Origin of the sequence: Rhizobium sp. OAE497 (genome assembly GCF_040546565.1) — a bacterium.
Classification (GTDB): Bacteria; Pseudomonadota; Alphaproteobacteria; order Rhizobiales; family Rhizobiaceae; genus Rhizobium.
Genome location: NZ_JBEPOA010000001.1, coordinates 3447501 through 3558950, shown reverse-complemented (window position 1 = coordinate 3558950; position 111450 = coordinate 3447501). Strand labels below are relative to the sequence as shown.

110 protein-coding genes and 2 tRNA genes (2 of these 112 running past the window's edge) are annotated in these 111450 nt (G+C 62.1%); 56 read left to right on the top strand and 56 right to left on the bottom strand.

Annotation, left to right across the window (positions count from 1 at the left end; translation table 11 throughout):
- Both rocD and rocF read right to left on the bottom strand, forming a co-directional pair.
- Positions 1-1011: the 5' portion of an ornithine--oxo-acid transaminase gene (gene rocD, locus ABIE40_RS17805; protein ID WP_199627845.1), read on the bottom strand. The gene continues 189 nt to the left of window position 1, outside the view; the window shows 1011 of its 1200 coding nt (coding positions 1-1011); it begins with the start codon at positions 1009-1011; the stop codon falls past the left edge of the window.
- 17 nt (positions 1012-1028) lie between these two features.
- Positions 1029-1964: an arginase gene (rocF, locus tag ABIE40_RS17800; protein WP_112720161.1), complete on the bottom strand. Its 936-nt coding sequence runs from the start codon at positions 1962-1964 to the stop codon at positions 1029-1031.
- A gap of 128 nt (positions 1965-2092) precedes the next feature.
- On the opposite strand from rocF, the gene ABIE40_RS17795 reads away from it, so the two are divergent.
- Complete coding sequence (locus ABIE40_RS17795) at positions 2093-2521, top strand: Lrp/AsnC family transcriptional regulator (protein ID WP_112720162.1); 429 nt, start codon at positions 2093-2095, stop codon at positions 2519-2521.
- Here ABIE40_RS17795 and ABIE40_RS17790 read toward each other — a convergent pair whose 3' ends face one another.
- From ABIE40_RS17790 to ABIE40_RS17780, 3 genes are all read right to left on the bottom strand, one after another.
- Positions 2522-8626, bottom strand: a complete 6105-nt coding sequence (locus tag ABIE40_RS17790; RefSeq protein WP_199627844.1) for a translocation/assembly module TamB domain-containing protein — start codon at positions 8624-8626, stop codon at positions 2522-2524. It abuts the gene before it with no gap.
- A gap of 62 nt (positions 8627-8688) precedes the next feature.
- The gene (locus ABIE40_RS17785) at positions 8689-10611 is read right to left on the bottom strand and encodes an autotransporter assembly complex protein TamA (protein ID WP_199627843.1); all 1923 of its coding nucleotides are present in this window, start codon (positions 10609-10611) and stop codon (positions 8689-8691) included.
- A 169-nt stretch (positions 10612-10780) separates the two neighbouring features.
- Positions 10781-11047 carry a YMGG-like glycine zipper-containing protein gene (locus ABIE40_RS17780; protein WP_112385738.1) on the bottom strand — a complete coding sequence of 89 codons (267 nt, stop codon included), beginning with the start codon at positions 11045-11047 and terminating at the stop codon, positions 10781-10783.
- 280 nt (positions 11048-11327) lie between these two features.
- On the opposite strand from ABIE40_RS17780, the gene ABIE40_RS17775 reads away from it, so the two are divergent.
- The 4 genes from ABIE40_RS17775 (at position 11328) to hemA (ending at position 16460) form a co-directional block, all read left to right on the top strand.
- Positions 11328-11819 (top strand): (2Fe-2S)-binding protein, encoded by a 492-nt coding sequence (locus ABIE40_RS17775; RefSeq protein ID WP_112720165.1) that lies wholly within the window; start codon positions 11328-11330, stop codon positions 11817-11819.
- A gap of 83 nt (positions 11820-11902) precedes the next feature.
- Positions 11903-14248 carry a xanthine dehydrogenase family protein molybdopterin-binding subunit gene (locus ABIE40_RS17770; RefSeq protein ID WP_199627842.1) on the top strand — a complete coding sequence of 782 codons (2346 nt, stop codon included), beginning with the start codon at positions 11903-11905 and terminating at the stop codon, positions 14246-14248.
- A gap of 12 nt (positions 14249-14260) precedes the next feature.
- Positions 14261-15058 carry an FAD binding domain-containing protein gene (locus tag ABIE40_RS17765; RefSeq protein ID WP_130284300.1) on the top strand — a complete coding sequence of 266 codons (798 nt, stop codon included), beginning with the start codon at positions 14261-14263 and terminating at the stop codon, positions 15056-15058.
- A gap of 187 nt (positions 15059-15245) precedes the next feature.
- Positions 15246-16460: a 5-aminolevulinate synthase gene (gene hemA, locus ABIE40_RS17760; RefSeq protein WP_130284298.1), complete on the top strand. Its 1215-nt coding sequence runs from the start codon at positions 15246-15248 to the stop codon at positions 16458-16460.
- A 35-nt stretch (positions 16461-16495) separates the two neighbouring features.
- Here hemA and dxr read toward each other — a convergent pair whose 3' ends face one another.
- Entirely contained in the window at positions 16496-17689 is a 1194-nt protein-coding gene (gene dxr, locus ABIE40_RS17755) for a 1-deoxy-D-xylulose-5-phosphate reductoisomerase (protein ID WP_199627841.1), read from the bottom strand.
- Positions 17690-18020: 331 nt separating this feature from the next.
- On the opposite strand from dxr, the gene ABIE40_RS17750 reads away from it, so the two are divergent.
- From ABIE40_RS17750 to ABIE40_RS17740, 3 genes are all read left to right on the top strand, one after another.
- The gene (locus ABIE40_RS17750; RefSeq protein ID WP_354541050.1) at positions 18021-18653 is read left to right on the top strand and encodes a hypothetical protein; all 633 of its coding nucleotides are present in this window, start codon (positions 18021-18023) and stop codon (positions 18651-18653) included.
- Between the two features lie 58 nt (positions 18654-18711).
- The gene (locus ABIE40_RS17745) at positions 18712-18978 is read left to right on the top strand and encodes a BON domain-containing protein (protein ID WP_199627839.1); all 267 of its coding nucleotides are present in this window, start codon (positions 18712-18714) and stop codon (positions 18976-18978) included.
- 110 nt (positions 18979-19088) lie between these two features.
- Positions 19089-19886, top strand: a complete 798-nt coding sequence (locus tag ABIE40_RS17740; RefSeq protein WP_199627838.1) for a class I SAM-dependent methyltransferase — start codon at positions 19089-19091, stop codon at positions 19884-19886.
- Here ABIE40_RS17740 and ABIE40_RS17735 read toward each other — a convergent pair whose 3' ends face one another.
- Entirely contained in the window at positions 19887-20051 is a 165-nt protein-coding gene (locus tag ABIE40_RS17735; RefSeq protein WP_165402769.1) for a hypothetical protein, read from the bottom strand.
- A 125-nt stretch (positions 20052-20176) separates the two neighbouring features.
- Positions 20177-20395 (bottom strand): hypothetical protein, encoded by a 219-nt coding sequence (locus ABIE40_RS17730; protein ID WP_112720172.1) that lies wholly within the window; start codon positions 20393-20395, stop codon positions 20177-20179.
- A 354-nt stretch (positions 20396-20749) separates the two neighbouring features.
- Between ABIE40_RS17730 and ABIE40_RS17725 the strand changes: the two genes are divergently transcribed.
- Positions 20750-21265 carry a DUF992 domain-containing protein gene (locus ABIE40_RS17725; protein ID WP_199627837.1) on the top strand — a complete coding sequence of 172 codons (516 nt, stop codon included), beginning with the start codon at positions 20750-20752 and terminating at the stop codon, positions 21263-21265.
- A gap of 158 nt (positions 21266-21423) precedes the next feature.
- Here ABIE40_RS17725 and ABIE40_RS17720 read toward each other — a convergent pair.
- Positions 21424-21500, bottom strand: a tRNA-Arg gene (locus tag ABIE40_RS17720).
- Positions 21501-21572: 72 nt separating this feature from the next.
- Positions 21573-22733, bottom strand: a complete 1161-nt coding sequence (locus tag ABIE40_RS17715) for a M20 aminoacylase family protein (protein WP_199627836.1) — start codon at positions 22731-22733, stop codon at positions 21573-21575.
- Between the two features lie 150 nt (positions 22734-22883).
- On the opposite strand from ABIE40_RS17715, the gene ABIE40_RS17710 reads away from it, so the two are divergent.
- Entirely contained in the window at positions 22884-24005 is a 1122-nt protein-coding gene (locus ABIE40_RS17710) for a D-alanyl-D-alanine carboxypeptidase family protein (protein WP_112720176.1), read from the top strand.
- A gap of 11 nt (positions 24006-24016) precedes the next feature.
- Positions 24017-25183, top strand: coding sequence for a CobW family GTP-binding protein (locus tag ABIE40_RS17705; protein WP_199627835.1), 1167 nt, complete (start codon positions 24017-24019; stop codon positions 25181-25183).
- 3 nt (positions 25184-25186) lie between these two features.
- On the opposite strand, the gene ABIE40_RS17700 is transcribed toward ABIE40_RS17705, so the two are convergent.
- The 5 genes from ABIE40_RS17700 to ABIE40_RS17680 all read right to left on the bottom strand — a co-directional run bounded on the left by ABIE40_RS17700 (position 25187) and on the right by ABIE40_RS17680 (position 29026).
- Positions 25187-25420, bottom strand: coding sequence for a sulfurtransferase TusA family protein (locus ABIE40_RS17700; RefSeq protein WP_354541049.1), 234 nt, complete (start codon positions 25418-25420; stop codon positions 25187-25189).
- The gene (locus ABIE40_RS17695; RefSeq protein ID WP_199627834.1) at positions 25417-26676 is read right to left on the bottom strand and encodes a L,D-transpeptidase family protein; all 1260 of its coding nucleotides are present in this window, start codon (positions 26674-26676) and stop codon (positions 25417-25419) included. Before ABIE40_RS17695 ends, ABIE40_RS17700 begins: the two co-directional genes overlap by 4 nt.
- A gap of 199 nt (positions 26677-26875) precedes the next feature.
- A complete protein-coding gene (locus tag ABIE40_RS17690; RefSeq protein WP_112720180.1) occupies positions 26876-27829 on the bottom strand; it encodes an acetyl-CoA carboxylase carboxyltransferase subunit alpha in 954 nt (317 codons plus the stop codon).
- A 62-nt stretch (positions 27830-27891) separates the two neighbouring features.
- Positions 27892-28845: a site-specific tyrosine recombinase XerD gene (xerD, locus tag ABIE40_RS17685; RefSeq protein ID WP_130284280.1), complete on the bottom strand. Its 954-nt coding sequence runs from the start codon at positions 28843-28845 to the stop codon at positions 27892-27894.
- Positions 28846-28849: 4 nt separating this feature from the next.
- Positions 28850-29026 (bottom strand): hypothetical protein, encoded by a 177-nt coding sequence (locus ABIE40_RS17680; RefSeq protein ID WP_199627833.1) that lies wholly within the window; start codon positions 29024-29026, stop codon positions 28850-28852.
- 147 nt (positions 29027-29173) lie between these two features.
- Between ABIE40_RS17680 and ABIE40_RS17675 the strand changes: the two genes are divergently transcribed.
- Genes ABIE40_RS17675 through ABIE40_RS17665 form a run of 3 tightly spaced genes read left to right on the top strand, consistent with a single transcriptional unit; the run spans position 29174 to position 32201 of the window.
- Positions 29174-29764: a shikimate kinase gene (locus tag ABIE40_RS17675; protein ID WP_130284278.1), complete on the top strand. Its 591-nt coding sequence runs from the start codon at positions 29174-29176 to the stop codon at positions 29762-29764.
- On the top strand, positions 29761-30894 hold the full coding sequence (gene aroB, locus ABIE40_RS17670) for a 3-dehydroquinate synthase (RefSeq protein ID WP_199627832.1): 1134 nt from the start codon (positions 29761-29763) through the stop codon (positions 30892-30894). The genes ABIE40_RS17675 and aroB overlap by 4 nt, the downstream gene beginning before the upstream one ends.
- Complete coding sequence (locus ABIE40_RS17665; protein WP_112720184.1) at positions 30891-32201, top strand: HlyC/CorC family transporter; 1311 nt, start codon at positions 30891-30893, stop codon at positions 32199-32201. The genes aroB and ABIE40_RS17665 overlap by 4 nt, the downstream gene beginning before the upstream one ends.
- 53 nt (positions 32202-32254) lie before the next feature.
- Here ABIE40_RS17665 and ABIE40_RS17660 read toward each other — a convergent pair whose 3' ends face one another.
- Positions 32255-32536: a BolA family protein gene (locus ABIE40_RS17660; protein ID WP_130284274.1), complete on the bottom strand. Its 282-nt coding sequence runs from the start codon at positions 32534-32536 to the stop codon at positions 32255-32257.
- A gap of 107 nt (positions 32537-32643) precedes the next feature.
- Here ABIE40_RS17660 and ABIE40_RS17655 point away from each other — a divergent pair, with 107 nt between their 5' ends.
- From ABIE40_RS17655 to ABIE40_RS17635, 5 genes are all read left to right on the top strand, one after another.
- Positions 32644-33261: a J domain-containing protein gene (locus tag ABIE40_RS17655; protein ID WP_112720186.1), complete on the top strand. Its 618-nt coding sequence runs from the start codon at positions 32644-32646 to the stop codon at positions 33259-33261.
- A gap of 305 nt (positions 33262-33566) precedes the next feature.
- A complete protein-coding gene (cobS, locus tag ABIE40_RS17650; RefSeq protein WP_112720187.1) occupies positions 33567-34559 on the top strand; it encodes a cobaltochelatase subunit CobS in 993 nt (330 codons plus the stop codon).
- Positions 34560-34571: 12 nt separating this feature from the next.
- Positions 34572-36473: a cobaltochelatase subunit CobT gene (gene cobT, locus ABIE40_RS17645; RefSeq protein ID WP_199627831.1), complete on the top strand. Its 1902-nt coding sequence runs from the start codon at positions 34572-34574 to the stop codon at positions 36471-36473.
- Between the two features lie 5 nt (positions 36474-36478).
- Entirely contained in the window at positions 36479-37468 is a 990-nt protein-coding gene (locus tag ABIE40_RS17640) for an esterase-like activity of phytase family protein (RefSeq protein WP_199627830.1), read from the top strand.
- A 69-nt stretch (positions 37469-37537) separates the two neighbouring features.
- Positions 37538-38098 (top strand): AAA family ATPase, encoded by a 561-nt coding sequence (locus ABIE40_RS17635; RefSeq protein WP_199627829.1) that lies wholly within the window; start codon positions 37538-37540, stop codon positions 38096-38098.
- Positions 38099-38119: 21 nt separating this feature from the next.
- Here ABIE40_RS17635 and ABIE40_RS17630 read toward each other — a convergent pair whose 3' ends face one another.
- Together ABIE40_RS17630 and rpmB are read right to left on the bottom strand one after the other, a co-directional pair.
- Entirely contained in the window at positions 38120-38755 is a 636-nt protein-coding gene (locus ABIE40_RS17630) for a VUT family protein (protein ID WP_199627828.1), read from the bottom strand.
- Between the two features lie 133 nt (positions 38756-38888).
- On the bottom strand, positions 38889-39188 hold the full coding sequence (gene rpmB / locus ABIE40_RS17625) for a 50S ribosomal protein L28 (RefSeq protein WP_112386143.1): 300 nt from the start codon (positions 39186-39188) through the stop codon (positions 38889-38891).
- A 237-nt stretch (positions 39189-39425) separates the two neighbouring features.
- On the opposite strand from rpmB, the gene ABIE40_RS17620 reads away from it, so the two are divergent.
- A complete protein-coding gene (locus ABIE40_RS17620; protein ID WP_112720193.1) occupies positions 39426-40202 on the top strand; it encodes a DUF3108 domain-containing protein in 777 nt (258 codons plus the stop codon).
- 30 nt (positions 40203-40232) lie between these two features.
- A complete protein-coding gene (yddG, locus tag ABIE40_RS17615; protein ID WP_199628063.1) occupies positions 40233-41126 on the top strand; it encodes an aromatic amino acid exporter YddG in 894 nt (297 codons plus the stop codon).
- On the opposite strand, the gene ABIE40_RS17610 is transcribed toward yddG, so the two are convergent.
- Complete coding sequence (locus tag ABIE40_RS17610; RefSeq protein WP_199627827.1) at positions 41127-41549, bottom strand: cupin domain-containing protein; 423 nt, start codon at positions 41547-41549, stop codon at positions 41127-41129.
- A complete protein-coding gene (gene gloB, locus ABIE40_RS17605; protein WP_199627826.1) occupies positions 41549-42319 on the bottom strand; it encodes a hydroxyacylglutathione hydrolase in 771 nt (256 codons plus the stop codon). The genes ABIE40_RS17610 and gloB overlap by 1 nt, the downstream gene beginning before the upstream one ends.
- Positions 42320-42372: 53 nt before the next feature.
- Here gloB and ABIE40_RS17600 point away from each other — a divergent pair, with 53 nt between their 5' ends.
- The 3 genes from ABIE40_RS17600 (at position 42373) to ABIE40_RS17590 (ending at position 45275) form a co-directional block, all read left to right on the top strand.
- A complete protein-coding gene (locus ABIE40_RS17600) occupies positions 42373-43149 on the top strand; it encodes a class I SAM-dependent methyltransferase (RefSeq protein WP_112720196.1) in 777 nt (258 codons plus the stop codon).
- Between the two features lie 87 nt (positions 43150-43236).
- Positions 43237-44346, top strand: coding sequence for a histidinol-phosphate transaminase (gene hisC, locus ABIE40_RS17595; RefSeq protein WP_130284254.1), 1110 nt, complete (start codon positions 43237-43239; stop codon positions 44344-44346).
- Positions 44343-45275, top strand: a complete 933-nt coding sequence (locus ABIE40_RS17590) for a prephenate/arogenate dehydrogenase family protein (protein WP_199627825.1) — start codon at positions 44343-44345, stop codon at positions 45273-45275. The genes hisC and ABIE40_RS17590 overlap by 4 nt, the downstream gene beginning before the upstream one ends.
- A gap of 26 nt (positions 45276-45301) precedes the next feature.
- Here the strand turns inward: ABIE40_RS17590 and ABIE40_RS17585 are convergent, their stop codons facing one another.
- On the bottom strand, positions 45302-46303 hold the full coding sequence (locus ABIE40_RS17585) for a DUF2125 domain-containing protein (protein ID WP_130284250.1): 1002 nt from the start codon (positions 46301-46303) through the stop codon (positions 45302-45304).
- 87 nt (positions 46304-46390) lie between these two features.
- Between ABIE40_RS17585 and ABIE40_RS17580 the strand changes: the two genes are divergently transcribed.
- On the top strand, positions 46391-46885 hold the full coding sequence (locus tag ABIE40_RS17580) for a gamma-glutamylcyclotransferase (protein WP_354541048.1): 495 nt from the start codon (positions 46391-46393) through the stop codon (positions 46883-46885).
- Between the two features lies 1 nt (position 46886).
- Here the strand turns inward: ABIE40_RS17580 and ABIE40_RS17575 are convergent, their stop codons facing one another.
- From ABIE40_RS17575 to ftsE, 4 genes are all read right to left on the bottom strand, one after another.
- A complete protein-coding gene (locus ABIE40_RS17575; protein ID WP_199627824.1) occupies positions 46887-47684 on the bottom strand; it encodes a lysophospholipid acyltransferase family protein in 798 nt (265 codons plus the stop codon).
- Between the two features lie 86 nt (positions 47685-47770).
- Positions 47771-48487, bottom strand: a complete 717-nt coding sequence (locus tag ABIE40_RS17570) for a YdcF family protein (protein ID WP_112720202.1) — start codon at positions 48485-48487, stop codon at positions 47771-47773.
- Between the two features lie 67 nt (positions 48488-48554).
- A complete protein-coding gene (locus ABIE40_RS17565) occupies positions 48555-49502 on the bottom strand; it encodes a cell division protein FtsX (protein ID WP_246777552.1) in 948 nt (315 codons plus the stop codon).
- Positions 49503-49560: 58 nt separating this feature from the next.
- On the bottom strand, positions 49561-50220 hold the full coding sequence (gene ftsE, locus ABIE40_RS17560; protein ID WP_199627823.1) for a cell division ATP-binding protein FtsE: 660 nt from the start codon (positions 50218-50220) through the stop codon (positions 49561-49563).
- 207 nt (positions 50221-50427) lie between these two features.
- On the opposite strand from ftsE, the gene ABIE40_RS17555 reads away from it, so the two are divergent.
- The 3 genes from ABIE40_RS17555 (at position 50428) to ABIE40_RS17545 (ending at position 52174) form a co-directional block, all read left to right on the top strand.
- A complete protein-coding gene (locus ABIE40_RS17555; RefSeq protein WP_199627822.1) occupies positions 50428-51090 on the top strand; it encodes a hypothetical protein in 663 nt (220 codons plus the stop codon).
- Positions 51091-51151: 61 nt separating this feature from the next.
- Positions 51152-51694 (top strand): hypoxanthine phosphoribosyltransferase, encoded by a 543-nt coding sequence (hpt, locus tag ABIE40_RS17550; RefSeq protein ID WP_112720206.1) that lies wholly within the window; start codon positions 51152-51154, stop codon positions 51692-51694.
- 120 nt (positions 51695-51814) lie between these two features.
- The gene (locus ABIE40_RS17545) at positions 51815-52174 is read left to right on the top strand and encodes a response regulator (RefSeq protein WP_130284240.1); all 360 of its coding nucleotides are present in this window, start codon (positions 51815-51817) and stop codon (positions 52172-52174) included.
- Positions 52175-52186: 12 nt separating this feature from the next.
- Here ABIE40_RS17545 and ABIE40_RS17540 read toward each other — a convergent pair whose 3' ends face one another.
- The 5 genes from ABIE40_RS17540 to argH all read right to left on the bottom strand — a co-directional run bounded on the left by ABIE40_RS17540 (position 52187) and on the right by argH (position 58539).
- On the bottom strand, positions 52187-52636 hold the full coding sequence (locus ABIE40_RS17540) for a hypothetical protein (RefSeq protein ID WP_130284238.1): 450 nt from the start codon (positions 52634-52636) through the stop codon (positions 52187-52189).
- Between the two features lie 78 nt (positions 52637-52714).
- Positions 52715-55399, bottom strand: coding sequence for a TIGR02302 family protein (locus ABIE40_RS17535; protein WP_354541047.1), 2685 nt, complete (start codon positions 55397-55399; stop codon positions 52715-52717).
- Positions 55400-55563: 164 nt separating this feature from the next.
- Positions 55564-56832: a diaminopimelate decarboxylase gene (gene lysA / locus ABIE40_RS17530; protein ID WP_112720208.1), complete on the bottom strand. Its 1269-nt coding sequence runs from the start codon at positions 56830-56832 to the stop codon at positions 55564-55566.
- 12 nt (positions 56833-56844) lie between these two features.
- Positions 56845-57039 (bottom strand): LPS translocon maturation chaperone LptM, encoded by a 195-nt coding sequence (gene lptM / locus ABIE40_RS17525; protein ID WP_130284234.1) that lies wholly within the window; start codon positions 57037-57039, stop codon positions 56845-56847.
- A gap of 96 nt (positions 57040-57135) precedes the next feature.
- Complete coding sequence (gene argH / locus ABIE40_RS17520; RefSeq protein WP_199627820.1) at positions 57136-58539, bottom strand: argininosuccinate lyase; 1404 nt, start codon at positions 58537-58539, stop codon at positions 57136-57138.
- 41 nt (positions 58540-58580) lie between these two features.
- Between argH and tlpA the strand changes: the two genes are divergently transcribed.
- Entirely contained in the window at positions 58581-59243 is a 663-nt protein-coding gene (gene tlpA, locus ABIE40_RS17515) for a thiol:disulfide interchange protein TlpA (RefSeq protein WP_199627819.1), read from the top strand.
- 6 nt (positions 59244-59249) lie between these two features.
- Here the strand turns inward: tlpA and ABIE40_RS17510 are convergent, their stop codons facing one another.
- The 7 genes from ABIE40_RS17510 to ABIE40_RS17480 all read right to left on the bottom strand — a co-directional run bounded on the left by ABIE40_RS17510 (position 59250) and on the right by ABIE40_RS17480 (position 64612).
- Positions 59250-60131: a 3-hydroxybutyryl-CoA dehydrogenase gene (locus ABIE40_RS17510; RefSeq protein ID WP_112720212.1), complete on the bottom strand. Its 882-nt coding sequence runs from the start codon at positions 60129-60131 to the stop codon at positions 59250-59252.
- 150 nt (positions 60132-60281) lie between these two features.
- Entirely contained in the window at positions 60282-61211 is a 930-nt protein-coding gene (locus tag ABIE40_RS17505; protein WP_112720213.1) for an electron transfer flavoprotein subunit alpha/FixB family protein, read from the bottom strand.
- A gap of 23 nt (positions 61212-61234) precedes the next feature.
- On the bottom strand, positions 61235-61984 hold the full coding sequence (locus ABIE40_RS17500; RefSeq protein ID WP_130284226.1) for an electron transfer flavoprotein subunit beta/FixA family protein: 750 nt from the start codon (positions 61982-61984) through the stop codon (positions 61235-61237).
- A 180-nt stretch (positions 61985-62164) separates the two neighbouring features.
- Positions 62165-62920: a rhomboid family intramembrane serine protease gene (locus ABIE40_RS17495; RefSeq protein ID WP_199627818.1), complete on the bottom strand. Its 756-nt coding sequence runs from the start codon at positions 62918-62920 to the stop codon at positions 62165-62167.
- Between the two features lie 34 nt (positions 62921-62954).
- A complete protein-coding gene (locus ABIE40_RS17490) occupies positions 62955-63533 on the bottom strand; it encodes a cob(I)yrinic acid a,c-diamide adenosyltransferase (RefSeq protein WP_199627817.1) in 579 nt (192 codons plus the stop codon).
- Between the two features lie 23 nt (positions 63534-63556).
- Entirely contained in the window at positions 63557-63760 is a 204-nt protein-coding gene (locus tag ABIE40_RS17485; protein WP_112386119.1) for a twin transmembrane helix small protein, read from the bottom strand.
- An 18-nt stretch (positions 63761-63778) separates the two neighbouring features.
- Positions 63779-64612, bottom strand: coding sequence for an SDR family oxidoreductase (locus tag ABIE40_RS17480; RefSeq protein ID WP_199627816.1), 834 nt, complete (start codon positions 64610-64612; stop codon positions 63779-63781).
- A gap of 76 nt (positions 64613-64688) precedes the next feature.
- Here ABIE40_RS17480 and ABIE40_RS17475 point away from each other — a divergent pair, with 76 nt between their 5' ends.
- Positions 64689-65654 carry a YihY/virulence factor BrkB family protein gene (locus ABIE40_RS17475; RefSeq protein WP_199627815.1) on the top strand — a complete coding sequence of 322 codons (966 nt, stop codon included), beginning with the start codon at positions 64689-64691 and terminating at the stop codon, positions 65652-65654.
- Here the strand turns inward: ABIE40_RS17475 and gluQRS are convergent.
- Positions 65619-66500: a tRNA glutamyl-Q(34) synthetase GluQRS gene (gene gluQRS / locus ABIE40_RS17470; protein ID WP_199627814.1), complete on the bottom strand. Its 882-nt coding sequence runs from the start codon at positions 66498-66500 to the stop codon at positions 65619-65621. The genes ABIE40_RS17475 and gluQRS overlap by 36 nt on opposite strands.
- On the opposite strand from gluQRS, the gene ABIE40_RS17465 reads away from it, so the two are divergent.
- Together ABIE40_RS17465 and ABIE40_RS17460 are read left to right on the top strand one after the other, a co-directional pair.
- On the top strand, positions 66499-67185 hold the full coding sequence (locus ABIE40_RS17465) for a DNA-3-methyladenine glycosylase family protein (protein WP_199627813.1): 687 nt from the start codon (positions 66499-66501) through the stop codon (positions 67183-67185). The genes gluQRS and ABIE40_RS17465 overlap by 2 nt on opposite strands.
- Positions 67186-67296: 111 nt before the next feature.
- Positions 67297-67854, top strand: coding sequence for an HNH endonuclease (locus tag ABIE40_RS17460; protein WP_112720222.1), 558 nt, complete (start codon positions 67297-67299; stop codon positions 67852-67854).
- Between the two features lie 15 nt (positions 67855-67869).
- Here ABIE40_RS17460 and ABIE40_RS17455 read toward each other — a convergent pair whose 3' ends face one another.
- From ABIE40_RS17455 to ABIE40_RS17445, 3 genes are all read right to left on the bottom strand, one after another.
- A complete protein-coding gene (locus tag ABIE40_RS17455; protein WP_199627812.1) occupies positions 67870-68385 on the bottom strand; it encodes a disulfide bond formation protein B in 516 nt (171 codons plus the stop codon).
- Between the two features lie 22 nt (positions 68386-68407).
- Positions 68408-69004, bottom strand: a complete 597-nt coding sequence (locus tag ABIE40_RS17450; protein ID WP_112720224.1) for a YqaA family protein — start codon at positions 69002-69004, stop codon at positions 68408-68410.
- Between the two features lie 115 nt (positions 69005-69119).
- Positions 69120-70883, bottom strand: coding sequence for a cation:proton antiporter domain-containing protein (locus ABIE40_RS17445; protein WP_112720225.1), 1764 nt, complete (start codon positions 70881-70883; stop codon positions 69120-69122).
- 185 nt (positions 70884-71068) lie between these two features.
- Here ABIE40_RS17445 and ABIE40_RS17440 point away from each other — a divergent pair, with 185 nt between their 5' ends.
- Both ABIE40_RS17440 and ABIE40_RS17435 read left to right on the top strand, forming a co-directional pair.
- Positions 71069-71278, top strand: a complete 210-nt coding sequence (locus ABIE40_RS17440) for a hypothetical protein (protein WP_112720226.1) — start codon at positions 71069-71071, stop codon at positions 71276-71278.
- A 143-nt stretch (positions 71279-71421) separates the two neighbouring features.
- On the top strand, positions 71422-71709 hold the full coding sequence (locus tag ABIE40_RS17435; protein ID WP_112720227.1) for a hypothetical protein: 288 nt from the start codon (positions 71422-71424) through the stop codon (positions 71707-71709).
- 36 nt (positions 71710-71745) lie between these two features.
- On the opposite strand, the gene ABIE40_RS17430 is transcribed toward ABIE40_RS17435, so the two are convergent.
- Both ABIE40_RS17430 and ABIE40_RS17425 read right to left on the bottom strand, forming a co-directional pair.
- Positions 71746-71830, bottom strand: a tRNA-Leu gene (locus ABIE40_RS17430).
- A 117-nt stretch (positions 71831-71947) separates the two neighbouring features.
- Positions 71948-73243, bottom strand: coding sequence for an MFS transporter (locus ABIE40_RS17425; RefSeq protein ID WP_199627811.1), 1296 nt, complete (start codon positions 73241-73243; stop codon positions 71948-71950).
- 126 nt (positions 73244-73369) lie between these two features.
- Between ABIE40_RS17425 and ABIE40_RS17420 the strand changes: the two genes are divergently transcribed.
- Positions 73370-73957: a TetR/AcrR family transcriptional regulator gene (locus tag ABIE40_RS17420; RefSeq protein ID WP_112720237.1), complete on the top strand. Its 588-nt coding sequence runs from the start codon at positions 73370-73372 to the stop codon at positions 73955-73957.
- 17 nt (positions 73958-73974) lie between these two features.
- Here ABIE40_RS17420 and ABIE40_RS17415 read toward each other — a convergent pair whose 3' ends face one another.
- Entirely contained in the window at positions 73975-74955 is a 981-nt protein-coding gene (locus ABIE40_RS17415; protein WP_199627810.1) for an aldo/keto reductase, read from the bottom strand.
- Positions 74956-75139: 184 nt separating this feature from the next.
- Here ABIE40_RS17415 and ABIE40_RS17410 point away from each other — a divergent pair, with 184 nt between their 5' ends.
- Complete coding sequence (locus tag ABIE40_RS17410) at positions 75140-76768, top strand: AMP-binding protein (protein ID WP_199627809.1); 1629 nt, start codon at positions 75140-75142, stop codon at positions 76766-76768.
- A 10-nt stretch (positions 76769-76778) separates the two neighbouring features.
- Here ABIE40_RS17410 and ABIE40_RS17405 read toward each other — a convergent pair whose 3' ends face one another.
- From ABIE40_RS17405 to secA, 3 genes are all read right to left on the bottom strand, one after another.
- Positions 76779-78056, bottom strand: a complete 1278-nt coding sequence (locus ABIE40_RS17405) for a GNAT family N-acetyltransferase (RefSeq protein ID WP_199627808.1) — start codon at positions 78054-78056, stop codon at positions 76779-76781.
- Positions 78056-79471 carry a lipopolysaccharide biosynthesis protein gene (locus tag ABIE40_RS17400; RefSeq protein WP_199627807.1) on the bottom strand — a complete coding sequence of 472 codons (1416 nt, stop codon included), beginning with the start codon at positions 79469-79471 and terminating at the stop codon, positions 78056-78058. The genes ABIE40_RS17405 and ABIE40_RS17400 overlap by 1 nt, the downstream gene beginning before the upstream one ends.
- A 165-nt stretch (positions 79472-79636) precedes the next feature.
- Positions 79637-82351 (bottom strand): preprotein translocase subunit SecA, encoded by a 2715-nt coding sequence (gene secA, locus ABIE40_RS17395; protein ID WP_112720241.1) that lies wholly within the window; start codon positions 82349-82351, stop codon positions 79637-79639.
- A 249-nt stretch (positions 82352-82600) separates the two neighbouring features.
- Here secA and ABIE40_RS17390 point away from each other — a divergent pair, with 249 nt between their 5' ends.
- The 6 genes from ABIE40_RS17390 (at position 82601) to ABIE40_RS17365 (ending at position 86651) form a co-directional block, all read left to right on the top strand.
- Complete coding sequence (locus tag ABIE40_RS17390) at positions 82601-83488, top strand: peptidylprolyl isomerase (protein WP_112720242.1); 888 nt, start codon at positions 82601-82603, stop codon at positions 83486-83488.
- Between the two features lie 55 nt (positions 83489-83543).
- Positions 83544-84785 carry a bifunctional glutamate N-acetyltransferase/amino-acid acetyltransferase ArgJ gene (gene argJ, locus ABIE40_RS17385; protein WP_199627806.1) on the top strand — a complete coding sequence of 414 codons (1242 nt, stop codon included), beginning with the start codon at positions 83544-83546 and terminating at the stop codon, positions 84783-84785.
- A complete protein-coding gene (locus tag ABIE40_RS17380; protein ID WP_199627805.1) occupies positions 84754-85569 on the top strand; it encodes a GNAT family N-acetyltransferase in 816 nt (271 codons plus the stop codon). Before argJ ends, ABIE40_RS17380 begins: the two co-directional genes overlap by 32 nt.
- 2 nt (positions 85570-85571) lie before the next feature.
- The gene (mutT, locus tag ABIE40_RS17375; protein WP_199628062.1) at positions 85572-85985 is read left to right on the top strand and encodes an 8-oxo-dGTP diphosphatase MutT; all 414 of its coding nucleotides are present in this window, start codon (positions 85572-85574) and stop codon (positions 85983-85985) included.
- Positions 85986-86109: 124 nt separating this feature from the next.
- Complete coding sequence (locus ABIE40_RS17370; protein ID WP_112720246.1) at positions 86110-86430, top strand: hypothetical protein; 321 nt, start codon at positions 86110-86112, stop codon at positions 86428-86430.
- 11 nt (positions 86431-86441) lie between these two features.
- Positions 86442-86651 (top strand): Flp family type IVb pilin, encoded by a 210-nt coding sequence (locus tag ABIE40_RS17365; RefSeq protein WP_354541046.1) that lies wholly within the window; start codon positions 86442-86444, stop codon positions 86649-86651.
- Between the two features lie 3 nt (positions 86652-86654).
- Here the strand turns inward: ABIE40_RS17365 and ABIE40_RS17360 are convergent, their stop codons facing one another.
- Positions 86655-87539, bottom strand: a complete 885-nt coding sequence (locus ABIE40_RS17360) for a methyltransferase domain-containing protein (RefSeq protein ID WP_199627804.1) — start codon at positions 87537-87539, stop codon at positions 86655-86657.
- A gap of 77 nt (positions 87540-87616) precedes the next feature.
- Here ABIE40_RS17360 and ABIE40_RS17355 point away from each other — a divergent pair, with 77 nt between their 5' ends.
- The 5 genes from ABIE40_RS17355 to ABIE40_RS17335 are packed head-to-tail and all read left to right on the top strand — an operon-like array spanning position 87617 to position 90558.
- Entirely contained in the window at positions 87617-88393 is a 777-nt protein-coding gene (locus tag ABIE40_RS17355; RefSeq protein WP_199627803.1) for a ComF family protein, read from the top strand.
- A gap of 34 nt (positions 88394-88427) precedes the next feature.
- The gene (grxC, locus tag ABIE40_RS17350; RefSeq protein WP_112720248.1) at positions 88428-88685 is read left to right on the top strand and encodes a glutaredoxin 3; all 258 of its coding nucleotides are present in this window, start codon (positions 88428-88430) and stop codon (positions 88683-88685) included.
- A 10-nt stretch (positions 88686-88695) separates the two neighbouring features.
- On the top strand, positions 88696-89553 hold the full coding sequence (locus tag ABIE40_RS17345) for a carbon-nitrogen hydrolase family protein (protein WP_199627802.1): 858 nt from the start codon (positions 88696-88698) through the stop codon (positions 89551-89553).
- Complete coding sequence (locus tag ABIE40_RS17340) at positions 89550-89978, top strand: DUF1178 family protein (RefSeq protein WP_130284187.1); 429 nt, start codon at positions 89550-89552, stop codon at positions 89976-89978. The genes ABIE40_RS17345 and ABIE40_RS17340 overlap by 4 nt, the downstream gene beginning before the upstream one ends.
- Position 89979: 1 nt before the next feature.
- Positions 89980-90558: a DUF3291 domain-containing protein gene (locus ABIE40_RS17335; protein WP_199627801.1), complete on the top strand. Its 579-nt coding sequence runs from the start codon at positions 89980-89982 to the stop codon at positions 90556-90558.
- Between the two features lie 4 nt (positions 90559-90562).
- Here the strand turns inward: ABIE40_RS17335 and ubiG are convergent, their stop codons facing one another.
- Positions 90563-91309, bottom strand: coding sequence for a bifunctional 2-polyprenyl-6-hydroxyphenol methylase/3-demethylubiquinol 3-O-methyltransferase UbiG (gene ubiG / locus ABIE40_RS17330; RefSeq protein WP_199627800.1), 747 nt, complete (start codon positions 91307-91309; stop codon positions 90563-90565).
- Between the two features lie 53 nt (positions 91310-91362).
- A complete protein-coding gene (locus tag ABIE40_RS17325; RefSeq protein ID WP_199627799.1) occupies positions 91363-92793 on the bottom strand; it encodes an amidase in 1431 nt (476 codons plus the stop codon).
- A gap of 94 nt (positions 92794-92887) precedes the next feature.
- On the opposite strand from ABIE40_RS17325, the gene ABIE40_RS17320 reads away from it, so the two are divergent.
- Positions 92888-93670 carry a helix-turn-helix transcriptional regulator gene (locus ABIE40_RS17320; RefSeq protein ID WP_199627798.1) on the top strand — a complete coding sequence of 261 codons (783 nt, stop codon included), beginning with the start codon at positions 92888-92890 and terminating at the stop codon, positions 93668-93670.
- Positions 93671-93704: 34 nt separating this feature from the next.
- Here ABIE40_RS17320 and ABIE40_RS17315 read toward each other — a convergent pair whose 3' ends face one another.
- Positions 93705-95036 carry an APC family permease gene (locus ABIE40_RS17315; RefSeq protein ID WP_199627797.1) on the bottom strand — a complete coding sequence of 444 codons (1332 nt, stop codon included), beginning with the start codon at positions 95034-95036 and terminating at the stop codon, positions 93705-93707.
- A 111-nt stretch (positions 95037-95147) separates the two neighbouring features.
- Here ABIE40_RS17315 and ABIE40_RS17310 point away from each other — a divergent pair, with 111 nt between their 5' ends.
- The 6 genes from ABIE40_RS17310 to ABIE40_RS17285 all read left to right on the top strand — a co-directional run bounded on the left by ABIE40_RS17310 (position 95148) and on the right by ABIE40_RS17285 (position 102169).
- Positions 95148-95318, top strand: coding sequence for a hypothetical protein (locus ABIE40_RS17310; RefSeq protein WP_199627796.1), 171 nt, complete (start codon positions 95148-95150; stop codon positions 95316-95318).
- A gap of 198 nt (positions 95319-95516) precedes the next feature.
- Entirely contained in the window at positions 95517-96791 is a 1275-nt protein-coding gene (locus ABIE40_RS17305) for an aspartate kinase (RefSeq protein WP_112386085.1), read from the top strand.
- Between the two features lie 91 nt (positions 96792-96882).
- Complete coding sequence (ptsP, locus tag ABIE40_RS17300; RefSeq protein WP_112720256.1) at positions 96883-99150, top strand: phosphoenolpyruvate--protein phosphotransferase; 2268 nt, start codon at positions 96883-96885, stop codon at positions 99148-99150.
- A 28-nt stretch (positions 99151-99178) separates the two neighbouring features.
- Positions 99179-100258 carry a peptide chain release factor 1 gene (gene prfA / locus ABIE40_RS17295; protein WP_199627795.1) on the top strand — a complete coding sequence of 360 codons (1080 nt, stop codon included), beginning with the start codon at positions 99179-99181 and terminating at the stop codon, positions 100256-100258.
- Positions 100255-101127, top strand: coding sequence for a peptide chain release factor N(5)-glutamine methyltransferase (gene prmC / locus ABIE40_RS17290; protein WP_199627794.1), 873 nt, complete (start codon positions 100255-100257; stop codon positions 101125-101127). The genes prfA and prmC overlap by 4 nt, the downstream gene beginning before the upstream one ends.
- Before the next feature lie 343 nt (positions 101128-101470).
- Entirely contained in the window at positions 101471-102169 is a 699-nt protein-coding gene (locus tag ABIE40_RS17285) for a DUF4167 domain-containing protein (protein ID WP_199627793.1), read from the top strand.
- A 71-nt stretch (positions 102170-102240) separates the two neighbouring features.
- Here ABIE40_RS17285 and ABIE40_RS17280 read toward each other — a convergent pair whose 3' ends face one another.
- Both ABIE40_RS17280 and ABIE40_RS17275 read right to left on the bottom strand, forming a co-directional pair.
- Entirely contained in the window at positions 102241-104397 is a 2157-nt protein-coding gene (locus ABIE40_RS17280) for a TonB-dependent receptor family protein (RefSeq protein WP_199627792.1), read from the bottom strand.
- A 334-nt stretch (positions 104398-104731) separates the two neighbouring features.
- Complete coding sequence (locus ABIE40_RS17275; protein ID WP_199627791.1) at positions 104732-105610, bottom strand: MurR/RpiR family transcriptional regulator; 879 nt, start codon at positions 105608-105610, stop codon at positions 104732-104734.
- A gap of 225 nt (positions 105611-105835) precedes the next feature.
- Between ABIE40_RS17275 and ABIE40_RS17270 the strand changes: the two genes are divergently transcribed.
- A complete protein-coding gene (locus tag ABIE40_RS17270) occupies positions 105836-106741 on the top strand; it encodes a S1C family serine protease (protein WP_130284166.1) in 906 nt (301 codons plus the stop codon).
- On the opposite strand, the gene ABIE40_RS17265 is transcribed toward ABIE40_RS17270, so the two are convergent.
- The gene (locus tag ABIE40_RS17265; protein WP_199627790.1) at positions 106719-106913 is read right to left on the bottom strand and encodes a hypothetical protein; all 195 of its coding nucleotides are present in this window, start codon (positions 106911-106913) and stop codon (positions 106719-106721) included. The genes ABIE40_RS17270 and ABIE40_RS17265 overlap by 23 nt on opposite strands.
- A gap of 45 nt (positions 106914-106958) precedes the next feature.
- Here ABIE40_RS17265 and clpB point away from each other — a divergent pair, with 45 nt between their 5' ends.
- On the top strand, positions 106959-109559 hold the full coding sequence (gene clpB / locus ABIE40_RS17260; protein WP_112720263.1) for an ATP-dependent chaperone ClpB: 2601 nt from the start codon (positions 106959-106961) through the stop codon (positions 109557-109559).
- Between the two features lie 94 nt (positions 109560-109653).
- Here clpB and ABIE40_RS17255 read toward each other — a convergent pair whose 3' ends face one another.
- Positions 109654-109785, bottom strand: a complete 132-nt coding sequence (locus tag ABIE40_RS17255) for a hypothetical protein (protein ID WP_354541045.1) — start codon at positions 109783-109785, stop codon at positions 109654-109656.
- Positions 109786-110007: 222 nt separating this feature from the next.
- Positions 110008-111450, bottom strand: partial view of a M23 family metallopeptidase gene (locus ABIE40_RS17250; RefSeq protein ID WP_199627789.1) — the 3' portion only. The gene runs 495 nt beyond the window's last position; the window shows 1443 of its 1938 coding nt (coding positions 496-1938); its start codon lies beyond the right edge, outside the window — the gene reads right to left on this strand; its stop codon occupies positions 110008-110010.

Genomic DNA, 111450 nt, shown 5'->3' with positions numbered 1-111450 from the left:
GCGGCCGCGAACATCCTTGACGATGTTGGAGCGAATCGAGCGCAGGCCTTCGAGGAAGTAGTCACCCATCTTCTCGGCATTCTCGATCATGCCTTCTTCGGTCAAGACCTTGAGCGCGGTACGGGCGACGGCGCAGGCGAGCGGGTTGCCGCCGAAGGTCGAGCCGTGCTGGCCGGGCTTCAGGACGCCGAGGACTTCGCTGTTCGAGAGAACTGCGGAAACCGGATAAAAGCCGCCGGAGAGCGCCTTGCCGATCAGCGTCACGTCGGCTTCGATGCCTTCATGCTCTTCGGCGAGCAGCTTGCCGGTGCGGCCGAGGCCGGTCTGGATTTCGTCGAGGATCAATGTGACGTTATGCTGGGTGCAGAGCTCGCGGACGCGCTTGAAATAGCCCGCCGGCGGGATCTTGACGCCGGCTTCGCCCTGGATCGGCTCGATAAGGGCGGCAACGGTGTTCTCGTTGATGGCGGCGGCAAAGGCGTCGGCATCGCCGAAGGCAATGGTGCGGAAACCCGGGGTGAAGGGTCCAAAGCCGGTGCGCGCATCGGGATCGGTCGAGAAGCTGATGATGCTCAGCGTGCGGCCGTGGAAGTTGTCCGAGCAGACGATGATCTCGGCCTTGCCCTCCGGCACGCCCTTCACTTCGTAGCCCCATTTGCGGACCGCCTTGATGGCGGTTTCGACGGCTTCGGCACCGGAGTTCATCGGCAGGATCTTGTGCGAGCCGGTGAGGGCTGCAAGCTCTTCGTAGAGATAGGCCAGCTGGTCGTTGCGGAAGGCACGCGACGTCAGCGTCAGGCGCCCGGCCTGCTCGACCATGGCGGCGAGGATCTTCGGATGGCAGTGGCCCTGGTTGACCGCCGAGTATGCCGAGAGGCAGTCGAGATAGCGCTTGCCGTCGGTATCCCAGACGTAAACGCCTTCGCCGCGTGTCAGGACGACGTCGAGCGGCTTGTAGTTATGGGCGCCGAGCCGCTGTTCGGTGGCGATCAGGCTTTCAGATGCGTTCATGGCCGTGTTCCCTCAGATTATGCGGCGCGTGTCGGACGGTCGAAGATACGGCGGCCGAAGAGGCTTGCCGTCAGCTCGACGAGAACGCGGGCACTCTTGCCGCGGTCGTCGAGGAATGGATTGAGCTCGACGAGATCGAGCGAGGAGACGAGGCCGCTGTCGGAGAGCATCTCCATGACCAGGTGGGCTTCGCGGAAGGTGGCGCCGCCCGGAACCGTCGTGCCGACACCGGGCGCGATATCGGGATCGAGGAAGTCGACGTCCAGGCTGACATGGAGAAGGCCGTTCGCCGCTTCGACGGCAGCCAGGATCTGCTTCATGATCGCGGCAATGCCCTGCTCGTCGATCGAGCGCATGTCGAAGACGTTGACGCCGTGCTGCTTGATCAGCACGCGCTCAGGCGCGTCGACGGAGCGGATGCCGACCTGGAAGACATGGCGGGGATCGACGAAGGGGCGGTTCTTCGGCAAGATTTCGGCAAATTCTGCGTTGCCGCTGAAGAAAGCCACAGGCATGCCGTGGATGTTGCCGGAGGGTGAGGTTTCCGGCGTGTTGAAATCGGAATGGGCATCGAGCCAGATGACGAAGAGCGGACGGCCCTTTTCGGCGGCATAGCGCGCCATGCCGGAAACACTGCCCATGGACAGAGCATGGTCGCCGCCCAGGATCAGCGGGAAGCGGCCGGCGGCTGCGGCCTCGTAGGTGCTTGCTTCCAGAGCGCGGGTGAAAGCGCCGACGATGCGCAGGTTATGGGCGTTCGGATGGTTCGGCAGATCGCGGGCGGGGACGATCTGCAGGTCGCCTTCATCCTTCACGTCGTGGCCAAGCTCGATCAGCGTCTGGTCGATACCGGCGATGCGCAGCGCTGCCGGGCCCATGGCCGCGCCTCTGCGGCCGGAGCCTTCTTCGAGGGGAACACCAATGAGGGTGACTGCGCGCGACTGAACGTCCATTCCGGGCTCCGTTTCCGAGTTTCGAGTTGCATATTCGGCTATCGGCGCGGCGGCAAAAAGATGGAAAATTGCCAAAAGAAAAGCGCCATTGTACAGATTGATCACATCGTTTGAGCAAAGTGAACATCATGGATGATCTGGATCAGGAACTGCTGAGCGCGCTGCGCCACAATGCGCGCACGCCGGTATCGTCGCTTGCGGCAATGACCGGCGCGTCACGCGCCACCGTGGCAGCACGTATCGACCGGCTGGTAGCGAATGGCACGATCGCCGCCTTCACCATCCGTACCGGTCATGAAGTGCGCTCGGCCGGTGTCCGGGCCATCATTCTCATCGAGGTTCTCGGCAAGCTCGCCGACAAGGTGGCCGATCAGCTGCGCGGTCTTCCGCAGGTGCGCGCGCTTCACAGTACCAACGGCAAATGGGACTTCATCGCCGAACTGGAAGACCGTGATCTGGTTTCCTTCGACGAGACCCTCCGGCGCATTCGCCTGATCGACGGCATCAACGTTACCGAGACCAACATCCTGCTGAAGACCAGCAAGACGGTGTTCTGATCAGTATTCGTGCTCGTAGACGACGCCTGCTTCGCCAGAGCCGTTGCCACCGGCCGCACCACGCAGTTTCACACCGCGACCGACATCGAGATTGATGACCGCCTTGGCGCCCGCTTCGCCGCCCTGCTGCAGCTCGAAATAGGTACGTTCGTTGAGATAGCGGCCGACGCTGACGCTGGTCTGGCCCTTCTCGTCAGTGCTGATGTCGAGATCGTCGACGCCGAGCTGATTGCGCAGGCCTTCGAAGAGCGAGGTCGAGCGTCCGCCCGCCAACTGGCTGACGGCATCGGCAAGCTGGGCGATCTGCACCGGCGAGAGCTTCGACATCGACTGACCGAAGATCAGCTGCGCCAGCACTTCGTCCTGCGGAAGGGCGGGGGAGGAGGAGAAGGTAATGGCGGGATCGGTCGCGAGACCCGCGACATCGACGGTCAGCGTCGTCGTGCCCGATGTCGAGCTGGCTTCCATGTCGAGCGCCGGTGTCAGGTCGCCGGCGAAGGTGATGCGGCTCTTGTCGGTGAAGTTCATGCGCCGATTGAGGATCGTCAGGCGGCCGCGCCGCATGGTGAAGCCGCCGGAGACGACGGGCGAGGCTGCCGTTCCCTTGATCGTGACGCTGCCGCCGAGCTCGGAATCGATGCCGCGGCCGCGCACGAAGATCTGCGAGGGTGCATCGAGCCGCAGGTCGAGCGCGATGGTCGAGGATTTCTGGCTGGCGCCCTGGTTGCCTTCGTCGCGCAGCTGGGCGCGAACGGCGGCAGGCGCATGGATATGCTTGATGTTGATCTCGCGCAGCGACGTCGGCAGCTTTTCCGGTACCGTGATCGATGCCTTTTCGAGATTGAGGCGGCCACTCAGCGTCGGATTGGAGAGCAGCGGGCCGCGCATGCCGAGCGTGCCGTCCACCGTGGCGACAACCAGCGTTCCGTCGACATAGACGGCCTTGTCGAGCTTGACCTCGATATTGACGGGGTAGCCGCTGTTCGGCTGGATGCCGACCGTGCCGCTGGCCGAGATAGCACCGCCGCTGGCGAGATTGGCGCTGAAGCGGGAAATCGTCGCCTGCTGACCATTCATGGTGATATTGGCGGTCAGGTTGTTGAGCGCCAGATTGCGGCGTACGTCGACGATCTTGGCGCCGCTGGTGTTGATCGTGCCGTTGATCACGGGACCGCCGGCGTTGCCGGTGATGCGCAGATCGATATCGGCGGCACCATCGGCGACGAGGCCCTGCTGGGCGAGTTGCGCGCCGAGAATGGCGAAGGGAAGATTGCCCTTGAACTGCAGGTTCAGGGCGCGCTGGCCTGCTATGCCGACGCTGCCGCCACCCTTCATCGACAGGCCGCCTTCGCCGCTGAGACCGGTATCGATCGTCAGGGTTTGCCCTGCAAGCTTGCCATCGGCGGTGATGCCGAGCGGCGCGAGCCCGGCGCTCTTCGTCTGGCTGGTCGCGGCATTCTTCCAGTTCAGCTTGAAATCGACATTCGGGATCGGCAGCTTTCCTGCGGCGCTTGCACTGCCCGAGATCGCGCCCTCGGCGCCGAGACCGGGAACGAAAGCGTTGGCGATGCCGGCCGGCAGGTTGGCGATGTCGGCATTGGCCTTCAGCGAATTGGCATCGGGGCCGGCGACCGTGAAGCTGCCCTTACCCTTCAAGGACAGGGCGCCGCTGCCGCTGGCATTGACGTTGAAATTCAGCGTGTTGCCCGACAGCGTCCCATCGGCCGAGACGCCAAGGCCGGTGACGTTGGCGGCTTTCGTATGGCTCGTGGCCGCATTCTTCCAGGTCACCTTGAAGTCTGCAGCCGGGTTCGGAAGCTTGCCGGATGCCTTGGCGGTGCCGGAGATCAGGCCCTCGGCGCCGAGGCCGGGAACGAAGGGATTGGCGAGACCAGCCGGGACGTTGCTGATATCGGCATCGACATTCAGCATGTTCGCATCCGGGCCGGAGACGATGAAGTTGCCGTTCGCCTTCAGCGAGAGGCTGTTGGTGCCGCTCGCCGTGGCATCGAAATCGAGCTTGGCATCGGCGAACTTGCCCTTGGCCGAGACATTGAAGCTCGCGAGCTTTGCCTTCTTCGTCTGGTCGGTCGCCGCATCGCTCCAGGTCAGGTTGAAGTCGGCAGTCGGCCGCGGCAGTTTGCCGGATGCCTTGGCGGTGCCGGAGATCAAGCCCTCGGCGCCGAGGCCGGGAACGAACGGATTGGCGAGGCCGGCAGGCAGATTGCTGACGGTCGCATCGACCGAGATTGCGTTGGCATCGGGGCCCGTGACCGTGAAATTGCCGAGAGCCTTCAGCGACAGGCTGTTCTTGCCGCTGGCGGCGGCATCGAAGTCCAGCCTGTTCTCGGCGAACTTGCCCTTGGCCGTCACGTCGAAGCTGGCGAGCTTTGCCTTTTTCGTCTGATCGGTTGCGGCATTGGCCCAGGTCAGGTCAAAATCGGCGGTCGGCGCCGGAAGCTTGCCCTTGGCCTTGGCCGTGCCCGAGATCAGGCCCTCGGCGCCGAGGCCGGGCACGAACGGGTTTGCGAGACCCGCGGGGACGTTGCTGAGCGTCGCGTCGACGGAGAGCGTGTTGGCATCCGGTCCGGCGACGGTGAAATTGCCGAGAGCCTTGAGAGACAGGCTGTTGGCGCCGTCGGCGCTGGCATCGAAATCGAGCTTGTTGTCGGCAAACTTGCCCTTGGCGGAGACGTCGAAGCTGGCGAGACCGGCCTTTTTCGTCTGGCCGGTTGCCGCGTCCGTCCAAGCAAGATCGAAGTCGGCGGCCGGGCGCGGCAGTCTGCCGCTCGCCTTCGCCGTTCCGGAGATCATGCCTTCGGCCCTCAGATCCGGAACGAAGCCGTTGGCGAGCGATGCGGGAACGTTGCTGACGGTCGCATCGACGGAGAGGGTGTTGGCCTGAAGGCCGGAGACGGCGAAATTGCCGGTCGCCTTGAGGCTCAAATCCATGGCGCCCGCCGCATCAACGGTGAAATCGAGCGTGTCTCCGGCGAAGGTGCCGTTTGCCGTTATGCCAAGCTTGGCGAGCCCGGCTTTGACGGTCTGGCTCGTTGCAGCATCCTTCCAGGTCACCTTGAAATCGGCGGTCGGTTGCGGAAGCTTGCCAGATGCCTTTGCCGTTCCCGAGATGATGCCCTCGGCGCCGAGATCGGGAACGAAGGCGTTGGCGAGAGCAGCCGGCACATTGGCGATCTCGGCATCGACGGATAGCGCCTGTGCATCAGCGCCCGCCACCGTGTAATTGCCCGATGCCTTCAGCGACAGCTTCTTGTCGCCTGCCGCGGTGGTCTCGAAATCCAGGCGGTTGTCGGCAAACTTGCCGCCCGCCTCGATCGCGAAGCCGGAAAGGCCGGCCGCCTTGGTGTGGCTGCTGGCGGCATCCTTCCAGTCGAGCTTGAAATTGGCGAGCGGTGCCGCGGGTGTGCCGGTGACCGTGACCGTGCCCGAGATGGTTCCGGCCGCTTCGAGCTTGGGCACGAAGGTGTTCGCGAGGCTTGCCGGCAGGTCCTTGATCGTGGCGTTGATATCGAGCGTTTCCCCGGCCGAGCCGGAAACGCTGACCGAGCCGTCGCCGGTGCGGATCGTCAGGCCGTCGAGCTTCGCTGCTCCACCGGAGATGGTGACAGCGGTTGGTGCAGCCAGGTCGACTGCAATGTTGCGCGGCTTGGCGGAGAGCTGGTTCAGCTCGATCTTCATGTCGCCGCCATTGGTCTCGACGGCACCGGCCGCGACCAGCGGATTGGCATCGTAGGTCGACGACAGATCGAAATTTGTCCGGTTCTGCTGCTGGGTGAAATTCAGCGCCAGACCGCTGATCACATTGGCGCCCGACGAAATCTCGTCGGCCTTGACGACGCCGCTCGCGGCGAAGGCCTTGAGGTCGCTGATCGTCACGTCAATATCGGGCCGGACGAGCGAGAGGCCGTCACGGCGGATGCCGCTGCCGCTTGCCTTGGCGGCGATCGAAATCTTGCCGCCGTCATTGGCGATGTCGAAGCCGCCCTTGAGGTCGCCCTCGGCCCGCTGACCGGCGAGTGCCGCAAGCAGGCCGACATCGGGGAAATCGAAGCTCAGCTTGCCGCTTGGCAGGAAGGAGGGCGTCAGTTCGATATTGCCATTCAGCTTGTTGGTGCCGGCCTCGACGGAGATCGACGGGATGCTGGTGATGCCGTCCTTCGAGAGGGCATTGGCATTGATCGTCAGCGGCTGGCCGTCGATCGCGCCCTTCGCCTCGATCGTTGCCTGCGGTGCGGCGGGGTCGGCGGTGCCGGTGATGTTGACGTCAAGGTTCGAAAGCGTGCGGTCGACCGTATGCAGCGTCGCCGACTTGAGATTGGCCTTGATCGCAAGGGCCGAGAGAGCGCCGCTGACATTGACCGTGTAACCGACTTCACCGCTGGCGTTCTCGGCGAGCTTGGCGATATCGGGCAGGCGTCCGCTGAGATCCGCAGCTAGCGTGTCGCCGTCGAGCGTCACGTTGCCGGCTGTTTCGATCGTGCCGGATTTCACGATCAGGTTAGACAGGTTGATCTTCGAGGGGATCGTGCCGGCGACCTGGGTCTCGATCGAGATCGGCGTGTCGAAGCGTGGAGCGACGGCGGGCGGGAGGGCGGCCGGCTCGATGGTCAGCTTGGCATTGCCCGTCAGCGCCTGATTTGCCAGCCGGTAGGTGCCGTTGACGCCGCCGCTCGCATTGGCGCTTTCGAGCGTCGTGCCGTTGAAGCCGATGCTGTCAGGGGCAATCTGAATCGGGGCAGCGAGCGTGACCGGGCCCTGAATTGCGCGGTTGAGGTTCGGATCGAGGAAAGCCGTATCGCCGGCCACCAGCCGGATCTGTACGCCACCGCTGCGCTTGGCGATGTTGAAAGCGTCGCTCTTGGCTGTGAGCTTGACGTTGCTTGCGGTCGCCTGCGGCAAGGTGACGGCGTCGAGCGAGGCACTGGCGTTCAGGCGGGCTGCCTGGGCATCGCCTGTCAGCGCCAGATTGAGGCCGCTGATCAGGAAGCGCGCCTCGCCCTTTTCGAGCGGCCAGCGAAAATCGACAGGACCCGACGTGCCGAGCACATTGGCGTTGAGGCTGTTGTTGCCGGCGGGATCGAGCGTCCCGGAGGCGGCGATGACGACCGAGCCGGTCGCGAGATTGCCGGTCTGGATGTCAATCTTGCCCTTGTTGTCGAAAGTGGCGGCGAGATCGATATTCGTCTGGCCGGCAAAGAGCGGACGGAAGGGCGGGGGAAGCAGCGAGCTAAGGTCGCCGCCGCCTTTCAGGTTCAGCTGGTGAAGCCCCTCGGGCGTGAGCACATGCTGGCCCTCGATCGAGGCGCGCGGCTGACCGTCGAGCGAAGCCTGCAGCTTGGCCTTCCAGTTGGAGATCGGTCCATCGCCGTCGATGGCGACATTGACGGCGGGCTCGCCCGGCAGCGACAGCAGCGTGGCCAGAAGGCCACCCTTCGGCTCGGCCACCTGTGCCTTCAGCCGCAGCTGGTTTTCTCCCGGCATGAAGGCGACATCGGCGCTGAGCTTCGCATCAGGAACGGACTGGCGGTTGACGTTGATGACGGCGTGGCCGCCGTCCTGGTCGGCCTGCACATTGCCGTTCGCGGTCAGCGTGAAGGCGCGTCCCGCCAGCTGTTCGCTGAGATTGATCTGCGGCAAGACGATGCTATCGATGGCGATCTTGATCGGCAGCTTGAAGCCGCCTTCCTCGCCGGTATCGGGCGGGGAGGGAAGGGTGCGGATCGGCTTACGCACGACGGTCACCGACTGGATGCCGATCTGCTTGGCGTGGAAGGTGCCGGTCAGAAGTGCCAGCGGGTTCCAGTTGATCGAGATGCCGCGGGCTTCGGCAAAGACACCGCGCGTATCGGAAATCGTCACCTGCGCCGCATCGAGACCGCCGGTCAGCAAGCTGCCGGGCTCGCGGATCGCGATGTTCATGTCGCGGTTGGAGATGATCTCGGCAACCTTCTCCATCACGATGCGCGAACCGAAGGTGGTGAAGCCGAAGATGGCAATGGCGATCGCCGCGGCCACAAGCACGACGCCCAGCCCGTAGCCGAGCAGCCTTACGATCCAGTTGATGAGCTTCGTCAGTGCTTGCATGAAGGCGGACACTATCCCGTTCGCGAGGTGCTGCAGCGGCCAAGCGGCTGCTTGTCACACCGTTAGAATGATTGGCCTATGCCGGCATAGATGCCATAGGCCGTGCCATTTTCGTACTTGTTCAGCGGTACGGCAAAATCAAGCCGCAATGGGCCGAAAGGCGTTGCATAGCGGATACCGACGCCCGCACCGGCGCGGAAATCCCCGAAATCCGGGAAGGTCTCCGCGGAGACCGTGCCGACATCGAGGAAGGGCACGATGCCGATCGTATCGGTGATCCTCACGCGCGCTTCTAGCGACGCGGTCACGTAGGACTTGCCACCCGTCGCCTCGTTGTCGGCGTCGTAGGGCGAGATTTCCTGATAGCCATAGCCGCGCACCGATCCACCGCCGCCTGCGAAGAAGCGGCGGGTCGCCGGGATGTCCTGCAGCTCTCCGCCGACCATGAAGCCGGTCGCGAGCTTCCCGGCGAAGACGACATTGTCTTCGGCGCCGATTGCCTGATAGCCCGAGATCGAGCCCTCGAAGGAGGAGAAGATCGTGCCGTTGAAAGCTTCGTAGCTCGGGGTTGCCGCGAGCGTCGCGCGGTAGCCTTCGGTCGGGTTGAACTTGTTGTCGCGGGCGTCGCGCTCATAAGTCAGCGGCAGAGCGAAGGTCAGGTATTCGTTCTGGCCGAAGGCGTCGTCGTCCTTTTCGTAGCTGACTTCGCCCGCTGCCGAGACGGTGTCCTGATCGCTGAGCTCATAGGCATAGCCGAGCGAACCGGTGAGCAGCGAGGCATTGTAGGCGTCCGGGTTTTCGGTCTTGGCGAGGATCGATGCCTTCAGCGTTCCGGCGGGCAGGAAGGCGCCGGGCTTGGTAAAGGAGATGCCGGCCGAGTAATCGAGATTGCTGATGTCGTTTTCGCCGAGACGGCCGACCGCGCCTTCGATGCGCAGCGATTCCGCCTCGCCGAATAGGTTGCGGTGGCCCCAGTACCCCTGCACGCCGAAGCCGTCGATCGTCGAATAATTGGCGCCGAAGCCGAAGTAGCGCTGCTTGCCTTCGGAGACCTCGATGGTCATCGGCAGTGTGCCATCGGCAGCAAGCTCGTTGGCTTCGTGAATGGTGACGCTGGAGAAGACGCCGAGCGCCCGCAGCCGGTCACCGGCCTTTTTCAAGGCTTCGGGCGAATAGGCATCGCCGCGGTTGAGGCGGGAATAGCGCTGGATGAAGTCCGGTTTCACACCCTTTTCGCCGGTGACGCCGACGGAGCCAACAGGTGCGACCGGGCCGCCTTCCGTGGTGATGATGATGTCGACGGTGTTGCTGCGGTGGTCCGCGACCACTTCGCGCTTGGTGAGCTTGGCAAGTGGGCGACCCTCGCTCTTCAGCTGCTCGACGATCTTGTCGCCGGCCTTGATGATGACGAGGGATCCGGCTTCCTGACCGGGCGCGAGGTCATAGTCGGCCGGATTGCGCATCGCCGCATCGCCGCCGAACTGGACATCGCGGACATGGAAAACGGGGCCTGGATCGACGGAGACGTTGACCGGAACCGGCTTAGAGCGGTCGAAAACCGGATTGGGCGGCAGGTCATCGATATTCTTGCCGCCGATGGTGATGGTGACGACACCGCCGTAGCGGGCCTTTTCGTAAAGCGTGGCGATCAGCCGGTCGCGGTCGTCGCGCGCCTTGACGACGACGCCGAGATCGCCGGAGACGGGCTTGTCCTTGTCGCCGACCAGGCGAGAGCTGTTCTGCAGCGCTTCCGTGAGATCGGGATCGGCGGTGCCCGCGGTCAGATCGACGTCATAGCGCACCGGATCAGGAACCTGCTCCGCGTCGCTATCGTCCTTGCCGAATATCGTTATGCCAAACAGCTTGAAGGCGTATGCCTCATCGACCAGAAACGGCGAAAGCGCGGCGGTTGCCGCGATCACCATCATGGTGCCTGTCCGCCGAGACGCGAAACCCGCTTTCGGTGTCTTCCCTCTGATCTGCATCCGCCGCTTTTTGTTACATGAAAATGAAGCTTCGCGTTGCCCAGCCGCGGGCACCTTAGCGGCAAAAATGCGAAACGTGTACCAATTTAAGTTGTTGCTGGGCTAATTTAGTACAAAAAATGAAAAATCCCGGCGCTGGCCGGGATTTCTGCATGGTTGAATTTAGGTCTCAGTAGCCGCCGCGCGGGCAGTCGTCGATGTAGCGGTTGCCGTTCCGGTCGCGGTAGTAGCACTGGCCGGGCTGCTCGGCGACACGGCCGATCAGGGCGCCGGCGACACCGCCGATTGCTGCGCCAACAGCGGCGCCACGAACATTACCGGTTGCAACGCCGCCGATCACGGCGCCGGATGCTGCGCCAATGCCGGCACCCTGCTGGGTTGGAGTACAGCTCGCGATCGAGAGGCCGACGAGTACGAATGCAATAATCTTCTTCATTTTCATCTCCTGGGTTGGCTGCCCCCCGGGCAGCAGCTGTCCCTCACGTGTTTTTCTTTTTGTCACGCTGCCTGCAAACTATGGCGTAAAGAAATCGTGTCCAGCAACTGCCACGAAAAATCCGGTCACGCTTCATTTCAGAACGTTGCAAGAGGGCTCGTGGCTTTTCCTCCCGCATAGTGAAGCAAAATTGATACAACTCCCTAAAGTAGCGGTTGATAGTGCAGGGAAAAAGTCAAATGATGCCGCTTGTGCCTGGAGGAGGCACAAGGAGGACATCATGGCGAAAGTCAAACTGACGGTGAATGGCCGCGCGGTGAGCGGCGACTGTGAAGAAAGAACGCTTCTCGTCCATTTCATTCGCGAAAAGCTCGGCCTGACCGGCACCCATGTCGGGTGCGACACGACCCAATGCGGTGCCTGCGTCGTTCACATGGACGGCAAGTCGGTGAAGAGCTGCACGATCCTTGCCGTCCAGGCATCCGGCTCGTCGGTGACGACGATCGAGGGGCTTGCCGCAAACGGCGAACTGCACCCGGTCCAGGCAGCCTTCAAGGAGCATCACGGCCTGCAATGCGGCTTCTGCACGCCCGGCATGGTGATGGCCTCGGTCGATATGATCAACCGGCATGGCGGCCAGCTGGACGAAGAGACCGTCCGCCACGAGCTCGAGGGCAATATCTGTCGTTGCACCGGCTATCACAACATCGTCAAGGCCGTGCTGTCTGCCAATGCCGAAATGCATGGCGGCGCCAAGCAGGCTGCCGAATAGCATCTCCCTGAATTCGTCTGGCAGCTGCCGAACACTGTAATCTTTGGCGGAATGCCAGGCCCGAAACCCCATTGGAGGACATCATGGGTGTTGAAGGAATTGGTGCACGCGTCGCACGCAAGGAAGACAAGCGGTTCCTGACCGGCAAGGGCCGTTATACCGACGACATGGTCGTCCCGGGGATGAAATACGGCTATTTCATCCGCAGCCCGCATGCACATGCAAAGATCAAGAATATCGACGTTTCTGCCGCCAAGGCGATGCCCGGCGTGATCGATGTGCTTGACGGCAAGCAGCTGCTCGCCGACGGCATCGGCAATCTGATCTGCGGCTGGATGATCCATTCGCGCGACGGTTCGCCGATGAAGATGGGCGCCTGGCGGCCGCTGGCGGTCGATACCGTCCGCTATGTCGGTGATGCCGTGGCGATCGTCGTTGCGGATTCGCTGGGCGAAGCACGGGACGCCGCCGAGGCCGTCAGCATCGACTATGAAGAGCTTCCTGTTGTCACGGAGGCCGTCGAGGCTTTGAAGCCCGGGGCACCGCAGATCCATCCGGAATCATCCGACAATCTGATCTTCGACTGGGTGATCGGCGACGAAGGCGCGACCGACAAGGCGATTTCGGAGGCCGCACATGTCACCGAAATCGAGCTGACCAACAACCGCCTGTCGCCCAATCCAATGGAGCCGCGCGCGGCGCTCGGGATCTACGATTCCGCCGAGGATCACTACACCTGCTACACGACCAGCCAGAATCCGCATGTGGCCCGTCTGGTCATGAGCGCCTTCTACAATGTCGCGCCGGAAAACAAGCTGAGGGTGATCGCGCCCGATGTCGGCGGCGGTTTCGGCTCGAAGATCTATATCTATCCGGAAGAGATCGTCTGTCTCTGGGCTTCGAAAAAGACCGGCGTTCCCGTGAAGTGGAATTCCGATCGCACCGAGGCGTTCCTGACGGATGCGCATGGGCGCGACCATGTTTCCAAGGTGAAGATGGCCTTCGACAAGGATCATCGAATCATCGGGCTGAAGGTCGATACGATCGCCAATCTCGGCGCCTATATGTCGCTCTTCTCTTCCGCAGTGCCGACCTATCTCTACGCGACACTGCTGTCCGGCCAGTACGACATCCCGGCGATCCACGCCAATGTCCGCACCGTCTATACCAATACCGCGCCTGTCGATGCCTACCGCGGTGCCGGGCGGCCGGAGGCGACTTATCTGCTTGAGCGGACGATGGAGACGGCGGCGCGTGAGCTTGGCATTTCGCCGGCGGAACTCCGGCGCAAGAATTTCATCCGCTCCTTCCCGCATCAGACACCCGTGATCATGATGTATGATGCCGGCGACTACGATGCGTCGCTGAATGCGGCGATGCAGGCTGCCGACTGGGGTGGTTTCGAAAGCCGCCGGGCGGAGGCTGCGAACCGCGGCATGAAGCGCGGTATCGGCATGAGTTGCTATATCGAAGCCTGCGGCATCGCGCCGTCTCAGGCGGTCGGCTCGCTCGGTGCTGGTGTCGGCCTGTGGGAATCGGCAGAGGTGCGGGTCAATGCGGTCGGGACGATCGAAGTTCTGACTGGCTCGCACAGCCATGGCCAGGGCCACGAGACGACCTTCGCGCAGCTGGTGGCGGACCGCCTCGGCGTTCCGATCGACAGCGTCTCGATTGTCCATGGCGACACCGACAAGGTGCAGATGGGCATGGGCACCTATGGCTCGCGCTCCGGCGCCGTCGGCATGTCAGCGGTCGTCAAGGCGCTCGACAAGGTGGAGGCCAAGGCCAAGAAGATCGCCGCGCATCTGATGGAAGCCGACGAGAGCGATATCGTCGTCGAGAACGGTGAGCTGAAGGTCGCCGGTACCGACAAGGCGCTGCCGTGGTTCCAGGTGGCACTCGCCTCCTACACCGCGCATAACCTGCCGGCGGGCATGGAGCCCGGTCTGAAGGAGACGGCGTTCTACGATCCGTCGAACTTCACCTTCCCGGCGGGTTGCTACATCTGCGAGGTCGAGGTTGATCCGGAAACGGGTCATACCAAGATCGTGCAGTTCGTCGCCGCCGACGATTTCGGCAATATCATCAACCCGATGATCGTCGAGGGGCAGGTGCATGGCGGTATCGCGCAGGGCATCGGCCAGGCGCTTCTCGAAGGCGTCCATTACGACGAGAACGGCCAGCTGCTGACGGCGAGCTACATGGATTACGCCATGCCGCGCGCCGACGACCTGCCGTCGTTCAAGATCTCGCACCAGAACACGCCTTGCCCCAGCAATCCGCTGGGCATCAAGGGCTGCGGCGAGGCGGGTGCGATCGGCTCTCCGCCGGCGCTGATGAACGCAATCACCGACGCGATCGGCAACAATATGCTGACCATGCCCGCCACGCCGCAGAAGGTGTGGATGGCGGCGCGCGCAACGAACTGAGGAGGACGGGCCATGTATGAACTCAATTATCACCGCGCTTCTTCGGTCGATGAAGCCGTCAAGCTGATCTCGGGCAAGCCGGAAGGCAAGTTTGTTTCCGGCGGCATGACACTGATCGCGACGATGAAGCAGCGGCTCGCCGCGCCGAGCGATCTCGTCGATCTGCGCCACATCGATGCGATGAATGGCATCAAGGTCGATGGCCGCAAGGTGACGATCGGCGGGGCAACAACCCATGCCGAAGTGGCGGCCTCGTCCGCCATCCGCGGCGTGTGCCCGGCTCTCTGTGAGCTCGCCGGGCTGATCGGCGATCCGCATGTCCGGCACATGGGAACGATCGGCGGATCGATCGCCAACAACGATCCGGCGGCGGATTATCCGGCGGCTATGCTGGCGCTCGGCGCGACCATCATCACCAGCCAGCGCCAGCTTGCGGCAGACCAGTTCTTCACCGGTCTGTTCGAGACGGCGCTCGGGGATGGCGAGATCGTCACCGGGGTCAGCTTCGATGCGCCGGACAAGGCCGGCTACGCCAAGTTCCGCAACCCGGCCTCGCGCTATGCGATGACCAGCGTTCTCGTGACCAAATCCGGGGGGACGGTTCGCGTCGGTATCGCGGGTGCGGGCAGCAACGGCGCCTTCCGGCATGGCGGCCTCGAGGCGGCTCTCGCTGCCAACTGGTCGCCGGATGCGGCGATGGGCGTTCAGGTCGATGCAAGCGGCCTGCTGTCCGATCTGCATGCCAGCGCGGAATATCGCGCCAATTTGATAAAAGTCATGACGAAGCGCGCGGTTGCGGCTGTAGGTTAGCTACAGGGCAATTGACGGCATTCCCGATATGTCAACCCAGCCGCTTTATCGGCTGGGTTGAAGCTTTTTCGTCTGGAATGATTCAAAAATATGCGCCTTTTGCCGCAGTTGATGCTAAAGCAGGGGCCATGGGTTGACGCGCGTCGGTGTGCCCAGCAAAACGATCGCGCGATACTGGAGCATATGCATGGATTTCGAAGCGTTTTTCAAAAGCGAGCTGGAAGGTCTTCACGCCGAAGGCCGCTATCGCGTTTTTGCCGACCTTGAGCGCCACCGCGGAAGTTTCCCGCGTGCGACGCGCCACACGGCCGACGGCCCGAAAGACGTAACAGTCTGGTGCTCCAACGACTATCTCGGCATGGGCCAGCATCCCAAAGTGATCGAGGCGATGAAAGCCGCCATCGAGCACTGTGGCGCGGGTGCGGGAGGCACCCGGAATATCTCTGGCACCAACCACTATCACGTTCTGCTTGAGCGCGAGCTCGCCGATCTGCACGGCAAGGAAGCCGCGCTGACCTTCACGTCGGGTTATGTCTCGAACTGGGCCGCACTCGGCACGCTCGGCGGCAAGATCCCCGGCATGATCATCTTCTCTGACGCACTGAACCACGCTTCGATGATCGAAGGCATTCGCTATGCGAAGTGCGAGAAGGTGATCTGGAAGCATAACGACATCCACGATCTCGAAGCGAAGCTGGCGGCCGCCGATCCGAAGGCGCCGAAGCTGATCGCTTTCGAAAGCGTCTACTCGATGGACGGTGATATCGCGCCGATCAAGGAAATCTGCGATCTCGCCGACAAGTATGGCGCGATGACCTATCTCGACGAAGTCCACGCCGTCGGCATGTACGGCCCGCGCGGCGGCGGTATTGCCGAGCGCGAAGGCCTGATGGACCGGATCACGGTCATCGAAGGCACGCTTGCCAAGGCTTTCGGCGTTATGGGCGGCTATATCGCGGCCTCGACGGCGCTTTGCGATTTCATTCGCTCGTTTGCATCGGGCTTCATCTTCACGACCTCGCTGCCGCCGGCTCTCGCCGCCGGTGCGGTCGCCTCGATCCAGCATCTGAAGTCCAGCCCGTTCGAGCGTGCCCGTCATCAGGATCGCGTGCGCAAGCTGCGCGTGCTGCTCGATCAGCAGGGTATTCCGCATATGCCGAACCCGAGCCATATCGTGCCGGTCATGGTCGGCGATGCGGCCAAGTGTAAGTGGATCTCGGATCTGCTGCTCGACAATTTCGGCGTCTACGTGCAGCCGATCAACTACCCGACGGTGCCGAAGAAGACCGAGCGCCTGCGCTTCACGCCGACGCCGCAGCATACGGATGCCGATATCGAGCATCTGGTCGGTGCGCTGCATTCGCTCTGGTCGCGCTGCGCACTGGCGCGGCACGTTGCCTGAGTGAACGGAAATTAGCTTGATAAACAAATGGCCGCTTAAGCGGCCATTTCCTTTTGGGCGATGATTTCGCCGGCCCGACGTCGCGCCTCGCCATCGGCGGCAAAGACGTCTTCCATCGTTGCTGCCGCCTTGTAGCCGGTCATGTCGTCCATGACGCGCTCGGCGATATCTGCCATCTCCAGGAAGCCGATCCGTCCATCGCAGAAGGCGTGGAAGGCGATCTCTTCGGCGGCATTCATGACGGCGCCCTGCAGGCCGCCGCGCTCCAGCGCGGCGCGGGCGAGACGCAGGGCCGGGAAGCGCACTTCGTCCGGTGCTTCGAAATCGAGCCGGGCGAGCTTTGCGAAATCCAGCCGTTCGACGTCGAGCTTCGAGCGGTTCGGATAGGTCAGCGCATAGCCGATCGCCGTGCGCATGTCGGGGCAGCCGAGCTGCGCCAGCACCGAGCCGTCGACATAACCGACCATGGAATGGATCACCGACTGCGGATGGACGATCACTTCCACCTGGTCGGGACGGAGATCGAAGAGGTGTTTCGCCTCGATCATCTCCAGCGCCTTGTTGAACATCGAGGCGCTGCCGATCGAGATCTTCAATCCCATCGACCAGTTCGGATGGGCGCGGGCGATATCGGCGGTGACACCGGCCATCTGCTCACGCGTCCAGGTACGGAACGGGCCTCCCGAGGCGGTCAGCACGATGCGTTCGATCGCGTGATGCTGGCCGTCTTCGAGCGACTGGAAGATGGCGCTGTGTTCGCTGTCGACAGGGATAAGCTGCCCGCCGCCTTCGGCCACGGCCTTGACGAAGAGCTCGCCGGCGGACACCAGGCATTCCTTGTTGGCGAGCGCGATGTCGGCGCCGCGTCTTGCTGCTGCCAACGTCGGTTCCAAACCGGCCGTCCCGACGATCGCCGCCATGACGACATCCGCGTCACGGGCGCCGGCCTCGATCAGGGCTTCGCGGCCTGCGGCGACCTCGATGCCGGTGCCGGATAGTGCATCCTTCAGGGCGCCGTAGCTTGCCTCATCGGCGGTGACGGCGAGCTCGGCGCCGCAGGCTCTTGCCTGCTCTGCCAGCAGTGCCACATTGGCGTTGCCTGATATGGCGACGACCTCGAAGGCTTCGCGGCCACCAAGCTGGTTGACCACATCGAGCGTGTTGACGCCGATCGAGCCGGTTGAGCCGAAAATGCTGAGGCGCCGCGGCGCGTTAGGGCCGGTCTTCATGCGCGTGTCTTATCCAGAGCCGTCATTTGCCTTCGGCTCTAGCGCGCTTTCCGGGGTGCGGCAAGTGTGCAACGCAGCAGTTTTCTCTTCCAGCGGGGTTTACAGAGCGGCATCGGGATGGGATTCTTATAACATCCGTGGAGGATGACGGGATGCGCGGCTGCTTGCGGCCATCGGTGTATCCCAGCGCTCCGGCGCATTGGGTAGAGGGCATCGCGATGCCTCTGCCATTTCAAAAATCGGGAGGATCGACAGAGGTGCCGCGAGGCGCATCTGCATGATTGTTGCGCGCTTCAGGCGCCAAGGGACCAGCTTGCTGACGATGCTGAAAATGACCTTTCTCTTCGCCGTAGGGGCTCTGGCCGTGTTTCCCGCGCGGGCGGATAATCTGCTGATATGGGATCCGGTGCAGGTGTCCGATCAGTCCTACAAGGCGACGATGGGTTTCCGCCTGCCATTCGAATGGGAAACCAGCGCAGGCGCCGATCTCGGGCTCGCCGCAACCGATGGCGATGCGATCCTGCCGGGATCGGGGCAGGCGACCCTCTGGGGCAAGATCACCCGCGTCCGGGTGACGCCGGCCGGCAATGCACAGCAATCGGCGGGCGTGCGGGTCGATACCCTGCGGGGCAGTGGTTCGCTGATGCTCAGCCGCGCGAAGAGCTTCATCCTGTCCGACTCTCTCGACCTGCAGACCAGCCGCTTCGTCAATGTCGGTTATGACCCGCTTGCGGCGCGCCAGACCTCGGTGACGGCGACGCAGGCCGTCAAGCTCATCTATCCCTGGACGGGAACATCGCTGACGGCGAATGGCAGCGTCACCGATTTCGGGCAGGATTTTTCGAGCACCGTCGGCGTCAGCCAGAACATTCTGCCGAACCTCAATCTCAATGCTGCCGTCAACGATCCGCTCTCCGCCGGGCGGGCGGCCAGCGTCAACGTCAACTACCGCGTCACCTGGTGATCTGAAACCAAGCCCGGCCTCCGGCGTTTCCCTGAGATCACCAGAAGGAGGACGAGTGATGGTTTTCAAGGAAGCCACATTTCATGGCAAGCAGCCGGAGATCGAGGTGGAGTTCGTCAATCACGCGGCGTTGGAAATCGCCGCTGCCGAGGCGCTGGCGACCGCCGGAGATATCGATGCCTCGGATGTGCAGGTGACGTCCGATGCCGACGATATCGTGCTGACGGGCACGGTCGCGACCGTCGCCGAAATCGAGCGGGCGACCGCGATCGTCCGGGCTGTGCAGGGGGTCCACGACGTCCGCAACCAGATCCTGCTCGGGTGAAATTGCGCGCGTTAACCATTAACAAAAGATTAACGTTCTGTAATTGGACCCCACCTGTCTTGCGGCCTAGGTCTAGAGCCATGCAACTGGCTTAACCGGAGGTGCGGCAAATGCATCGCATGGAAGAGATCAACCGCAGGACCTGGCGCAATCCGATCGCCCGGCGCGATTACCGGGCGAGCACCGGCTTCATCAACGAAGGCGAGCGGCTGGTGTTCGAGATTGCGCGAAAGCGTGCGAGCGGCGGGCGGATCCTGGATATCGGCATTGGCGGCGGACGGACGACCGGGCTGTTTTGCGATATCGCCGCAGACTATGTCGGCATCGACTATACGCCTGAAATGGTGGAGCTCGCCCAGCGGAATTATCCGCAGGCGCAGCTCGCGCACATGGATGCGCGCGATCTCTCTGCTTTCGGCAATGCCAGCTTCGATCTCGTGCTCTTCAGCTACAACGGCATCGATTCTGTCGATGCGGAGGGGCGCCGGGCCGTTCTGTCCGAGGTATCGCGCGTGCTCAGGGCAGGCGGGACCTTCGTCTTCTCCACCTTCAATCGCAACTGGCATGGGTTCGGAGAGAAGCGGGCGCGCTCATCTATCGTTTGGTCGAACGATCCGCTGCGACTCGGCTTCCGGCTGGTAAAGCATGCGATGGGTCTGGTTCGCGAACGCCGTTTTGCCCCGCTTGAGCAACGCGAGGGCGAACATGCGATTCTGCTGCACCGCGCCCATGACTTCGGCATCATGGTCTATGCGACGACCCCGCAGCAGCTGCGGGCGCAATTGGGCGCCAGCGGTTTCGACGGCGATCCGATGCTGTTTTCCGTCGATGGCCACCTTCTCAGGGGCGGGACCCTCCTCGAGGAAGAGTATTTCCATGTCGTCGCCTATAAGCCGGCGCTCAGCTGATCAGCCGGCGAAGCGCTCGACCAGGAAATGCGAGCCGGTGCTGGCGCCGGCGACACGGTCGGTCTTCTGCGTGGTGATCGGACCCTGCGGATGATAGGCGAGCACCAGCAGGATGGCGCTGATCGCGACATAGGCGATGGTGAGCAAAGCAAGTTTCTGACGCATGACAAAACTCCTGTTTTGCCAGCTTAACGTCCGCCTTTTCTCAAAGTTCCAGCTGCGGCGATTGGCGTCCGTCCAACAAAAAACCGGCCGCGTGGCGGCCGGTTTCAATCATGCTGAGCTATCTGTTAGCGGCAGACGCGGGTCTTCCTGACGACCCAGTGGCCGTGTTCGTGAATGCGGGCCGTCTTGGTGTAGCAATGCGTCATGACGTGCATCGGCTTGTGCCAATGATGGTCCGGACCGCGCTCGGTGGTGGTGACCGTCATGCTGGCCGCCTGGGACGGGGCGGTGGTGGAGACAATGGCGGCTGCGGCAAGCATGGAAGCAAGAATAAGAGATTTCATGGTTTTGGCCTTTCAATTAACCGGACGATGAACTCGCCAGACGGTGGGCCGGTTCCAACCTTACGAAATATTTAGGTTTTTCGCCCGAAGGCGGCTATGATCAGCCACCGCTCAATTTCTGCGTGGGGTTGCCCAAGCGGGCATTCGGGCATCGAGTGCGGCCAACAAGCAACGGTCCTGCCTTCGAATTGTCCCCTTTGCGATCAGAACGTTAAGGACGTTCTTCATTGCGCATAGAAACAATGAAGGCTGTTTGGATCGTTCTGCGATCCCATACGTTATTTGTGGCTGGGTTTGCTTGCCGGTGCGTCTTCGATCTGAAGCTGCCGGTGCCATTTTGAGAAGGAGACCATGATGAAAAAGACCATTGCGATGGTAGTTGCAGCAGCTTCGCTTGCCCAGGCTTGCGTTACGGCGGCCAGTGCAGCCGATATGGTCCGGACCTACGAGGAACCGGATACGCGCGGCGGCGTCAAGATCGGCATGCTCACCTGCGATATCGGCGGCGGTCTCGGCTATGTGCTGGGCTCTGCCAAGGAAGCCGATTGCGTCTTTAGCTCGACGATCGGCAATGAGGTCACCGACCACTATACCGGCGATATCCGCAAGCTCGGCATCGACCTCGGCTTTACCACCCGCAGCCGCCTCGTCTGGGCCGTCTTCGCACCGACCGCCGGCTATCACCGCGGCTCGCTCGGCGGCCTCTATGTCGGCGCATCGGCCGAAGCCACCGTCGGCGCCGGCGTCGGCGCCAACGTCCTGATCGGCGGCACCTCCGGCTCGATCCACCTGCAGGCCCTCAGCGTCACCGGCCAGCTCGGCCTCAACGTCGCCGCAGGCAGCGCTTCTATGACGCTGACCCCGGGCTGATTTTAGGCCAGTTCGCGCCCCTTCCGCGTAAGCGGGAGGGGTGTGCTATTTGTCAGGGGTACCGGCATCGGCCGATGCTATGGCGGCGTGAGATGGCTTCGTGCCTGATGTGCCCGGGAACATCCCGCGATAAATTATGCCTATTTATCTGAAAATAATGGTGATTCCGACGCGATTCGAACGCGTGACCCTCAGATTAGGAATCTGATGCTCTATCCTGCTGAGCTACGGAACCACTTGGGGCTCATGCATACAAAAGGCTTGGCGGGAAGCCAAGCCTTTTTCAGGTTTCGCTGCAAGTATCGGATCAGGCGCCGAGGCGCTGTTCGGTGAGGCGGACCCAGTAGGAAATGCCGTGGGCGATCGCCTCGTCGTTGAAATCGTAGGCCGGGTTGTGCAGGCCTGCGGTGTCGCCGTTGCCGATGAAGATGAAGGCGCCGGGGCGGGCGTTCAGCATGTAGGAGAAATCCTCGCCGCCCATCATCGGATCGATCTCGGGATTGACGTTTGCCGCACCGGCGATGTCGGTTGCCGTCGCGATCGCGTGGCCGGTCTCGTCGGCGTGATTGACGGTAACCGGGTAATTGCGATGGAAGGCGATTTCGGCTTCGGCGCCGTGGGTGGCGGCAACGCCGTTCACCACCTGCTTGAATCGGCTTTCGGCGAGGTCGCGAACCTCACCATCGAGTGTTCGGATCGTGCCGGCGATCTGGGCGTCGTTGGGAATGACGTTATGGGCGAAGCCGGCGTTGAACTTGGTAACGGAGATGACGACCGAACGCAGCGGATCGACGGTGCGGGCGGCGATCATCTGCAGGTTGGAGACGATCTGGGCGCCGATGGCGATCGGGTCGATCGTCCGGTGCGGCTGGGCGGCGTGGCCGCCGCGGCCCTTGATGGTGACGGTGAATTCGTCGGTCGCTGCCATGATCGGGCCCTTGCGGATGGCAAACTGGCCGACGGGCAGGCCCGGCAGGTTGTGCATGCCATAGACCTCTTCGATGCCGAAGCGCTCCATCATGCCGTCCTTGACCATCAGGTTGCCGCCGCCGCCGCCTTCTTCTGCGGGCTGGAAGATGACGGCGACATTGCCGGTGAAATTGCGGGTCTCGGCCAGGTATTTCGCGGCGCCGAGCAGCATGGCGGTGTGACCGTCATGGCCGCAGGCATGCATCTTGCCAGCCGTGGTCGAGGCCCAGGGCTTGCCGGTGATTTCGGTGAGCGGCAGTGCGTCCATATCGGCGCGCAGGCCGATGGTGCGGCCTTCGCCCTTGCCCTTGATCAGGCCGACGACGCCGGTGCGGCCGATGCCGGTCACGATTTCGTCAACACCGAACTCCTTGAGCTTCTCGGCGACGAAAGCGGCGGTGTTTTCGACGGCGAACAGCAGCTCGGGCCGGGCGTGAATATGGCGGCGCCACTCGGTCACTTCATCCTGCAATTCAGCGGCTCTGTTCAAAATCGGCATGCGAAAATTCCTATAGCGACAACGGGTTTTCCACGGCACCCAAGACATGGTGCCGCGAAAAGAACTTATTCAATGGCCTTTGCCATGTCATGGCCATATACGTTAAATAGGTGAAGGTTTCGAGATTTCCGGACAATTTAAGGACTAGACGTGTCGACGCGCCAGAATCGTTTGTTCGCTGCTTTGCGGCCGGTATCATTCGCAGTCAGTGCTGCCGCAGCCCTGCTTTCTTCGGTTCCGCTGGCGCAGGCCAATCCGCATATTCTCGTCGATGTCCAGAGCGGCCGCGTGATCGAGCATGAGGAAGCCTTCCGCAAATGGTATCCGGCATCGCTGACCAAGCTGATGACCGTCTATACGACCTTCGATGCCATCCGCTCCGGCCAGATCAGCCTCGATACCCCGATCGTCATGAGCAAGCAGGCCGCCGCGCAGCCGGCCGCCAAGATGTACTACAAGCCGGGCCAGAAGCTGACGCTCGACAGCGCGCTGAAGATCCTGATGGTCAAGTCGGCTAATGATATCGCGGTTGCTGTCGCTGAGGCGGTCGCAGGCACACAGGATGCCTTCGTGCTGCGGATGAATGCCGAGGCCGTCAAACTCGGCATGACGGATTCGCATTTCGTCAATCCGAACGGCCTGCCCGGCAAGGGCCAGTACACGACGGCGCGCGATCTGGCGATCCTGACGGTCGCTCTGCGCCGCGACTTCCCGCAATATGCCGGTTATTTCGCGCTCGAAGGCTTCACCAACGGCAAGACAAATACGCCGAGCATCAACCTGCTGATCGGCCGCTTCGCCGGTGCCGACGGCATGAAAACCGGCTTCATCTGCGCTTCGGGCTTCAACCAGATCGGCTCGGCAACCCGCAACGGCCGCACGGTGGTTTCCGTCGTGCTCGGCACGGACAGCCTTGCGGCGCGCGCCGATGCGACTGCCAACCTGCTGGAGAAGGCATTCTCCTCGCCGACGTCCTCGGGCGATACGCTCCGCTCGCTCAAGCCCTATGGGCCGGGGCAGGATGCGGTCACCGATATCAGCGCCGACATCTGCAGCGCCAAGGGCGCCAAGGTGCGCAGCGAAACGCGCGATGAAGTGGGCCGCATGAAGGTGCAGTCGCCCTATATCCATGAAATGGACCACGAGCCGAACTTCGTCTTCGCCGGTCTGATCCCCGGCCAGGACCCGCAGCCCGACAAGACCACCAAGGCGGATGCGATCGGCGATGCTGCCAATGTTCCGGTACCGCTGCCGCGTCCCACGTCCTTCTAAAGGCAAGTCCCATGAGCCTGCATGCAGACCGGATCCCGGTCACCATCCTCACCGGCTTTCTCGGTGCAGGAAAGTCGACGCTTCTGAACCGGATCCTCAAGGATCCCGCGATGAACGAAGCGGCCGTCATCATCAACGAGTTCGGCGATGTCGGTATCGACCACCTGCTGGTCGAAAGCTCCGGCGATGCGATCATCGAGCTTTCGGATGGATGCCTCTGCTGCACGGTGCGCGGCGAACTCGTCGATACGCTGGCCAATCTGATGGATGCGATCCAGACCGGGCGCGTGAAGGCTGTGAAGCGCATCGTCATCGAGACGACGGGGCTTGCCGATCCGGCGCCGGTGATGCAGGCGATCATGGGCAATCCGATCATTGCCACGAATTTCCAGCTGGATGGCGTCGTCACCGTCGTCGATGCGGTCAACGGGCTGCAGACGCTCGACAATCACGAGGAAGCCCGCAAGCAGGTAGCGGTTGCCGACCGGCTGATCGTCTCCAAGCGGCCGATGGCCGATGTGGCGCTGCTAAAGGCCCTGGAAGCGCGGCTGCGCGATCTCAATCCGCGGGCGGCGCTGATGGATGCCGATGGCGGGGAGGCCGGGACGGCTGCGGTTCTCGTCAACGGGCTCTACGATCCTGAAACGAAGATTGCCGATGTCGGCCGCTGGCTGCGCGATGAAGATGCTCATGATGCGCATCATCATCACCACCATGACCATGGTCACGATGATCATCACGGGCATCACCACCACCATCACGGCCACGACGATCAGGATCCACACGACGTGAACCGTCACGATGCCTCGATCCGGTCCTTCTCGATCGTCGAGGAGAAGCCGATCGATCCGATGGCGTTGGAGATGTTCATCGATCTGCTGCGCTCGGCGCATGGCGAGAAGCTGCTGCGAATGAAGGCGATCGTCGCGGTATCGGACAGGCCGGACAAGCCGCTGGTGCTGCATGGCGTGCAGAACATCTTCCATCCCCCGGTGCGACTGCCTGCATGGCCTGACGCCAGCGACCGGCGCACGCGCATGGTGCTGATCACCAAGGATCTGCCGGAGGATTTCGTGAAGACGCTGTTCGATGCGTTTCTCGGCAAGCCGCGTATCGATACGCCGGATCGCGCCGCGCTGCACGACAATCCGCTCGCCATTCCCGGCATGAAGATCTGAGGCTTATTTCCTGCGGATCAGGAAGCTGTGACCGGTCTCGGTTTTTTCCGTTTCCAGCAACTGATGACCGTCTTCGTTGCAGAAATGCGGGATGTCGATGCCTGCCAGCGGGTCCGTGGTTTCGACGCGGATCAGGGCGCCGCTTGCCATGGATGACATCTTGCGGCGCGTCTTCAGGACGGGCAGGGGGCACTTCAGACCGCGCAGGTCATAAGTGACGGCGTCGGTACCGCTCAATTCTTGGACCAGAATTTCCAGAACGGCTTCTTGGAGGCGTCGGCAGTTTCCTGCGGCGGCTCGGGTGCGAAGGCGAGCGGGTTCTGCTGCGGAACCGGAACGTTTGGAGGCGTTGCTGCTGCCACCGCCGTGGCGTTGGCTGCGGCCGGAGCGGCGGCGGGCGCTGCCGTAGCCGGCGCTGCTGCCGGGGCAGCGGATGCGATCGCGGCTTCCGGGACCGTCGCCGGGACAGCCGGCTTCGACATCATGCCTTCGAGTTCGGCGACCTTGACCATGCGGCCAGCTTCCAGCGAGGTGCCGGTCGGGGCGTAGGCGAGTTCGCGGCCCTTGCGGGTCTTGGCGACGACGGCTTTGCGCTCGGCTTCTGTCGGATCGTACCAGGCGAGGCCGTCGAACTTCTTCTCGGCCTTGGCATAATCCATCGCGTAGGTCTTGTCGTAGGACGACAGCGCGGATGCGAGTGCCGGAGGCGTCGACATGGCCGGGCACTTGCCGGCAGGATTGAAGGCGCCGCCATCGGTGGTCTGCTGGTTGAAGACGTATTTCTTCTCGCAGACATTGACGTCAGGCGGACGCTTGGTGACTTCGAAATTGTCGTAGCCGACCTTCAGCATCTTCCAGAAGTCGTAGCTCGGATCGAGCCGGTGCTTGTACATGTTCTCCGCGGTCATGCGGAACGGGAAGGCCTGCAGCTGCACCGAGGTCTGGCCGCCCTTGAAGGCGTCGCGCGCGAAGGCGTAGATCTCGAGAACCTGCTCGTCGGTCATCGAGTAGCAGCCGGACGATGAGCAGGCGCCGTGGATCATCAGATCGGAACCCGTACGGCCGTTGACGGCGTCATACTTGTTCGGGAAGCCGGTATTGATCGCGAGATAATATTTCGAATTCGGGTTCAGATTGGCACGGGTGAGGTTGTAGAAACCTTCCGGGGCCTGACGGTCGCCGGTCTTCACCTTCGGGCCTAGGCGGCCGGACCAGGCGCAGATCTTGTAGTCGGCGATCTTGTCGAAACGGTTGTCGGTCTTCGCCTTCCAGATCTCGAGCGCGCCTTCCTCTTTGAAGATGCGGATCAGGATCGGCGAATTGCGATCCATGCTCTTGGCGCTCATCTGCGCCAGGATGCGCGGCGGCAGCGGTTGCTCCACCTTGTTCTTGACGGTGGAGAGGTCGATCTTGCTGGCGGATTCGAGAGTGTCGTTGCAGCCCGCAAGTGCGAGCGCCATCAGCGACACGTAGGCGAAATGACGAATGCGCATTCAACTAGCCCAACTAAGGATTCAGCCCACTCCGCACGCAGAGTTCCGGGCATTACCAGGAATCATAGGCGGCTTATACTTTACAAATCCTTACCAGCCTATGACCTGCCTGCGGCGCCCCCGCAAGCACGAAGTTCGGTAGATAACATTATTGTGGCCAAGATTTGGCCCCAATCGGGCCATTTTCACTGGCTTTGCCTTAGAGGTTACGACCCATCGACAGGAATTTCTGTCGGCGGTCGTTGCGCAGCTGCTCGCCGGTGCGCGGCGAAAGCTCGGCGAGAGCGTTGGCGATGACATCGCCGGTCGCGGCAATGACGTTGTCCGGATCGCGGTGCGCGCCACCGAGCGGCTCCGGAATGATGCCGTCGATGATGCCCAGCGATTTCAGGTCTTCGGCGGTGATCTTCATGTTGGTCGCCGCTTCCTTGGCGCGGGTGGAATCGCGCCAGAGGATCGAAGCCGCGCCTTCCGGCGAGATCACGCTGTAGATCGAATGCTCGAGCATGAAGACCTTGTTGCCGGTGGCGATGGCGATCGCGCCGCCCGAACCGCCTTCGCCGATGACGACGGAGATGATCGGAACCTTGACGCCAAGGCACATTTCCGTGGAGCGGGCGATGGCTTCCGCCTGGCCGCGCTCTTCAGCACCGACGCCCGGATAGGCGCCTGCGGTATCGACGAGGGTCACGACCGGGAGGCCGAAGCGGTCTGCCATTTCGAGAACGCGGATCGCCTTGCGATAGCCTTCAGGACGGGCGCTGCCGAAATTGTGCTTCAGGCGGCTCTTGGTGTCGTTGCCCTTTTCCTGGCCGATGACGGCGACAGGCTGGCCACGGAAACGGGCGAGGCCGGCCTGGATGGCGGCGTCCTCGGAAAACTTGCGGTCGCCGGCGAGCGGCGTGAATTCCTGGAACAGCACCTTGGCATAATCGACGAAATGCGGACGCTGCGGATGGCGCGCGACCTGCGTCTTCTGCCAGGCGTTGAGCTTGGAATAGATATCGACCATCGCTTCGCGAACGCGAACTTCGAGGCGGCCGACTTCATCCGACGTGTCGATGCTCTCGCCCTCGGACGCGAGCTTCTTCAGTTCGATGATCTTAGCTTCGAGGTCGGAGATCGGCTTTTCGAAGTCGAGATAGTTGTGCATGAGGTGCGTTTCCGTTCCTTGTGCCCAGGGCAAATTGCTAGCGTCGCCCCTTGTCGCCGGTCCTATTCGTGCTTTTTCGCCTGTTTTGCAAGAGGGTGATGCGTTTGCACCAGTTGTTGCAGGCGTTCTTCGAGGACGTGGGTATAGATCTGCGTGGTCGAAATGTCCGAATGTCCCAAGAGTTCCTGCACGACGCGAAGGTCTGCGCCATTGGCCAGGAGATGGCTGGCAAAGGCGTGGCGCATCACGTGCGGCGAGATCATCGACGGCGTCAGCCCGGCCCGGATCGACAGGTTCTTGAGATCGCGGGCAAAGACCTGACGGGGAAGATAACCTTCCTTCGAGGCAGCCGGAAAGAGCCAGGGGCTTTCCACTGGCTGTTTGCTATTGGCGTTTTCCACTGCCATCGAGCGGCCATAGACCTTCAACGCGGCGATCGCCGATTGGGAGAGCGGAACGAGGCGTTCTTTGTTGCCCTTGCCGCGGATGATCAGGAAGCGGCCTTCCTGATCGAGGACGCGGGCGGGAAGCGAGACGAGCTCGCTGACGCGCATGCCGGTCGCGTAGAGCAGCTCCAGCAGGGCGAGCATACGCTGGCGCTGCAGCTGGCCGGGCGCTGCGTCCGACGCTTCCTGCTCGGCCTGCGTCAGCAGTTTGGTCACTTCCGCGACACCCATTGTCTTCGGCAGGGCGCGGCCTTTCTTCGGCGCGTCGAGGATGCCTGTCGGATCGTCGGTGCGGATGCCTTCGGCATAGAGAAACTTGTAGAATTGCCGCATGGCGGCGAGGCGGCGTGCCTGGGAGGAGGGTTTGAAGCCCTGGCTTGCGAGCGAGGAGAGATAGGCGGTCAGATCGGCGGAAGCGGCTTCGGTCAGGCGCACGCTCTTGCCGCTCAAGAATCCGTGCAGGTCGTCGAGGTCGCGCTCATAGGAGAGCAGCGTGTTTTGAGCTGCGCCACGTTCGGCGCTCATCATCTCGAGAAAGGCTTCCACATGGGCGCGTCCGAGATCCCGCATCGGCTCACTTCTTTGCAGGGGCAATCGTTCCCGTCGCCGGCGGATTGATGCGCTCGGAGGGGATGCGGATCGTCACGTCACGGGGCTGCGGCTCGACGAAGGTCACGAGTGCGACCATGCCGCCATAGATGATCCCGGCTATGGCAGCCAAGACAGCCAGAAAGCGGAAGAGGGTCGGCATTCCAGAACTCCATGGGCTCGGCTTCTTTTTAGGAAGAAGCGTGATTGCGTGCAAGAAGCGGCATTTGGATCATGTTTCCCTTGCCCGCGACTTGACGCTGTACCTGCATTTGTCGATACCGTTTGCAAACAAAGTGTGAATAGATCGATGAGTGATCCCGTTCTGACAATTGCAGACAGTCTGAAAGACAGAGCTCGCGCCGCGCTCGGGTCCCGCAATCTTATCCTTGTCGGCCTCATGGGTGCCGGGAAATCCTCCGTCGGCCGCCTCGTCGCGAGCCAGCTCGGCATTCCCTTCGTCGATAGCGATGTCGAGATCGAGCGCGTGTCGCGCATGACGATTACCGAGCTGTTTGCCGCCTACGGGGAAGAAGAATTCCGGGCGCTGGAAACCCGGGTGATGAAGCGGCTTTTAAAGAACGGCCCGCGCGTGGTTTCCACCGGCGGCGGTGCGTTCATCAACGATCGCACCCGCAAGCATATCAAGAAGGGCGGCCTATCGCTCTGGCTGAAAGCCGATCTCGACGTGCTCTGGGAGCGAGTCAACAAGCGCGATACCCGGCCGTTGCTGAAGACCGAGAACCCGAAGCAGACGCTCGAAAACCTGATGAATGCGCGATACCCGGTCTATGCGCAGGCTGACGTCACCGTTCTGTCGCGGGACGTGCGCAAGGAACTGATGGCCGACGAAGTCTTGAAGGCCGTGATCGAATACCAAACCGAAAGTGCAGTGCCATGAATGCGATCGCTTCCGTTGCCACCGAAAAGAAGGTGCATGTGCCGCTCGGCGAGCGCGCCTACGACATCCTGATCGGTCCAGGGCTGATTGCGCGCGCCGGTGCGGAGATCACCTCGCGCCTAAAGGGCCGCAAGGCTGCCGTGATCACCGATGCGAATGTCGCGCCGATTTATCTTGATGCGCTGGTCGCGAGCCTCGAAGCCGCTGGCATTACCGCTTCTTCGCTCGTCCTGCCGGCGGGCGAGAAGACCAAGAGCTTCGAGCATCTGATGACTGTCTGCGACAAGGTGCTGGAAGCCCGTGTCGAGCGGAACGACTATGTCGTCGCACTCGGCGGCGGTGTGATCGGCGATCTTGCGGGCTTTGCAGCCGGAATCGTGCGCCGCGGCGTGCGCTTCGTGCAGGTGCCGACGTCGCTTCTTTCGCAGGTGGATTCCTCCGTCGGCGGCAAGACCGGTATCAATAGCCGTCACGGCAAGAACCTCATCGGCGTGTTTCATCAGCCGGATCTGGTTCTCGCCGATACCGACGTGCTGAATACGCTGACGGAACGCGAATTCCGTGCCGGTTATGCCGAAGTCGCGAAATATGGCTTGATCGACAAGCCGGATTTCTTTGCCTGGCTGGAGAAGAACTGGCAGGCGGTCTTTGCTGGTGGCGATGCCCGGATCGAGGCGATCGCCACGAGCTGCCAGGCGAAGTCCGATGTCGTCGTCGCCGACGAGCGGGAAAATGGACCCCGTGCGCTTCTCAACCTCGGGCATACGTTCGGACACGCGCTGGAAGCCGCCACGGCCTATGACAGCGCCCGGCTCGTGCATGGCGAAGGCGTTTCGATCGGCATGGTGCTGGCACATGAGTTTTCGGCGCGCATGAACCTTGCGAGCCCTGACGATGGCAAGCGCGTCGAGAAGCATCTGAAAGAAGTTGGCCTGCCGACGCGCATGTCCGATATTCCGGGCGAGCTGCCGCCGGCAGAGCGGTTGATGGAGGCGATGGCGCAGGACAAAAAGGTCAAGAACGGCAAGTTCACCTTCATCCTGACGCGCGGCATCGGCCAGTCCTTTATCGCCGACGACGTACCGCAATCCGAAGTGTTGAGTTTCCTGAAGGAAAAGCACCCTCAATGAGCATCGAAGGCACGCTGGCATTTCTTTCCGTCTACTGGCCAGAAATCGTCTCCATCGTGGCCCTCGTCCTCATGTCTGCCTTCTTCTCCGGCTCGGAAACGGCTTTGACCGCCGTTTCGCGCAGCCGCATCCATACGCTTGAGGCGAATGGCGAGGAGCGCGCCGGCGTCGTGCGCGAGCTGATCGAACGGCGCGACCGGCTGATCGGCGCCATGCTGATCGGCAATAACCTCGCCAATATTCTCTCCTCGTCGCTGGCAACCAGCCTGTTCCTCGGGCTTTTCGGCAATTCGGGCGTGGCGCTCGCGACGCTGGCGATGACCGTCATTCTCGTCATCTTTGCCGAAGTGCTCCCGAAGAGCTGGGCGATCTCGACGCCTGACCGCTTTGCGCTGGGCGTCTCGCGTCCCGTCAAGATGTTTGTCGCCGTCGTCGGCCCGGTCTCGTCCTTCATCAATGGAATCGTTCGCAGGATCCTCGGCATTTTCGGGATCACGCTTTCACGCGAAACGTCGATGCTGACGGCGCATGAGGAGCTTCGTGGCGCGGTCGATCTGCTCCACCGCGAAGGATCGGTGGTCAAGGCTGACCGCGACCGTCTCGGTGGGGTGCTCGATCTCAGCCAGCTCGAGCTTTCCGACATCATGGTCCACCGCATGGCGATGCGGGCGATCAATGCAGACGATGCCCCGGAGGCGATCGTCCGCATCATTCTCGAAAGTCCCTATACACGCATGCCGCTGTGGCGTGGAACGATCGACAACATCATCGGCGTCGTCCACGCCAAGGACCTGCTGCGGGCGCTGGCCGAGCCGAATGTCGAGCCTGAGAATCTCGATATCGTGAAGATCGCACAGAAGCCGTGGTTCGTGCCGGACAGCACCAATCTGGAAGACCAGCTGAACGCGTTCCTGCGTCGCAAGCAGCATTTCGCCGTCGTCGTCGACGAGTATGGCGAAGTGCAGGGCATTGTGACGCTGGAGGATATCCTCGAAGAGATCGTCGGCGATATTTCCGATGAGCACGATATCGACATGCAGGGCGTGCGGCAGGAGGCGGATGGGTCGATCGTCGTCGATGGCGGCGTGCCGATCCGCGATCTCAACCGCGCCCTCGATTGGCAGCTGCCAGACGAGGAGGCGACGACGATCGCCGGTCTGGTCATCCACGAGTCGATGACTATTCCCGAAGAGCGCCAGGCTTTCACCTTCTATGGCAAGCGGTTCATCGTCATGAAGCGCGAGAAGAACCGCATCACCAAGCTGCGCATCCGCCCGGCGGAAGAAGAAGCGACCAAGGCGCTCTGAGCGGTTTTCGGTTGGATTGCCGGGCGGGAATGCCTATATGGAGGCTGTCTCCGCTACCAGCGGGTGGCTTCACCGGGTGCTGCCGGTTCGACGGCAAGGGCGTGCAGTCCGGCGTCGAGCTCCGGCTTCAACAGCTCGGTGATGGCACGGTGGCGGGCGAGCCTCGTCATTCCTGAAAATTTTTCAGAGACGATGCGAACGCGCATATGCGTTTCGCCTGTTCCTGTTATGTCAGGCTGGTGCCCGGCGTGGAGATGGCTTTCGTTGATGACGCTCAAACGTTCGGGCGCGAAAGCCTCGGTGAGTTTTTCTTCAATGCGGGCCTGCAGGGTCACGTTTTCGTCTCGTTGCTTGTGAAAAAAAGGGTTCCCAAGAAGCCAGCAACATTCCCGTTTGTCAATTCTTGTTGTCGCTTCGCGGCAGCCCCATAATTAGCGCCGTCATGAGACTTGATTCCAAATATTTCGATCGCATCCGGACCCGCCGCAAACGCGAGCAGGAGCCCGAAAAGGCTCCTCCGGTCTGTCAGTGGGATGGCTGCGATCAAAAAGGCGTGCATCGCGCTCCCGTCGGGCGCAATGCCGAGGGGCAGTTCTTTCTGTTCTGTTTCGAGCACGTCAAGGAATACAACAAGGGCTACAACTATTTCTCCGGCCTGTCGGACGGCGAGATCGCGCGCTATCAGAAAGAGGCGATCACCGGCCACCGGCCGACCTGGACGGTCGGCGTCAACAAGGATGCCAAGAACAGCCCGCTGCATTCGGACGTCCGTTCCGGCTCCTACAATCGCGTCCGTGACCCATTCGGCTTCGTCAGCGGCACCAAGGGCGCCGGTCCGCGTTTTCCCGAGCAGCAGCGCAAGCTGAAGAGCCTGGAAGCGAAGGCTTTCGACACGATGGGGCTGGAGGCGAATGCGACCTCGGCCGAGATCAAGACGCGCTACAAGGAGCTCGTCAAGAAGCATCACCCGGATGCCAATGGCGGCGACCGTGGCTCCGAAGAGCGTTTCCGCGCCGTCATCCAGGCCTATCAATTGTTGAAGCAGAACGGTTTTTGTTAATTCCCGTCCTTGCTCTCCGCCTTCAATCGGGTATGGTCCAAATCGGCTAGGGCCGCAGGCCAACGCGGCATGCATTATTGCGTTTTGCTTCTGGCGCCTTTGCCTTCCTTCCGGACGCGGCGTTTCTTGTCCGGGACTTTGTTCTAAAATGCTCGGGCGTCATCATCCCGCCGAGGTTTCATTTCAGTCCCGGAGAAGCATCGCCGACGTTCTCACCACGGACGGCGCGGAATAGAACTGCGGCGTCGTGGTCGCGAAATGGCCTGAGAGATATGGCCGGGTGTTTTGCCCGCCTTGGAGACGTGATGAGCAAGATTGACTTAGATATTCCCGCTCTGCCGGATACCACCGTTTCGGTCCGGGAGGTTTTCGGTATCGATTCCGATATTCGCGTTCCCGCCTACAGCAAGGGCGACGCCTATGTTCCGGATCTCGATCCCGACTATCTCTTCGATCGCGAGACGACGCTCGCCATTCTTGCAGGCTTTGCGCATAACCGCCGCGTCATGATCTCCGGCTATCACGGCACGGGTAAGTCCTCGCATATCGAGCAGGTTGCTGCGCGCCTCAACTGGCCGTGCGTGCGTATCAACCTCGACAGCCATGTCAGCCGTATCGATCTCATCGGCAAGGACGCGATCGTCGTCAAGGACGGCCTGCAGGTTACTGAATTCAAGGACGGCATCCTGCCCTGGGCCTACCAGCACAATGTTGCGCTGGTCTTCGACGAATACGACGCCGGCCGCCCTGACGTCATGTTCGTTATCCAGCGCGTTCTGGAATCCGCCGGCCGCCTGACGCTGCTCGACCAGAGCCGCGTTATCCGTCCGCACCCGGCTTTCCGCCTGTTCGCGACCGCCAACACCGTTGGTCTCGGCGATACGACCGGCCTCTATCACGGCACGCAGCAGATCAACCAAGCACAGATGGACCGCTGGTCGATCGTGACGACGCTGAACTATCTGCCGCATGACCACGAAGTGAACATCATCGCCGCCAAGGTGAAGACCTTCGGCAAGGACAAGGAAGGCCGCGACACCGTTTCGAAGATGGTGCGCGTTGCCGACCTGACGCGCGCTTCCTTCATGAACGGCGACCTGTCGACCGTCATGAGCCCGCGTACCGTCATCACCTGGGCCGAGAATGCCGAGATCTTCGGCGATCTCGCCTTCGCGTTCCGCGTCACCTTCCTCAACAAGTGCGATGAGCTTGAGCGTGCGCTCGTGGCCGAGCATTATCAGCGTGCCTTTGGCGTCGAGCTGAAGGAAAGCGCTGCCAATATCGTGCTGGAGGCCTAAGGCCGGTCGATCATGGCATCTCGTGGTGACAATTCGAAAGCCAAGCCCAACGGCCCTGTCGATGTGGAGCCGTTGCGGCGTGCGATAACCGGCTGCGTTCGCGCAATCGCCGGTGACGACGAAGTCGAAGTGACCTTCGCCAACGAACGTCCGGGAATGACGGCCGAGCGTATCCGGCTGCCCGAGCTTTCAAAGCGCCCGACGGCGCATGAGCTGGCGGTGACCCGCGGTCTCGGCGATTCCATGGCGCTCCGGCTTGCCTGCCACGACGAGAAGGTTCACACGACGATGGCACCGCAGGGCTCGGATGCCCGCGCGGTCTTCGATGCCGTCGAGCAGGCGCGTGTCGAGTCGATCGGTGCGCTGCGCATGGAGGGCATGGCTGCAAACCTGCGCTCCATGACCGAGGAAAAATACGCCAAGGCCAATTTCTCCGGCATCGAACGCCAGGAAGATGCGCCGATCGGCGAAGCCGTCGCCATGATGGTCCGCGAGAAGCTGACCGGTCAGAAGCCGCCAGCGTCCGCAGGCAAGGTGCTCGATCTCTGGCGGCGCTTCATCGAAGACAAGGCCGGTGCCGAGCTCGATAACCTCTCGAACGTTATCAACGACCAGCATGCCTTTTCGAAGGTGATCCGCAACATGCTGTCGGCCATGGAAATGGCCGAGGAGTATGGCGACGACGACAGCGAGCCGGAGACCGACGAGGATTCGGATCAGGACGATCAGCCGAGCGGCGACGAGCAGGATCAGGACGAAGTCGACGAAGATGCCGGCTCGGATGCAGCGCCTGTCGAAGACAGCGAAGTTGCCGACGAGCAGATGGAGGACGGCGAGACCGAAGGCGCCGAGATCTCCGACGACGACATGATGGAAGAGGGTGAGGACGATTCCGAGACGCCGGGCGAAACCCGCCGTCCGAACACGCCTTTTGCCGATTTCAACGAAAAGGTCGACTACCACGTCTTTACCGAGGAATTCGACGAGATCATCACGGCCGAGGAGCTGTGCGACGCTGCCGAGCTGGAGCGCCTGCGCGCCTTCCTCGACAAGCAGCTGGCGCATCTGCAGGGTGCCGTCGGGCGTCTCGCGAACCGCCTACAGCGCCGCCTGATGGCGCAGCAGAACCGCTCCTGGGATTTCGACCTTGAAGAGGGTTACCTCGATCCGGCGCGCCTGACGCGCATGATCATTGACCCGATGCAGGCCCTGTCCTTCAAGATGGAGCGCGACACACAGTTCCGCGATACCGTCGTGACGCTGCTGATCGACAATTCCGGTTCGATGCGCGGACGTCCAATCACGGTTGCCGCGACCTGCGCCGATATTCTGGCCCGCACGCTGGAGCGCTGCGGCGTCAAGGTCGAGATCCTCGGCTTCACGACCAAGGCCTGGAAGGGCGGGCAGGCGCGCGAGAGCTGGCTTGCCAATGGCAAGCCGCAGACGCCGGGCCGCCTCAACGACCTGCGTCATATCATCTACAAGTCCGCCGATGCTCCGTGGCGCCGCGCCCGCAGCAATCTCGGCCTGATGATGCGCGAAGGCCTGCTGAAGGAAAACATCGACGGCGAGGCGCTGATCTGGGCGCATAACCGCCTTCTCGCCCGCCGCGAGCAGCGCCGTATCCTGATGATGATTTCGGACGGTGCGCCGGTCGATGACTCGACGCTGTCAGTCAATCCGGGCAACTACCTGGAGCGGCACCTGCGCGCCGTCATCGAGCAGATCGAGACGCGTTCGCCGGTCGAGCTGTTGGCCATCGGTATCGGCCATGACGTGACGCGCTATTATCGCCGTGCCGTCACGATCGTCGATGCGGACGAACTTGCAGGCGCGATGACCGAGCAGCTGGCTTCGCTCTTCGAGGATCATGCCGCCGCCCCGCGTGGCGGGCGCCTCCGCCGCGCCAGCTGACCCATATGATCGCTCTTTCCCGCGTGGCCATGCTTGCCGCCTGCCTCGCGGGATTGCCGTCTGCCGTCTTCGCAGAAAGCGCTCCGATCGAGAGCCGCGTCATCACCACCTTCAAGATCGGCTCTGACGAAACCAGGTTCGGCCCGCTGGAATTTATCGGCGGGCTGGAGATGGTTTCGAGCAACCGGATCTTCGGCTCGTGGTCGTCGATCAAGGTCGATCCGGACCGCAAGCATGTGGCGGGCGTTCTCGACACCGGCCACTGGCTGACGGGTTCGCTGGTGCGCGATGCGCAGGGTCGCCTCTCCGGTCTTGCCGATGTCGATATCACGCCGATGCAGGATCGCACGGGCCGCAGTTTCGAAGGTAAGGGCCGTATGGATGCCGAGGGGCTGGCGCTCGACAGGGACCGGGCGCTGGTCTCCTTCGAGGGCAATCACCGCGTCGATATCTATCCGCGCCAAGGCTTCGCGACATCAGCTGCCGTTGGCACGCTGCCGATCCTCATTCCGCGCGACGAGCTCAGGGGCAACCGCAGCCTCGAGACGGTGGCAATCGCGCCCGCAGAAAGCGCCCTGAAGGGCGCTGCAGTCATCGTTTCGGAAGAGAGCCTTGATGATGACGGAAACGTCTATGCGGCGATCCTGGAGGGGCCGCTGAAGGGCCGGTTTACCGTCAGCCGCACAGATGATTTCGACCCGACCGACGGGGCGTTCCTGCCGGATGGCGACTTGCTGCTTCTGGAGCGGCGCTTCAACATGGCAAACGGTATCGGCATGCGCATCCGGCGGATCGCGGCTGCCGAAATCCGGCCCGGTTCCGTTGCAACGGGCAAGGTGCTGATGACCGCCGATTTCGGTTATCAGATAGACAATATGGAAGGGCTCGATGCCTTCCAGGCCGAGGATGGCTCGACCCATATCATCCTTGTCTCGGACGACAACCATTCGATCCTGCAGCGGAACATGATGCTGGAATTCCGGCTCCTCGACTGAGCGCGCCGCCGAACAACTGTCACAACTCTCCGCTATCTGCTCCCTCCCTTCACCCATTTCGAGAGAGCCATGCTGAACATCCATGTCATGGGAGCCTCAGGCTCCGGCACCACCACGCTCGGTCAGGCGCTCGCCGAAAAGCTCGGGATCCGTCATCTCGATACCGATCACTTCTTCTGGATGCCGACCGATCCGCCCTTCACGACGCAGCGGCCGGTCGAGGCACGCGTAGAAATGCTCCGCGAGGCGATCGGGGCCGCCGATGGCTGGGTGCTCTCGGGCTCGGCGCTGAAATGGGCGGCCGAGTTCGAGCCGCTCTACGATCTTATCGTGTTTCTCAAGATCGATCCTGCAATGCGCATGGCGCGCATCCGGCGGCGTGAGGAGACGCGCTACGGCGACCGGATCAAGCCGGGCGGCGATATGGCGGAGAAGAGCCGGGAGTTTCTGGAATGGGCCGAGAGCTATGATACGGCGGGGCCGGAGCGGCGGAGCGCTGCCTCGCATGAGGAATGGCTGAAGGAGAGGGCCACGCCGTTGCTGAGGCTCGACTCGTCACAGCCGGTCGGCGATCTCGTTGCGCAGGTTCTGGGCCATGCAGCCGTCATGGCGAAAAGGCCGCAAGCTTAGCGCCGGCGGCCTTTGCTGCAATCAGCGGGCAGGCGTTGCCTGCATCGGGCGCAGGGTGTTCATCAGCGCGCCATAGGGCAGCAGCATGATGAGGCCGACCAGCATCTTCACCGTGAAGTCGCCGAGCGCCCAGGAAATCCAGCGCGGGGCCTCGATCGAGAGCACGCCGAGGATCGGTGCCGTTTCGAGCGCGAAGGGTTCGTTCGGGCCGAAGAAGACAAAGAAGGCGGCGAAGGCGAACGAGAAGAATATGATCGTATCGAGCGCCGAGCCGATCAGCGAGCCGACCAGCGGCGCGCGCCACCAGGCCTGACGGCGAAGGCGGTTGAAGACCGAGATGTCGAGCAGCTGGCCCGCGAGATAGGCGGAGCCGGAAGCGATCGCGATGCGAGGAACGGCCGTGTAGAAGGACAGGCCGACGCCGACGACGAAGCCTGCGAAAACGACCTTGCGGGCGGTCTGCGGGCCGAACTGGCGGTTTGTCAGGTCGGTGATCAGGAAGGCGATCGGATAGGTGAAGGCGCCCCAGGTCAGGATGTCGGCAAGATTGATGCCGGCAACCGTGGCGTTCAGCGGAAACTGAACGAGGAAGTTGGAGGCGACGACGACGAGCGTCATCAGGGCCACATAGATAAGCAGATAGCGTGTCTTCAGCATTTTTTTATCCTGGGTGATGCCACCAGTTGGAGTGAACAAATTTTGGCCGGCACCATGCCGGCAAAGCAAAAGGCTTGTCCGGTATCAACCGTGCAAGCCTTTTGAAACTTTCGAGAAGAAAGCTGGCCGATGCTTAAGCAGCGGCAGCGGCTTCTGCAGTCTTCTTGACGATCTGGCGGCGCAGCAGACGAGCGCGCATCGACAGTTCGTTTTCGCTTGCCTTGATCAGGAACGCATCGAGACCACCGCGGTGTTCAACCGAACGCAGAGCGTGGGCCGAAACACGGAGACGGTAACGCTGGCCGAGAGCGTCGGAAATCAGCGTAACCTGGCACAGGTTCGGCAGGAAACGACGCTTGGTCTTGTTGTTGGCATGGCTGACATTGTTGCCAACGAGGACGGCCTTGCCGGTCAATTCGCACACGCGAGACATTTGACACCTATTCTTGTTTTTCTCAGCCATCAAATTGCGACGCACGGCAAAACCGGGCTTGCAATCCAAGGCCATGATTGGAAAGTTGCGGTTCTATAGTCAGAGCGGCCGCCCGCGTCAAGCCAAACCTTGGCCTTTCCCGCAATTCTGTCAAAAAGCTCGTGTTTGCTTCGCGGGGCGGGCAGAGTATAGACCGCTTAACAGGGCAGGTTTCGCCCGTCAAACAAGGCTTACTTCATGGCTCTTTCGGGCAGACGAATTTTGATCGCGGCAATCGCGGCGCTGATGGCCGTTCCGGCAGGTGCGGAAGAAATCCGCCATCGCACGGAATATCGCGTCGCCCTCGGCATCCTGCCGATCGCGCGTGCGGCCTTCGTCACCAAGATCGAGGATGACAAGAGCTACAAGGTTTCCGGCGATATCAGTTCGGCGGGCCTTGCCGATCTGGTGACGACGATCTCGGCCAAGACCAGTGTCGACGGCGTCATCCGCGACGACCGGCTGCAGGCGCAGCGCTATTACCTCTATTACAAGAGCGGCAAGCGGGCGCGCACCTATGAGGTCCGCTATGCCAACGGCAATATCGTCTCGACGACGGTGAAGCCGGAGCGGAAGCTACCGAACAATTGGGTCAATCTCAAGCCGGGCGATATGCGCGCCGTCCTCGACCCGATCTCCGGGCTGATCTTCCCCGGCGATACGAAACTCTGCTCGCAACGGCTGCCGATCTATGACGGCGAGATGCGCATGGATCTGGTGCTGTCGCCCAAGGGATCGAAAGATTTCGAAACGGATGGCTTCGCCGGTCAGGCGACGGTCTGCAGCGTGCGCTTCGTGCCGAAGGCCGGATACAAGAAGGGCCGCAAGGATATCGATTACCTCAGCAAGAGCGGCCAGATGGAAATCTGGTTTGCCAAGGCCGACGCCGCGAATGTATATGCTCCTGTCTACGTCAGTATTCCGACGCAGTACGGAACAGTGACGATCAAGGCAGTGAAATACAGCGCAAGCTGACGGAGCCTGTCTCCGGTTTCGGGGGACATGATGAAGCTTCGGGCGACTTTGATCGGGTTCACGGCCATTCTGATGTGGTCGTTTCTGGCGCTCTTTACTGCCGCCTCCGGCAAGATGCCGCCTTTTCAGCTTTCGGCGATCTGCTTTGCCATCGGCAGTATTCCCGGCATTGCCGTCCTCGTTCTCAATCCCTCGCGCCTGGTGCTGCTGAAGCAGCCGGCAAAGGTGTGGATCATCGGGATCGCCGGTCTCTTCGGCTACCACTTTCTCTATTTCACGGCGCTCAGGAACGCTCCGGCCGTCGAGGCGGGTCTGATCGCCTATCTCTGGCCGCTGCTGATTGTCGTCGGCTCTGCGCTGCTGCCGGGCGAGAGGTTGCGCTGGTATCACCTTGCTGGGGCGCTGGCCGGGCTCTGCGGCACGTTCCTGATCGTCGGCCGCAACGGCATCAATTTCGATGGCGCTTATGCCGTCGGCTATGGCGCAGCTTTCCTCTGCGCCTTCACCTGGTCCGGTTACTCGCTGCTGACGCGCCGTTTCGATGCCGTGTCGACGGATGTCGTGACCGGCTTCTGCCTGGCGACCTCCATCCTTTCGCTGATCTGCCATATCGGCCTGGAGACGACGGTCTGGCCGGAAACGTCCTTTGAATGGCTGGCTGTGGTCGGCCTCGGGCTCTTCCCGGTCGGAGCAGCTTTTTATGCCTGGGATTACGGTGTGAAGAACGGCGATATCCAGATCCTCGGTGCTGCCAGCTATGCGGCGCCGCTGCTTTCGACGCTGATCCTGACGCTGTTCGGCTTTGCCGAGCCGAGCCTGCGGATTGCCTTCGCCTGCCTGCTGGTGACCGGCGGTGCGGTGCTGGCGGCGCAGGAGATGTTCAGGCGGAAATCGGCCGCAGCGGAAGCTGCCGCGGCCGAGTAATCAGGTTTCCGGCTTCCAGTCCGGCGGTGCCATTTCGAATTTCGAGAATTCGAAACCGGGCGCCACAGTGCATCCGACCAGCGTGAATTCGCCGAGCGTTTCGGCCGATTGCCACCAGTTCGGCGGGATGATCGCCTGCGGGCGTTCACCCTTGGCGAAATCGGTGCCGAGTTTCAGCGTCTCACTGCTGCTGCCGTCTTCCGAGCGGTGCAGGGCGAGCGGCGCTCCGGCATAATAGTGCCAGACCTCGGCGGCGTCGTGGACGCGATGCCAATGCGACCGCTGCCCGGCCTTCAGGAGATAGTAGATCGCTGTCGAATGGCCGCGCTCGCCGCCATTGGTGTCGCGGAAGGTCTGTACGTACCAGCCGCCTTCCGGGTGCGGCTGCATCGAAAGCGTCTCGATGATCTCGTCTGGAGACATCAGAAATTGTCCTTGCGCTTGCGGATTTCCGCAAAGACCTCTTCGTTCGTCTTGGTTTCCATCAGCAGATTGCGCCGGATCGCCGGGTCGGCGGCGCGCAGGAAGGGGTTGGTTTCCTTTTCCAGCGCCAGCGTCGTCGGGATGGTGAAGCGTCCCTCGGCGCGCAGCGCCTCGATCTCGGCCGCGCGGGCCTTCAGCCGCTCGTTATCGGGGTCGATCGTCAGGGCGAAGCGGGCGTTCGACAGCGTGTATTCGTGGCCGAAATAGACGGCGGTCTCATCCGGCAGCACCGCAAGCTTCTGCAGCGAATGCCACATGTCGGCAGCAGGCCGCTCGAATAGGCGACCGCAGCCGAGCGCGAAGAGCGTATCGGCAGCAAAGAGCAGCTTGTCGTCCACGAAGTGATAGCAGATGTGGCCGGCGGTGTGGCCGGGCGTCTCGATCACGTTCACATTATGGTCGCCAAAGGTGAAGCTGTCGCCATCGGCCATCGTCTTGTCGAGGCCGGGAATGGCAACGGCTTCGTTGACCGGGCCGATGATCTCGCAGCCGAACTGTTCCTTCAGCGCCAGATTGCCTTCGACATGGTCGGTATGGTGATGGGTGGTGAAGATATGCGAGATGCGCCAGCCGCGGCGCGTGGCAGCCGCCTCGACGGCAGCCGCATCCGGCGCGTCGATCGTTGCCGTCAGGCCGGTTTCCGGATCATGCACGAGAACGCCAAAATTATCGGATCGGCAGAGAAAAACTTCTAATTCCAAAGGTTTCATAGTCTAAGCGGCCTCTTTCCCACGGACATGTCCGGAATGTAGAGGCTCCGGCCTTGAAGTCCAACCGCCCACTGATAACATTTAGTGCAATGCACGCGGATATTGTCGATCTACGCCAGTTTTATCATTCCGAGCTTGGCCGTCTGGCGGAGCAGTCGATTGCCATGGCGCTGTCGTCGCTCTGGGTCCGGTTGCCGCAGGAGCGATTGATCGGTCTCGGCTATGCCGTGCCTTTCCTCGACCGTTTCAGTGCCGATACCGAGCGCACCTTCGCTTTCATGCCGGCAGGGCAGGGCGCGGTGAACTGGCCGATGGGCTCGCTGTCGTCGACTGCCCTGATCTTCGACGAAGAACTGCCGCTGCCCGACTCCTCCATCGACCGCGTGCTCATGGTGCATTCGCTGGAATTTGCCGAAAGCCCACGTGAGACCTTGAAGGAGCTCTGGCGCGTGCTGGCGCCGGGCGGGCGTCTCGTCATCGTCGTGCCGAACCGCCGCGGCGTCTGGGCGCGCATGGAGCACACGCCCTTCGGCTCCGGCCGGCCCTATTCGCGTGGCCAGCTGACGCATCTGCTGCGCGAGACCAATTTTACGCCGGGCGCCACGGCCGAGGCGCTGTTCTTCCCGCCGTCCAAGCTGCGCACGGTGCTCAGCCTGCGGCGCGGCTTCGAGCGGATCGGGCGCACGCTCTGGCCGGCCTTTTCCGGCGTCATCATCGTCGAGGCGCAGAAGCGTCTCTATCAGGGCCTGCCGGTGGCCGCCCGCGCCTCGCGGCGCGTTTTTGTGCCGGTTCTGGCGCCGCACGGCGTTCCGACGACCCGCAACCGCTAAGTCCTGCTCGACAAAAGCCGCTTTCCCCTTTATTGCCACATGGCAATTTTGAGCCGGATTTCCCGGCATTTTTCCAAGGTCGAAGCTATGAGCGTTGAGAAGAGCAAGCCCGTTCCGCGTCCCGGTATCCTGGATATCGCAGCCTATGTGCCGGGCAAGGAACATGCGCCGGGCGTCGCCCGCGTCTACAAGCTCTCCTCCAACGAGACGCCGCTCGGCGCCAGCCCGAAGGCAATCGAGGCGTTCAAGAGTGCTGCCGGCAATCTCGAGCGCTATCCCGATGGCCAGGCCCATGAGCTGCGCGAAGCGATCGCTGCGGTTCATGGTCTGAATCCGGCTAACATCATGTGCGGCAACGGCTCGGACGAACTGCTCGGCCTGCTTTGTCACGTCTATCTCGGCGCCGGCGACGAAGCGATCATCACCGAGCACGGCTTCCTGGTCTACAAGATCCAGATCATGGGCGCGGGTGCGACGCCCGTGACCGTCAAGGAAAAGGATCACGCGGTCGATGTCGACGCGATCCTCGCCGCCGTGACGCCGAAGACCAAGATGGTGTTCATCGCCAATCCGGGCAATCCGACCGGAACCTATGTGCCGGTCAGCGAAATCCGCCGCCTGCAGGCAGCGCTGCCGAAGGATGTGGTGCTGGTGCTCGACGCCGCCTATGCCGAATATGTCCGCCGCAACGATTATGAATCCGGCATCGAGATCGTCTCGTCCAACGCAAACGTCGTCATGACCCGCACCTTCTCGAAGGTCTATGGTCTGGCAGCGCTCCGCGTCGGTTGGATGTATGCGCCGGCCGAGATCATCGATGCCGTCAACCGCATCCGCGGCCCGTTCAACATGAATGCGCCGGCAATCTCCGCAGGTGCTGCCGCTGTTCGCGACCAGGCGCATGTTCAGGACGCCGTCGCCTTCAACCTGATGTGGATCGAGAAGCTCAAGGGCGCCTTCGAGGCCATTGGCCTGACGGTTACGCCGTCGGTGACCAATTTCATCCTGATCCATTTCCCCGATATCGACGGCAAACGCGCTGCCGATGCCGACGAGTTCCTGACCAGCCGCGGCTACGTGCTGCGCGCGGTCAAGGGCTACGGCTTCCCGAACTCGCTGCGCATGAGCGTCGGTCCGGAAGAGGCAAACCGCGGTGTCATCGAGTCGCTCGGCGAGTTTATGGGGCGTAAGGTATGACGATCCAGTTCGACCGCATCGCGCTTATCGGTATCGGCCTCATCGGCTCCTCGATCGCCTATGACGTCAAGCGGCTCGGGATTGCCAAGGAAGTGGTGGTCTCGACCCGCAGTGCCGAAACGCTGAAGCGGGCGCAAGAGCTCGGGCTCGGCGATCGCTACGTGCCGTCGGCGGCGGAAGCCGTGAAGGGTGCGGATCTGGTGATCGTATCGGTGCCGGTTGGTGCCTCGGGAAGCGTCGCGAAGGAAATTGCCGGCACGCTGATGCCGGGCGCGATCGTCACCGATGTCGGCTCCACCAAGGCGTCGGTTATCGCGCAGATGCAGCCGCATATGCCGGAGAACATCCATTTCATCCCGGGCCACCCGCTCGCCGGTACCGAAAAGTCCGGTCCGGATGCCGGTTTTCCAGGGCTCTTCGAGCAGCGCTGGTGCATCTTTACGCCGGTTCCCGACACGGACCCGGCTGCGATTGCCAAGCTCAGGGCATTCTGGGAAGCGCTCGGCGCCCGCGTCGACGAGATGGATCCGGAACATCACGACAAGGTGCTGGCGATCGTCTCGCATCTGCCGCACATCATCGCCTACAACATCGTCGGCACCGCCGATGATCTGGAGACGGTGACGGAATCGGAAGTCATCAAGTATTCGGCATCCGGCTTCCGCGACTTTACGCGTCTGGCGGCATCCGACCCGACGATGTGGCGCGACGTCTGCCTGCACAACAAGGATGCGATCCTTGAGATGCTGGCGCGCTTCTCGGAAGATCTCGCCTATCTGCAGCGCGCGATCCGCTGGGGCGAGGGCGACAAGCTGTTCGAGCTCTTCACCCGCACCCGCACCATCCGCCGCTCGATCATCCAGGCCGGCCAGGATGTCGATGCGCCGGATTTCGGCCGCCCGCATGGGCAGGACCAGAAGAAGAGCTGATCTGGAGGCGTTTCTCGAGAAACGCCTTAGATCGGAGGGATGGACCCCAGCGGAATGAAGCCGCTGACGGTCGCCTCGCCACGATTGACCACCAGATCCACCGGGACACGATCTTTGCCGCCGGCCAGCGCCTTCAGGAGCTTGGCGGCGGTATCGACCGTCTTGGCGATCTGCGGGAAGGCCTGCTTGATGCTGTCGCGCCAGGGGCCGAGCTGCTCGATCTCCAGCTTGAACTTGCCTGACAGGAAGCCCTGCTCGTCGAAGGAGAAGGGGCCGGTCAATGTCATCACCTTGCCGTCACCAATGTCGACCACGACCTTGCGCAGCTCGCCGCTCGCGCCGTAGAGCCCCTGCCTGTCACTGCCGTCGATCATGCCGGCCTTGCCTGCGAGCGTGATGTCGGCGCTGGCTGAGAATTTCGGGAAGACCTGCGGCCAGTCCTTGATGACGGTATTGGCGTCCTGCAGCGAGATGGCGCCGTCGAGATCGCCTTCGTTCTGGCGCAGATGGATTTCCGTGCGGCCGGCATCGACGTTGATCGTCTGCCCGTCATAGGAGGAAATCGCGGTTGCTTTCAGGCCCTCGATGACGGTCGAGGTGCGGTCGATGCCGCGCAACTTGGTGATCAGGCTCGATTGCAGGTTCGCCCACTGGGCGTTGATCGTCAGGCCGTTCGCCGTGCGGATTTCGGCAGGCGAATCCAGTTCCCAGACGATATGGCCAGGCGCATAGACCTGTGCGGCGGAGCGCAGGGCGCCGAAGCTCGCGGATACGCCGTTCTTGTTGTCGTCGACATCCACTTTCGAGCAATAAAGCCCGATGCGGAAGGGATAGCCGCGGAAATCGATATCCGTGCACTCGCCGCTGACGCCAGCGGTATTGCGCGGCGCGATAGCCTTCAGCACCGTGTCCTTGAGCTGCGAGGCGGCATAGAACCAGCCGCCGGTATAGATCGCGATAACCAGAACGATGCCCAATCCAAGCCACCAGAATTTTCTGCTGCTACCGGATTGGCTTGACGCTGCCATGATGTTCTCCAATGGTGAATCGCGAATGGGAATCTCGGTCTGGCTTGCGATATGGACGAATTTTGGGTGTTTGGCTACGGATCCCTGATGTGGAATCCGGGCTTTGAGTTTGCCGAACGGTCGCAGGCTCTGATTTATGGCTACAGGCGGTCGCTCTGCGTCCGCTCATGGGTTCATCGCGGTACCGAGCAAAATCCGGGGCTCGTGCTCGGGCTCGATCGCGGCGGTTCATGCCGCGGCATGGCGTTTTCGGTAGCGCCTGAGAACTGGGAAGAGGTGATCGAGTATCTCCGCGCACGCGAACTCGTCACCAATGTCTATTTGGAGCGGAAGGTGCCGCTTCTCCTGGCTGATGGACGCGCCGTGAAGGCGGTGACCTATGTCGTCGATCGCGCGCATAGGCAGTATGCCGGCGCGCTCGATGCGCTTGAGGCGGCTCGCGTGGTCGATCGCGCAGAGGGCCAGTCGGGGCCGAACGACGCCTATGTCTTCAATACGCTTGCCCATCTGAAGGAGATGGGCATTCGCGATCATTGGCTGGAGCAGGTGGTCGGCGAAGTCGAGCGGTTGCGCGCGGCCTAGATTACGCTGACGCAGCCTTTGTCTGGCGCAGGACCGCCAGACGATCGATCGCCGTCTGCGGCAGCGGCAGGTCCGGATTGCGGGCGACGGTATCGAGCAGCAGCTCGTCGCTCGCCTTTTCCGTCACATCGATCAGATGCGCAAAGAATGCATCGGGATCCATGCCCGGCTGGATCGGGGCGAGGATCCGGACCTTGAAATGGCCGGGATAGCGCATGGTGCTGCGGCGCGGCCAGAACAGGCCGGGATGCATGGCAATGGGAACGACGGGGATGTTGAGATCGCGGTACATGCGGGCGATGCCGTATTTGTAGACCGGCTCGGCGCCCGGCGGACGGCGCGTACCCTCGGGATAGATGATCAGCTGGCGGCCGGTCGAAAGCTCTTCCTTAGTGCGCTTCAGCACCTCGACCATGACCTTGCCGCGTGCGCCGCGATCGACCGGGATCATCCGCTGCTTCTTAGCATACCAGCCGAAGAGCGGGATCCACATCAGTTCGCGCTTCAGAATATAGACCGGATCCTTCAGCCAGGGCAGGATCGCATAGGTGTCCCAGAAGGACTGATGCTTGGGCGCCAGGATATAGCTGCCATCGGGCAGGTTCTCCAGGCCTTCGATCTCGAAGGTGGTGCCGACGATCTTTTCCATCAGCCAGTGATTGGAAAGCGCCCAGTTCTTCGGGATGCGGTAGGCCGTCTCGCGCGACACGATGAAGTAATAGGGCGAGAGCATGATCATCCGGATGATCAGGTTGGCGTAGAAGATCGTGTTGAAGAGAACGGAACGCAGGGCGAGCATAAGGATTCCCGAAAAGCCTATATCCGCGGGCAGGGCGGTTGCGATCTGCCTACACGATTATCGCTTCCATAAAAAGACGGTTTGGCTCAGCCTTCGCCGCCCATCTCAGCCGAGCGCAGGCCCGGATGGCGGCCGAAGCCGGTGATATTGCGGGCGCCAGCGAGCAGCACCTTGCCATATTCCGCCAACATGACGCGCAGCGCATTCGGATCCATGAACCAGGCGCGGGTCTTCAGGTCGGAATTGACGACCGGGTAGGGAATGAACTGCGTGTCGCTATCGACATAGGCAAGTTCGGCGAGGCTCCGCGGCATGTGGTAATTGTTGGTGACCACGAGAACGCTTTTATAGCCCTTCGCGTGGATCCAGTTCGAGGCTTCCTCGGCATTGCCGATCGTGTCGATCGCGTCATAGCCAATATCGACGCAGCAATCGAAGAGATCGGCGGAACCCGTCGTCGTCTTGCGGATCTGTGCTGGTGTCGTGGAGGGATGGACGCCGGAGATCAGCAGGCGCTTGCCGGCACCCTTCTGCAGAAGCTCGACAGCCTGGTCGATGCGCTGGTAGCCGCCCGTCAGGACGACGATCGCGTCGGCCTTCGGGTCTGCCGGCGGCTTCATCGTGGTGATCGAATCGGCAAAACGCAGGAAGCCACCGAAGATCAGGGCGATGGCGAGAATGCAGGCAAATCCGCTCCAGCGCAGCATCCGGCGCAGCGGGCCGCGGCGCGGCGTCTCGACCCGGTAGCTTGCAAGCGCCGGATCGGGCCGAATAGGATTGCGTCGCGTATAGCCCATGGTCATGAGTCGTGCATATATCGAGATTGCGGCGGGGAACAGGCAAAGGCGGCGGTAAATGTGATCGCTGTCATCAGCTCGCTATCCCGTCTGTTCGTGTCGGATCGGAGCGGAGTGTATCGATCTCGTATATCGTGCGGACGACCGTAACGCGCGCCGTCAGGGTCGTCAGCAGGGCGATGATGATCATCGTCGCGAAGATGCCGGCATAGCCGAGCGCGCCGACGGAGAAGGTGCCGAACAGCGCGGTTGCCTGATCGGTCTGCGGTGTGGCGATGGTCTTGCTCTGCAGGAAGCCGGCGCTGGCGAAGAAGAGGGCGGCGAGAGCACTGCCGATCGCCGAGCCCTTGAGGCTGATCTTCAGGAAGTGCTTCTGGAATTCGGTGGCGACGAAAGAGCTTTCGGCGCCGACGAAATGCAGCACCTCGACGATATGGCGGTTGCCGGACAGGGCGCCGCGTGTCGCGAAGACGACAGTCAGCACCATGGCGGTGAAGACCAGGAGCAGGATGCCGGTGCCGATCATCACGGTCGTATGCGCCATCGAGACCAGCCGGTCGACCCAGGTTCTGTGGTCGTCCAGCGTCGCCTGCGGGATACTGTCCTTGAGCAGCGAGCGCATTGCCTCGAAATCCGGCGGATTGTTTTCATCGATCGTGACGATAACGAGCCTGGGGACCGGGAGTTCCTTGAGATCGAGCCCGCTGCCGAGCCAGGGCTCGAGCAGGCGTGCCGTTGCCGCCTCATCGACGATCTGGCCGCTCTTGGTGCCAACGAAGGTCATGGCGATATCACGGGCCTGGTTCAGCGCCTTTTCCATGTCGAGGCCGTCGTCCGGCTTGATCTGAATGGTGATCTCGCGGGAGATCTGGCTTTCCCAGCTGGCAGCCGTCGACCGCACCATGCTGACGCCGCCAAGCGTCAGGCAGGCGAGGAAAGCCATGATGGCGATGACCACCATCAGCGCGTTGCCCTGAATATTCGAGGGCGGCAGGATCGGCGCCGTCGGGCGCACGCGCATTTCCGGGCGCTTCTGCTGCTGCGCCGCGGGTTCAGCCGCCGGTTTCTTGGAGGATCGCTCAGTCATAGACGTCGAGATGCCCCCCGGAAAGAATCATGCGGCGCGCCTCGACCTGGTCCATGAGGGCCAGATCGTGGGTGGCGATGACGACGGCGGTGCCGAGCCGGTTGAGCTCGAGGAAGAGATTGAGCAGGCGGCGCGCCATCGGCGGATCGACGTTGCCGGTCGGCTCGTCGGCCAGCAGGATTTCGGGGCGGTCGATCAGCGCGCGGGCGATCGCGGCGCGCTGTTTCTCGCCGCCAGACAGCACCGGCGGCAGCACGTTGATGCGCTCGCCGAGGCCGACCCATTTCAGGAGTTCCAGCACATCGGTCTTGTAGGTGCTCTCTTCCTTGCCGCGCACGCGCAGCGGAAGCGCGACGTTCTCATAGGTTGTCAGGTGATCGAGAAGGCGGAAGTCCTGGAAGACGATGCCGACACGGCGGCGAAGCAGCGGCAGTTCGGGCCGCGGAATATCGGAGATATCGCGGCCGAACATGCGGATCAGACCGCGGGTCGGCTGCAGCGACATGAACAGAAGGCGCAGCAGCGTGGTCTTGCCGGCGCCGGAGGGACCCGTCAGAAACTGGAAGGACTTTTTCGGAATGTCAAAGGTCAGGTCCCGGAGGATTTCCGGTCCCATACCATAGCGCAAACCGACATTCTCGAAGTGGATCAACGGGCAACTCAGATTGTTCGAGGTTTCACACCATCGACTTGTTAACCAACTCGATTAACAACCGGTAAATTTCGGCGGAAAGATGCCCGGCCGATGCCAGATTTAGCGAAGCATTAACCATTAAAATTTACGACTGGGCGGGATTCGTTTCAATGCCTGGGATCGTCCATGCACTGAAACCATGTGAAGAGCTGAAAGGCCGTCATCATGGAAGCATCTTCGTTCAGCCGCCGTTCGCCCGGCCACGCTTATGATTTCCTGCCGCCAGACCGGGCGGCGCGCCAGCCGCGGGCGAGCGCTCGCCCTGCCGATATCTCGGATGCCGAATTCGTCGTCATCGGCGGCCGGCAGTCGCAGGCGTTCAACGCCAAAAGCTTCAACGACAATCGCAAGCAACAGGCCGCAGCCGTCAGGAAGGCGGAGCCCTCCAAGGCGTTTTCGGCTGCAGCGGGCATTGCCCGCGGTGTCGAGGAGCATCTGCAGCAGGCGTCGTTCAAGAGCTTTACGGCGCTGGTCTTCCTGCTGTTCCTGCTGGTCTTCGGCCTCTCCGGCGGCTTCTCGGGGCTGCAGGCAGAGGATCAGTCGGCCGCGGGATCGCCGCTGCATTTCACCCATGTGACACTGACGCCGCGTGATGCCAACGGCATGCGCATCCTGATGATCAACGGCATTCTCGAAAACGAGAGCGGCACGACCCAGACCGTGCGGCCGATCCGCGCTGATCTCGTCAGCGACGGCAGGCTGACCGCAAGCATCGTCATCAACCCGCCCGCTGACGTCATCTATGGCGGCGAGAGCCGCGGATTCTCTGCGCGCGTCCAGCACTCTGGTGGAAAAATGCCGGAAGTCCGGCTGTCATTCATGCCCTAAGGGTGTTTCTCCGCCTCTAATGTGCTAACGGCTTACCCTTCATTTTCACGGAGCAAGCCGTATGCCTGTCGTGCGCGGAAAAAATATCGAGCCTCTTTTCACTGCCGAGCAGATTGCCGAGCGCAATGATGCGATGGCAAAGCAGATCGCCGAAGGCCCCACAAAGGACCTTCTGGTCATTGCCGTTCTGAAGGGGTCGTTCATTTTTGCCGCCGACCTGATCCGGGCGCTGCACAACAACGGTCTCGCCCCCGAGGTCGAGTTCATCACGCTGTCGAGCTATGGCACGGGCACGGTTTCGCAGGGCGTTCGCATCGTCAAGGATATCGACAGCGACGTGAAGGACCGCGACGTCCTCCTGATCGACGACATCCTCGAATCCGGCCGCACGCTGCTGTTTGCCAAGGAACTGCTGTTCGAACGCGGCGCCCGCAACGTGACGATCGCCGTGCTGCTCGACAAGAGCGTCAAGCGCAAGGAAAAGCTCGAGGCCGACTACGTCGGCTTCGAATGCCCCGACTATTTCGTCGTCGGCTACGGCATGGACGTCGCCTATGCTTTCCGCGAACTGCCCTTCGTCGGCGTCGTCACCGGCGACGCCTGAGCCGTCCTGGATGCAGACGGGTTGTTAACCATCCCGTCCATCGCCCGCCGCCGTTTACCGATCGCAAAGGAGCGGCGTGCGATCTCCGTCTTGGGGCATGAAGACGGAGCGATGCACATCATGGCAAAAATTCTGATCACGGAAGACGAAGATTCCCTCCGTTCTTTCGTAGCCCGGGCACTGCGGCTCGACGGTCATGAGACCGAAGAGGCGGCCGATGGCGCCGAGGGACTGGAGAAGCTGAAGGACGGCGTCTATGACCTGTTGCTCTCCGATATTCGCATGCCCGTCATGGACGGCATCGAACTGGCACACCAGGCAAAGTCGGCGTTTCCGGCGCTGAAGATCCTGCTGATGACCGGCTATGCCGAACAGCGCGAACGGGCTGACGATCTCGCTGAAAAGATCGTCGATGTGGTCTCGAAGCCATTTGCGCTTCCCGATATCCGCAAGGCTGTTGCCCGCGCTCTGGCTGCCTGATTTCGGGCAGCCTCAGTTATCGTCCGGGACGAACTTGCCTTCGTAGCGCACCCGGAAATTCCGCCTGTGAAAATCCTGCTCGAAGCAGACGAACACCAGTTCGATGTCATTGTCGCTGTCCCGCTTTCCGAGCAGGCTGAGCGTGATGACGATGACGCCGCTATAGCCGCGGGTGATGCGGAAGGCGGCATTGCGGATATCGGTTGCCTCCGGATCCCGCCGGTCTTCGCGGCGCTCGTAGATGATCCAGAAGCGGGCCGCATCCCATGTCTTCCTGAGGATCTCGCTGACTTCGGCCTTGAACTCTTCGGCATGCATCGCCGGTCCCCAGGACAAGGCCGTCTCGCCGGCATCGCTGACGACATTGAGATAACCGTCATACTGGTGGGCGCCTGACAGCGCCCGTTCGATCATCTCGAATGCCGAGTTTTCGCTGATTGCGGTCTTGAAGAGAATTGCCATCGAATCGCTGTCGTTCGTCAATCGTCAAGATTGACATTACGAAGCTGACCGAAAAACGCGAGCCCTTCGGCCGCCCGATCACTGAATATCGAGCAGCCGCTCCAGATAACGCCGCTCCATTTCCTGCGGCGGGTTGTTGCCGAGCTTCTCGCGGATGGCATCGAGGATCTCGCGGGCGCGCTGGACGTCGATCTCGTCGGGTACCTTGACGGTGTCGCCGAAATCGGGGCCGTCGGCTCGGCGCGGACGACCGAGCGGATCGCGGCCGTTCTGGTCACCCTGGCCAACCTGGCCGTTCGGTCCCTGTTGACCCTGCTGGCCCTGTTGCGCCTGCATCATCTGGCTCATCATGTCGCGGGCGCCCTGGCGCAGGGCTTCCAGCGCGCGGCCCTGGCCCTGGACGGCCGTGTCGCCGCGGCCCTGGCCGAGTTCGCGTCCGGCGCCTTCCATCTCGCGCTGCGCCTGGCCGAAGCCCGGGCCGGGCTTCATGCCCATGTCGCCGAGACCCTTCTGCAGCTCGCCGAGCTGCTTGCCGAGCGCATCCTGTTGCTCACGCAGCTTCTTCAGCGCGTCACGCAGCTGCTGCTCGGTCATCTCATTCGACTGCTGGTCGCCCTGCTGACCGTTCTGCCCCTGCTGTTGCTGCTGGTCCTGATCCTGCTGCTCGCCGTCCTGGCCGGGCATCATGTTGTCGAGCAGCGGATCGTTCATGCCCATGTCTGGGTCGCCGCGCTGCATGCGGTCGCGCAGCTGCTGATCGAGCTTGAAGGTCTGTTCCATGAGCTGCTGCTGATCGCGCAGAATCTTGCCGAGCTTGTCCATCTGCTGGCGCATCTGGCTGTTGTCGCCCTGCTGCTGCTGGCCCTGCTGCGGCCTGCCTGCTTGCAGGTTGTTCATCATCCGTTGCAATTCGGACAGCATCTGCTGGGCCGCATCGCGGTTGCCGGAGCGGGCAAGGTTTTCGATCTGGTCCATCATGCGCTCCAGATCCTGCTGCCGTAGCATCTGCGCATTCTGGTTGGGCTGCATAGGCGCATTCTGCATACGCTGAGCGAGCTCCTTCATGTAGTCGTTCATCGCCTTGCGAAGCTCGTCCATCAGCTTCTTGATCTCGGCGTCGGGCGCATTGCGCTGCAGGGCGTCGGCGAGGTTCTGCTGGGCGTTGCGCAGGTTACGCTCCGCCTGCGAAAGGTCGCCATCCTCGATGCCGAGGGCGATGTCCCAGAGATAGTCGGCGGTGTCCTTCAGCTGCTCGTCGGTCTTGGCGAGCTTCATACGCGCCAATGCGGATTCGATCAGCAGGTAATTGGTAAGCTTCGGGATCGTCTCTTCCGGGCGGATCGTCAGCGCTTCGTTCAGCGCGATCGCCTCGGGCATCTTGCGGGTATCGAGCGCGAAGACCTGGCGCTCCTCGGCAACGGCTGCGGCCAGCGGCTCGTTGAACGGGCGGGCAGGCAGCGTCATTTCGTGCGGCGGGCTGCGGCCGATCTGGCCGGCGCCATCCTTGGCAACCAGCGTGACGCGGACGCGCTTGCCGGCGAGCGGGTGCTCGGTCAGGTTCTTGCTGCTGACACCCTTGGCGTCGCGCGCGCTGCGGCGCGGAATCTCAAGGCGGAAATCGGGAAGCGGGTAGAGCGGCTTGGCTGACGGATCGGTCTCGACCGGCAGGATTTCGGCATGGGCTTCCTGGATGCCGTAATCGTCCTTGGCGGTGAACTTGATCTCCAGCGCGCCGTTGACGGTTGCCTTCGGGATGCCGTCGAAGGCGATTTCGGGTGCCTTGTCGGGGATGACGTTGAAGGTCCAGCTTCGGCCATTCACCTGCAGCGCGCCGTTTTCCTCGAGCTTCATCAGGTGCGTCTGGGCTGCGGGAACGGGTGTTTCGCCGGCTGCCGCCTGTTGTGGCTGCGGTTGTTGAGGTTGTTGCGGCGCGCCAAGCGGCTGCTGGCTTGCCTGCTTTTCAGCGGCAATCTCTTTCGCCTCGCCGTTCTCCTTCTTGAAGACGACTTTCTCGTCGGCTTGGCCGCCGCTGACGCGCACCGTCAGGTTGGAGAATTGCGGGACGTTGATGGGCGCCTGTTCGGTGCCCGTTGCCGTCAGGTAGACAGGCGCTCGGCCCGTATAGGAGGGCGGGGTAACCCAGGCGTCGATGCGCACCGCCGGATTGCTTTCACCCTGCGCGACCGGCGGCTGGAAGGCGTCGGCGATCAAGCCGCCATTGGTCGACAGCGAATAGCCGAAGCCCATCACGACGAGTAGCGCCGGAATGGCGCGAAGGGCGAACCGGTCGTGTTTGGCGATATCAGGGCGCGGGAAGCCGGCATCGAGTGCGGCGATTTTCTCGGCCATGCGCGTCTGGTGTTCGCGCCAGAGGGCACGGGCGAAGGGCGTGTCGAAGGCGGGTTCGTCTTCCTGCACGGTGACCGGCTGGTGCGGCAGGCCGTTGCGCTCTTCGAGAAGGCGGTCGGCTTCCGCCGTACCCGGCCAGCGCAGGCGGTGGAACGGAATCAGCGCAGCAATCAGCGCTCCGGCGAAGGCGATCAGCAGCAGAATGCGCGGGATATCGGGGACGCTGCGGAAAAGGCCGAACCAGGAGGCAGCCAGATAAAGCGCGATGACCGAAAGAACCGGCACCAGCGGCGGCAAGATTTGCTCGGAAAGGAGGACGACACGCGCGAAGAGCCGCTTTACCGCAACCAGCCTCGCAAGAGATGGCCTGATGGCAAATGCACCATGTCCCTGCCTGCCTGGGCTCTTCTTCAATCCGGTCTCCGCCATGGCGTGTTAGAGTAACAGTGGGCGCTTCCGGCGATTGCTCAGCAATTCGCTCGCATGCTGAAAGGATAACACTCTTTGTGGCGAAGGCGAGGGCGACCGGCTGCTAATGCCGGTTTTTCACGCCCAGTCGCCAAAAAGTGATGCTTCCGTCAGTCGAGCCAGGCCGGGACGGAATCGAGGCCGATCAGCTCCTCGTAGGTCCGGCGCGGCCGGATGACATGGAACTCGGAGCCCTTGACGAGGACTTCGGGCACCAGCAGGCGGCTGTTATACGTGCCGGCCTGGACCGCGCCATAGGCGCCGCCGGACATCACGGCGAAGAGGTCGCCGGGCTTCGGCATCGCCATTTCGCGGTCGAGCGCCAGGTAGTCGCCGGTCTCGCAGACCGGGCCGACGATATCGGCTTTGATGCGCGGCGCGTTGGCAGCCGAAATCACCACCGGCTTGATCTCGTGATAGGCTTCGTAAAGCGTCGGGCGGATCAGGTCGTTCATCGCGCCATCGACGATGACGAAGGTCTTCTCGCCGCCGTCCTTCACATAGAGGACTTCGGTCACCAGGATACCGGCATTGCCGACGATGAGGCGGCCGGGCTCGGTGACGATCTTGCAGTTGAGGCTGCGCAGCTGGTTCTTGACGATCGCCGCGTAGGCATCGGGAAGCGGCGGCGGGTTGTTGTCGTCCTTGTAGGGGATGCCTAGGCCACCGCCGATATCGACGTGATGGATGTCGTGGCCATCGCCGCGCAGCGTATCGACGAGATCGCGCAACAGCTTGAAGGCGTCGTCGAAGGGCTGCAGCTCGGTGATCTGGCTGCCGATATGCATATCGATGCCGGTAACCTCGATGCCCGGCAGGGTGGCGGCGCGCGCATAGACGGCGCGGGCGCGTTCCCATGAAATGCCGAACTTGTTTTCCTTCTTGCCGGTCGAGATCTTCGAATGCGTCTTGGCATCGACATCAGGATTGATGCGGAAGGAAACGGGAGCCTTCTTGCCTGCCTTGACGGCGCGCTGGTTGAGGATCTCGAGCTCCGGCTCGGACTCGACGTTGAAGCAGTAGATGCCGGCTTCGAGCGCGAAATCCATCTCGTGCGGCGTCTTGCCGACGCCGGAGAACATGATGCGGCTTGCCGGAATGCCGGCGGCCAGCGCGCGGCGCAGCTCGCCTTCGGAAACGACGTCGATACCGGCGCCGAGCTTGCCCAGGGTCTTCAGCACCGCCTGGTTCGAGTTCGCCTTCATGGCGTAGCAGACCATGGAGTCGACATCGTTGAAGGCTTCGGCGAAGACGCGGTAGTGGCGCTCCAGCGTCGCGGTGGAATAGCAGTAGAAGGGTGTGCCAACGGCCTTGGCGATGTCGGGAACGGGAACGTTCTCGGCGTAGAGGATGCCGTCGCGGTACTCGAAATGGTTCACGGCTTTAGCCTATCAGAGCAGGGGATCGAGAAGGAAAGGCTTATCTGCGACACCCGGCTGTTTCGTCGGCTTGGAGGAATCGCCACCCTTCGTTGCCATCGCGCTCGGCGGATCGAGATCGCCTTTGCGACCGCATCCGGCAACGGCAAGGCCGATGACGGCGAAAACGACCGTCAGGCGGATGAGGTGCGGCAAGCTGGTCTGCATGGGATTCCTCTTGGAGCGGCGCTGTTGGACACCTTCATAGCGAAGTTTATCCAGCTTGTGCACCCTGATTGTTGCGCTGATAGCGGCGGCCGGAACTCAGTTGCGGCCGCGCCAGTAGGCGATCTGCTTGCGCACTTCCGAGGGGGCGGTGCCGCCGAAGCTCTTGCGGCTGGCTACCGATGCTTCCACCGTCAGGACGCCATAGACGGCGTCGGTGATGGCAGAGTTGATCGCCTGCAGGTCGGCGAGCGGAAGCTCCGCCAGATCGCAGCCCTTGCTTTCGGCAAGCGCGACAGCGCGGCCGGTAACGTGGTGGGCGTCGCGGAAGGGAAGGCCGGCTTCGCGCACCAGCCAGTCGGCCAGATCGGTGGCGGTCGAGTAACCGGAACCGGCCGCCGCCTTCATGCGCGCGGTGTTGATGGTCATATCGCGGACCATGCCGGTCATCGCGGCAATTGCCAGTTCCAGGCTTTCGGCGGCGTCGAAGACCTGTTCCTTGTCTTCCTGCATGTCCTTGGAATAGGCGAGCGGCAGGCCCTTCATGATCGTCAGCAGCGCGACCAGCGAGCCGTTGATGCGGCCGGTCTTGGCGCGCACAAGCTCGGCAGCGTCAGGGTTCTTTTTCTGCGGCATGATCGAGGAACCGGTCGAGAAGGCGTCCGACAGGCGCACGAAACCGAACTGCGGCGTCGACCAGATGACGATTTCTTCGGCAAGGCGCGACAGGTGCATGCCGCAGATCGCGGCGATCGACAGGAATTCGATGGCGAAGTCACGGTCGGAGACGGTGTCGATCGAGTTGCGGGTCGGCTCGCGGAAGCCGAGGGCTTTCGCGGTCATGTGGCGGTCGATCGGGTAGCCGGTGCCGGCCAGCGCTGCGGCGCCGATCGGGCTCTCGTCGAGATGCTCGATGGCGTGGCGCACACGCGAGCGGTCGCGGCCGAACATTTCGACATAAGCCATGCAATGATGGCCGAAGGTGACGGGCTGAGCGGTCTGCAGATGGGTAAAGCCGGGCATGACGCTCTCGGCGTGCTCTTCGGCGCGGTCGAGGAAGGCAGCGATCAGGCTCGTCAGCATCGCCTCGGTCTTCTGCAGCTCTTCCTTCACCCAGAGGCGGAAGTCGAGCGCCACCTGGTCGTTGCGCGAGCGGGCGGTGTGCAGGCGGCCGGCGGCGGGGCCGATCAGCGTTGCGAGGCGCGCCTCGACATTCATGTGAATGTCTTCGAGCTGGCGCGAGAATTCGAAGTTGCCGCTTTCGATTTCTGACAGGATCGTGTTTAGCCCGTGAACGATCTTGTCCTTATCGTCTCCGGAAATGATGCCCTGATGGGCAAGCATCGTCGCGTGGGCGATCGACCCGCGGATATCCTGAGCGAATAGCTTCTTGTCGAAACCGATCGAGGCATTTATCTCCTCCATGATCGCATCGGGGCCAGAAGCGAAACGCCCGCCCCACATCTGGTTGGAGGATTTGGTGTCCGTGTTGCCGTCGGCCATCGAAGCTGCCTGCCTTGAGGATGCATGTCCTGGAGAATGAAATGACGACAAGAAAGCCGCTTGGGCTGCCATCCCTGAAACTGATCTCGATAGCCGCCGTTGCAGGCATAATTGCCGGTGCGGCAGCGGTTTACATTAAGGAGACGGGGTCTGGCAATGGCGGCGGCGAAACGGCGTCCGGCCAATGCGCTGCTGCGAAGGATCTGGCGCAGAAGATCACCCCCCTCGCCAAGGGGCAGGTTGCCGCCATGGTTGCCGCCAACGAGCCGCGCAAGCTGACCACGGTTGCCTTCAACGATGCCGACAACAAGCCGGTGACGCTCGACAGTTTTGCCGGCAAGACCGTGCTTCTCAATCTCTGGGCCACATGGTGCGTGCCCTGCCGCGAAGAGATGCCGGCGCTGAATGCGCTGGAGAAGGATATGGGCAGCGACAAGTTTCAGGTCGTGGCCGTCAATATCGATACGGGCGATGACGAGAAGCCGAAGGCGTTTCTCAGCGAAACCGGCGTCGATTCCCTGAAGCTCTATCGCGACAACACGATCGGCGTGTTCAACAATCTGAAGAAGGAAGGCCTGGCCTTCGGTCTGCCGGTCACGCTGCTGCTCGACGACAAGGGATGCCTGATCTCGGCGATGAACGGTCCGGCTGCCTGGGACAGCGAGGATGCAAAAGCGCTGATCAAGGGTGCGATCGGCCTGTAAGGCCGGTCAGCGGGTCGGAACCGGAACCTCGCCGCGGTAATCGTAGAAGCCGCGGCCGGACTTGCGGCCGAGCCAGCCGGCTTCGACATATTTCACCAGCAGCGGGCAGGGGCGGTACTTCGAATCCGCCAGGCCGTCATGCAGGACCTGCATGATCGACAGGCAGGTGTCTAGGCCGATGAAATCGGCAAGCTGCAGCGGGCCCATCGGATGATTGGCGCCGAGCTTCATGGCGGTATCGATCGCGTCGACGGTGCCAACGCCTTCGTAAAGCGTATAGATCGCTTCGTTGATCATCGGCAGCAGGATGCGGTTGACTATGAAGGCCGGGAAGTCTTCCGCGACGGTGACCGTCTTTTCGAGCGAGGCCACGAAGGCCTTAGCGGTCGCAAAAGTCGTCTCGTCTGTGGCGATGCCGCGCACCAGTTCGACCAGCTTCATGACCGGGACCGGATTCATGAAATGGATGCCCATGAAATGCTCGGGGCGGTCGGTTGCCGATGCAAGGCGGGTGATCGACAGCGAAGAGGTGTTGGTGGCAAGAAGCGCTTCCGGCTTTAGGACCGGACAGACTTGCGCGTAGATCTTGCGCTTGACGGCCTCTTCCTCAGTCGCAGCCTCGATCACGAGGTCGGACGGCGCGAGATCGTTGAGATTGGCGGAGCCGGAGATCAGCGCGAGGGTCGACTTGCGCTCCTCTTCGGTCATCTTGCCGCTCGTCACCTGGCGGGCCAGATTGCCGTTGATGGTTGCCAGGCCCGATTCGATGCGCTCCTGGCTGAGGTCGTAGATATGGACCTTGTAGCCTGCGGCAGCCGAAACATGCGCGATGCCGCAACCCATCTGGCCCGCACCGACAATACCAATCGTCTTCAACACCGCGTTCATCTCCAAACCCCCGCAGCAGTCACCCCCGAAAGCGCTGCCGTATTTTCTAATGAAATTGCCGGGCAAAGTGATCGCCCGGCAGCAGTAGTAGCGCCATAAAAGATAATTTTCCAGTCATTCGCAAGTGCGAAAAACCGGCAATCTGCCCGCTCAGAGAGCTTTCTGCAGCTCGGGCAGTATCTCGAAGAGATCGCCGACGAGGCCGTAATCGGCGACCTGGAAGATCGGCGCTTCCTCGTCCTTGTTGATGGCGACGATGACCTTCGAATCCTTCATGCCGGCGAGATGCTGGATCGCGCCCGAGATGCCGCAGGCAATGTAGAGCTGCGGAGCAACGACCTTGCCGGTCTGTCCGACCTGCCAGTCGTTCGGAGCGTAGCCCGCATCGACGGCAGCGCGCGATGCGCCGACGGCGGCACCGAGCTTGTCGGCAACCGGCAGGATGACTTCCTGGAACTTTTCGGCAGAGCCGAGCGCGCGGCCGCCGGAGATGATGATCTTGGCGGAGGTCAGTTCCGGACGGTCGGAAGCCGAAAGTGCGTCCTTGACGAAGGTCGAGAGACCCGGGTCGGAAACGGCCGGGATGGCATCGACCGAAGCCGAGCCGCCTTCTGCTGCGGCAGCGAAGGAAGCGGTGCGGACGGTGATGACCTTCTTGGAATCGCTCGCCTGTACGGTCTGGATCGCATTGCCGGCATAGATCGGACGCTTGAAGGTGTCGGCGGAGACGACTTCGATGATCTCGGAGATCTGTGCGACATCCAGCAGAGCGGCAACGCGCGGCAGCACGTTCTTGCCGGTCGAGGTCGCAGCCGCGATGATCGTGTCGTAGCTGCCAGCCAGCGAAACGATCAGGTCGGAGAGCGGCTCGGCGAGATTGTTGGCGAGTTCGTCGCTTTCAGCGAGCAGAACCTTGGAGACGCCTGCGAGCTTGGCAGCTGCATCGGCAGCCGCCTTGGCGCCCTTGCCGGCGACCAGCACATGAACGTCGCCGCCGATCTTGGAAGCGGCCGTCAGCGCCTTGCCGGTCTGGTCGGAAAGGGTTGCGTTGTCGTGGTCAGCCAGAAGAAGAATGGCCATGGTCGTAAATCCTTTCTCGAACCTTAGAGGACGCCGGCTTCGGTCTTGAGCTTTTCGACGAGCTCGGCGACCGACTTGACCTTGACGCCTGCCTTGCGGCCGGATGGCTCCTCGGTCTTCAGCACCTTGAGGCGCGGCTCGGTGGAGACGCCGAAATCAGCCGGGCTCTTCTTGTCGAGCGGCTTCTTCTTCGCCTTCATGATGTTCGGCAGCGAGGCATAGCGCGGCTCGTTGAGGCGAAGGTCGGTGGTGACGACAGCCGGGAGCTTGACGTCGATCGTCTGCAGGCCGCCGTCGACTTCGCGGGTCACGGTTGCCTTGCCGTCGCCGATCTCGATTTTCGAGGCGAAGGTTGCCTGGGCGGTGCCAAGGAGGGCGGCAAGCATCTGGCCGGTCTGGTTCGAGTCGTCATCGATTGCCTGCTTGCCGACGATGATGAGGCCGGGCTTTTCAGCGTCGGCGACACCCTTCAGGATCTTGGCGACGGCGAGCGGCTCGACGGCATCGTCGGTTTCGACGAGAACGGCGCGGTCGGCACCCATGGCGAGCGCGGTGCGCAGCGTTTCCTCGGCCTTGGCCGGACCGATCGAGACGACGACCACTTCCTCAGCCTTGCCGGCTTCCTTCAGGCGCAGAGCCTCTTCGACCGAGATCTCATCGAACGGGTTCATCGACATCTTGACGTTGGCGAGCTCAACACCCGTACCGTCAGGCTTGACGCGGATCTTCACGTTGTAATCAACCACCCGCTTCACTGGGACGAGAATTTTCATGGGGTCCTTCCTTCAACTCTTTCGCCAAGAAAATGCGCGCTTCGGCGCTGCTCCGATTGTCGAATGGCGACATGGATACGCGTTTTTCCTCCAAACACAACGCTTGCCGGTCGCAGACAGACAAATTGGAGAACGGAAATATATTACGTTTACGTGAACGTCAATATTGTGGTCGCGGGCTTATGGCGTGCCGTCTTCGGTCGCCACAGTGCGCCGGATTGCCGGGGTGCTGCGAACGGCGCGGGGCGTGACGATCTCCCGGTCGAAAAGCGGAACGCCGCGCCGCCGGAAGAGGACGATGAGGATGGCGCCGGCGATGATGCCGCCGACATGGGCACCCCAGGAGACATCGCCGTCGCGGTTGATGACGAGCATGAAAAATTGTTGGCCGATCCACAATAGCAGCGGAATGAAGGCCGGGAGAGGCAGGGGCACGCGGAAGAAGACGAGAACCCAGACTTTTACCCGCGGGTGCAGCACAAGATAGGCTGCGACAACGCCGGATATGGCACCGGACGCGCCGATCAGCGGGGCCTGGGACTCCGTTGCCAGCAGGCCGTGGCAAAGCGCGCCGAATGCGGCGCAGGCAAGATAGAAGACCAGGAAGCGGATGTGCCCCATCGCATCCTCGACATTATCGCCGAAGACCCAGAGGAAGATCATGTTTCCTGCGATATGCCAGAAGCTGCCATGCAGAAAGGCGTAGCTGATATAGGTCAGCGGCTTGGCGACGAGCTCCAGTTCCGGCGGCAGGATCGCATGGTCGAAGGCGACGGCGGGGATATAGCCGAGCCCGACGGTCGCCGCCTTGGCGAGATCGGGTGCGGCAAAGCCGGTGAACAGCCAGATCGCGACATTGGCGGCAATCAGCCCCAGGGTGACCCACTGAACCTTGATGTGTTTCAGCGTGTTGGCATCATGCAGCGGAATGAACATGGAAGGCCGCCCCCGGCTATGTCGATGCGGGACCCTATCTGTTTTTTCCGGGAACCCAAAGCACATCCGCGCGGCCCCGGTCATTGGCATGACGGGCGGCGACGAAGAGGAAATCCGAAAGGCGGTTCACATATTTCAGCGCCTCGGCGCCGACGATCTCGCCTTCGGTGCGCGACAGCGCCACCATCAACCGCTCTGCCCGCCGGGAGATAGTGCGTGCGAGGTGGAGATGCGCGGATGCCGGGGAGCCGGCCGGGAGGACGAAGGATTTCAGCGGCTCGAGATCGGCATTCAGCGTGTCGATATCGCCTTCCAGGCGCGTCACCTGTGCGGCGACGATGCGCAGTGGCTCGTAGTCGAGCGGCTTGCCGGTATCGGGCGTTGCGAGATCGGCGCCGAGATCGAAGAGGTCGTTCTGGATCAGCATCAGCATCCGGTCGAGCTCGGGCAGGTCGGCAGTATGCAGCCTGACGATGCCGATCGCCGAATTGGTCTCGTCGATCGTTCCATAGGCCTCGACACGCAGATCGTGCTTCTGCCGCCGGGGACCGGAAACCAGCGCGGTCGTGCCGTCGTCGCCTGTCTTGGTGTAGATCTTGTTGAGCTTGACCAATCGATCCCCCGGTTGTCAGTGCGTCAGGTCGGGCGGCCGCCGCCGGTCAGCCACAGCGTCAGCATGATCAGGATGACGGCGATCGCCTGCAGCAGAACGCGCAGCTGCATCAGCTTGTTCGACAGGTTGGAATCGCCACCCTTCATCATGTTGAAGAGGCCGCGGATCAGCACCAGGGCGACGAGGCCCATGACGATGATGGCGAGAATGTAAGTGGCCGTGGACATGGCATTCGGCTTTCTTGGTCAGTCGGTCCAGCGCATCAGGCGGTAGAAGAGATCTGCAGGCAGCAGCCTCTTCAGCATCATGCCCTGCTTTGCCGGAACCGTTACAGGATAATGTGGCTTCGGATTTTTCGAGTTCAATGCGTGTTTCAGCACCGCATAGACCGCATCCGGTTGTAGTTTATGTCGGCTGACCGGACCGCTGCCGTCAAGCCGGGCGAGCTGGCGGCGATAATCTGCCGCATGCACGGAGCCGCGCACGTCGATATGCTCGTTTATCTTGGCGAGCGCGTTGGCCGTGAAGCGGGAGGCTATCGGCCCCGGTTCGATGAGGCTGACATGGATGCCGCTGCCCTGCAGTTCCATCCTGAGGGTGACGCTCAGGCCTTCGAGCGCGAATTTCGACGCGGTATAGGCTCCCCGGTAACGATAGGGCACGACGCCGAGGATGGAAGAGCACTGGACGATCCGGCCGCTTCCGTGCCTGCGCATCAGCGGCAGCACGCGGCGCGTCAGTTCGTGCCAGCCGAAGAAATTTGTCTCGAACTGTTCGCGCAGCACGTCGGTCGTCAGGTCTTCGACGGCGCCGGGCTGGCCGTAGGCGCCGTTGTTGAAGAGCGCGTCGATCCGCCCGCCCGAGAGAGCTTCCACCTCGCGCATGAAATCGGCGATGGAATCGCTATTGGCATAATCCATGCGGAAGGCTTCGATGCCATCGGCCTCAAGCGATCCGAGATCTTCCTGCTTCCGTACAGTGGCGAAGACCCTCCAGCCATCGGCCTTGAGGGCGCGTGCGCAATAGGCACCGATACCGGACGAGCATCCGGTAACGATGATTGTGCGCGGTTCAGCCATTCAATGATTCCTGTACAAACTGGGACTCGTTTCCCATATTCGCACCGAGGTTACAATCGTCAGAGCCGGAGATGGAATGCCGAAGATAATGCGCACGCTCTATGAGGTGGTCTATGACGCGATCTGCCATCTCATCGAGGACGACGGCTTCGCCATGGCGAGCCATGTGGCGCTGTCGACGCTGCTTGCGGTCTTCCCCTTCCTGATCTTCGGAACGGCGCTTGCGAACTTCCTCGGCGCCGATCAGTTTTCGATGACGGCGATCCACATCATCTTCGATACCTGGCCGGAAGCGATCGCCAAACCGCTGGCTGATCAGGTCGTGCAGGTTCTGACCATCCCGCGCGGTGGTCTGTTGACGATCTCAGTTCTGGCAGCCGCCTATTTCGCTTCGAATGGCGTGGAGGCGCTGCGCATTTCGCTCAACCGCGCCTACCGGGTTCAGGAGACTCGGCCCTGGTATTTCACCCGCCTCGCCAGCCTTGGATATGTGCTGGTTGCGGTGATCATTTTCGCCGCAATCAGCATTCTGCTGGTCGCCGTTCCGGTCGGGCTGAACTATGCCCGCGAATGGCTGCTGCACAACGATACGTTCGAGTGGGTGCCGGATACGATCCGCCAGTGGCTGCCTGCCATCGTCGATACGCTGGAGATCGTCTTCAGCTGGCGTATCTACGGAACGCTGGTGATGCTGACGCTCGGGCTGCTTGTGGTCCATCTCTGGCTGCCGGCAGGGCGCCGGAAGGTCTTCGATGTCATCCCCGGGGTGCTTTTGACGCTCTTGCTCTGGTTGGCGGGAGCGCTGATTTTTGCCTATTACCTCGCCACCTTCGCCAACTACACCGCGACCTATGCGGGTCTGGCCTCCGTCATGGTCGTGCTGATCTTCCTCTATATGGTGGGCGTGATCTTCATCATCGGGGCGGAGCTCAATGCGGCGCTTTTGAAGTTCCGGGTGCGGGCGATCTTCAAACGCAACTTCCTGAGCGGCAACGGCCACAAGCGCTCAGAGACCGACAAGCTGCCTGACGCCGGCCACTGAGAGCCCCTTGGCCCGCAGTTCCGCCAGCCCGGTATCGCCCTCGCTCTTGGACAGCTTGCGGCCTGAAGCATCGGTGATCAGCCGGTGGTGATGGTAGATCGGTGCGGGAAGCCCGAGCAGGGACTGCAATAGCCGGTGGACCGAGGTCGCGTGGAAAAGGTCCGTGCCGCGCACGACATGCGTGATGCCCTGCAGGGCGTCGTCGAGGACGACCGACAGGTGATAGCTCGAAGGCGCATCGGAGCGCGACAGGATTACGTCTCCCCATGCCGCCGGATCGGCCTTGATCGTGCCGGTCTCGCCATCGCCGGTTTCCGCCCAATCGAGCTTGGCGCCAAGCTCATCCAGCGCGCGTTTGGTATCGAGGCGCCAGGCATGTTTCGCACCCGACCCTAGCCGTTCCCCGCGCTCGGCCTGCGTCAGCCCCCGGTCATGTGGGGGATAATGTGGCGAGCCGTCGGGATCGCGTGGCCAGCTGCCGCCATTGGCCTCGAATGCCGTAACCTCGGCCTTCACCTCGCCGCGGGTCATGAAGGACGGATAGACGAGGCCGCGCTCGATCAATGTCTGAAGGGTTGCCTGGTACTCGCCGAAATGCTCCGACTGGCGGCGGGCCGGTTTCTCCCAGTCGATCTCAAGCCAGTCCATATCCTGGTAGATGCCGGTCTCGAAATCGGGTGTGCAGCGCGTCAGGTCGATGTCTTCCATGCGCAGCAGCAAACGACCGCCTGAAGCCTTCGCCATGTCCTGATTGATGAAGGCGGACAGCGCGTGGCCGAGATGCAGCGGCCCGTTCGGGCTTGGGGCAAAACGGAAGACAGGCTTTTGACGCTGAGTCGTGGTCATGCTTTCTTCTGCCACGGATTCGAAACCACCGCGAGGCGACGTGCAGATCATTCGAAACGAAGGCGATGTCGAGCAGGGACTGTCGGAATTGCTGCGCCTCGACCCGCGCCTTTCCGTCGTCGCCGCCGATGCCGGACCGCTGCCTCTGCGGCTGCGCGAGCCGGGATTTGCCGGACTGGCGCATATCATCGTCTCGCAGATGGTGTCGCGGGCGAGCGCCGAGGCGATCTGGCGGCGGATGCTGCCTGCCGATGGCGAGCTGACCGCCGAGAGCTATGTGATGTTGCATGACGAGGCGTGGCGGGAGTTCGGGCTCTCCCGGGCCAAGGCCACGACCCTTTCGGGGATCGCCAACGCCGTCGCTGCCGGTCATCTCGATCTTACCGCGCTTTCGGTGCTGCCGCCCAGCGAAGCGCTGCAAGCTTTGACGGCGCTGAAGGGTGTCGGCCCCTGGACGGCGGAGGTCTATCTGATGTTCTGCTGCGGCCATGCGGATATTTTTCCGTCCGGCGATGTGGCACTGCAGAATGCCGTGGCCGCGGCATTCGGTCTCGCTCAACGGCCACAGGCGAAAGCGCTGGCGGCGATGGCGGAAGCGTGGTCGCCCTGGAGGTCCGTCGCTGCAAGGCTTTTCTGGGCTTACTATGCCCAGAAACTCGGGCGCGGCCTCGTGCCGGTCGCCTGATCCGCAACACTCATCGAATTGCCGTTATTGACTGAATTTATTGGACTTCACAAGGCTGTCACAACCGGCCTAATATAAGGATGCAGATGCCGAATCGATCAGGAGAGTCCCTTGACGATTGCAGTCTCCCCCCAGGCCCTGCCGGCGCTCGTCCTGAACGCTGACTACAGGCCTTTGAGTTATTATCCCTTGTCGCTCTGGTCCTGGCAGGACGCGATCAAGGCGGTCTTCCTTGACCGTGTGAATATCATCGCAGAGTACGAACACTCGGTGTCTTCTCCGAGCTTTTCGATGCGGCTTCCCAGTGTCGTTTGCCTCAAGACCTACGTTCAGCCGTCCCGCAATCCCGCCTTCACGCGCTTCAACGTGTTCCTTCGCGACAAGTTCGAGTGCCAGTATTGCGGCGATCACAACGACCTGACCTTCGACCACGTCATCCCGCGCGCTCATGGCGGCGAGACGACCTGGGAGAATGTCGTGGCGGCCTGCTCCCCCTGCAATCTCAGGAAGGGCAGCAAGCTACCGAAGCAGGCAGGCATGTTCCCGCATCAAAAGCCGTATCAGCCGACAGTGCAGGACCTGCACAATAACGGCCGGCTCTTCCCGCCGAACTATCTGCACGACAGCTGGCTCGACTATCTCTACTGGGATAGCGAACTGCAGCCCTGACGGCTGCAGCCATATTCAGGCCGACTTGCGGACGCCGATAAAGGCGAAGGCCGCGAGCACGAGGCTTGCAATCACGTTCCAGCCCGCAAAGGACAGGCCGAGCACGCGCAGCGCTGCGTCGGTGCAGGACGGACCCTTGATGGTGTTGAGCTCCGTCAGGAGGTCGCCGGCATTCTCGGTCATGCTGCCGGCCGTGGTCGAGCAGGCGGTCGGGCCAGCCCAGAAGTGCCATTCGACGCCGGAGTGATAGACGCCCATGCCGGCGCCGACGACCATCAGCATGCCGGCGGCGAGAAGCAGCGCGCGGCACATCCAGTTGGGCAGACGGAAAAGCGAACCGACAACACCGAGCAGGGCGATCGGAATGGCATAATAGTAGGGCTGGCGCTGCATCAGGCAGAGCTCGCAGGGAATGTAGCCGCCGATATACTGAAAACCGAGCGCGGTGCCGACGACGGCAGCCATGGCGACAGCCAGGACCAGCGAATAGACGAGGACCGGACGGGTGAGGGGCGAGGCAATGGCAGTCATGGCGGAACTCCGCGAGTTGGGCTCAGTGGGCAATTAACTTGTAGGCGACGCCGAGCGCGATCAGCACGACTGCGGCAATCGCCGCCAGCTGGCCGAGGCGTTTCTCGATGAAATCGCGGATCGGCTCGCCATAGCGGCGCAGCAGCCAGGCGAGGAAGAAGAAGCGCGCGCCGCGGGCAATGATCGCCGAGATGACGAAGAAGCCGAGGTTCATGTGGATGACGCCGGCGAGAATGGTGACCACCTTGATTGGCGGCAGATGCGCGAGACCCGACGTTACCAAAAGCAGCAGCAGGATTTCCCACTCGTCGTGGATATAGACCCTCAGCTGCTCGAAGGCGTCGAGCTTGCCGTAGAATTCCAGAACGGGGCGGGCGATCGCATCGTAGGCATAGTAGCCGAGTGCCCAGCCGGCTATGCCGCCGAGAACGGAGGCGACGGTCGCGACCAGCGCATAGCGATAGGCGCGCTCGGGCTTGGCAAGGGCCATCGGCAGATAGAGCACATCGGCCGGAACGAGAAAGACGGAGCTTTCGACGAAGGCGATAACGGCGAGCCAGACTTCGGCCGACTTGCGGGCGGCGAGAGACATGGTCCAGTCGTAAAGTCTGCGGAGCATTCCATTCCTTTCGTGCTGCGGTGCAAAAGCATTAGGGGGCCGGTCCGGCGCTGTAAATGCCGACTATGGCAATGATAGCGGCGCCGGCGTGGAAATTTTTCGTGATCTCGCGCCGTCAGCTTTCAGTCGAGGGCTCGTGTTGTTCGGCCTGTTTGGCGCGCTTGGCGCGCATCACGTTCATCTCCGTGCGCTCGCGCGCCATCTCGCTGACGGCGGCGCGGAGTGCCGGGTGGCGGGCCGAGAACATGTTGAAGTCGCGCCGCTCGAGAACCAGGAACTGGCAGAAATCGATGGCGATGACGTCGGCCGTGCGGCGCCCGCCCGAGAGCAGCGCCATTTCGCCGAAGAAGGCGCCCGCCTCAAGCGCCACCGGTCCGCCATTGACGCGGACCTCGACGGCGCCCGAGGAGATGAAATACATACCGTCGCCGCGGTCGCCCTTGCGCACGACGCGTTCGCCCGGCAGAGCCGATTTCGGGCGGAAGAGCAGCAGCAGTTCCTCCTGTGAATGCTCATCAACCTCGGCAAAGAGTGGGAAGGTTTCGACCAGCTTCTGCATTTCCAGCTGATGCTCGCGCTCGCGCTCTTCGCTGAGAAGCCGGTTCTTTTCGAGTTCGCGGCCCAGCACGTCGAGACGCTTGCGGCCGTAGCCATCGTAGAGGTGCGGCCATTTCTTGTGCACCTTCTTATGCGCGACCTCCGCGGCAAAGCAGACCAACGGATTGAGGGTGATCGACAGGATGGCGGCGGCAAGGATCAGATCCTGGCCCTCCTGCGGCATCAGCCCGAGCGAAACACCGAGACCGGCGAGGATGAAAGAGAATTCGCCGATCTGCGCCAAGCCGCCAGCGACCGTCAGGCCCATGCCGACGGGATAGCGCAAGAGAAGCACGACGCCGAAGGAAATGATCGCCTTGCCGACGATGATCAGCAGCAGCGCACAGAACACTGCCATCGGCTCCTTCACCAGAACCGCTGGATTGAAGAGCATGCCGACGGAGACGAAGAACAGCACCGAAAAGGCATTCTGCAGCGGCAGGGAATCGGCGGCGGCGCGATGGCTGAGATTGGATTCACTCATGACGACGCCCGCGAAGAAGGCGCCGAGCGCGAAGGATACGCCGAAGATGGCGGCCGAGCCGAAGGCGATGCCGAGCGCGATCGCCAGAACCGCAAGCGTGAAGAGTTCGCGCGAACCGGTACGCGCCACCAGCGTCAAAAGCCAGGGAACCACCTTGGGGCCGAGCACGACGGCCATGACCGCGAAGGCGCCGACCTTGAGCAGCGTCAGGCCGATGGTCAAGGGCAGCGGGAGGCCGCCGCCGTGGGCGAGCGCATCGCTCGCATGGCCGCCGAGCAGTTCGGCCAGCGCCGGCAGCAGCACGAGCGCCAGAACCATGGCCAGATCTTCGACGATCAGCCAGCCGATCGCCACGCGGCCGCTGGCGGAATTGACGAGATTTCGCTCCTCCAGCGCCTTCAACAGGACGACGGTACTGGCAACCGAGAGGCTGAGCCCGAAGACGATACCGGCGCCGAGCCCCCAGCCCCAAAAGGAGCAGAGCGCAACGCCAAGCAGTGTGGCGATGACGATCTGCAGCACGGCACCCGGAATGGCGATGCCCTTGACGGCCAGGAGGTCGCCGGCCGAGAAATGCAGGCCGACGCCGAACATCAGCAGGATGACGCCCATTTCCGCGAGCTGGCTTGCAAGCCCGGTATCGGCGATGAAGCCCGGCGTGAAGGGGCCCATCAGGATGCCGGCCATCAGATAGCCGACCAACGGCGGCAGCCGCAGCCTGTCCGCCACATAGCCGAGCACCGCTGCAAAGACGAAGCTTACGGCCACCGTCGCGATAAGGGTTGCTTCCTGATGCACGTCTTTCCCTCGGTGTTGAATGCGGCGCCACTTTAGAACGAAGGATGAGCAGAATTAAACACTTGATTTGAGGCGCCGCAGCGCTTCCCGCAGATAATCCGCAAGTTGCAACAGCCTGAAGCCAGTTTCGGGACGCAATATGAGTGCGCACTAAAACAGTCGATGCCATCTCATTGGAGATTTCCATGCGAGAATTAGGAACTGTTGCTGCGTCAGCCACCTACTATTCCGAGGATACCGTCGAGTTCGGCTATGTCCGCGAGGTCTTGCTCGAAGACGAGGCGTGCTGGGGCGTGTTCGACGAGGACGGAGACGTGATCTTCGTCGGCGACGACCTGGCGGAATGCCGGTCGTTTGCGGCGAAGGAAGAGATCAGGCTGCAGCTGATCCACTAGCGAAGGCGGCCTCCAGCGGGCGCCGCTGTGATGGATCTGCCGCGCATTCACGCAGAAAATGCAAATCCGGCCGCTTTTTTGAGGTGCTGCCGCAAATGTGTGCTAAGGGCCCCTCAGAAACTTAGAACAGGCCTTTTACAATTATGACCGAACTTACACCCGCCCTCATCTCTGCGCTGAAGCTTGCAAAGGACGGCGACCTCCATCCTCAGCCCACCAACAAGTGGACGCATGAGAATGCCACCGTGACCTACGCGAAGAACGACCGGTGGAAAGAGCGCCCGCAGAAGATCAAGTCCGTGACGCCCAAGTCCATCGAGGAACTGAGCAACTCCGGCCTCATCGAACGCCGCAACCTCGACACCGACGCCGCCAAGGATGTCTACGGCATCACCATGGCCGGCAAGATGTGGCTGCTGAAGAACAAGTAGGGTCAGGAGAGCGCTGAGAGCTGCTTTGCTGAGGAGTGGTGCCCCATGCCGGGGTCGAACCAGCACTTCTTTCGAAACTCGATTTTGAGTCGAGCGCGTCTACCAATTCCGCCAATGGGGCACGGATAGTAACGGGCGGGTGTCTAACATGTGGGCGCCCGCGCATGCAAGACGGTGGCGGTGTTATCCGGCTGATTTGATATGGCTTCCGGCGCAGGCGCGCCGGAAGCCATTTTCGTTAGTGGGCGATGGCCTCTCCGGCGCTGCCGATGCCGGGTTTCTTCAGGGTAATCGCCAGGATCGAGGCGAGCAGGCAGAAGGCGCCGGCAATGAAGAAGGCGGGGAGGTAGCTCTGCAGCTCGGTGCGCGACAGGCCGGCGCCGTAGGCAGCGGTCGCGGCGCCCAACTGGTGACCGGCGAAGACCCAGCCGAAGACGAGGCCGACCTTTTCCTTGCCGAAGCGATCGGCGGCGATCTTCACGGTCGGCGGGACCGTGGCGATCCAGTCGAGGCCGTAGAAGACGGCGAAGATCGACAGGCCGTAGAAGGTGAAATCGCTGAAGGGCAGGAAGAGCAGCGAGAGACCGCGCAGGCCGTAATACCAGAAAAGCAGCCAGCGGTTATCGAAGCGGTCGGAAAGCCAGCCGGAGCCGATCGTGCCGAAGAAATCGAAGATGCCCATAACTGCCAGAACGCTGGCGGCGGCCACCGGCAGGATGCCGAAATCGCCGCAGAGGGTGACGAAATGCGTCTGGATCAGGCCGTTGGTGCTGAGGCCGCAGATGAAGAAGGTGGCAAACAGGATCCAGAAGGTCGAGGTCGTCGAGACTTCCCGGAGAATGACCAGAGGCATCTTCAAGGCGTCGATCAGCGTGCCGCGGGCCGGAGCGGCCGTCACATGCGCCTCGCCGACGGACGGCAGGTTCAGGTCCGACGGGCGGTCGCGCATGAAGAGCAGGACGACGAGGGCGGCGACCATGATCATGGCGCAGACGAAGAACACCGTCGAGCGCCAGCCGTAGCGCTCCGTCAGCTCGGCCATCAGCGGCAGGAAGACCAGCTGGCCGGTTGCCGAGCTCGCCGAGAGCATGCCGACGACGAGGCCGCGATGCTTGGTGAACCAGCGGGCGGAGACTGTTGCTGCCAGCACCATGGCCGTCAGGCCGGTGCCGAAGCCGACGACGATGCCCCAAAGCACCAGAAGCTGCCAGAGCGAGGTCATGAACAGCGACCCGATGAAGCCGGCGCCGATCAGGCCGAGGGCGAAGACGATGACCTTGCGGACGCCGAAATAATTCATGAAAGCGGCGGCGAACGGACCCATCAGGCCGAAGAGGATCAGGCGGATCGCCAAGGCCGAGGAGATCTGCGAGGTTTCCCAGCCGAATTCATCCTGCAGCGGCTTGATGAGGACGCCGGGTGCGCCCATGGCGCCGGCCGTTACCAGCATGGTCAGGAAGGTGGCGGCGACGATGATCCATCCGTAATGAATGTTTCGCCGGGCGAGGGTGGAGGCAAGCGCTGTCGATACCATGAGGCGTCATCCATTCAGAGGGCTGATCAATACATCACCGATTTAGATGATGGTCATCATATTTGTTGCGTATTGATGATTGGCATCATATAAATTGTCAAGCGACCAATTTCAGGAATTGCTGCAATGCGCGTGAGCCGCGAAAAATTTGCCGAAAACCGCCAGAAGATCATCGAGGCCGCCGGGGTGATGTTTCGCGAAAACGGCTTCGATGGCGTCGGTGTCGCCGACATCATGAAGTCCTGCGGGCTGACGCATGGAGGGTTCTACGGCCACTTCCAGTCGAAGGACGAGTTGCAGATCGAGGTCAGCCGCGCGCTGGTGGCCCGCGTCGAGGTGCGCTGGAAGGAATTGATCGCAGGCTCGCCGCACCGTCCCCTCGAAGCGCTGCTGGAGCACTATGTCTCCTGGTGCGCAGTCGACGATCCCGGCAACAGTTGTGTTTTCGTATCGCTGATGGACGAAGTTGCCCGCAGCAAGGGTGCCGTGCGGGAAATCTTTAATGACGGGCTCTCGATGCTCGTGTCGATCCTTGCCGAAGTCGTGCCAGGCGACACGCCGGAAGAGCGGCGCAAGAACGGCTTTACGACCCTGTCATCGATGATGGGGGCGGTCAGCCTGGCAAGGGCTGTCGAGAGCCGCGAGCTTGCCGCGCAGTTTCTCTCGACCACGCGCCAGAAGCTGTCGCCGGCGACGGCGCCTCTCGAAATCTGAGGCGCCGCGAGAGCGCCTTACTTGAAACCTTCGACGCGGTGCGGAACGTAGGGTTCCTCGAGCATCGCCACCTCCTCCGGCGTCAGCTTGACGGCAAGCGCGGCGACGGCGTCGCTGAGGTGGCCGGGGCGTGAGGCGCCGATGATCGGGGCGGTGATGGCGCTCTTCTGCAGGATCCAGGCGGTGGCGATCTGCGCGCGAGGAACGCCGTGCTCCTTGGCGAGACGGCCGACAGCATCGATGATTTTGCGGTCGGAATCTTCGGCCTGCCGGTAGAGCGTCTTGCCGAATTCGTCGCTTTCGGTGCGGGCTGTCTGCTCGTCCCAGTCCCGCGTCAGGCGCCCGCGGGCGAGCGGGCTCCAGGGGATAACGGCAATCTTCTGGTCCTGGCAGAAGGGCAGCATCTCGCGCTCTTCCTCGCGGTAGAGCAGGTTGACGTGGTCCTGCATGCTGACGAACTCCGTCCAGCCATTGAGCCGCGCGGTGTAAATCATCTTGGCGAATTGCCAGGCATGCATCGAGGAGGCGCCGATATAGCGGGCCTTGCCTGCCTTCACGACGTCATGCAGCGCCTCCAGCGTTTCCTCGATCGGTGTCGAATAGTCGAAGCGATGGATCTGGTAGAGGTCGACATAATCGGTGCCGAGGCGGCGCAGGCTGTTGTCGATCTCGTCGAAGATCGCCTTGCGCGACAGGCCAGCGCCGTTCGGGCCCGGGCGCATGCGGTTGAAGACCTTGGTGGCGAGCACGATGTCTTCGCGCTTGGAAAAGCTCTTGATGGCCCGGCCGACGATTTCTTCGGAAGAACCGTCGGAATAGGTATTGGCCGTATCGAGGAAGTTGATGCCAAGATCGATTGCCTGCTTGAGGATCGCGCGGCTTTCCTCCTCGCCGAGCGTCCAGGCATGGTTGCCGCGGCCGGGATCGCCGAAGGTCATGCAGCCCAGGCAGATTTTTGAAACTTCGAGGCCTGTCTTGCCGAGTTTTACATAATCCATTGAAATGACTCCGTGATTGAATTCCGCCCGCCGCCTGAAGATCAATTTAGGGCGGAGCGGCGGCAAAAGTCAGCAAGCATCGCGCATAAATTTCGATGACAGGGCGGAGGGCGCCTTGAATGCTCGCGCTTGCACTCGCGCGCCTGCGGGTGTTAGCTGGTGCAGCATTGACCGGAACTAGCCTATGAAATTGCCCCGCTTCGATCGCTATGACGATCTCTACCGCGATTTTGCGTGGGACATCCCCGATGATTTCAATATGGGCCGTGCCGTCAGCGACGACTGGGCGAAGATCGAGCCCGACCGGATCTGTCTTGAACATTTCGATCCCGGCGGCCAGCACCCCTCGATGACCTATGGCGAACTGTCGGCATGGTCGGCATCGCTTGCCAATGGGCTTGTATCGCTCGGCATCCGGCGGGGGGACCGCGTGGCGTTGCTGCTGCCGCAATCCTTTGAGACCGTCATCTCGCATGTGGCGATCTACAAGATGGGCGCGATTGCGCTGCCGCTGGCGCTGCTTTTCGGCGTCGAGGCCCTGGAATACAGGCTGAAAACCGCGGGTGCGTCCGCCGTCATCACCAATGCATTCGGCATGGCGCGAATATCAGAGATCCGCGATCGCCTGCCTGATCTGAAGACGGTGATTTCGATCGATGGCGGAGAGGCGCTGGCATTTGACGAGCTCGTCGCTTCGCATCCGCCGGTCTTCGAGGTGGTCGATACGGGGCCAGACGATCCGGCGCTGATGATCTTTACCTCGGGCACGACGGGAGCGCCGAAGGGTGCGCTGCATGGGCATCGCGTGCTCGCCGGGCATATCCCCGGCATGCAGTTTGCCCATGAAGGATTTCCGCAGGCGGGCGACAAGGTCTGGACGCCGTCGGACTGGGCCTGGGCGGGCGGCTTGCTCAATGCGCTGCTGCCGAGCCTGTTGCTGGGTGTCCCCGTCGTCTCGTCTCCGGCGCAGAAGTTCGATGCCGATACGGCCTATCGCATCATGGCCGAGATGCAGGTGCGCAATGCGTTCATTCCGCCGACGGCGCTGCGGCTGCTGAAGGCGGCCGGTGATCCGTATCTAACGCACAAGCTCAATCTGCGGACGATCGGTTCTGCCGGCGAATCCCTCGGGCGCGAAACCTATGTCTGGGCGCGCGATACGCTCGGCATCACGGTCAACGAATTCTACGGCCAGACGGAGTGCAACTTCGTCATCTCCTCAAGCCGGGCTGCGGGTGTTTCCAAAGCCGGGGCGATCGGCCGTCCGTCGCCGGGACATCGGGTTGCCGTCGTCGATGATCGCGGCAACGAATTGGCGGTGGGGCAGACAGGCCAGATCGGCGTCAAGGCGCCGGATCCGGTGATGTTCCTGGGATACTGGAACGATCCGGAGGCGACGGAGCGCAAGTTTGCGAATGGCTGGCTGCTGACGGGCGACCTCGCACATCAGGATGCGGAAGGGTTCATCACCTTCGAGGGGCGGGATGATGATGTCATTACCTCCTCGGGATACCGGATCGGGCCTGCCGAGATCGAGGACTGCCTGTCCGGGCATCCGGCCGTTCAGCTGGCGGCTGCCGTCGGCAAGCCGGATCCGGTTCGCACCGAGATCGTCAAGGCCTATGTGGTCCTAGTACCCGGCGTTAGCGCCGGCGCCGAGCTTGCCGCCGAAATCCGCGACTGGGTGAAGATGCGGCTTTCGATGCATGAATATCCACGCGAGGTGGAGTTCGTCGATTCACTGCCGCTGACGACGACGGGCAAAGTGATCCGCCGCCTGCTGCGCGAGCGGGCAGCGGCCGAAGCTGCGTAGGCTCAGCAGTTTAGCCGCGGCCTGCCAGCGACATGATCTTGGCGCGCAGCATCTTCGCCATATTGCGGGTGTTGCGGTACATGTGAAGCTGGGTGGCCGCCTGGCGGACATCGCGGTCGCCGTTCTGGTTAAGGCCGATGACCAGCGTTCCCATGTCCTCGCGTTCCTTCCAGAAGCGGCTCATGATCGGATGATCGGGGATGGCGCAGGAATCCGAGCGGACGATGTTGGCGTCGTCGAGATGCCATTCCGTCAGTTCACCCATCAGCAGCTTGCCGGGCGAAAAGCGGGCGAACTCCTCGTCATAGGCCGTCTTCCAAGTATAGGCTTCGCCGCCCATCATCAGCACGACGATCGCGGCGATCGCCTTGCCGTTGAAGTCGATCGTATGGATACGCACGGCGTCGATGGCGGCGAGATTGGAAACGGCTTCGCGGGCGAAGGCGGTGTGATAGCGGTCGGTGACGAGCGCGCTGCGCTTCTTGCCCTTCCAGCCGCCGGCTTCCATCGCTAGGAACTCTTCGAAGCGCATATGCACGTCGCGCGGCTGGCGGGCGACGCTGTAGGTCACGGTGCCCTTGTCCTCGAGCAGGCGCCACTGGCGGCGCATTTCGCGCATGTGCGAGGAGGAAACGGAGCTTGCGAGATAGGCGACGGCGTCTTCCTCGCTCTCCAGCATCGGGCGTTCGAAGGGATTGGTGATCGTCAGCGGCAGGTTGCGGCCGAGAGCGACGGCCTTCACCAGCCGGGCGAAGATGCCGTTCAGCCTCAGATCAGGCAGCACGAGGATCTGCGGCAGTCGCAGGTCGCGGGCCGTCAGGCCTTCGAAGAGGTTATCGAGCGTCTCGGCGGCATCCTCGGCATCGACGAGCGGAGTGCCGAGCGGCGCAAAGCTGTTCGACCAACCGCGGATGATCGACGGGCCGACGGCAAAGCCCGGCTTCTCGACGGAGAAGGGCATCAGGAAGCGCATGCGGCTGCGGTTGCTGCCGGTGTCGCGCATCAGGGCGAAGCTCACCTGCCGGTCGTCGAGGCGCGGCATGGCGGGCGCCAGGAAGCGGCCGGTGAAGAAGACGTTCGGCTCGATCGCGCGGTTCGAAAGGAAGTCGAGCTCGTCCTGCAGCTCATAGCCGAGCTTGCCGGGATAGACGCAGAGCTCGCGGCCGGCGCGGCCGACCTCGACGCGGGCTTCCGCCTGCGGTCCGTCGAAATTCAAGGAGGCGAGCTCATGGACCATGCGGTTCGTCGTGGCGTCCGTGGACTCGGTACTCGGAGGAGTGCGCACCATCAATGGGCCTTCCTGTCTGCCTGCGCCGTTGCCGGGCGGCTGAATGCAAAGAGAACGATGCCGAGCGTGCGCCGCACGGCGATGTGGAGAAGTGTCGCCTCGACGGCCATGGCCGATGCCGTGGCGATCGCGGTGCCGACGGTTCCGAGGTGAGGGATGAGCGTCAGGTTGAGCGTGATGTTTGCCGTCAGCGCGCCGGCATAGAGGGCGGCGCAGAGGTTCTGCTTGCCCGCCATCATCAGCAGCGTTTCGGCCGGGCCGACCAGCGCCTTGGCGAGGATGCCGGCAAGCAGGATCGCCATCAGCACATAACCGGCGGTGAAGGCGCCGCCGAAAAGCGAGAGAAGCAGATGGCCGGCGGCCAGGACGCAGAGGCCGATGCCGAGCGCCGGCCAGAAGGTCCAGCGGGCCGCATCGGCAGCAGCAACGGCGAGTTCCGCCCGGGTGCCGCCGGCGATGATGCTGGAGAAGCGGGGGCCGGATGCCGCCTTCACCGAGAACATGATGAACTGCACCAGCGCCATGGTCTTGGCGGCGGCAAAATAGATCGCGACGTCATGCGGCTCGAGGAAGATGCCGACGATGACGACGTCGGAATTGGTGAGCAGGAAGCTCGCACCCTCGATCAGGAAGATCGGGAAGGCGACGCTGAGCCAGGCGATGAAATCCACCTTGCGCTGGCCGGTATCATAATGGCGGCGCAGGCGCAGCAGCGTTGCCACATACTGACCGAGCGCCGTGACATAGGTTGCGAGCAGGGCCGACTGCATTGCCACGACCGCCGTATGCTCGGCGCCCATGGCATTGGCGATCAGCATGAAGAGGATGATCAGGATCGGGCGGACGATATAGACCGGGCTCAGCGCCATGACGGGCCAGTGGTTGGCGCGCGAGGTGCCTTCCAGGATATCGCCGAGCGCGATCATCGGCAGCGCGAGCAGGCCGAGAAAGCCGGGGATCAGGTAATAGATCTCTATCTTGTCGCCGAAGAAATGCAGCCCGGCCATGCCCGCGACCATCAGCAGCGAGCCGGAAAGGATTGCGAAGATGCGGGCGGTTCCCGTCAGGCCGCGGATTTCCTCGAAGGCGCCGGATGCCTTGTATTGCGGCAGGAAGCGGACGATCGCGGTGTGAAAGCCGAGGCAGGAGAGATCGCCGAAGAGAACGATCAGCACCCAGATGAAGACGAAGATGCCATATTCCCACTCGCCCATCAGGCGCGCTAGGATGATCTGAGAAACGAAGGCGAGGGCGGCGCTCAGAATGCGGATTGCGAAAGCGGTCAGCGCCATGCGCTGGGCGGCCGCCTTGCCGTCACGTTCGGTCAGGACAGCAGCGAGCATGCGTAGAAGACGGCTGCCGGCCGGACGCAAGCTGGCGGGCAGCATTCTTTCAGCTGTTTCAATGACTGCCATAATGAACACGCACAACTCAGAACTCAGGCAAATCGTGTTCTCAGTCTTGCCAGATCAGGGTTAAGAAACGGTTGTGCGGGCGGCGTGTGCTCAACAGTGAACTTGCCTGATCCACAAAAGAAAATGCCGCCTGGAGGCGGCATCTTCATCATCTTTTTCAGTCAATCACGCTTCGGCAAAAGCGCCGTGGCAATGCTTGAACTTCTTGCCCGAACCGCAGGGGCAGGGCTCGTTGCGGCCGACCTTGCCCCAGGTCGAGGGATCGTTCGGATCGCGGTTTTCGGGCGCGACGATCACTTCGGATGCCTGGTAGATCGGCGCGAAATCGTTCTCGCCGGTGTCGGGATCCAGGTGCTGGGCCTGCATGACCGGAAGCTCCGGCTCGGCCGGTGCCTGCTGGACCAGCTCGACCCGCATAAGCTGCGCGGTAACCGCCTGGCGGAGGTTGTTCAGCAGCGACTGGAAGAGCTCGAAGGCTTCGGACTTGTATTCCTGCAGCGGGTCGCGCTGGGCGTAGCCGCGGAAACCGATGACCGAACGCAGGTGATCGAGGTTGACGATGTGCTCGCGCCACAGGTGGTCGAGCGTCTGCATCAGGATCGAGCGCTCGACATAGCGCATGATGTCGTCGCCGAAGCGCTCGGCCTTCTCGGTGAAGGCGGCGTTTGCAGCTTCGGTGATGCGCTCGCGGATATCGTCTTCGCCGATGCCCTCTTCCTTGGCCCAATCTTCGATCGGCAGGTCGAGGTTGAGAAGGTTTGCGACCTGTTCCTTGAGACCGGCAGCATCCCACTGTTCGGCGTAGGCGCGTTCCGGAATGTGCTTATCGACGAGGTCTTCGATGACTTCGCGGCGCATATCCGAAACGGTCTCGGCGATGTTGGCGGCTTCCATCAGCTCCAGGCGCTGGTCGAAGATGACCTTGCGCTGGTCGTTGAGAACGTCGTCATACTTGAGCAGGTTCTTGCGGATGTCGAAGTTACGGGCTTCGACCTTCTTCTGCGCGCGCTCGAGGGCCTTGTTGATCCAGGGATGGACGATTGCCTCGCCTTCCTTGAGGCCGAGCTTCGTCAGCATGCCGTCCATACGGTCGGAGCCGAAGATGCGCATCAGGTCGTCCTGGAGCGACAGGTAGAACTTCGAGCGGCCCGGGTCGCCCTGACGGCCGGAACGGCCGCGCAGCTGGTTGTCGATACGGCGGCTTTCGTGGCGTTCCGTCGCGATGACGTAGAGACCGCCGGCGGCAAGCGCCTTTTCCTTCAGCTGCTTGATCTCGGCACGGATCGCCTCGACCTTGGCATCGTATTCTGGACCGTGCTCGACGCCTTCGAGTTCGCGTTCGACACGCATTTCGAGGTTGCCGCCGAGCTGGATGTCGGTACCGCGGCCGGCCATGTTGGTAGCAATCGTCACAGCGCCGGGAACACCGGCCTGGGCGACGATATAGGCTTCCTGCTCGTGGTAGCGGGCGTTCAGAACCTGGAAGTCCTTGAAGCCCTGCTTGCGCATCAGGTCGGCGAGCAGTTCGGACTTTTCGATCGAGGTGGTGCCGACGAGAACCGGCTGGCCGCGCTTCTGGGCATCAGCGATCTCGGCGATGATCGCCTTGTACTTCTCTTCGAAGGTCCGGTAGACCTCGTCGTCTTCGTCGATACGCTGGATCGGCAGGTTGGTCGGGACTTCGACGACTTCGAGGCCGTAGATGTTGCCGAATTCTTCCGCTTCCGTCTGCGCCGTACCGGTCATGCCGGCGAGCTTGCCGTACATGCGGAAGTAGTTCTGGAAGGTGATCTGCGCCAGCGTCTGGTTTTCCGGCTGGATCTTGACCTTTTCCTTGGCTTCGAGCGCCTGGTGCTGGCCTTCCGAATAACGGCGGCCCGGCATCATGCGGCCGGTAAACTCGTCGATGATAACGATCTCGTCGTTGCGGACGATGTAGTCCTTGTCGCGCTGGAACAGCTTGTGGGCCTTCAGCGCGTTGTTGACGTGATGGACGATCGCGACGTTTTCGATGTCGTAGAGCGAAGCGCCCTTGAGCAGGCCGGCCTGCTTCAGGAGGCCTTCGAGCTTTTCCGTGCCTTCTTCGGAGAAGTTGGCGGAACGCTGCTTCTCGTCGATTTCATAATCGCCGTCGGAGAGCAGCGGGATGAAGGCGTCGATCGTGTTGTAGAGATCGGAGCGGTCATCGAGCGGGCCGGAAATGATCAGCGGCGTGCGGGCTTCGTCGACCAGGATCGAGTCCACTTCGTCGACGATCGCGAAATTGTGGCCACGCTGGACCATCTGCGCCTTCTCGTACTTCATGTTATCGCGAAGATAATCGAAGCCGAGCTCGTTGTTGGTGGCGTAGGTGATGTCGCAGTTATAGGCGGCTGCGCGTTCCTCGTCGGAAAGACCGTGGACGATGACGCCCGTGGTCAGGCCGAGGAAGCCGTAGACCTTGCCCATGGTCGCCGCGTCGCGCTGCGCCAGGTAGTCGTTGACGGTGACGACGTGCACGCCTTTGCCGGAAAGCGCGTTCAGATAGACCGGCAGGGTTGCGACCAGCGTCTTACCTTCACCGGTCTTCATTTCGGCGATGTCGCCGGAGTGAAGGATCATGCCGCCGACGAGCTGTACGTCAAAAGGTCGCATGCCGAGAACACGGCGCGAGGCCTCGCGGACCACGGCAAAAGCCGGGATCAGGATGTCGTCGAGCGTCTTGCCATCTGCCAGCTGCTTGCGGAACTCGACCGTCTGTGCGGCGAGCTGCTCGTCGCTCAAGGCCTTCGTCTTCTCTTCGATGGCGCTGATTGCTGCGACTTTCGGCTGGAAAGACCGCACGCGGCGGTCATTGGCAGAGCCAAATATCTTGCGGGCGATGCCGCCAAAGCTGACCATATGACTGGCCCTTTCTCATATTCTTCCCCGGCTTTTCTTATGCGCGCACCCAGCCGAAATTCAGGCGCACGCCTCGAAACGCCAGGAAACTGTTCTGGACGCGAGGTTGCGTGACAGATAAGAGGGGGGTCGAATGATGTCAACGGATTTGGCTGATATAGAAAGGCCACATTCCAGTGTTGAACGCTGTTTTAGGCTGGATTCACACGTGATGCTGAAGCCGGTGGTGTAACTCTGAAAGGTTATTTGATGTTGAGCTACAACAAACTTGCCGTGATGGCGGTCGCGACCTTCGTTGCGTTCCATGCGCCGGTCTACGCTGAAGACAAGCCGGACGCCGTCATCGCCAAGGTTGGCAACCTGGAAATTCATCAGTCGGAACTCGATCTGGCGATCGCCAATCTGGACCCGCAGCTCGCTCAGCTGCCGGACGATCAGAAGAAGGTCGCTGCCCTTTCTGCTGCCATCGATGTGAAGCTGCTGGCCGGTGACGCCGCTGCCGAAAAGCTCGACCAGACCGAAGAATTCAAGAAGCGCATGCAGTATCTTTCCGATCGCGAGCTGCACAATGCCTACTTCAAGAAGCATGTCGTCGACACGGTTACCGACGACGAAGTGAAGGCACGCTACGACAAGGAAGTCGCTGCCCTGCCGAAGCAGGAAGAAGTTCACGCCCGCCACATCCTGGTCAAGACCGAGGATGAAGCCAAGGACGTCATCAAGCAGCTCGACGCCGGCAAGGATTTTGCTGAACTCGCCAAGGAAAAGTCGACCGACCCGAACAAGGCTGACGGCGGCGATCTCGGCTATTTCACCAAGGGCCGCATGGTCAAGGAATTCGAAGACGCGGCCTTCGCGCTCGAAAAGGGCACCTACTCCAAGACGCCGGTGAAGACCGATTTCGGTTACCACGTCATCAAGGTCGAAGATAAGCGCGATGCACCGCCGCCGCCGTTCGACCAGGTCAAGGACCAGGTTCGTCAGCTCGTCATGCGCGACAAGTATCTTGCCCTTCTCGCCTCGGCGAAGGAAAAGTCCAAGGTCGACATCATGGACGAAACCCTTCGCAAGGGTTACGAGGATGCCAACAAGCAGCCGGCGCCGGGCGATGAGCCCGCCGTTCAGCCGCAGCAGTAATCATCATTCGGGCCCGGTTCTTCCGGGCCCTTCACTATCAGGCAGGTCCATCACAATGTCCGGTTCCGTTTCTCCGCTCGCCCCGAAGACCTTCGCATCCATGCCCGCGCTGCGCGGTGTGCGCATGGCGACCGCTGCCGCCGGGATCAAGTACAAGAACCGAACCGACGTGCTGATGATGGTGTTCGACAAGCCGGCTTCGGTCGCGGGCGTCTTTACCCGCTCGAAGTGCCCGTCGGCGCCGGTCGATTTCTGCCGCACAAACCTGCCGCATGGCGTTGCCTGCGCCGTTGTCGTCAATTCCGGCAATGCCAATGCTTTCACCGGCCTCAAGGGCCGCGCCGCCACTGAGCTGACGGCGAAGTCCGCCGCGGCTGCCGTCGGCTGCGGCGAGAACGAAGTCTACCTCGCCTCGACCGGCGTTATCGGCGAGCCGCTGGATGCGACCAAGTTTTCCGGTGTTCTCGATGCCATGCATCGCGATGCGACCGGTGATTTCTGGTTCGAGGCAGCCAAGGCGATCATGACCACGGACACCTATCCGAAGGTCGCGACGCGCAGCGCCGAAATCGGCGGCGTCAAGGTGACGATCAACGGGATCGCCAAGGGCGCCGGGATGATCGCGCCCGACATGGCGACGATGCTCTCCTTCGTCGTGACCGATGCCGATATCGCTCCGGCCGCGCTGCAGGCGATGCTGTCGGAAGGCGTCGGCCCGACCTTCAACTCGATGACCGTCGATAGCGACACCTCGACTTCCGATACGTTGATGCTGTTTGCAACCGGCGCCGCAGCGGCTGACGGTCAGGCGCGCGTCGAGCGCACCGACGATGCCCGTCTTGCGACCTTCCGCGTCGCGCTCAACGAAGTGCTCAAGGATCTGGCGCTGCAGGTCTGCCGCGACGGCGAAGGCGCGACCAAGATGCTCGAGATCACCGTGACCGGCGCAGAGAGCGATGCGGCGGCCAAGCGGATCGCCCTGTCGATCGCCAATTCGCCGCTGGTCAAGACTGCGGCTGCCGGCGAGGACGCCAACTGGGGCCGTATCGTCATGGCTGTCGGCAAGGCCGGCGAAATGGCGGATCGCGACCGCCTGGCGATCTGGTTCGGCGATGTGCGCGTTGCCGTCAACGGCGAGCGCGACCCTGGCTACTCGGAAGAGGCTGCGTCGAACGTCATGAAACAGCAGGATATTCCGGTTAAAGTCGACATCGGTCTCGGTAAAGGTCAGGCAACGGTCTGGACCTGCGACCTCACTAAGGAGTATGTGGCGATCAACGGTGACTACCGGAGCTGATCGTTCATTGACTGAGACTTCTTCAAAGACGGCAAACCTGCCGCTCGTTCGCAGGCTGGAAGCAGTTGGCTTCCGGGCGTGGCCCGCTTCTTCCGTGCAGTATGACGGCAGCTGGCAGGTGCGGCTGACGGCGGGTCATCCGTCGAACCGTCTGAACTCTATCGTGCCGCTCGATCCGTCCGATCATCGCGATATCGAGATCCGCCTGGAAAAGGCGAGCAGGAAGTTCGAAGCCTATGGCCGTCCGGCCGTGCTGCGGCAGACGCCGCTCTGCACGCCGCTACTCGTCGATCTGGTCGCCGCGCAGAACTGGACGCATTTCGACGAGACGATCGTCATGACCTGCGATCTGACGCAGGCCGATCTTCCAGATACCCTCGACCATCTGCCGACGCACGATATCGGCCGCTTCGTCGATGCCAATCTCTCGACCGATCAGGTCTCGCCGCGACTCAAGGCGGCGCTGGCGGAAGTCATCAATGCGATCAAGCCGCCGTCCGGCCTGTTCATGATCGAGGATCCGGCATCGGGACCGCTTGCGACGGTTCTTTGCGTGCAGGACAACGATCTGGCCGGCATTATGTCGCTGTCGGTCGCGCGGGAACGCCGGCGCGAAGGTCTCGGTCTCGAAATTCTGACATCGGCTCTTCGCTGGGCGCGTATGCGCAGCGCCCGCACTGGCTGGCTGCAGGTCAAGGCAGACAATGCGCCGGCTCTTGCACTTTACGACCGCCTCGGCTTCCGGGAAGCCTATCGCTACAGCTACTGGCGCAAGGCGCTTTGATGATGAGCGACGCCGGCAAGAAAATTCTCCTGGTTGCTGCCTGCGCGCTGATCGATTCCGACGGGCGCATTCTTCTGGCGCAGCGGCCGGAAGGAAAATCGCTTGCCGGTCTTTGGGAATTTCCGGGTGGCAAGGTCGAGCCGGGCGAGACGCCGGAAGAGTGCCTGGTGCGGGAGCTTGAAGAGGAGCTCGGCATCAGGACGAAGGTCGCCTGCCTTGCGCCGCTGACATTTGCCAGCCACAGCTACGACACATTTCATCTGCTGATGCCGCTTTATGTCTGCCGCCGCTATGAAGGCATCCCGCAAAGCCGGGAAGGGCAGGCGCTGAAATGGGTCAAGCCCATGCAATTGCGTGATTATCCCATGCCGCCGGCCGATGAGCCGCTGATCCCGATGTTGCAGGATCTACTTTAGGGATTTCTCACTATTTGCTTTCACAGACGGTTTTTGTCTGTGGATATTAATCGATCGTTTAACACCTTCTGCCAAAGATCGGCCTCAATCAAGCAACTGGCGTGTGTGTATGAAGGCTTGACGCATGGTCGACGACGATTTCTGGAAAGCGGTTAGAGAAAAACAGCAGGGCTCGAATGCTTCACGCAGGACGGGCGCGCTTAATCTTGCCTTGCTCTTCGGCACCGCCGCCGTGGCGCTCACCCTCATCCTCACCCCGATGCTGGCCGACAAGTCGAAGTCGAGCGTTTTCGCAAGCGTTCCCTCCGACTTCGACAACATCACCACCGGCTCGATCCCCAAGACCGAGAACGGCAAGCGTTACACGATCCGCCGCAGCGTGCTCCAGGAAACTCCGGGCTCGGTTTGCGTCGTTCAGGGATACGGCTCGGGGGCCGGCTGCTGATGGAAGATCAAATGGCTGATGCGCCGCTTTCTGCGGGAAGGGTTGGGATGATGCGTTCTCTGAAAGCCTTGATCGCCGACATCCGCGGCGCAACTGCTATTGAGTATGGTCTTCTGGCCGCGCTCATTTCGGTCGGTCTGATCGCCGGCGCGGGTGCTTTCGGAAACGGTCTTTCGAACACTTTCCTGACTGTCAGCAACTCGGTTTCATCGCACCAATAGCGATTACTGCTTCAGCTTGTGTTCTTCGACGCGGAGAGCATCGGCGAGACGCGCCTTGGCCGATCCCGGCTGCAAAGGCTTCTGCTGACTCTCGTGCGGAGCCCATCCCGAGACATAGATAATCGAGAATGTCGCGCGGATCCGGCCATCAGGATCGGAATAGCGTTCGGCATAGATTTCGGCGGCACGCAGGAAGAAGGCGCGTGAGAGCGGCTTGCGGCTGCGGGCGGCGAGCGGGTTCGCCATTCCCATGGCGCGCAGGTCCTTCATCAGCGGAAAGATCGAGTCGTAACGGACAGTATAGCTCTCGGCATCGATGACCGGCAGCGAGAAGCCAGCGCGCTGCAGCAGGCTACCGACATCACGGACATCGGCAAAGGGAATGACGCGCGGGCTTGCGCCGCCGATCATTTCGGCTTCGGTGGCTAGCATCACGTCACGGAGTTCCTGTAGCGTGCCCGCGCCGGGGATAGCCGCAAGGAAAAGGCCATCGGGCTTCAAAGCGCGGCGGATCTGGATGAAGACGCCGGGCGTGTCGTTGGTCAGGTGCAGGCTGAGCGGCGCGATGATGAGATTAGCCGATTGCGGCTCGAGCGGGACGTCTTCGAGGGGGGCGACGAAGGCGACCTCTCCCTCGGCGCCGTAAGCTGCCTCTGCTTCGACGCGGTCTAATTGACCGATCTTGCCGAGAGCCAGCGCTGCCTTGGCAGCGGTGCCGGTCGCGCCATGCAGCTCGACGGCGCGATCGAACTGCCGCTCCACGACAGAGAGCCGTTCGGCAAGTTCGGTTGCGGCGATGTCGAGAAGGAAAGCGGCGTTGCGGTCGCCGTACTTCAGCGCCCGGTGACGGTGGGCAGTGATCGCGGCTCTATCGAAAATGATATCCATGGCGAAGTGCATAGTCCCGTCACCGGCAGGCGGCAAGACGGATTTTCCTTTTGGCCGGAAGCGGCTACTCTCGCGCGATGGGGGCAAGCGATTTCGGCAAAGCAGCACGGTTCGGCTGGGCGCATCTTGCGCGGCCCTTCCATGCGCTTGCCGATCTCGTCTATCCGCCGGCCTGCACTGCCTGCGGCATCATGACATCCGGGCACCGCGGGCTCTGCGCCGAATGCTGGGCGGGTGTGCGCTTTATCGAGAGGCCATACTGCGAGGTGCTGGGGTCGCCATTCTCTCACGATCTCGGAGGCGGTATCCTGAGTGCGCAGGCGATTGCCGACCCGCCACCCTTCGATCGTCTGCGCTCCGCCGTCATTCACGATGAGGCCGTCCGCAATCTGGTCCACGGGCTGAAATATCGCGACCGCGTCGATCTTGCGCAGATGATGGCGGGCTGGATGCTGCGGGCGAGCGATGGTGCCGTCGAAGCCTGCGATGCGATCATTCCCGTCCCGCTACACCGGTCGCGGATGGTGTCGCGTAAGTTCAACCAGGCGGCGGAGCTTGCGCGGCATCTGGGCCGCGTCTCGGGCAAGCCGTTGCTTCCCGCCACTTTGCTGCGCGTCAAGCGAACGGAACAGCAGGTGGGGTTAGGGGCGAGGGCGCGTGAGGAGAATGTTCGCGGAGCCTTCGCGATCGCGCGTGGGCGGGAAAACGATGTTTTCGGCAAACGGATCGTGCTTGTCGATGATGTCTACACGACCGGCGCGACAGTGGCTGCGGCAACGCGCGTCTTGCGCAAGGCAGGCGCCTCCGACATCACTGTTTTGACCTTTGCAAGGGCTCTGCAAGAACCTATATGACAAGGAGAAAACAGGCCCGTCTGGAGACCGGAATATGGTACCCGTCACGATCTATACACGGCAGTTCTGCGGCTATTGCGCCCGCGCCAAGTCCCTGCTCGAAGAGAAGGGTGTCGATTACGTCGAGCATGATGCGACGTTTTCGCCCGATCTGCGCCAGGAGATGATCGGCAAGTCGAACGGCCGCACGACCTTCCCGCAGATTTTCATCGGCAGTGAGCATGTCGGCGGTTGCGACGATCTCTTCGCGCTTGATCGCGCCGGCAAGCTCGATCCGATGCTGGCGGCCTGAGGGTAGCACCATGGTCTTCAAGGCAGCAGCCGTTCAGATGTGCTCGGGCGTCGATCCGGCGCGCAATGCCGTGTCGATGGCGCGGCTTGTCCGCGAGGCCGCCGCTCAGGGCGCGACCTATGTCCAGACGCCCGAAATGACCGGGATGCTGCAGCGTGACCGCGCGGCTGCCAAAGCGGTGTTGCGCGGTGAAGCCGACGATATCATCGTGCGGACCGCTTCGGAGCTTGCGGCCGAGCTCGGCATCCATATGCATGTCGGCTCGACGGCGATCGCGCTCGACGATGGCAAGATGGCCAATCGCGGCTTTCTGTTCGGCCCCGATGGCAAGGTGCTCAACCGCTACGACAAGATCCACATGTTCGATGTGGACCTAGACAACGGCGAGAGCTGGCGTGAAAGCACTGCCTACCGGCCGGGCTCGGAAGCCCGTGTCGTGTCGCTGCCATTTGCGGAGATGGGTTTCACCATCTGCTACGACGTCCGTTTCCCGGCGCTTTTCCGGGCGCAGGCGGTTGCCGGTGCCGAAGTGATGACGGTTCCTGCCGCTTTCACGAAGCAGACCGGCGAAGCGCATTGGGAAATCCTGCTGAGGGCCCGCGCCATCGAGAACGGCGTCTTCGTCATCGCTGCCGCGCAGGCCGGCGTGCATGAGGACGGGCGCGAGACCTTCGGTCATTCGATGATCATCGATCCCTGGGGCCGGGTTCTGACATCTGCCGGGGGCACCGGCGAGGCCGTTATTCTGGCGGAGATCGATCCGGCTGCCGTGAAAGCTGCGCATGACAAGATCCCGAACCTGAAGAACGGCCGGGAATTCTCGATCGAGAAGATACCGGGGGCGGTGAAGGGAGGCGTTGCCGCTTGATCCGCTATTCCCTCAGTTGCGAGAATGCCCACGAGTTCGAAGGCTGGTTTTCCGAGAGCGCCGATTTCGACAGGCAGGTAGCGTCCGGTTTCCTGACCTGCCCCGTCTGCCATTCGGGCTCGATCTCGAAGGTGCTCATGGCGCCGTCCGTCTCCACCGCACGCAAGAAGGACGAGATCAAGACCGTCGCCATGGACGCGATGCGCCGTGAAGCGTTTCAGAAGCTCAAGGATGCCGTTGCTCAGGTGAAGGCGAATTCCGAGGATGTCGGGACGCGATTTCCTGAGGAGGCGCGTAAGATCCACTACGGCGAAGCCGATGCGCGCGGCATTATCGGCCAGGCAACGGCCAACGAGGCCCAGGAGCTGATCGAGGAGGGCATCGAGATCGCTGCCCTGCCCGTCCTACCTGACGATGTGAACTGACATGCAGTCCGCGCGCCTCGCCTTTTACAATTTCGGGCTTCATGTGGCGCCGGCTGATAGTGAGGCGGTTCGCGGCTTCATGCTGCGCGAACCCGCAAATTTCGAAGCAGCGACGCGAGCGCAGGGCTTCCTGGGGCGTTCGGGTTATCCGGGCGTACCCGGTACGCGAAGCTGGGGCGTTCAGGTTTTTCCGAGATATATCGAAGGCAGCGGCTTCACCACCGCGCCGTCCTCATTGTCGCTCTGGGCCGATATCGAGTCCTTGATGGCCTTCAGCTATAACGGCGTGCATGCCGACGCGTTGAAGAATGCCCGGGCCTGGAATGCCCGGCAGAGCTGGCCGCCGCTGGTTTTGTGGTGGGTCTCGGCCACCCATCGGCCAGACTGGCAGGAGGGCGCCTCGCGGCTTGAATATCTCGACGATCACGGACCGAGCGCGCATGCGTTCAACTTCAAGCAGCCTTATGGTCCTGACGGCGAGGAAATCACCATCGACCGCGAACGGGTGAAGGAGGTTGCTGCCCAAAACGCCACGCGCCAGCAGGATCTCTTGGAACTCGTGAGTAAATTGAAGGTCTGATTGCTCAGGCCGGGCGCTTTGCTAGCAGCATGTAATTCACGTCCATGTCCTTCGACAGATTCCATTGGTTGGCCAGAGGATTGAAGAAGACGCCGGTGCGGTCGATGACTTCGAGGCCAGAGGCGGTCATCGGCGCTTCCAGTTCTTCGGGACGAACCAGCTTTTCATATTGATGCGTGCCGCGCGGCAGCCAGCGCAGGATGTTTTCGGCCGCGAAGATCGCGAGCGCGGCGGCCTTCATCGTGCGGTTGATGGTGGCGACGAACATCATGCCGCCGGGGCGGACCATCCTGGAGCAGGTCGACATGAAGAATTCGACGTCGGCGACGTGCTCAACGACTTCCATGTTCAGGACGATATCGAAGGTCTCGCCGGCTTCGGCGAGCTGTTCGGCCGTGACAGGACGGTAATCGACGGAAACGCCCGACGCCTTCGCATGGGTGGAGGCGATGCCGATATTCTTTTCGGAGGGGTCGGCGCCGACGACGGTGGCGCCCATCCGCGCAACCGGCTCGGACAGCAGGCCGCCGCCGCAGCCGATGTCGAGGACGCGCAGGCCTTCCAGCGGCTTCGGGCTTTTCGGGTCGAGCCCGAAATTCTCGGCTGCCTTGTCGCGGATATAGGTCAGCCGCACCGGGTTGAACTTGTGCAGCGGCTTGAACTTGCCGGTCGGGCTCCACCACTCAGCCGCCATCGCCGAGAAGCGGTCCACTTCGCTCTGGTCGATCGTGCTCTTTGCGGCTTCGCTCATTGGTCTGCTCCTTGCGTCAGTCATGAGTGAAGTCGGACGATCGGCGGCATAAGTCAAGGGGCGGGAAGCCGCGGGACAGAGAGCCGCGCCTCCAGGGCCGCAGCCATCGACAGCACGTTTTCATCCGCAAAGCGGCGGCCGACGATCTGCAGGCCGACGGGCAGGCCGTTCGATGCGAGGCCGACGGGAAGCGACAGGGCGGGAAGCTGCGGCAGCATGTTGAAGGGACAGGTCATGTCGAGACCGACGAAGCGACCATCCGGGCCGGTCGCGACATAATCGTCATCGCATTCGGTGACCAGCGGGGCGGTAACGGCGCAGGTCGGGCAGAGCAGTGCGTCGTAATTTTCAAAGAGGGCGGCCATGTCGCGCCACATGCGGGTGCGCAGCAGCTCGACGCGCTTGTAGGCGGTGGCGTTCATCGCCAGCCCGCGATCGATCATCGAGACGACGGCCGGATCCATCTTGTCGCGATAGGTCTCGATCGTCTCACCGAAGAAGCCGGACATGAAGACGCACCAGAGGTCGAACCATTCGTCATTGACGGCGCGTGTCCATTGCATAGGCACTTCATCAACCGTTGCCCCGGCGCGGCGCAGCTCTTCGGCCGCCTGGCGGACAAGCCGTTCGACTTCGGGTTGAACCTGATAATAGCCCAGATCGACCGACAGGGCGAAGCGCTTGCCTGCGAGGCTGCCGTTGCGCGCAACGTGCGAGACGAAGCCGACCGGCAGCGACGAGATGTCCTCGTCGCTCGGTCCGCAGGTCGCTTCCATGAAGGAGACGGCATCGCCGACGGTGCGGGCGAGCGGGCCGAAATGCGAGATGTTGTCGAAGACGCTCGGCAGGATGGTCATCGGGATGCGGCCGATGCTGGCCTTGAGGCCGACCGTGCCGCTCAAGGCCGCGGGTATGCGGACCGAGCCGCCCATATCCGTACCCTCGGCGAAGGGCACGACGCCGGTTGCGACTGCAACGGCAGAGCCGCCGGAAGAGCCACCGGAGGTGCGTTCCGGGTTCCAGGGGTTGCGGGTGATGCCCCAGCGCGGGCTGTGGGTGAAGCTGGCATAGGCGAATTCCGGGGTCGTCGTCTTGCCCATCAGGATGCCGCCGGCATCCTGGAGACGGCGGACGACGAGGGCGGTCTCGTCGGGGATCCGGTTCCCCTGGGTCCAGGAGCCGAGGGTCGTCAGGTCTCCCTTGGTGGGGGTCATGTCCTTGGCAGCGAAGGGGACGCCGTGAAGGGGGGCGGTCGCTTCGCCGCGCGCTGCGGCACGGTCCGCGGCCCGGGCGGTTTCCAGCGCCTGTTCCTCGCGGATCACCGTGAAGGGGTTGAGGGTCGCATTGACGGCCCTGGCGCGGCGGATGGATTCGGTAACGACTGATTCCGACGAGAAACGCCCTTCGCGAATGCCGCGTGCGATCTCCGTCGCCGGGAGGTCGAGCGGGTGGGAGGCGGATTGTTCGGCCGCGTTCTTGGTCATGTCTGCGTGTTCCATCGGGGTCATTGCATTTCGCTTTGAAAGAGTGCTTGCTGTGCCGGAAGCCGTCTACGGCTTTTCATTGCCAGGACAATTCATGAATTCCGTTTCGAGACCAACTTCCCAGATGCCGTCCTTCGACGTCTGGAATGCTGCTCTCGCGCAGGCTGCGAACGCCATCGGCTCGCGGGCCTTTCCGGATGCGCTTGCCGCAGCGCTCAGGCTGCTGGCGCCGTTCCAGATGATGAACGGCTTCATTTATTCGCCCGATGGCCATGCCTTCGATCTCTATAACGAGAAGATCGTTGCCGAGCGGTCGCTGATCGTCGACCGGTATCTGGCGGGCGCCTTCGTGCTCGATCCCTTCTATGACGCGATCCGTGCCGATGGCGGCGCGCGGATGATCGTGATGCGCGAGATCGCGCCCGACGATTTTGCGCAGACCGAATATTACCGCCTGCACTACGCGACGACCGAGATCATCGACGAGATCGGTTTCGTTCTGGCGCTCGAGACCGGCTATATCGCCGTGCTGTCCCTGTCGCGCACCGGCAATGCGGCGCTGTTTTCCGAAGAGGACCTGCAACGGCTGCGTTCGGCCGCATTGCTCGTCTGCGCGCTTGGAAGCCGTCATTGGTTCCATGTGTCCGGCCTGTCGCTGGAGATCAAGAATGCCGCTCCAGCGGCACGGATCGAACATCCGCTGCTGACCAAGCGTGAACTCGAGATCGTGACGCTGATCCTCAAGGGACATTCCAACCTCTCGCTTGCCGCCGTTCTCGAGCTTTCGCCCAACACCGTGAAGGTGCATCGCCGGCAGATCTACTCGAAACTCAACATTTCCAGCCAGGCCGAGCTCTTCCGCCTGTTCCTGGCATAGCCCGGCCGTTTCCGGCCGGGCCGCTTTTCGAAGCTTATTCTGCGAAGTCCATTTCGGGAGGTGCGGACTGGAAGAAGCGGGTCAGATAGGCGAGATAGCCGATACCGATGACCAGCCAGATGAGGCCGAGAACCTTGGCATGCTCGTCGAGATTCCAGAGCAGGAAGAGATCGCAGACCGCGGCGAGCGCCGGGATGACGAGACCGATCAGCGCGCCGAGCGGCTTCACCTGCTGGTCGCCTTTCACATAGAGCGCGATGACCGAGATGTTGACCGCGGTGAAGGCGAGGAATGCGCCGAAGTTGATGAAGGAGGTCGAGGTCGTCACGTCCATGGTCAGCGCCAGCAGGCCGACGATACCGACGAGCACGAGGTTGATCACAGGCGTATGCCACTTCGGATGCAGGCTGCCGAAGATCGACGATGGCAGAACGCTGTCACGGCCCATGGCGAAGAGCAGGCGGCCGACGCTCGCCTGGGCGGCGAGACCCGAGGTGAACTGCGCGACGACGAGCGTTGCGAGGAAGATGGTGACGAAGAGGTCGCCGCCGATCGTCTTGGCGATTTCGCTGGCAGCGGCATCGACCGAGACGAAGTCCATGCCGGGATGGGCAAGCTGGGTGACGTAAGCAGCGACGACGAAGATCAGGCCGCCGGCAAGCGCGGTGATCAGGATGGCGCGGGGCATGGTGCGCTTGGCATCCTTGGTTTCCTCGGTCAGCGTCGAGACGGCGTCGAAGCCGAGGAACGAGTAGGCGGCGATTGCCGCACCGGCGATCGATGCCGAGAAGGGCACATCAGCCTTGAAGAATGGCGTTGCCGAGACGAGGCCGCCCGGGCCGCTGGCAGCCATGACATAGCGGGCCGCGAGGAAGACGAAGGCGATCAGGACGGCGAGCTGCACCAGCATCAGGATGAAATTGACGCGGTTTGCGAAGGCGATGCCGACGACGTTGACCAGCGTGGTCAGCAGGATGAAGCCGATGATCCAGACATAGGCCGGGATGGCCGGGAAGGCGGAGGTCAGGTAGGCCGCGCCGATCAGCCAGATGACCATCGGCAGGAAGAAATAGTCGAGCAGGACTGCCCAGCCGACGAGGAAGCCGATGCTCGGGCTCAGCGAGCGGCGGGCATAGGTGTAGGCGGAACCGGCGACCGGATAGACGCGGGCCATGACGCCGTAGCTGATGGCGGTGAGCAGGATCGCGGCAGCCGCCACGAGATAGGCCATGGCCGTCGTGCCCTGGCTTGCGGCGGCAAGTGCGCCGAACGTGCCGAAGACGATCATCGGCGTCATATAGGCGAGACCAAAAAGCACAACGGACCAGAGGCCCAATGTGCGGTCGAGTTTTACTGTGTCATTCATGTTCCGCCTCCGCGAAGAGTTGTTGATTGATCTTCCCGGGAGCTGCGCAGGGCAATTCGTTTAGCTGTTCCGCGCAGGTCACCGCCCGCATTTTTTATTTATGAAGAAAAGATGAACGAGCGGGCGGAGATCGAACATAACCCCAAGGTGTTATGGGGAGCGGCTGCCGGAGACGTCAACAGCCGCCCGGAAAAGCCTCTGCTGCCGATCGCGGAAAACTTTGCTAAACCGTACCGTCAAACGCCAATTGGCGACCTTGCCACCCCCATGCAAAGCCGCTAAGAGACGCCGCAACTTGAGCCCTTGGGCGCCAAGGCTTTAGAAGCGTTCCAGAACTCCCAATTCGAGCGCTCCGGCCTATGGTCCGACCGGCTCCTGATGCCGGGTCTGGCAATCGTCTCTCCCGGTGGTTTGTCAATGGCGCATGATCGGCCGGAGAAATCCGCTCGCGGCCCCCGGCGCTGGCTGTGGTAGAGGCTTATGGCACGCATCGTTATGAAATTCGGCGGAACTTCCGTCGCCGATCTGGACCGCATCAAGAACGTTGCCCGCCATGTGAAACGCGAAGTGGACGCGGGCCACGAAGTCGCGGTCGTGGTTTCGGCGATGTCGGGCAAGACCAACGAGCTCGTCGGCTGGGTGCAGAACATGCCGAAGGTCGTCGGCGCCAACTCCCCGTTTTACGATGCGCGTGAATATGATGCCGTCGTTGCCTCGGGCGAACAGGTCACGGCCGGTCTGCTGGCGATCGCGCTGCAGGCGATGGATATCAATGCCCGCTCCTGGCAGGGCTGGCAGATCGCCATCCGCACGGACAACGCCCATGGCGCCGCCCGCATCCAGGAAATCGACGGTGCCGATATCGTCAAGCGCATGGGCGAAGGCCAGGTTGCCGTCATCGCTGGCTTCCAGGGCATCGGCCCGGACAATCGCATCGCGACGCTCGGCCGCGGTGGTTCCGATACGTCGGCCGTTGCCGTTGCCGCGGCGCTGAAGGCTGATCGCTGCGACATCTATACCGATGTCGACGGCGTCTACACGACCGACCCGCGCATCGTGCCGCAGGCGCGCCGTCTGAAGAAGATCGCCTTCGAAGAAATGCTCGAAATGGCATCGCTCGGTGCCAAGGTTCTGCAGGTTCGCTCGGTGGAACTTGCGATGGTGCACAAGGTTCGTACCTTCGTGCGCTCCTCTTTCGAAGATCCCGATGCTCCGGGCATGGGTGACTTCTTGAATCCACCCGGAACGCTGATTTGTGACGAGGATGAAATCGTGGAACAGGAAGTAGTCACCGGCATCGCCTATGCCAAGGATGAGGCTCAGATCTCGCTTCGCCGTCTTGCCGACCGGCCGGGTGTTTCCGCCGCGATCTTCGGACCGCTGGCCGAGAACCACATCAATGTCGACATGATCGTCCAGAACATCTCTGAAGACGGATCGAAGACCGACATGACGTTCACGGTTCCGTCGGGCGATGTCGACAAGGCGATCAAGGTCCTGTCCGACAACAAGCCGGCGATCGGCTACGATGTCGTGCAGCACGAATCGGGCCTGGTGAAAGTATCGGTTATCGGCATCGGTATGCGTTCGCACGCTGGCGTTGCAGCTACGGCCTTCCGCGCGCTCGCGGAAAAGGGTATCAACATCAAGGCGATCACCACGTCGGAAATCAAGATTTCGATCCTGATCGACGGCCCGTATGCGGAACTCGCTGTCAGAACTTTGCATTCCTGCTACGGTCTCGATAAGAATTGATTCCCAGCGGGCGGGCCGCCCCTTCGACATGAAGAGATGCGGCCGGTTTGCTGGCCGCATTAGGCATTTGTTTCGGGGAGCTTGAGACGCAATGAGAGACCTGTCCGGCGGTCCGCGCGTACTGCTCAAGCGGTTGCGCGAGTTGATGGCGGAGCCGCTGGAGCCGCAGGAGCGACTCGACCGGATCGTACGCCAGATTGCCAGCAATATGGTGGCGGAGGTCTGCTCGGTCTACGTGCTGCGTGCCGACGGCGTTCTTGAGCTTTACGCAACCGAAGGTCTGAACAAGGAAGCCGTCCACCTTTCGCAATTGAAGATGGGACAGGGTCTCGTCGGTACGATTGCCGCTTCCGCGCAGCCGCTCAATCTTTCCGATGCGCAATCGCATCCGGCCTTCCGCTATCTGCCGGAAACCGGCGAAGAGATCTATCACTCCTTCCTCGGCGTGCCGATCCTGCGCACGGGCCGTTCGCTCGGCGTTCTCGTCGTCCAGAACAAGGCGAGCCGCAACTATCGCGACGAAGAGCTCGAAGCGCTCGAGACGACGGCGATGGTGCTCGCCGAGATGATCGCCACCGGCGAACTCAAGAAGATCACCAAGCCCGGCCTGGAACTCGATCTGACGCGTTCCGTCACCATCGACGGCGACACCTATAATGAAGGCATCGGCCTCGGCTACGTCGTGCTGCACGAGCCCCGCATCGTCGTTACCAACCTGCTGAACGAGGATTCCGAAAAGGAAATCCGCCGCCTCGCCGAAGCCATGGGTTCGCTGCGGCTGTCGATCGACGACATGCTGTCGCGCCGTGACGTGTCGATGGAAGGCGAGCATCGCGAGGTTCTCGAGACCTACCGCATGTTCGCCCACGACCAGGGCTGGGTGCGCAAGCTGGAAGAGGCGATCCGCAACGGCCTGACGGCGGAAGCCGCGGTCGAGAAGGTGCAGTCGGACACCAAGGCGCGAATGATGCGCCTCACCGACCCGTATCTGCGCGAGCGGATGCATGATTTCGAAGACCTGGCAAACCGCCTGCTGCGGCAGCTGACAGGCTATACCGGCCGCACCACCGCTGATGGCTTCCCGAACGATGCGATCATCTTTGCGCGCGCCATGGGCGCTGCCGAGCTGCTCGACTATCCGCGTGCTAATGTTCGCGGTCTCGTGCTTGAGGAAGGCGCGGTCACCAGCCACGTCGTCATCGTCGCGCGTGCCATGGGCATTCCGGTTATTGGTCAGGTTGCCGGTGTCGTGGCGCTTGCCGAAAATGGTGATGCGGCGATCGTCGATGGCGACGAGGCGCATGTCCATCTGCGGCCGATGCAGGATTTGCAGCGCTCCTACGAGGAGAAAGTCCGCTTCCGCGCCCGCCGCCAGGAGCAGTTCCGCGCGCTGCGCGCCGTCGAGCCGCTCACCAAGGATGGCAAGCGCATTGCGCTGCAGATGAATGCCGGCCTGCTGGTCGACCTGCCGCAGCTCGCCGAATCCGGCGCTGAGGGCATTGGTCTATTCCGCACCGAGCTGCAGTTCATGATCGCCTCGACCATGCCGAAGGCCGAGGAACAGGAAGCCTTTTACCGCAACGTGCTGAAGCAGGCGGCGGGACGCCCCGTGACCTTCCGCACGCTCGATATCGGCGGCGACAAGGTCGTTCCCTATTTCCGCGGGCACGAGGAAGAAAATCCGGCGCTCGGATGGCGGGCGATCCGCCTGTCGCTCGACCGGCCGGGCCTGTTGCGAACGCAGTTGCGTGCCATGCTGAAGGCCGCTGCCGGTACCGAGCTGAAGATCATGGTGCCGATGGTGACCGAGGTCTCGGAACTGAAGGCGGTTCGCGAGCTCCTGCAGAAGGAAGTGCAGCACCTCTCGCGCTTCGGCCACGGCCTGCCGCGCAAGCTGCAGTTCGGCGCCATGCTCGAGGTTCCGGCGCTGCTCTGGCAGCTGGACGAGTTGATGGAAGCGGCCGATTTCGTTTCGGTCGGTTCCAACGATCTTTTCCAGTTCGCGATGGCTGTCGACCGCGGCAATGCGCGGGTGTCCGACCGTTTCGATACGCTGGGCCGTCCGTTCCTGCGCATCCTGCGCGATATCACGCGCGCCGGTGAGCGCAACAATACGACCGTGACGCTCTGCGGCGAGCTCGCCGGCAAGCCGATCTCGGCAATGGCTTTGATGGGGATCGGGTTCCGCTCGGTATCGATGTCGCCGGCCTCTATCGGTCCGGTGAAGGCGATGCTGCTCGGGCTCGACGTGACGGCGCTCGCCAAGGTCATGGACGAGGCGCTCGACGATACGCATGGTACGGAATCGATGCGCGACATTCTTGTCCGCTTCGCCAGCAGCCACAATATTCCCCTTTAGACAACGATAAGAAGAATTGGAGTGAAGGGTGGCGAAGCTTCCCCTTGAAAAAATGCGCGAGCTGGAACGCCGCTTCGGCGAGATCGAAGCGCGCATGTCCGCCGGTCCCGCCGCCGACGTCTATGTGAAGCTCGCCTCCGAATATTCCGAACTGCAGCCCGTGGTCGGCAAGATCCGCGCCTATCAGAAGGCCGTGGCCGAGTTTGCCGATCTGGAAGCGATGCTGGAAGACAAGTCCGTCGATCGCGAGATGCGCGATCTCGCCGAGCTTGAATATCCCGACGTCAAGGAGCGCATCGAGGGGCTGGAGCAGGAAATCCAGATCCTGCTCTTGCCGAAGGATGCGGCGGACGAGAAGAGCGCCATCCTGGAAATCCGCGCCGGAACGGGTGGATCCGAAGCAGCGCTTTTTGCCGGCGATCTGTTCCGGATGTACGAGCGCTTTGCGGCCGCGAATAACTGGAAGGTTGAGGTTCTCTCATCGAGCGACGGCGAAGCTGGCGGTTTCAAGGAAATCATCGCGACGATCACCGGCCGCGGCGTGTTCGCCAAGCTGAAGTTCGAGTCCGGTGTACACCGCGTGCAGCGCGTACCGGAGACGGAAGCGGGCGGGCGCATTCATACGTCTGCGGCAACGGTTGCCGTTCTGCCGGAAGCCGAAGAGATCGATATCGAGATCCGGCCGGAAGATATCCGCATCGATACGATGCGCTCGTCGGGTGCCGGCGGCCAGCACGTCAACACGACCGACTCCGCGGTGCGCATCACGCACCTGCCGACCGGCATCGTCGTCACCAGCTCCGAAAAATCGCAGCACCAGAACCGCGCGAAGGCGATGCAAGTGCTGCGTTCGCGACTTTACGATGCAGAGCGCCAGCGGGCCGACAGCGAGCGGTCGGCCGACCGCAAGAGCCAGGTCGGGTCCGGCGACCGCTCGGAGCGCATACGCACCTATAATTTCCCGCAGGGCCGCGTCACCGATCACCGTATCAACCTGACGCTCTATAAGCTCGACCGGATGATGGTCGGCGAAATCGACGAAGTGGTCGATGCGCTGCTGGCCGACTATCAGGCAAGCCAGCTCGCCAGCCTCGGCGAACAGCAATGACCGCAAGCGGGCGAACGGTCTCGGCGATCCTTTCCGGCGCCCGCAGCCGCTTCACGGAAGCCGGGATTGCCGATCCGGCCACCGATGCCCGCCTGCTGATCTCGGGTCTACTCGGCCTGTCGTCGACGGAGATGCTGACGCGGGCCAATGATGTTCCCGATGCCGAGAAGATCGGCGTGATCGAGGCGGCGATCGAACGCCGCCTGCAGCACGAGCCGGTTCATCGCATTCTTGGCGAGCGTGAATTCTACGGTCTGCCGCTGTCGCTTTCCGCCGAAACGCTGGAGCCGCGGCCGGATACGGAAATTCTCGTCGATACGATGCTTCCGTATTTAAGGACCCTTGCAAGTGAGGGCGGTGATCTCCATATCCTGGATATCGGAACGGGAACGGGCGCCATATGTCTGGCGCTGCTGAGTGAGCTTCCACAAGCCAAAGGGACCGGTAGCGACATATCGGCCGACGCGCTTCAAACGGCTGCGGCCAATGCGAAGCGGAACGGGTTTGAGGAGCGGTTCCGGGCAATACAATCCAGCTGGTTTGACAATATCGATGGACGCTTTCACGCGATCGTCTCAAATCCGCCCTATATTGCCTCCAAGGTCATTCACGATCTCGCTCCCGAAGTGAAGAAATTTGATCCCGCGGCAGCTTTGGATGGCGGCCCGGATGGACTTGACGCCTACAGGGCGATCGCCAAGGATGCGGCAAGGTTCTTGCGGCAGAATGGCATTATCGGACTGGAGATCGGCTTCGATCAATGTGATGACGTCTCGGATGTCTTCGAGAAAGAAGGCTTCAAACGTCTGGAGTCCGTAAAGGACTACGGCCAGAATGACCGGGTGCTCGTGTTCGCACTCAATGTTTGAGCGACAAATTGCAGCATTGGACAGGACGATATTGCTATTGCGAAGAAAAGGCTTGGATTTCCCAGGGAAGCAAGATAGGTTGCGCTCACGCGTTGGGCACTCAGGAATGAACGAAGATTCGTTCGGTACTTGGTCGGCCTCGGGGGTCCACTCTTTTAAACGAGAGTTTCAAAGGTTGAACACGACCCAATGCGTGAATCAGTCAATATGACTTGAGGAACAAGCGGCAGGTCGGCGCGAAGGCGCATCATGCTTGCGGCACGAAGGCCCTGAGCCGGTTTTTCCCGGCCTTGGCGATCGGTGCCTTAACTCCACACGAACAGAGAATTCAGGTGAACGATCTATGAGGCCAGGACAGCAGAACAAGCGCGGTCGAGGGCGTGGCAATAACAACAATGGCGGCGGCGGCGGAAATAACAATAACAACAATTTCAACCGCAAGGGCGGCAACCCGCTGACTCGGACCTACGACAGCTCTGGTCCTGACGTTAAGATCCGCGGTACCGCACAGCATATTGCCGAAAAGTACGCCCAGCTTGCCCGTGATGCTCAGAGCTCCGGCGATCGCGTCATTGCCGAGAATTATCTGCAGCACGCGGAGCACTATAACCGCATTATCGCAAGCGCTCAGGCGCAGATGCAGGAACGCTTCCAGCGTGACGATCGCGGCGACTATCAAGACCAGGGCGCCGAGCGCGATGGCGAGGATATGGACAATGGCGACAACGATGACGTTGTCGTGGTTCAGCCGCCGCGCGAACAGCAGCAGCGTCAGCCTCGCGAACAGCGCGCCGAGCGTGAGCAGCGCGTCGAAGCAGAAGCTCCCGCCGCTTCCGAAGAAGCCATCGACGGCACCGGCCCTCAGCCGGAGATCGACGGCATTCCGGCCGAAGTTTCGATGGAAGAAGAAGGTGGCCAGACGCGCCAGCCGCGCCGCCGCAATGCCGGCAGCCGCCCGCGCCGTCCGCGTCGCGCAGCCGGTGAGGGCGAAGGCGAAGCCGCTTCCGAGGCTCCGGTTCTGGCAGACGCTGCTTCCGAGTAAGCTTAGCCGAACACAGATATGCGAAAGGCCGCCTTTTGGGCGGCCTTTTTGTTTTGCGGGATTGCCTGGTCTCAGAAGGCGATGGACGCGTTGACGAAGAAGGTTCGCGGCTGGCCGACGAACTTGCCGCCGTTGTTGTCGGTCGAGCGGGTGAAATATTCCTTGTCGAACAGGTTCTTGACGCCGAAGGCGAACTTCGGGGCGTTCTTCTTGTCCTGCGGTTCGTAGGCGACGCGCAAGTTGACCGTGGCATAGCCCGGGATGTCGCCGAGGCGACCTGTCGGATCCTCGTCGGTCACGTAGGTTGCGCCATCGGCGGCGTTGCCCGGCGAATGCTGCTTCGATTGCGCGAAGATATCGGCATTGATCGCCCAGTCGTTATACTGATAACGGGCTCCGACCGAGCCGAAATGCCGGGAATAGAAGGGCAGATCGCGGCCTTCGAAGGCACCGGCCTCGTAGGTTGCCTCGGTATAGGTGTAGGTCGCCGACAGCGACAGGCCGTCGAGTGCGGGCGACAGATCGCTCAGGTCATAGCGGCCGGCGGCTTCAACACCGCGATGGCGGGTGGCGCCGAGATCGGTCCAGATGCCTTCGCCGACGATGGTGCGGCCGAGATAGAGTTCCTTGTCGAAATCGATGTTGAAGAGCGTGAGTTCGCCGCTCCAATTGTCGCCCTCGTAATGCGTGCCGATTTCGTAAGTGGTTGCCTTCTCCGGGTGCAGGCCATCGGTCGTTGAAGCCAGCTGGCTGTATTGCTGCGGGCCGAATGAGACGCCGACATTGGCGAAGACGCTCCAGGAATCATTGATCTGATAGGCTGCGGACAGGGTCGGCAGGGCCTCATGGGCATCGATCGACGGCGAGGAGGTGCTCGTGACAACGCCGCCGGTCAGGTTGGCGATATCGTTATGGGTGCTTATGATTTCGTAGCGGACGCCGGGCGTGATCGTCCAATCGCCGATCTCGATCTTGTCGTCGATGTAGAAGGCATGCGCCGTCGTCCCGCCGTCGCTGGTCTGATAGGTGTTCATCGCCAGCGAATTGGGATCGATGCCGGCCGCGCGATTGTAGAAAGCGGTTCTCGCAGCGACTTCGGAGCTCTCCTCCCAGAGATAGCGATAGCCGATCGTAACTTCCTGGGTGATGCCGCCGAGCTCGATAAGGCGGGAATAGCGGGGCTCGATGCCGAAATAGCTGTATTCGCGCGGCGCCGAAGTCAGGCGATAGAGGCCGGCGCTGGCGCCGGTGCCCTGCTGCTCGACATGGCTGCCGCGGAACGAGTCGACATAGTAGGTCAGCAGTTCGAGATTGTTTTCGCCGTCGTCATGCTGGTAGCGCAGCGAGATGTCGTCGCGGCGGCCGCTGAAATCGTCGTAGCGGCGGGTCGATTGGAACGGATCCTCGGCATATTCGGCCGCCGTCAGGCCGCCCGGCATTTTGCCTTCGCCTTCGTAGTGGTGGTACTGGGCGCTGATCTTGTCGGTATCGGTCAGCTCGTAGCTGCCCTTCAGGATGATGTCGTCGATATCGGTGCGGTCGTTGTTTTCGCGGTAGCCCTCGCCGTGGATGCCGGAATAGAGGATTGCGGCGCCGAAGCCGTCGTCGTTGGTGCCGCCGATCAGGAAGTTGGGCGTTGCCTTGACGTTGCCGGTGCCGCTCGCGATGTCGGCGCCCGAAGAAAAGCGCGCGGTGAATTCGTCCGGGATGGGATGGGTCACGAAATTGATGATGCCGCCGACATTCTGCGGGCCGTAGCGCACCGAGCCCGCGCCGCGCACGACATCGATCGTCTCGACATTGCCAAGCGTCAACGGGAAGAGCGACAGCTGCGGCTGGCCATAAGGCGCGTAGGAAAGCGGGATGCCGTCCATCAACACGGTCGAGCGCGGGGAGAGGCGGGAGGTGAGGCCGCGAACGCCGAGATTGAGCGACACATCGCTGCCGCCTGTGCCATTGCTCTCCTGAACCTGGACGCCGGGGACGAGGTTCAGGGCATCGCGCACGTCAGTGGCGCCGCGCTCTTCCATCTGCTTGCGATCGACGATGGTTCTGGCGCCGGGGTGTTTCAGAACCTTCTCCTCGTTCGGCTCGTCCAGCCAGTTTCCGGTGATCTTGATGGCTTCGAGCGTGGTGGTATCGCCGGAATTTGCGGCATCCTGAGCAAGCGTCGAGGTCGCGGAAGCGAGCAGCGCGAAGGTGGCTGCGAGATATCGTCTGTTAAGCATGGGGGTCCTGCGGGTAGGTAAGATCAGGCAATGAGCCATCATCCGGAAAAGAAGTGCGGCTTCTTCCGTTGTCTGGCGGCATCAGGTTTTGGTGATGGAAGCGCCGGCTGCGGCGCGGGGATCAACTCGAGTTGGGAGGTCGCGGCATGACGGCAAAAGCCGTCCGGCCGGAGCGGTCTCCTCGATCATCCAAGAGATGCGTCATGCGGTCTATCCCCAACGCCGGAAATCCATAGCCGGACACCGGTGTTGGGCTCACTACAATATTGTAGTGAGCGTTTCAATAAATATAACTCAAATAGTCATGTTTATTTTGATGGCCGCTTGAGGCCGATCATTTCGGGCTGAGGGCCTTGCTCCGCAGGCCGGCAAGGCGTCGTTTCGTGGCGACTGCGCGGGGCTGGTTCTTCACCGCTACGCCATAGGCGAGCAGGTCGCCGATAACGATCGCGCCAAGGCTCCAGCTTGCCAGTTTCGATGGCGAGCCGACGCAGGTGAGCAGCGCATCCACCTTGTTGCGATAGAGCTCGCCGAGCTGCACGCCGCAGACGAGGACGAGCTTGCAACCGAGTTCGGCCACCTGGCTCGTGACCAGCGAGAATTCCGCGGTTTCGCGGACGGCGTTGAAGAGAATGACGGCATCGTCCTTGCGGAGATCGAGAAGCTCGTTGGCGAGCGTGAAACCGGAAGCGCCGGAACAGCGGGTTCGCAGACCCGTCCGGCTGAGCGCGATCGAGCAGTGCCTGGCCTCGACCTCGGCCGTTCCCATGCCGAGGCACCAGACGGTGTCGGCACTTTCCAGCAGCGAAACTGCGGCGGCGAAGGCTTCCTCGTCGAGCTGCTCCTCGGTCGAGCTCAACACCTCGCGGGCGGTGGCAAACATCTGATGCGCGACTTTCGGCAGGTCGCTGCCAGTGCCGCGGAAGCGCTGCTCCAGCCGGTCGCTGGTCGGGATGGTGCGCGCCATCGTGCGGCTGCAGATACGCTTCAGCTCCGGCAGGCCGCTGAAGCCGAGGCGACGGGCGGTACGGATGACGGTTGCGTCGCTGGTTCCCGCGTCGGCGGCGATCTCTTCGGCACTCTTGAAGATCAGGACATCGATCGGCAGGCCGACGAGATACTCGGCGACCGCAAGCTCCGAGCGGCTGAGCTCGGTCCTGTGCTGGTCGAAATGCTGCTTGAGTACCGACGAGGCCCGGTCGCTTGTTTCCATCTTCTCCAACCCGCATGTGATCACAAATGCGCGAATAGCCGAATTTGCCGTTGATAGATACGGAAATTCACCAACTTACGCATGCATGCTCTGGTGAGGTTCGCCGTACTGATAGTGCTGAGCTTGCACTCGCAGACGGCAATTCATACGTTATATCAAGTATGATGCGCCGCTCCCCAAGACGCGTATCGTGCGCCTCTTTTCCAGAACCGTCAGGGTCAAGAGATGAATACCGATCAGATTTTACGGTCGATCGTGGCCGTCCGTTCCTCCATTCCGGAGGATGCTTTTACCGCTTCAACACTCGGCACCGTCCGGGAAGGAAGCGGCGTGGTCATTCGCGAAAACGGCCTTGTGCTGACCATCGGCTACCTGATTACCGAGGCCGAAGAAGTCTGGCTCACCCGGCAGGATGGCCATGTGGTTGCCGGTCATGCGCTCGCCTATGACCAGGAGACCGGTTTCGGCCTCGTCCAGGCTCTCGGCGCGCTCGATGTTCCAGCCCTTCCGCTCGGCAACTCGGCTGATGCGCAGGTCGGCGATCCCGTTATCGTTGCCGATGGCATCGGCCAGTTCGTCCGCGCCAATATCGTCGCCAAGCAGGAATTCGCCGGTTATTGGGAATATCTGCTCGACGAAGCGATCTTCACCGTGCCCGCACACCCCTCTTGGGGCGGGGCGGCGATGGTCGATGCCGAAGGCAAGCTGCTTGGCATCGGGTCGCTGCGGCTGCAAATGGCCAAGGATGGCGAGGTCGCCGATATCAACATGATCGTCCCGATCGACCTGTTGCGGCCGATCCTCGACGATCTCCTCAATCGCGGCCAGATCAACAAGCCCGCCCGGCCGTGGCTGGGCGCCTTCTCGGCAGAAAGCAACGGCGAGGTGATCGTCATGAGCGTCGCGCCTGATGGTCCGGCCGCAAAAGCCGGCCTGCGCCAGGGCGACGTGATTTCCGAGATCCGCGACGGCGAGGTCGAAGGGCTTGCGGACTTCTACCGCAAGGTCTGGGAGAGTGGCTCTGCCGGCGCCGAAATCCCGATGCGGGTGCTGCGGGACGGGCGCGAGGCATGGCTTCGCATCAAGTCTGCAGACCGCAACAGCTTCCTCAAGAAGCCGCAGCTTCAATAGGCAAAACGGGCGCTGCAAAGGCGGCGCCCGCGCCGGCGCCAAACTGCCGCTTTTCGCAGCAATCCCCCTTTAAACTCTCCCGATATCCCACCATATTCGGTTCGATTGCTTCGCCGAAATCCCAAAGCGGTGAAGCCGGGCTTGCCTTTTCAGGGAGCTCAATCTCAATCATCGGTCTGTGCCTCTTGCAGGGCAGGGCGATCCATGGAGGTACAGTATGAATATCGAGAAATATTCCGAGCGCGTACGCGGTTTCGTCCAGTCCGCTCAGACTTACGCCCTGGCCCAAGGCCATCAGCAATTCACGCCCGAGCATGTGCTGAAAGTGCTGCTTGACGACGATCAGGGCATGGCTGCCTCGCTGATCGAGCGTGCCGGCGGCGACGCCAAGGCCGCCAGGCTGGCCAATGACGCCGCGCTTGCGAAGCTTCCCAAGATTTCCGGCGGCAACGGCAACATCTATCTCGCTGCACCGCTTGCGAAGGTCTTTTCGACGGCCGAGGAAGCCGCCAAGAAGGCCGGCGACAGCTTCGTGACCGTCGAGCGCCTGCTGCAGGCACTGGCGATCGAATCTTCGGCATCGACGGCGATCACGCTGAAAAATGCCGGCGTTTCGGCCCAGAGCCTCAACCAGGTGATCAACGAGATCCGCAAGGGCCGCACGGCCGATTCCGCCAACGCGGAGCAAGGCTTCGACTCCCTGAAGAAATACGCGCGCGATCTCACGGCTGAGGCGCGTGAGGGCAAGCTCGACCCGGTGATCGGCCGCGACGACGAAATTCGCCGCACGATCCAGGTCCTGTCGCGCCGCACCAAGAACAATCCGGTCCTGATCGGTGAGCCCGGCGTCGGCAAGACGGCGATCGTCGAAGGCTTGGCGCTGCGCATCGTCAATGGCGACGTGCCCGAAAGCCTCAAGGACAAGAAGCTGATGGCGCTCGACATGGGCGCGCTGATTGCCGGTGCGAAGTTCCGTGGTGAATTCGAGGAGCGCCTGAAGGCGGTGCTGAACGAAGTTCAGTCCGAGAATGGCGAGATCATCCTGTTCATCGACGAGATGCACACGCTTGTCGGTGCCGGCAAGGCCGATGGCGCCATGGATGCGTCGAACCTCCTGAAACCCGCGCTTGCCCGTGGCGAGCTTCACTGCGTCGGCGCGACCACGCTCGACGAATACCGCAAGCATGTCGAGAAGGATCCGGCTCTTGCCCGCCGCTTCCAGCCCGTCGTCGTCGATGAGCCGACGGTCGAGGATACGATCTCGATCCTGCGTGGTCTGAAGGAAAAATACGAGCAGCATCACAAGGTCCGCATCTCGGATTCGTCCCTGGTTGCGGCTGCGACCCTGTCGAACCGCTACATCACCGACCGATTCCTGCCCGACAAGGCCATCGACCTGATGGACGAGGCGGCAGCCCGCCTGCGCATGCAGGTCGATTCCAAGCCGGAAGAACTCGACGAACTCGATCGCCGCATCATGCAGCTGAAGATCGAGCGCGAAGCGCTGAAGAAGGAAACCGACGTTGCCTCGGCAGACCGGCTGAAGCGGCTCGAGACCGAAGTGACCGACCTGGAAGAGCAGGCCGATGCGCTGACCGCGCGCTGGCAGGCTGAAAAGCAGAAGCTCGGCCTTGCCGCCGACCTGAAGAAGCAGCTCGACGACGCCCGCAACGAACTGGCGATTGCCCAGCGCAAGGGTGAATTCCAGCGCGCCGGCGAATTGACCTATGGGGTCATTCCCGAGCTCGAAAAGCAGCTTGCCGATGCCGAAAAGCAGGATGGCGATCGCGGTGCGATGGTGCAGGAGGTCGTCACGCCCGACAATATCGCCCATGTCGTCTCGCGCTGGACCGGCATTCCCGTCGACAAGATGCTCGAAGGCGAACGCGACAAGCTGCTCAGGATGGAAGATGAGCTGGCGAAATCGGTCATCGGTCAGGGTGATGCGGTTCAGGCCGTATCGCGCGCTGTCCGCCGCGCCCGCGCCGGCTTGCAGGATCCGAACCGGCCGATCGGCTCGTTCATCTTCCTCGGCCCGACCGGCGTCGGCAAGACGGAGCTGACCAAGGCGCTCGCCCGCTTCCTCTTCGACGACGAGACGGCGATGGTTCGCATGGACATGTCCGAATACATGGAGAAGCACTCCGTGGCTCGGCTGATCGGCGCGCCTCCCGGCTATGTCGGCTATGATGAAGGTGGTGCGCTGACGGAAGCCGTCCGCCGCCGGCCCTATCAGGTCGTGCTGTTCGATGAGATCGAGAAGGCGCATCCCGATGTCTTCAACATCTTGCTGCAGGTTCTCGACGACGGACGCCTGACCGATGGTCAGGGCCGCACCGTCGATTTCCGCAACACGATGATCATCATGACGTCGAATCTCGGTGCTGACTATCTGACCCAGCTCTCCGAGGGCGAAGACAGCGAAAACGTTCGTGAACAGGTGATGGATGTCGTCAAGGCGCATTTCCGTCCGGAGTTCCTGAACCGTGTCGACGAAATCATCCTGTTCCACCGCCTGAAGCGGGAGGAAATGGGCGCGATCGTTGATATCCAGCTGAAGCGGCTGGTGGCACTGCTGTCCGAGCGCAAGATCGTCATCGATCTCGACGAGGATGCCCGCAACTGGTTGGCCAACAAGGGCTATGATCCTGTCTACGGCGCACGTCCGCTGAAGCGGGTGATCCAGAAATACGTTCAGGATCCGCTGGCCGAACAGATCCTGTCGGGCGAAGTGCCGGATGGTTCGCTGGTCAAGGTGACGAACGGCTCCGACCGGTTGCTGTTCCGCACCCGGCAGAATGTCAGCGAAGCGGCATAACCGCCGGATCAGGACAGAATGGATTAATGCCGTCCAGCTGCAAAGCCGGGGCGGCATTTTTCATTGCCCGCTGGCAATGACGATTCCAGAAGGTTCAAGCGGTTTCGCCGGCTGCCGGAAGGCTGCGAAGGCTTGCCGCTTCCATCAGGGAGCGGGCAATGGCGTTGCGCAGCAGAAATGCGTTGGATTTGGTTCTCTTCTTGTCGAGGGCCTGTGCCGCGTCCATCAGAAGAAATCCTTCTTTCGAAAGGATTTCATGCGCCTTGCACAAAGCCCACTTTTCGAATGCATCGCTCGATTCCATGTCGCCCGCCAAATCATTTAGCTAAACCGATGCCGAATCTCTTTCGAATATTCTACTTCAAATAGATTCTACTTGAATCGAAATTTTCCAGAGATGAATTCTACTCGTATCAGGGAGCATTGCCGCCGCCTGGAGTAGTAAAGGCTACTTGCTGGCAACCTGATCGACAGGCTGGTTGTTCAGCAGCGTGTCGATGCGCTTGCGCTCGTCCTGGAATTTGGCGAGCGCGTCGCCATCCAGCGATTTGCCGCCCGGCAGGCGGATGCGCAGCGGATCGACCTTGGTGCCGTTGACGATCATTTCGTAATGCAGGTGCGGACCGGTTGATTCACCTGTGGTGCCGACCCAGCCGATCACCTGGCCCTGGCGGACCTTGGCGCCGGGAACGACACCCTTGGCGATGGCGCTCTGGTGATTGTAGGAGGATTCATAGCCATTGGCATGGCGCACGATCGTCTGGTTGCCGTAGCCGCCGGAATCCCAGCCAGCCTTCTCGACGACGCCGTTGCCGGTCGCGATGATCGGCGTGCCGCGCGGGGCAGCCCAGTCGACGCCGGTATGCATGCGGGCAAAGCCGAGGATCGGGTGACGGCGCATGCCGAAGCCGGATTTGAATATGCCGTTCGGAACCGGGTTGCGCAGCAGGAACTGGCGGATGCTCTTGCCGTCCTGGTCGAAGTAATCGACGCTGCCGTCATCGGCCTGGAAGCGGTAGAAACGGATCGCCGTGTCGCCGAAGCGGGCGTTGACATAGAGCAGTTCGGAATCGTCGGTGGCCTTGCCGGTCGCGTCGGCGACAGAGAAGAAGGCTTCGAGGAAGTCCGTGGATTTCAGCTGCGCCTGGAAGTCGACATTGGCGGCCAGCAGCTTGATGATCAGTGCCGTCATGTCCTTGGTCATGCCGTAGGACAGCGCGGCGCGATAGATGCCGTCATAGACGCGCGGCAGGTTCTGTCCGGAGGGGACAGAGAGGGAGTCGTCGCTAAAGGCGGTGGCGACGGCATCCAGCATCGGCGGTTCGCTGGCAACGACGAAGCGGCCCTTGTCATCGAGCGCGATCGTCACGAGATGCCGCGTGCCGCGATAGACGCTGGCACGGATCAGCTTTGCCTGTTCGCCCTTCTGGATGATGCCGATGCGCAGCACGTCGCCCTTCGACAGATCCTCGCTGCCGAGCGGCTGCGACAGATAACCGGAAAGCATCTTCGCTTGCGGGTCGGGATAGCCGGCATCGGTCAGCGCCTTGGCGATCGGCACGTTCTGGCGGGCGGGAATGATGTCGTCGGCAAATTCTTCGGTCTGCGGGGTGATCGATTCCGGCGCCGAGACCGTCATGTTCTGTTCGAGGACACGGGCCGAAAGGCCGGCGGTCAGATCGACGTCGTTGTCTTCGTTGGAGAAGCGCTGTGGATCGACATAATAGAGGGCGGCGACCTGCGAGGCGCCGTCGGTGAGGACCGAGCCGTTGGAGCGGACGTTTTCCTCGATCTCGTCGAGCGACATGCCGGGCGCGACCTTCAGGTCGCTCTTGCCGGTCGGGAAGGGGACGGATTTCAGCGCTACTTCGGATTCGACATCAGAGCCATA

Excerpts from the sequence above, each read along its gene's own strand:
- ABIE40_RS17370 (WP_112720246.1), top strand. The coding sequence starts at position 86,110 with ATGGTCGACGACGATTTCTGGAAAGCGGTTAGAGAAAAACAGCAGGGC.
- ABIE40_RS17775 (WP_112720165.1), top strand. The coding sequence starts at position 11,328 with ATGGCGAAAGTCAAACTGACGGTGAATGGCCGCGCGGTGAGCGGCGAC.
- argJ (WP_199627806.1), top strand. The coding sequence starts at position 83,544 with ATGTCCGGTTCCGTTTCTCCGCTCGCCCCGAAGACCTTCGCATCCATG.
- ABIE40_RS17590 (WP_199627825.1), top strand. The coding sequence starts at position 44,343 with ATGACGATCCAGTTCGACCGCATCGCGCTTATCGGTATCGGCCTCATC.
- secA (WP_112720241.1), bottom strand. The coding sequence starts at position 82,351 with ATGGTCAGCTTTGGCGGCATCGCCCGCAAGATATTTGGCTCTGCCAAT.
- aroB (WP_199627832.1), top strand. The coding sequence starts at position 29,761 with ATGAATGCGATCGCTTCCGTTGCCACCGAAAAGAAGGTGCATGTGCCG.
- ABIE40_RS17435 (WP_112720227.1), top strand. The coding sequence starts at position 71,422 with ATGACCGAACTTACACCCGCCCTCATCTCTGCGCTGAAGCTTGCAAAG.
- ABIE40_RS17390 (WP_112720242.1), top strand. The coding sequence starts at position 82,601 with ATGTTGAGCTACAACAAACTTGCCGTGATGGCGGTCGCGACCTTCGTT.
- ABIE40_RS17465 (WP_199627813.1), top strand. The coding sequence starts at position 66,499 with ATGCTTTCTTCTGCCACGGATTCGAAACCACCGCGAGGCGACGTGCAG.
- ABIE40_RS17365 (WP_354541046.1), top strand. The coding sequence starts at position 86,442 with ATGGCTGATGCGCCGCTTTCTGCGGGAAGGGTTGGGATGATGCGTTCT.
- ABIE40_RS17640 (WP_199627830.1), top strand. The coding sequence starts at position 36,479 with ATGATCGCTCTTTCCCGCGTGGCCATGCTTGCCGCCTGCCTCGCGGGA.
- ABIE40_RS17570 (WP_112720202.1), bottom strand. The coding sequence starts at position 48,487 with ATGACCATGGGCTATACGCGACGCAATCCTATTCGGCCCGATCCGGCG.
- ABIE40_RS17335 (WP_199627801.1), top strand. The coding sequence starts at position 89,980 with ATGCAGTCCGCGCGCCTCGCCTTTTACAATTTCGGGCTTCATGTGGCG.
- ABIE40_RS17725 (WP_199627837.1), top strand. The coding sequence starts at position 20,750 with ATGAAAAAGACCATTGCGATGGTAGTTGCAGCAGCTTCGCTTGCCCAG.
- ABIE40_RS17735 (WP_165402769.1), bottom strand. The coding sequence starts at position 20,051 with ATGCGTCAGAAACTTGCTTTGCTCACCATCGCCTATGTCGCGATCAGC.
- ABIE40_RS17255 (WP_354541045.1), bottom strand. The coding sequence starts at position 109,785 with ATGGACGCGGCACAGGCCCTCGACAAGAAGAGAACCAAATCCAACGCA.
- ABIE40_RS17565 (WP_246777552.1), bottom strand. The coding sequence starts at position 49,502 with ATGCGCGTGCGCCCGACGGCGCCGATCCTGCCGCCCTCGAATATTCAG.
- ABIE40_RS17315 (WP_199627797.1), bottom strand. The coding sequence starts at position 95,036 with ATGAATGACACAGTAAAACTCGACCGCACATTGGGCCTCTGGTCCGTT.
- argH (WP_199627820.1), bottom strand. The coding sequence starts at position 58,539 with ATGGCCGACGGCAACACGGACACCAAATCCTCCAACCAGATGTGGGGC.
- gluQRS (WP_199627814.1), bottom strand. The coding sequence starts at position 66,500 with ATGACCACGACTCAGCGTCAAAAGCCTGTCTTCCGTTTTGCCCCAAGC.
- ABIE40_RS17400 (WP_199627807.1), bottom strand. The coding sequence starts at position 79,471 with ATGGCAGTCATTGAAACAGCTGAAAGAATGCTGCCCGCCAGCTTGCGT.
- cobT (WP_199627831.1), top strand. The coding sequence starts at position 34,572 with ATGGCATCTCGTGGTGACAATTCGAAAGCCAAGCCCAACGGCCCTGTC.
- ABIE40_RS17420 (WP_112720237.1), top strand. The coding sequence starts at position 73,370 with ATGCGCGTGAGCCGCGAAAAATTTGCCGAAAACCGCCAGAAGATCATC.
- ABIE40_RS17440 (WP_112720226.1), top strand. The coding sequence starts at position 71,069 with ATGCGAGAATTAGGAACTGTTGCTGCGTCAGCCACCTACTATTCCGAG.
- ABIE40_RS17795 (WP_112720162.1), top strand. The coding sequence starts at position 2,093 with ATGGATGATCTGGATCAGGAACTGCTGAGCGCGCTGCGCCACAATGCG.
- ABIE40_RS17455 (WP_199627812.1), bottom strand. The coding sequence starts at position 68,385 with ATGACTGCCATTGCCTCGCCCCTCACCCGTCCGGTCCTCGTCTATTCG.
- ABIE40_RS17630 (WP_199627828.1), bottom strand. The coding sequence starts at position 38,755 with ATGCTGAAGACACGCTATCTGCTTATCTATGTGGCCCTGATGACGCTC.
- ABIE40_RS17275 (WP_199627791.1), bottom strand. The coding sequence starts at position 105,610 with ATGGAAACAAGCGACCGGGCCTCGTCGGTACTCAAGCAGCATTTCGAC.
- ABIE40_RS17610 (WP_199627827.1), bottom strand. The coding sequence starts at position 41,549 with ATGTCTCCAGACGAGATCATCGAGACGCTTTCGATGCAGCCGCACCCG.
- ABIE40_RS17425 (WP_199627811.1), bottom strand. The coding sequence starts at position 73,243 with ATGGTATCGACAGCGCTTGCCTCCACCCTCGCCCGGCGAAACATTCAT.
- ABIE40_RS17405 (WP_199627808.1), bottom strand. The coding sequence starts at position 78,056 with ATGGTGCGCACTCCTCCGAGTACCGAGTCCACGGACGCCACGACGAAC.
- ABIE40_RS17505 (WP_112720213.1), bottom strand. The coding sequence starts at position 61,211 with ATGGCCATTCTTCTTCTGGCTGACCACGACAACGCAACCCTTTCCGAC.
- ABIE40_RS17555 (WP_199627822.1), top strand. The coding sequence starts at position 50,428 with ATGGAAGCATCTTCGTTCAGCCGCCGTTCGCCCGGCCACGCTTATGAT.
- ABIE40_RS17765 (WP_130284300.1), top strand. The coding sequence starts at position 14,261 with ATGTATGAACTCAATTATCACCGCGCTTCTTCGGTCGATGAAGCCGTC.
- ubiG (WP_199627800.1), bottom strand. The coding sequence starts at position 91,309 with ATGAGCGAAGCCGCAAAGAGCACGATCGACCAGAGCGAAGTGGACCGC.
- ptsP (WP_112720256.1), top strand. The coding sequence starts at position 96,883 with ATGAGAGACCTGTCCGGCGGTCCGCGCGTACTGCTCAAGCGGTTGCGC.
- ABIE40_RS17780 (WP_112385738.1), bottom strand. The coding sequence starts at position 11,047 with ATGAAGAAGATTATTGCATTCGTACTCGTCGGCCTCTCGATCGCGAGC.
- ABIE40_RS17510 (WP_112720212.1), bottom strand. The coding sequence starts at position 60,131 with ATGAACGCGGTGTTGAAGACGATTGGTATTGTCGGTGCGGGCCAGATG.
- ABIE40_RS17730 (WP_112720172.1), bottom strand. The coding sequence starts at position 20,395 with ATGAAATCTCTTATTCTTGCTTCCATGCTTGCCGCAGCCGCCATTGTC.
- ABIE40_RS17480 (WP_199627816.1), bottom strand. The coding sequence starts at position 64,612 with ATGGCTGAACCGCGCACAATCATCGTTACCGGATGCTCGTCCGGTATC.
- ABIE40_RS17310 (WP_199627796.1), top strand. The coding sequence starts at position 95,148 with ATGAACGAGCGGGCGGAGATCGAACATAACCCCAAGGTGTTATGGGGA.
- ABIE40_RS17360 (WP_199627804.1), bottom strand. The coding sequence starts at position 87,539 with ATGGATATCATTTTCGATAGAGCCGCGATCACTGCCCACCGTCACCGG.
- rocF (WP_112720161.1), bottom strand. The coding sequence starts at position 1,964 with ATGGACGTTCAGTCGCGCGCAGTCACCCTCATTGGTGTTCCCCTCGAA.
- ABIE40_RS17280 (WP_199627792.1), bottom strand. The coding sequence starts at position 104,397 with ATGCTTAACAGACGATATCTCGCAGCCACCTTCGCGCTGCTCGCTTCC.
- ABIE40_RS17695 (WP_199627834.1), bottom strand. The coding sequence starts at position 26,676 with ATGCGCATTCGTCATTTCGCCTACGTGTCGCTGATGGCGCTCGCACTT.
- tlpA (WP_199627819.1), top strand. The coding sequence starts at position 58,581 with ATGACGACAAGAAAGCCGCTTGGGCTGCCATCCCTGAAACTGATCTCG.
- rpmB (WP_112386143.1), bottom strand. The coding sequence starts at position 39,188 with ATGTCTCGCGTGTGCGAATTGACCGGCAAGGCCGTCCTCGTTGGCAAC.
- ABIE40_RS17690 (WP_112720180.1), bottom strand. The coding sequence starts at position 27,829 with ATGCACAACTATCTCGACTTCGAAAAGCCGATCTCCGACCTCGAAGCT.
- hpt (WP_112720206.1), top strand. The coding sequence starts at position 51,152 with ATGCCTGTCGTGCGCGGAAAAAATATCGAGCCTCTTTTCACTGCCGAG.
- ABIE40_RS17495 (WP_199627818.1), bottom strand. The coding sequence starts at position 62,920 with ATGTTCATTCCGCTGCATGATGCCAACACGCTGAAACACATCAAGGTT.
- ABIE40_RS17705 (WP_199627835.1), top strand. The coding sequence starts at position 24,017 with ATGAGCCTGCATGCAGACCGGATCCCGGTCACCATCCTCACCGGCTTT.
- ABIE40_RS17770 (WP_199627842.1), top strand. The coding sequence starts at position 11,903 with ATGGGTGTTGAAGGAATTGGTGCACGCGTCGCACGCAAGGAAGACAAG.
- ABIE40_RS17665 (WP_112720184.1), top strand. The coding sequence starts at position 30,891 with ATGAGCATCGAAGGCACGCTGGCATTTCTTTCCGTCTACTGGCCAGAA.
- ABIE40_RS17450 (WP_112720224.1), bottom strand. The coding sequence starts at position 69,004 with ATGCTCCGCAGACTTTACGACTGGACCATGTCTCTCGCCGCCCGCAAG.
- mutT (WP_199628062.1), top strand. The coding sequence starts at position 85,572 with ATGAGCGACGCCGGCAAGAAAATTCTCCTGGTTGCTGCCTGCGCGCTG.
- xerD (WP_130284280.1), bottom strand. The coding sequence starts at position 28,845 with ATGCGGGATCTCGGACGCGCCCATGTGGAAGCCTTTCTCGAGATGATG.
- ABIE40_RS17740 (WP_199627838.1), top strand. The coding sequence starts at position 19,089 with ATGCATCGCATGGAAGAGATCAACCGCAGGACCTGGCGCAATCCGATC.
- ABIE40_RS17415 (WP_199627810.1), bottom strand. The coding sequence starts at position 74,955 with ATGGATTATGTAAAACTCGGCAAGACAGGCCTCGAAGTTTCAAAAATC.
- ABIE40_RS17270 (WP_130284166.1), top strand. The coding sequence starts at position 105,836 with ATGAATACCGATCAGATTTTACGGTCGATCGTGGCCGTCCGTTCCTCC.
- ABIE40_RS17285 (WP_199627793.1), top strand. The coding sequence starts at position 101,471 with ATGAGGCCAGGACAGCAGAACAAGCGCGGTCGAGGGCGTGGCAATAAC.
- ABIE40_RS17675 (WP_130284278.1), top strand. The coding sequence starts at position 29,174 with ATGAGTGATCCCGTTCTGACAATTGCAGACAGTCTGAAAGACAGAGCT.
- ABIE40_RS17790 (WP_199627844.1), bottom strand. The coding sequence starts at position 8,626 with ATGCAAGCACTGACGAAGCTCATCAACTGGATCGTAAGGCTGCTCGGC.
- ABIE40_RS17715 (WP_199627836.1), bottom strand. The coding sequence starts at position 22,733 with ATGCCGATTTTGAACAGAGCCGCTGAATTGCAGGATGAAGTGACCGAG.
- grxC (WP_112720248.1), top strand. The coding sequence starts at position 88,428 with ATGGTACCCGTCACGATCTATACACGGCAGTTCTGCGGCTATTGCGCC.
- ABIE40_RS17575 (WP_199627824.1), bottom strand. The coding sequence starts at position 47,684 with ATGCTCGCCCTGCGTTCCGTTCTCTTCAACACGATCTTCTACGCCAAC.
- ABIE40_RS17580 (WP_354541048.1), top strand. The coding sequence starts at position 46,391 with ATGTGGAATCCGGGCTTTGAGTTTGCCGAACGGTCGCAGGCTCTGATT.
- ABIE40_RS17655 (WP_112720186.1), top strand. The coding sequence starts at position 32,644 with ATGAGACTTGATTCCAAATATTTCGATCGCATCCGGACCCGCCGCAAA.
- hemA (WP_130284298.1), top strand. The coding sequence starts at position 15,246 with ATGGATTTCGAAGCGTTTTTCAAAAGCGAGCTGGAAGGTCTTCACGCC.
- dxr (WP_199627841.1), bottom strand. The coding sequence starts at position 17,689 with ATGAAGACCGGCCCTAACGCGCCGCGGCGCCTCAGCATTTTCGGCTCA.
- clpB (WP_112720263.1), top strand. The coding sequence starts at position 106,959 with ATGAATATCGAGAAATATTCCGAGCGCGTACGCGGTTTCGTCCAGTCC.
- lptM (WP_130284234.1), bottom strand. The coding sequence starts at position 57,039 with ATGCAGACCAGCTTGCCGCACCTCATCCGCCTGACGGTCGTTTTCGCC.
- ABIE40_RS17500 (WP_130284226.1), bottom strand. The coding sequence starts at position 61,984 with ATGAAAATTCTCGTCCCAGTGAAGCGGGTGGTTGATTACAACGTGAAG.
- ABIE40_RS17620 (WP_112720193.1), top strand. The coding sequence starts at position 39,426 with ATGGCTCTTTCGGGCAGACGAATTTTGATCGCGGCAATCGCGGCGCTG.
- ABIE40_RS17635 (WP_199627829.1), top strand. The coding sequence starts at position 37,538 with ATGCTGAACATCCATGTCATGGGAGCCTCAGGCTCCGGCACCACCACG.
- ABIE40_RS17345 (WP_199627802.1), top strand. The coding sequence starts at position 88,696 with ATGGTCTTCAAGGCAGCAGCCGTTCAGATGTGCTCGGGCGTCGATCCG.
- gloB (WP_199627826.1), bottom strand. The coding sequence starts at position 42,319 with ATGAAACCTTTGGAATTAGAAGTTTTTCTCTGCCGATCCGATAATTTT.
- ABIE40_RS17485 (WP_112386119.1), bottom strand. The coding sequence starts at position 63,760 with ATGTCCACGGCCACTTACATTCTCGCCATCATCGTCATGGGCCTCGTC.
- cobS (WP_112720187.1), top strand. The coding sequence starts at position 33,567 with ATGAGCAAGATTGACTTAGATATTCCCGCTCTGCCGGATACCACCGTT.
- ABIE40_RS17320 (WP_199627798.1), top strand. The coding sequence starts at position 92,888 with ATGAATTCCGTTTCGAGACCAACTTCCCAGATGCCGTCCTTCGACGTC.
- ABIE40_RS17585 (WP_130284250.1), bottom strand. The coding sequence starts at position 46,303 with ATGGCAGCGTCAAGCCAATCCGGTAGCAGCAGAAAATTCTGGTGGCTT.
- ABIE40_RS17380 (WP_199627805.1), top strand. The coding sequence starts at position 84,754 with ATGTGGCGATCAACGGTGACTACCGGAGCTGATCGTTCATTGACTGAG.
- ABIE40_RS17265 (WP_199627790.1), bottom strand. The coding sequence starts at position 106,913 with ATGATTGAGATTGAGCTCCCTGAAAAGGCAAGCCCGGCTTCACCGCTT.
- ABIE40_RS17680 (WP_199627833.1), bottom strand. The coding sequence starts at position 29,026 with ATGCCGACCCTCTTCCGCTTTCTGGCTGTCTTGGCTGCCATAGCCGGG.
- ABIE40_RS17355 (WP_199627803.1), top strand. The coding sequence starts at position 87,617 with ATGGGGGCAAGCGATTTCGGCAAAGCAGCACGGTTCGGCTGGGCGCAT.
- ABIE40_RS17410 (WP_199627809.1), top strand. The coding sequence starts at position 75,140 with ATGAAATTGCCCCGCTTCGATCGCTATGACGATCTCTACCGCGATTTT.
- ABIE40_RS17325 (WP_199627799.1), bottom strand. The coding sequence starts at position 92,793 with ATGACCAAGAACGCGGCCGAACAATCCGCCTCCCACCCGCTCGACCTC.
- ABIE40_RS17475 (WP_199627815.1), top strand. The coding sequence starts at position 64,689 with ATGCCGAAGATAATGCGCACGCTCTATGAGGTGGTCTATGACGCGATC.
- ABIE40_RS17305 (WP_112386085.1), top strand. The coding sequence starts at position 95,517 with ATGGCACGCATCGTTATGAAATTCGGCGGAACTTCCGTCGCCGATCTG.
- hisC (WP_130284254.1), top strand. The coding sequence starts at position 43,237 with ATGAGCGTTGAGAAGAGCAAGCCCGTTCCGCGTCCCGGTATCCTGGAT.
- ABIE40_RS17750 (WP_354541050.1), top strand. The coding sequence starts at position 18,021 with ATGACCTTTCTCTTCGCCGTAGGGGCTCTGGCCGTGTTTCCCGCGCGG.
- ABIE40_RS17745 (WP_199627839.1), top strand. The coding sequence starts at position 18,712 with ATGGTTTTCAAGGAAGCCACATTTCATGGCAAGCAGCCGGAGATCGAG.
- ABIE40_RS17545 (WP_130284240.1), top strand. The coding sequence starts at position 51,815 with ATGGCAAAAATTCTGATCACGGAAGACGAAGATTCCCTCCGTTCTTTC.
- yddG (WP_199628063.1), top strand. The coding sequence starts at position 40,233 with ATGAAGCTTCGGGCGACTTTGATCGGGTTCACGGCCATTCTGATGTGG.
- ABIE40_RS17540 (WP_130284238.1), bottom strand. The coding sequence starts at position 52,636 with ATGGCAATTCTCTTCAAGACCGCAATCAGCGAAAACTCGGCATTCGAG.
- ABIE40_RS17785 (WP_199627843.1), bottom strand. The coding sequence starts at position 10,611 with ATGCAGATCAGAGGGAAGACACCGAAAGCGGGTTTCGCGTCTCGGCGG.
- prmC (WP_199627794.1), top strand. The coding sequence starts at position 100,255 with ATGACCGCAAGCGGGCGAACGGTCTCGGCGATCCTTTCCGGCGCCCGC.